Annotated in this window: 98 protein-coding genes, 2 tRNA genes and 1 pseudogene (2 of these 101 only partly in view); 38 read left to right on the forward strand and 63 right to left on the reverse strand. The window is 41.1% G+C overall.

Annotation, left to right across the window (positions count from 1 at the left end; all coding sequences use genetic code 11):
• Window positions 1-1,357, forward strand: the 3' portion of a protein-coding gene (locus ACX3PU_RS06995) for a M1 family metallopeptidase (protein WP_459084248.1). It extends 266 nt beyond the left edge of the window; 1,357 of the gene's 1,623 nt are visible here — the last part of the coding sequence; its start codon lies off the left edge, out of view; the stop codon is at window positions 1,355-1,357.
• Window positions 1,358-1,443: 86 nt separating this feature from the next.
• Here ACX3PU_RS06995 and dacB read toward each other — a convergent pair whose 3' ends face one another.
• Window positions 1,444-2,817 (reverse strand): D-alanyl-D-alanine carboxypeptidase/D-alanyl-D-alanine endopeptidase, encoded by a 1,374-nt coding sequence (gene dacB / locus ACX3PU_RS07000; RefSeq protein ID WP_459084249.1) that lies wholly within the window; start codon window positions 2,815-2,817, stop codon window positions 1,444-1,446.
• A 247-nt stretch (window positions 2,818-3,064) separates the two neighbouring features.
• Between dacB and ACX3PU_RS07005 the strand changes: the two genes are divergently transcribed.
• Window positions 3,065-3,772: an AAA family ATPase gene (locus tag ACX3PU_RS07005; RefSeq protein ID WP_459084250.1), complete on the forward strand. Its 708-nt coding sequence runs from the start codon at window positions 3,065-3,067 to the stop codon at window positions 3,770-3,772.
• On the opposite strand, the gene ACX3PU_RS07010 is transcribed toward ACX3PU_RS07005, so the two are convergent.
• The 3 genes from ACX3PU_RS07010 to dnaA form a co-directional block, all read right to left on the reverse strand.
• Complete coding sequence (locus ACX3PU_RS07010) at window positions 3,769-4,467, reverse strand: SAM-dependent methyltransferase (protein ID WP_459084251.1); 699 nt, start codon at window positions 4,465-4,467, stop codon at window positions 3,769-3,771. The two genes, ACX3PU_RS07005 and ACX3PU_RS07010, sit on opposite strands and share 4 nt — an antisense overlap.
• A 9-nt stretch (window positions 4,468-4,476) precedes the next feature.
• Entirely contained in the window at window positions 4,477-4,917 is a 441-nt protein-coding gene (locus tag ACX3PU_RS07015) for a low molecular weight protein-tyrosine-phosphatase (protein ID WP_459084253.1), read from the reverse strand.
• Window positions 4,918-5,008: 91 nt separating this feature from the next.
• Window positions 5,009-6,457 carry a chromosomal replication initiator protein DnaA gene (gene dnaA / locus ACX3PU_RS07020; RefSeq protein WP_459084255.1) on the reverse strand — a complete coding sequence of 483 codons (1,449 nt, stop codon included), beginning with the start codon at window positions 6,455-6,457 and terminating at the stop codon, window positions 5,009-5,011.
• Between the two features lie 146 nt (window positions 6,458-6,603).
• On the opposite strand from dnaA, the gene ACX3PU_RS07025 reads away from it, so the two are divergent.
• Both ACX3PU_RS07025 and pepE read left to right on the forward strand, forming a co-directional pair.
• On the forward strand, window positions 6,604-7,017 hold the full coding sequence (locus tag ACX3PU_RS07025; protein WP_459084256.1) for an acyl-CoA thioesterase: 414 nt from the start codon (window positions 6,604-6,606) through the stop codon (window positions 7,015-7,017).
• 33 nt (window positions 7,018-7,050) lie between these two features.
• Entirely contained in the window at window positions 7,051-7,743 is a 693-nt protein-coding gene (pepE, locus tag ACX3PU_RS07030) for a dipeptidase PepE (protein WP_459084257.1), read from the forward strand.
• A gap of 312 nt (window positions 7,744-8,055) precedes the next feature.
• Here the strand turns inward: pepE and lgt are convergent, their stop codons facing one another.
• Entirely contained in the window at window positions 8,056-8,928 is an 873-nt protein-coding gene (gene lgt, locus ACX3PU_RS07035; protein WP_459084404.1) for a prolipoprotein diacylglyceryl transferase, read from the reverse strand.
• Window positions 8,929-9,348: 420 nt separating this feature from the next.
• Window positions 9,349-9,588, reverse strand: a complete 240-nt coding sequence (gene yidD / locus ACX3PU_RS07040) for a membrane protein insertion efficiency factor YidD (protein ID WP_459084405.1) — start codon at window positions 9,586-9,588, stop codon at window positions 9,349-9,351.
• A 96-nt stretch (window positions 9,589-9,684) separates the two neighbouring features.
• Here yidD and ACX3PU_RS07045 point away from each other — a divergent pair, with 96 nt between their 5' ends.
• On the forward strand, window positions 9,685-10,962 hold the full coding sequence (locus ACX3PU_RS07045; RefSeq protein WP_459084258.1) for a replication-associated recombination protein A: 1,278 nt from the start codon (window positions 9,685-9,687) through the stop codon (window positions 10,960-10,962).
• 1 nt (window position 10,963) lies between these two features.
• Here the strand turns inward: ACX3PU_RS07045 and pheA are convergent, their stop codons facing one another.
• The 3 genes from pheA to ACX3PU_RS07060 are packed head-to-tail and all read right to left on the reverse strand — an operon-like array spanning window position 10,964 to window position 14,159.
• Window positions 10,964-11,803 carry a prephenate dehydratase gene (gene pheA, locus ACX3PU_RS07050; protein WP_459084259.1) on the reverse strand — a complete coding sequence of 280 codons (840 nt, stop codon included), beginning with the start codon at window positions 11,801-11,803 and terminating at the stop codon, window positions 10,964-10,966.
• Between the two features lie 27 nt (window positions 11,804-11,830).
• A complete protein-coding gene (locus tag ACX3PU_RS07055) occupies window positions 11,831-12,358 on the reverse strand; it encodes a hypothetical protein (protein WP_459084260.1) in 528 nt (175 codons plus the stop codon).
• A 25-nt stretch (window positions 12,359-12,383) separates the two neighbouring features.
• Window positions 12,384-14,159, reverse strand: coding sequence for a discoidin domain-containing protein (locus tag ACX3PU_RS07060; RefSeq protein WP_459084261.1), 1,776 nt, complete (start codon window positions 14,157-14,159; stop codon window positions 12,384-12,386).
• Window positions 14,160-14,386: 227 nt separating this feature from the next.
• On the opposite strand from ACX3PU_RS07060, the gene fsa reads away from it, so the two are divergent.
• Together fsa and rfbC are read left to right on the forward strand one after the other, a co-directional pair.
• Entirely contained in the window at window positions 14,387-15,040 is a 654-nt protein-coding gene (gene fsa / locus ACX3PU_RS07065) for a fructose-6-phosphate aldolase (protein WP_459084262.1), read from the forward strand.
• A 209-nt stretch (window positions 15,041-15,249) separates the two neighbouring features.
• Window positions 15,250-15,795, forward strand: a complete 546-nt coding sequence (rfbC, locus tag ACX3PU_RS07070) for a dTDP-4-dehydrorhamnose 3,5-epimerase (RefSeq protein ID WP_459084263.1) — start codon at window positions 15,250-15,252, stop codon at window positions 15,793-15,795.
• Window positions 15,796-15,849: 54 nt separating this feature from the next.
• Here rfbC and ACX3PU_RS07075 read toward each other — a convergent pair whose 3' ends face one another.
• Window positions 15,850-16,545: a class I SAM-dependent methyltransferase gene (locus tag ACX3PU_RS07075; protein WP_459084264.1), complete on the reverse strand. Its 696-nt coding sequence runs from the start codon at window positions 16,543-16,545 to the stop codon at window positions 15,850-15,852.
• A gap of 55 nt (window positions 16,546-16,600) precedes the next feature.
• Window positions 16,601-16,673 (reverse strand) — tRNA-Met (locus tag ACX3PU_RS07080).
• Between the two features lie 90 nt (window positions 16,674-16,763).
• On the opposite strand from ACX3PU_RS07080, the gene ACX3PU_RS07085 reads away from it, so the two are divergent.
• Genes ACX3PU_RS07085 through prmC form a run of 3 tightly spaced genes read left to right on the forward strand, consistent with a single transcriptional unit; the run spans window position 16,764 to window position 19,043 of the window.
• Window positions 16,764-17,378, forward strand: a complete 615-nt coding sequence (locus tag ACX3PU_RS07085; RefSeq protein ID WP_459084265.1) for an L-threonylcarbamoyladenylate synthase — start codon at window positions 16,764-16,766, stop codon at window positions 17,376-17,378.
• 43 nt (window positions 17,379-17,421) lie between these two features.
• Window positions 17,422-18,180 (forward strand): peroxide stress protein YaaA, encoded by a 759-nt coding sequence (yaaA, locus tag ACX3PU_RS07090; protein WP_459084266.1) that lies wholly within the window; start codon window positions 17,422-17,424, stop codon window positions 18,178-18,180.
• 11 nt (window positions 18,181-18,191) lie between these two features.
• Window positions 18,192-19,043, forward strand: a complete 852-nt coding sequence (prmC, locus tag ACX3PU_RS07095; RefSeq protein WP_459084267.1) for a peptide chain release factor N(5)-glutamine methyltransferase — start codon at window positions 18,192-18,194, stop codon at window positions 19,041-19,043.
• A gap of 14 nt (window positions 19,044-19,057) precedes the next feature.
• On the opposite strand, the gene ACX3PU_RS07100 is transcribed toward prmC, so the two are convergent.
• From ACX3PU_RS07100 to ACX3PU_RS07170, 15 genes are all read right to left on the reverse strand, one after another.
• Window positions 19,058-19,714, reverse strand: a complete 657-nt coding sequence (locus ACX3PU_RS07100) for a rhomboid family intramembrane serine protease (RefSeq protein WP_459084268.1) — start codon at window positions 19,712-19,714, stop codon at window positions 19,058-19,060.
• 57 nt (window positions 19,715-19,771) lie between these two features.
• Window positions 19,772-22,354 (reverse strand): DNA gyrase/topoisomerase IV subunit A, encoded by a 2,583-nt coding sequence (locus ACX3PU_RS07105; protein WP_459084269.1) that lies wholly within the window; start codon window positions 22,352-22,354, stop codon window positions 19,772-19,774.
• Between the two features lie 71 nt (window positions 22,355-22,425).
• On the reverse strand, window positions 22,426-24,312 hold the full coding sequence (locus tag ACX3PU_RS07110; RefSeq protein ID WP_459084270.1) for a DNA topoisomerase IV subunit B: 1,887 nt from the start codon (window positions 24,310-24,312) through the stop codon (window positions 22,426-22,428).
• Window positions 24,313-24,626: 314 nt separating this feature from the next.
• Window positions 24,627-25,718 (reverse strand): AI-2E family transporter, encoded by a 1,092-nt coding sequence (locus ACX3PU_RS07115; RefSeq protein ID WP_459084271.1) that lies wholly within the window; start codon window positions 25,716-25,718, stop codon window positions 24,627-24,629.
• A gap of 89 nt (window positions 25,719-25,807) precedes the next feature.
• The gene (locus tag ACX3PU_RS07120; RefSeq protein WP_459084272.1) at window positions 25,808-26,350 is read right to left on the reverse strand and encodes an NADPH-dependent FMN reductase; all 543 of its coding nucleotides are present in this window, start codon (window positions 26,348-26,350) and stop codon (window positions 25,808-25,810) included.
• A gap of 195 nt (window positions 26,351-26,545) precedes the next feature.
• Window positions 26,546-27,637 (reverse strand): redox-regulated ATPase YchF, encoded by a 1,092-nt coding sequence (gene ychF / locus ACX3PU_RS07125; protein ID WP_459084273.1) that lies wholly within the window; start codon window positions 27,635-27,637, stop codon window positions 26,546-26,548.
• A 136-nt stretch (window positions 27,638-27,773) separates the two neighbouring features.
• Window positions 27,774-28,088 (reverse strand): RNA recognition motif domain-containing protein, encoded by a 315-nt coding sequence (locus tag ACX3PU_RS07130; RefSeq protein WP_459084274.1) that lies wholly within the window; start codon window positions 28,086-28,088, stop codon window positions 27,774-27,776.
• 152 nt (window positions 28,089-28,240) lie between these two features.
• A complete protein-coding gene (locus ACX3PU_RS07135) occupies window positions 28,241-29,809 on the reverse strand; it encodes a glycoside hydrolase family 10 protein (RefSeq protein ID WP_459084275.1) in 1,569 nt (522 codons plus the stop codon).
• Between the two features lie 165 nt (window positions 29,810-29,974).
• A complete protein-coding gene (gene typA, locus ACX3PU_RS07140; RefSeq protein WP_459084276.1) occupies window positions 29,975-31,777 on the reverse strand; it encodes a translational GTPase TypA in 1,803 nt (600 codons plus the stop codon).
• A gap of 234 nt (window positions 31,778-32,011) precedes the next feature.
• Entirely contained in the window at window positions 32,012-32,698 is a 687-nt protein-coding gene (locus ACX3PU_RS07145) for a DedA family protein (RefSeq protein ID WP_459084277.1), read from the reverse strand.
• 246 nt (window positions 32,699-32,944) lie between these two features.
• On the reverse strand, window positions 32,945-33,871 hold the full coding sequence (locus ACX3PU_RS07150) for an NAD-dependent epimerase/dehydratase family protein (protein WP_459084278.1): 927 nt from the start codon (window positions 33,869-33,871) through the stop codon (window positions 32,945-32,947).
• A gap of 67 nt (window positions 33,872-33,938) precedes the next feature.
• On the reverse strand, window positions 33,939-34,562 hold the full coding sequence (locus ACX3PU_RS07155) for a Crp/Fnr family transcriptional regulator (protein ID WP_459084279.1): 624 nt from the start codon (window positions 34,560-34,562) through the stop codon (window positions 33,939-33,941).
• A 95-nt stretch (window positions 34,563-34,657) separates the two neighbouring features.
• Window positions 34,658-34,729: transfer RNA gene (locus tag ACX3PU_RS07160), tRNA-Arg, on the reverse strand.
• 17 nt (window positions 34,730-34,746) lie between these two features.
• Window positions 34,747-36,531 carry a TonB-dependent receptor gene (locus ACX3PU_RS07165; protein WP_459084280.1) on the reverse strand — a complete coding sequence of 595 codons (1,785 nt, stop codon included), beginning with the start codon at window positions 36,529-36,531 and terminating at the stop codon, window positions 34,747-34,749.
• A gap of 53 nt (window positions 36,532-36,584) precedes the next feature.
• Window positions 36,585-39,545, reverse strand: coding sequence for a tetratricopeptide repeat protein (locus ACX3PU_RS07170; protein WP_459084281.1), 2,961 nt, complete (start codon window positions 39,543-39,545; stop codon window positions 36,585-36,587).
• Between the two features lie 245 nt (window positions 39,546-39,790).
• Here ACX3PU_RS07170 and ACX3PU_RS07175 point away from each other — a divergent pair, with 245 nt between their 5' ends.
• On the forward strand, window positions 39,791-41,476 hold the full coding sequence (locus ACX3PU_RS07175; RefSeq protein WP_459084282.1) for an amino acid permease: 1,686 nt from the start codon (window positions 39,791-39,793) through the stop codon (window positions 41,474-41,476).
• Between the two features lie 325 nt (window positions 41,477-41,801).
• On the opposite strand, the gene ACX3PU_RS07180 is transcribed toward ACX3PU_RS07175, so the two are convergent.
• The 4 genes from ACX3PU_RS07180 to ACX3PU_RS07195 form a co-directional block, all read right to left on the reverse strand.
• A complete protein-coding gene (locus ACX3PU_RS07180; RefSeq protein WP_459084283.1) occupies window positions 41,802-42,722 on the reverse strand; it encodes an SPFH domain-containing protein in 921 nt (306 codons plus the stop codon).
• A 62-nt stretch (window positions 42,723-42,784) separates the two neighbouring features.
• Window positions 42,785-44,140 (reverse strand): dGTP triphosphohydrolase, encoded by a 1,356-nt coding sequence (gene dgt, locus ACX3PU_RS07185; protein ID WP_459084284.1) that lies wholly within the window; start codon window positions 44,138-44,140, stop codon window positions 42,785-42,787.
• 70 nt (window positions 44,141-44,210) lie between these two features.
• Complete coding sequence (gene gcvP, locus ACX3PU_RS07190; protein WP_459084286.1) at window positions 44,211-47,066, reverse strand: aminomethyl-transferring glycine dehydrogenase; 2,856 nt, start codon at window positions 47,064-47,066, stop codon at window positions 44,211-44,213.
• 314 nt (window positions 47,067-47,380) lie between these two features.
• Window positions 47,381-48,016 carry a J domain-containing protein gene (locus tag ACX3PU_RS07195; RefSeq protein WP_459084287.1) on the reverse strand — a complete coding sequence of 212 codons (636 nt, stop codon included), beginning with the start codon at window positions 48,014-48,016 and terminating at the stop codon, window positions 47,381-47,383.
• Window positions 48,017-48,096: 80 nt separating this feature from the next.
• Here ACX3PU_RS07195 and ACX3PU_RS07200 point away from each other — a divergent pair, with 80 nt between their 5' ends.
• The gene (locus ACX3PU_RS07200) at window positions 48,097-49,158 is read left to right on the forward strand and encodes a hypothetical protein (RefSeq protein WP_459084288.1); all 1,062 of its coding nucleotides are present in this window, start codon (window positions 48,097-48,099) and stop codon (window positions 49,156-49,158) included.
• A gap of 43 nt (window positions 49,159-49,201) precedes the next feature.
• Here the strand turns inward: ACX3PU_RS07200 and ACX3PU_RS07205 are convergent, their stop codons facing one another.
• Both ACX3PU_RS07205 and tpx read right to left on the reverse strand, forming a co-directional pair.
• A complete protein-coding gene (locus ACX3PU_RS07205) occupies window positions 49,202-49,618 on the reverse strand; it encodes an SRPBCC domain-containing protein (RefSeq protein ID WP_459084289.1) in 417 nt (138 codons plus the stop codon).
• A 238-nt stretch (window positions 49,619-49,856) separates the two neighbouring features.
• Complete coding sequence (gene tpx / locus ACX3PU_RS07210) at window positions 49,857-50,354, reverse strand: thiol peroxidase (RefSeq protein ID WP_459084290.1); 498 nt, start codon at window positions 50,352-50,354, stop codon at window positions 49,857-49,859.
• Between the two features lie 182 nt (window positions 50,355-50,536).
• Here tpx and ACX3PU_RS07215 point away from each other — a divergent pair, with 182 nt between their 5' ends.
• The 3 genes from ACX3PU_RS07215 to ACX3PU_RS07225 all read left to right on the forward strand — a co-directional run bounded on the left by ACX3PU_RS07215 (window position 50,537) and on the right by ACX3PU_RS07225 (window position 54,325).
• Entirely contained in the window at window positions 50,537-52,753 is a 2,217-nt protein-coding gene (locus ACX3PU_RS07215; protein ID WP_459084291.1) for an NADP-dependent isocitrate dehydrogenase, read from the forward strand.
• Window positions 52,754-52,822: 69 nt separating this feature from the next.
• Window positions 52,823-53,650, forward strand: coding sequence for an AraC family transcriptional regulator (locus tag ACX3PU_RS07220; protein ID WP_459084292.1), 828 nt, complete (start codon window positions 52,823-52,825; stop codon window positions 53,648-53,650).
• 81 nt (window positions 53,651-53,731) lie between these two features.
• Window positions 53,732-54,325 (forward strand): DUF417 family protein, encoded by a 594-nt coding sequence (locus ACX3PU_RS07225; RefSeq protein ID WP_459084293.1) that lies wholly within the window; start codon window positions 53,732-53,734, stop codon window positions 54,323-54,325.
• Between the two features lie 289 nt (window positions 54,326-54,614).
• On the opposite strand, the gene ACX3PU_RS07230 is transcribed toward ACX3PU_RS07225, so the two are convergent.
• Window positions 54,615-56,603 (reverse strand): urocanate hydratase, encoded by a 1,989-nt coding sequence (locus ACX3PU_RS07230; RefSeq protein ID WP_459084294.1) that lies wholly within the window; start codon window positions 56,601-56,603, stop codon window positions 54,615-54,617.
• A 50-nt stretch (window positions 56,604-56,653) separates the two neighbouring features.
• Window positions 56,654-57,304: a protein-L-isoaspartate(D-aspartate) O-methyltransferase gene (locus ACX3PU_RS07235; protein WP_459084295.1), complete on the reverse strand. Its 651-nt coding sequence runs from the start codon at window positions 57,302-57,304 to the stop codon at window positions 56,654-56,656.
• Between the two features lie 123 nt (window positions 57,305-57,427).
• Here ACX3PU_RS07235 and ACX3PU_RS07240 point away from each other — a divergent pair, with 123 nt between their 5' ends.
• The 4 genes from ACX3PU_RS07240 (at window position 57,428) to ACX3PU_RS07255 (ending at window position 60,550) form a co-directional block, all read left to right on the forward strand.
• A complete protein-coding gene (locus ACX3PU_RS07240) occupies window positions 57,428-58,411 on the forward strand; it encodes a Gfo/Idh/MocA family protein (RefSeq protein ID WP_459084296.1) in 984 nt (327 codons plus the stop codon).
• Window positions 58,412-58,417: 6 nt separating this feature from the next.
• Entirely contained in the window at window positions 58,418-59,302 is an 885-nt protein-coding gene (bla, locus tag ACX3PU_RS07245) for a class A beta-lactamase, subclass A2 (RefSeq protein ID WP_459084297.1), read from the forward strand.
• Between the two features lie 35 nt (window positions 59,303-59,337).
• A complete protein-coding gene (locus ACX3PU_RS07250; protein WP_459084298.1) occupies window positions 59,338-60,234 on the forward strand; it encodes a 3-hydroxyacyl-CoA dehydrogenase family protein in 897 nt (298 codons plus the stop codon).
• Window positions 60,235-60,307: 73 nt separating this feature from the next.
• Window positions 60,308-60,550, forward strand: coding sequence for a hypothetical protein (locus tag ACX3PU_RS07255; protein ID WP_459084300.1), 243 nt, complete (start codon window positions 60,308-60,310; stop codon window positions 60,548-60,550).
• Window positions 60,551-60,690: 140 nt separating this feature from the next.
• Here ACX3PU_RS07255 and ACX3PU_RS07260 read toward each other — a convergent pair whose 3' ends face one another.
• The 3 genes from ACX3PU_RS07260 to dnaN form a co-directional block, all read right to left on the reverse strand.
• Window positions 60,691-61,092 (reverse strand): META domain-containing protein, encoded by a 402-nt coding sequence (locus ACX3PU_RS07260; protein ID WP_459084301.1) that lies wholly within the window; start codon window positions 61,090-61,092, stop codon window positions 60,691-60,693.
• Window positions 61,093-61,213: 121 nt separating this feature from the next.
• Entirely contained in the window at window positions 61,214-63,613 is a 2,400-nt protein-coding gene (pheT, locus tag ACX3PU_RS07265) for a phenylalanine--tRNA ligase subunit beta (protein ID WP_459084303.1), read from the reverse strand.
• Between the two features lie 238 nt (window positions 63,614-63,851).
• Window positions 63,852-64,979 (reverse strand): DNA polymerase III subunit beta, encoded by a 1,128-nt coding sequence (gene dnaN, locus ACX3PU_RS07270; RefSeq protein ID WP_459084305.1) that lies wholly within the window; start codon window positions 64,977-64,979, stop codon window positions 63,852-63,854.
• Between the two features lie 133 nt (window positions 64,980-65,112).
• On the opposite strand from dnaN, the gene ACX3PU_RS07275 reads away from it, so the two are divergent.
• Window positions 65,113-65,484, forward strand: coding sequence for a diacylglycerol kinase (locus ACX3PU_RS07275; RefSeq protein WP_459084307.1), 372 nt, complete (start codon window positions 65,113-65,115; stop codon window positions 65,482-65,484).
• Window positions 65,485-65,559: 75 nt separating this feature from the next.
• Here the strand turns inward: ACX3PU_RS07275 and ACX3PU_RS07280 are convergent, their stop codons facing one another.
• The 9 genes from ACX3PU_RS07280 to ACX3PU_RS07320 all read right to left on the reverse strand — a co-directional run bounded on the left by ACX3PU_RS07280 (window position 65,560) and on the right by ACX3PU_RS07320 (window position 82,096).
• Entirely contained in the window at window positions 65,560-69,249 is a 3,690-nt protein-coding gene (locus tag ACX3PU_RS07280) for a phosphoribosylformylglycinamidine synthase (protein WP_459084308.1), read from the reverse strand.
• Between the two features lie 105 nt (window positions 69,250-69,354).
• Complete coding sequence (gene purB / locus ACX3PU_RS07285) at window positions 69,355-70,782, reverse strand: adenylosuccinate lyase (RefSeq protein ID WP_459084309.1); 1,428 nt, start codon at window positions 70,780-70,782, stop codon at window positions 69,355-69,357.
• A gap of 127 nt (window positions 70,783-70,909) precedes the next feature.
• Window positions 70,910-73,237: a beta-glucosidase BglX gene (gene bglX, locus ACX3PU_RS07290; protein ID WP_459084310.1), complete on the reverse strand. Its 2,328-nt coding sequence runs from the start codon at window positions 73,235-73,237 to the stop codon at window positions 70,910-70,912.
• A 7-nt stretch (window positions 73,238-73,244) separates the two neighbouring features.
• Entirely contained in the window at window positions 73,245-73,973 is a 729-nt protein-coding gene (locus ACX3PU_RS07295; RefSeq protein WP_459084311.1) for a carboxylesterase family protein, read from the reverse strand.
• On the reverse strand, window positions 73,970-75,349 hold the full coding sequence (locus tag ACX3PU_RS07300) for a glucoamylase family protein (protein ID WP_459084312.1): 1,380 nt from the start codon (window positions 75,347-75,349) through the stop codon (window positions 73,970-73,972). Before ACX3PU_RS07300 ends, ACX3PU_RS07295 begins: the two co-directional genes overlap by 4 nt.
• A gap of 13 nt (window positions 75,350-75,362) precedes the next feature.
• Window positions 75,363-76,760 carry a glucoamylase family protein gene (locus tag ACX3PU_RS07305; RefSeq protein ID WP_459084313.1) on the reverse strand — a complete coding sequence of 466 codons (1,398 nt, stop codon included), beginning with the start codon at window positions 76,758-76,760 and terminating at the stop codon, window positions 75,363-75,365.
• A gap of 52 nt (window positions 76,761-76,812) precedes the next feature.
• Complete coding sequence (locus tag ACX3PU_RS07310; protein WP_459084314.1) at window positions 76,813-77,793, reverse strand: LamG-like jellyroll fold domain-containing protein; 981 nt, start codon at window positions 77,791-77,793, stop codon at window positions 76,813-76,815.
• A gap of 18 nt (window positions 77,794-77,811) precedes the next feature.
• Entirely contained in the window at window positions 77,812-79,278 is a 1,467-nt protein-coding gene (locus ACX3PU_RS07315) for a RagB/SusD family nutrient uptake outer membrane protein (RefSeq protein ID WP_459084315.1), read from the reverse strand.
• A gap of 10 nt (window positions 79,279-79,288) precedes the next feature.
• On the reverse strand, window positions 79,289-82,096 hold the full coding sequence (locus ACX3PU_RS07320; RefSeq protein WP_459084316.1) for a SusC/RagA family TonB-linked outer membrane protein: 2,808 nt from the start codon (window positions 82,094-82,096) through the stop codon (window positions 79,289-79,291).
• Window positions 82,097-82,312: 216 nt separating this feature from the next.
• Here ACX3PU_RS07320 and ACX3PU_RS07325 point away from each other — a divergent pair, with 216 nt between their 5' ends.
• Both ACX3PU_RS07325 and ACX3PU_RS07330 read left to right on the forward strand, forming a co-directional pair.
• The gene (locus tag ACX3PU_RS07325) at window positions 82,313-82,996 is read left to right on the forward strand and encodes a DUF4197 family protein (RefSeq protein WP_459084318.1); all 684 of its coding nucleotides are present in this window, start codon (window positions 82,313-82,315) and stop codon (window positions 82,994-82,996) included.
• Window positions 82,997-83,059: 63 nt separating this feature from the next.
• A complete protein-coding gene (locus ACX3PU_RS07330; RefSeq protein WP_459084320.1) occupies window positions 83,060-83,371 on the forward strand; it encodes a DUF493 domain-containing protein in 312 nt (103 codons plus the stop codon).
• Between the two features lie 3 nt (window positions 83,372-83,374).
• Here ACX3PU_RS07330 and ACX3PU_RS07335 read toward each other — a convergent pair whose 3' ends face one another.
• The 4 genes from ACX3PU_RS07335 to ACX3PU_RS07350 all read right to left on the reverse strand — a co-directional run bounded on the left by ACX3PU_RS07335 (window position 83,375) and on the right by ACX3PU_RS07350 (window position 86,097).
• Complete coding sequence (locus tag ACX3PU_RS07335) at window positions 83,375-83,722, reverse strand: ArsC/Spx/MgsR family protein (protein WP_459084321.1); 348 nt, start codon at window positions 83,720-83,722, stop codon at window positions 83,375-83,377.
• An 18-nt stretch (window positions 83,723-83,740) separates the two neighbouring features.
• On the reverse strand, window positions 83,741-84,355 hold the full coding sequence (locus tag ACX3PU_RS07340) for a deoxynucleoside kinase (RefSeq protein WP_459084322.1): 615 nt from the start codon (window positions 84,353-84,355) through the stop codon (window positions 83,741-83,743).
• Window positions 84,356-84,509: 154 nt separating this feature from the next.
• Entirely contained in the window at window positions 84,510-85,532 is a 1,023-nt protein-coding gene (locus tag ACX3PU_RS07345) for a glutaminyl-peptide cyclotransferase (protein WP_459084323.1), read from the reverse strand.
• 139 nt (window positions 85,533-85,671) lie between these two features.
• On the reverse strand, window positions 85,672-86,097 hold the full coding sequence (locus ACX3PU_RS07350; RefSeq protein ID WP_459084324.1) for an SRPBCC family protein: 426 nt from the start codon (window positions 86,095-86,097) through the stop codon (window positions 85,672-85,674).
• Between the two features lie 98 nt (window positions 86,098-86,195).
• Between ACX3PU_RS07350 and ACX3PU_RS07355 the strand changes: the two genes are divergently transcribed.
• From ACX3PU_RS07355 to ACX3PU_RS07375, 5 genes are all read left to right on the forward strand, one after another.
• The gene (locus ACX3PU_RS07355) at window positions 86,196-87,311 is read left to right on the forward strand and encodes an MBL fold metallo-hydrolase (protein WP_459084325.1); all 1,116 of its coding nucleotides are present in this window, start codon (window positions 86,196-86,198) and stop codon (window positions 87,309-87,311) included.
• Window positions 87,312-87,337: 26 nt separating this feature from the next.
• A complete protein-coding gene (locus ACX3PU_RS07360) occupies window positions 87,338-87,469 on the forward strand; it encodes a CoA-transferase (RefSeq protein ID WP_459084406.1) in 132 nt (43 codons plus the stop codon).
• Window positions 87,470-87,601: 132 nt separating this feature from the next.
• The gene (locus ACX3PU_RS07365) at window positions 87,602-88,219 is read left to right on the forward strand and encodes a 3-oxoacid CoA-transferase subunit B (protein ID WP_459084326.1); all 618 of its coding nucleotides are present in this window, start codon (window positions 87,602-87,604) and stop codon (window positions 88,217-88,219) included.
• A gap of 95 nt (window positions 88,220-88,314) precedes the next feature.
• Window positions 88,315-88,848, forward strand: coding sequence for an FUSC family protein (locus tag ACX3PU_RS07370; protein ID WP_459084327.1), 534 nt, complete (start codon window positions 88,315-88,317; stop codon window positions 88,846-88,848).
• Window positions 88,849-88,884: 36 nt separating this feature from the next.
• On the forward strand, window positions 88,885-90,117 hold the full coding sequence (locus tag ACX3PU_RS07375; protein WP_459084328.1) for an acetyl-CoA C-acyltransferase: 1,233 nt from the start codon (window positions 88,885-88,887) through the stop codon (window positions 90,115-90,117).
• 100 nt (window positions 90,118-90,217) lie between these two features.
• Here ACX3PU_RS07375 and ACX3PU_RS07380 read toward each other — a convergent pair whose 3' ends face one another.
• Together ACX3PU_RS07380 and alaS are read right to left on the reverse strand one after the other, a co-directional pair.
• Window positions 90,218-92,632, reverse strand: coding sequence for a DUF5686 family protein (locus ACX3PU_RS07380; protein ID WP_459084329.1), 2,415 nt, complete (start codon window positions 92,630-92,632; stop codon window positions 90,218-90,220).
• 130 nt (window positions 92,633-92,762) lie between these two features.
• On the reverse strand, window positions 92,763-95,420 hold the full coding sequence (gene alaS / locus ACX3PU_RS07385) for an alanine--tRNA ligase (RefSeq protein ID WP_459084331.1): 2,658 nt from the start codon (window positions 95,418-95,420) through the stop codon (window positions 92,763-92,765).
• Window positions 95,421-95,607: 187 nt separating this feature from the next.
• On the opposite strand from alaS, the gene ACX3PU_RS07390 reads away from it, so the two are divergent.
• From ACX3PU_RS07390 to ACX3PU_RS07425, 8 genes are all read left to right on the forward strand, one after another.
• Window positions 95,608-96,981, forward strand: a complete 1,374-nt coding sequence (locus tag ACX3PU_RS07390; RefSeq protein WP_459084332.1) for an AAA family ATPase — start codon at window positions 95,608-95,610, stop codon at window positions 96,979-96,981.
• A gap of 170 nt (window positions 96,982-97,151) precedes the next feature.
• Complete coding sequence (gene prfB, locus ACX3PU_RS07395) at window positions 97,152-98,267, forward strand: peptide chain release factor 2 (protein ID WP_459084333.1); 1,116 nt, start codon at window positions 97,152-97,154, stop codon at window positions 98,265-98,267.
• Between the two features lie 139 nt (window positions 98,268-98,406).
• Window positions 98,407-99,078, forward strand: a complete 672-nt coding sequence (locus tag ACX3PU_RS07400; protein WP_459084334.1) for a DedA family protein — start codon at window positions 98,407-98,409, stop codon at window positions 99,076-99,078.
• Between the two features lie 131 nt (window positions 99,079-99,209).
• Complete coding sequence (locus ACX3PU_RS07405; RefSeq protein WP_459084335.1) at window positions 99,210-100,208, forward strand: isoaspartyl peptidase/L-asparaginase family protein; 999 nt, start codon at window positions 99,210-99,212, stop codon at window positions 100,206-100,208.
• Window positions 100,209-100,228: 20 nt separating this feature from the next.
• Complete coding sequence (gene tsaE, locus ACX3PU_RS07410) at window positions 100,229-100,642, forward strand: tRNA (adenosine(37)-N6)-threonylcarbamoyltransferase complex ATPase subunit type 1 TsaE (protein ID WP_459084407.1); 414 nt, start codon at window positions 100,229-100,231, stop codon at window positions 100,640-100,642.
• A gap of 68 nt (window positions 100,643-100,710) precedes the next feature.
• The gene (locus ACX3PU_RS07415) at window positions 100,711-101,901 is read left to right on the forward strand and encodes an alanine dehydrogenase (protein ID WP_459084336.1); all 1,191 of its coding nucleotides are present in this window, start codon (window positions 100,711-100,713) and stop codon (window positions 101,899-101,901) included.
• Window positions 101,902-101,955: 54 nt separating this feature from the next.
• Window positions 101,956-102,324 carry a hypothetical protein gene (locus ACX3PU_RS07420; protein WP_459084337.1) on the forward strand — a complete coding sequence of 123 codons (369 nt, stop codon included), beginning with the start codon at window positions 101,956-101,958 and terminating at the stop codon, window positions 102,322-102,324.
• A 3-nt stretch (window positions 102,325-102,327) separates the two neighbouring features.
• Complete coding sequence (locus tag ACX3PU_RS07425) at window positions 102,328-103,176, forward strand: prephenate dehydrogenase (RefSeq protein ID WP_459084338.1); 849 nt, start codon at window positions 102,328-102,330, stop codon at window positions 103,174-103,176.
• A 5-nt stretch (window positions 103,177-103,181) separates the two neighbouring features.
• Here ACX3PU_RS07425 and ACX3PU_RS07430 read toward each other — a convergent pair whose 3' ends face one another.
• The 5 genes from ACX3PU_RS07430 to ACX3PU_RS07450 all read right to left on the reverse strand — a co-directional run bounded on the left by ACX3PU_RS07430 (window position 103,182) and on the right by ACX3PU_RS07450 (window position 109,971).
• Window positions 103,182-104,600 (reverse strand): L-serine ammonia-lyase, encoded by a 1,419-nt coding sequence (locus ACX3PU_RS07430; RefSeq protein WP_459084340.1) that lies wholly within the window; start codon window positions 104,598-104,600, stop codon window positions 103,182-103,184.
• A 36-nt stretch (window positions 104,601-104,636) separates the two neighbouring features.
• Window positions 104,637-105,299, reverse strand: coding sequence for an alpha/beta hydrolase family protein (locus tag ACX3PU_RS07435; protein ID WP_459084341.1), 663 nt, complete (start codon window positions 105,297-105,299; stop codon window positions 104,637-104,639).
• A gap of 112 nt (window positions 105,300-105,411) precedes the next feature.
• Entirely contained in the window at window positions 105,412-106,464 is a 1,053-nt protein-coding gene (locus ACX3PU_RS07440; protein ID WP_459084342.1) for a glucokinase, read from the reverse strand.
• 100 nt (window positions 106,465-106,564) lie between these two features.
• Window positions 106,565-107,146 (reverse strand): hypothetical protein, encoded by a 582-nt coding sequence (locus tag ACX3PU_RS07445; protein WP_459084343.1) that lies wholly within the window; start codon window positions 107,144-107,146, stop codon window positions 106,565-106,567.
• A 653-nt stretch (window positions 107,147-107,799) separates the two neighbouring features.
• The gene (locus ACX3PU_RS07450) at window positions 107,800-109,971 is read right to left on the reverse strand and encodes a polyribonucleotide nucleotidyltransferase (RefSeq protein WP_459084344.1); all 2,172 of its coding nucleotides are present in this window, start codon (window positions 109,969-109,971) and stop codon (window positions 107,800-107,802) included.
• A gap of 366 nt (window positions 109,972-110,337) precedes the next feature.
• On the opposite strand from ACX3PU_RS07450, the gene ACX3PU_RS07455 reads away from it, so the two are divergent.
• Complete coding sequence (locus tag ACX3PU_RS07455) at window positions 110,338-110,580, forward strand: GlsB/YeaQ/YmgE family stress response membrane protein (RefSeq protein ID WP_459084345.1); 243 nt, start codon at window positions 110,338-110,340, stop codon at window positions 110,578-110,580.
• A 311-nt stretch (window positions 110,581-110,891) separates the two neighbouring features.
• Here the strand turns inward: ACX3PU_RS07455 and ACX3PU_RS07460 are convergent, their stop codons facing one another.
• The 4 genes and pseudogenes from ACX3PU_RS07460 to rpsO form a co-directional block, all read right to left on the reverse strand.
• Window positions 110,892-111,242, reverse strand: a complete 351-nt coding sequence (locus tag ACX3PU_RS07460) for a hypothetical protein (protein ID WP_459084346.1) — start codon at window positions 111,240-111,242, stop codon at window positions 110,892-110,894.
• A 207-nt stretch (window positions 111,243-111,449) separates the two neighbouring features.
• On the reverse strand, window positions 111,450-111,572 hold the full coding sequence (locus tag ACX3PU_RS07465; RefSeq protein ID WP_459084347.1) for a hypothetical protein: 123 nt from the start codon (window positions 111,570-111,572) through the stop codon (window positions 111,450-111,452).
• Between the two features lie 18 nt (window positions 111,573-111,590).
• A pseudogene (locus ACX3PU_RS07470) lies at window positions 111,591-111,833 on the reverse strand (hypothetical protein); the annotation flags it as partial.
• Between the two features lie 445 nt (window positions 111,834-112,278).
• A complete protein-coding gene (gene rpsO, locus ACX3PU_RS07475; RefSeq protein WP_459084348.1) occupies window positions 112,279-112,548 on the reverse strand; it encodes a 30S ribosomal protein S15 in 270 nt (89 codons plus the stop codon).
• A gap of 175 nt (window positions 112,549-112,723) precedes the next feature.
• On the opposite strand from rpsO, the gene ACX3PU_RS07480 reads away from it, so the two are divergent.
• Window positions 112,724-113,290: a pyruvate decarboxylase gene (locus tag ACX3PU_RS07480; RefSeq protein ID WP_459084349.1), complete on the forward strand. Its 567-nt coding sequence runs from the start codon at window positions 112,724-112,726 to the stop codon at window positions 113,288-113,290.
• Between the two features lie 109 nt (window positions 113,291-113,399).
• Window positions 113,400-114,122 carry an ABC transporter substrate-binding protein gene (locus tag ACX3PU_RS07485; protein WP_459084350.1) on the forward strand — a complete coding sequence of 241 codons (723 nt, stop codon included), beginning with the start codon at window positions 113,400-113,402 and terminating at the stop codon, window positions 114,120-114,122.
• Here the strand turns inward: ACX3PU_RS07485 and ACX3PU_RS07490 are convergent.
• Both ACX3PU_RS07490 and ACX3PU_RS07495 read right to left on the reverse strand, forming a co-directional pair.
• Window positions 114,112-114,564: a GAF domain-containing protein gene (locus tag ACX3PU_RS07490; RefSeq protein ID WP_459084351.1), complete on the reverse strand. Its 453-nt coding sequence runs from the start codon at window positions 114,562-114,564 to the stop codon at window positions 114,112-114,114. The two genes, ACX3PU_RS07485 and ACX3PU_RS07490, sit on opposite strands and share 11 nt — an antisense overlap.
• A 3-nt stretch (window positions 114,565-114,567) precedes the next feature.
• Window positions 114,568-115,343, reverse strand: the 3' portion of a protein-coding gene (locus ACX3PU_RS07495) for a TonB-dependent receptor (RefSeq protein ID WP_459084352.1). Its footprint extends 649 nt past the window's final position; the window shows 776 of its 1,425 coding nt (coding positions 650-1,425); the start codon falls outside the window, past its right edge; its stop codon occupies window positions 114,568-114,570.

A 115,343-nucleotide genomic window follows, 5' to 3' on the forward strand; every position in this document is an offset into this window, starting at 1 on the left:
CAACTTGGGGTTGATTTCCGAAAAAAGAGAAGGTGACTTTCTGTTTCTCACCCCAAAACTTCCCTTAAAAAAAGGACAACGATACGCCCTTACCATCGGGTACTCTGGCGCACCAAAAATCGCGAAGAAAGCACCTTGGGACGGAGGCTGGGTCTTCGCAAAAGACAAGAAAAACCGTCCTTTCATGAGCGTGGCTCAGGAAGGAGAAGGACCCTCTTTATGGTTGCCCCTTAAAGACCAATGGCTTGACGAACCTGATGAAGGCATGACCATGGAAATTGTAACTCCTAGCGACCTAGTGGGTGTTGGAAACGGACGCTTAGTTTCCAAAACTCAAAAGGGCGATTTTACAAGTTATATTTGGGAAGTAAAAAACCCAATCAATGGATACTCTATGGTACCAAGCATAGGCCATTACGTCCATTTTGGAGAATCTTATGAAGGAGAAAAAGGACCTCTGGATTTAGACTATTGGGTTTTGGATTATAACCTAGAAAAAGCCAAAAAGCAATTTGCGCAAGTAAAGCCGATGATGAAAGCCTTTGAATATTGGTTTGGTCCTTATCCTTTTTACGAGGACTCCTACAAACTAGTAGAAACTCCTTATTTAGGAATGGAACATCAAAGCAATGTCGCTTATGGCAACAACTATGAAAACGGATACCTAGGACGTGATCTTTCCCAAACCGGAGTAGGTCTCAAGTGGGATTTCATTATCATTCACGAGACCGGACACGAGTGGTTCGCCAACAACATTACAGCAAGCGAAAAAGCAGACATGTGGATTCAAGAAGCGTTTACTAGCTATTCGGAAACGCTTTTCACCGAAAACTATTTAGACCCAATTTCTGCCGACCGCTACCAAATCGGAACCCGAAGAGCCATTCAAAATGACAAACCCATCATTGGGCTTTATGGTGTGAATGTATCGGGAAGTGGCGATATGTATTACAAAGGAGCAAGTATGCTGCATACGATACGAGAAGCCGTAAACGACGATGCAAAATTCCGCCACATGCTTAGAGCTCTTAACAAAACCTTCTACCATCAGATGGTTAGCTCTGCACAAATTGAAAACGAGATGTCAAAACTATTAGATAGGGATCTCTCCTCAGTCTTTAATCAGTACCTACGCGGAGTGAAGGTTCCGAAATTAGAACTTGTACACAATCCAGACCAAGGAACTCTTGAGTTTCGATTTCAAAACACAGTTCCTAATTTCTCCTTGCCTATTCACTTAAATAAAAACCGGACGATTCACCCTACGGCTCTTTGGCAAAGTATCAAACTTTCAAAAGGTGAAACCTTTGAAGTGAGTCCAAACTATTACATCGAAGTAGACCTTAAAACTTCTTAAAAAGATAGGGTCTATTCCTTAAAAAAAGCATCGCACGAATCTTTCTCATGCGATGCTTTTTTTATTTCCCTTCTCTCTCTTTTTCCTTATTTAAGAGGAGAGAGTACATCGTACAAAGCCTGACTAATATTTCCACCTTGGTAGTTGTTCAAAATGACTGCAAAAACATAGGCTTTCCCATTTGAACTGCGGTGGTATCCCGCAAAAGACTTCGTGTTTTTCATCGTTCCACTTTTCATTTTCATCCCGTTGCCTTGCACCGGAAATCCATTGTAAAACGCATCGAACCACCCTTGTTTTTTACTCCACAAAAGCGCTTTTACTTCTGCCTCTGCAGACACATAATTCTGAGGGGACAACCCGCTTCCGTCTGCAAAATTGATCATCTTTGAATTAATTCCTTTGCCTTTCCAAAAATCCTTCATGTAGGCAATTCCGCCGTCGAATGAATCGGAATTTGTTTTTTCTTTGGCCATGGTTTTTACAAGAGCTTCCCCATAAAGGTTCACACTTTTTCTCATAAAATAGTAAACCACTTGCTCTAACGAAGGAGATCTATACTCTAGAAGTAGCGTTCCTTTGGGAACCCGCGCCTTTTCCCCCGATTCAATTCTCTCGAGAGACGAGGTTTTAACTTCTCCCTCCAGCTCAATTCCTGCTTTTTTAAGCCCTGCTTTTAACTCTAAACCTAATTGTAAAGGTGGGTTGGGAATAACCCCGGACACGGTCATGGATTTGTTGGGTAAGGTTCCATTCACATAAGCGACATTTGAAAAAGGAGCCGTAAACACAAGACTTTGATCCGAGCTCCCACCCGCTTTTAAATCGTTCACCCATTTTACTCCTTCTAAGTCCATATTGAATCCCCGGATTTCTTTTCCGGACGTTTTCATGTCAAATTGATTCTCTCGCCAATTAACACCAAATACACCGGCTCCATAATAGTTGCCTAAATCGTTCCAGGGCCAACCACCCGGTATGGTTTGAAAATCAAAATTGGAATCGTCGATCCACAGGTTTCCAGACACTTTTTTGATTCCCTTCTCTTTTAGCGCCGACACCACTGCCTTTTCAAAATCCTCGGGTTTATGGCCTGAATAACGCCAACTGCCAAGCGTGGGGTCTCCGTTGGAAAACACGTACAAGCTACCGTTTAAAACGTCGTTTGAAATTTGCCCCTCATAGGACAAAGTCGTTTTCCATTTAAAATCACTTCCAAGAGACTCTAGAGCAGCACCTGCAGTAAAAATCTTTTGAGTGGAGGCACTTGAAAGTCCCTTTCTACCCTGGTGTTCATAGAGTAAATTTCCATTTTCGTCTGCGACGTACAAGGATAGACTTGCCGAGTAAGCGGCAGAAGAATTTAAAAGAGATTGAACTTGCCTTTCTAAACGCTCAGCGGTTGACTGAGCAAAGGCGAAGGCACTGATAAAAACAAACAGTAGGGCACTATATTTCATATATAAAATTATAAATCTAAGCTTCCATCGAAGGGGGAAAACCCTATTTTCTCATTCGAAACGAAACAAAATCAGTTCCACAATTCGATTCTACGAAGATAAATTAGACTTTAAAAGTACAGAAATTAGTTAAATCCTCCTGCACTATTTTGAACTATCCGCTAAATACAAAAGGAAAGAAAATGAGAATCTCGTTGCTTTGTATTCTACGAAACTAGCGTTATCTTTGCATTAGACTCCACTCCAAATGAACCTATTCGATTTAATTTTAGCTCCGGATCCAGGCGTAAGCCTTGAAGACATGCAATTGCAGAAAGATCAAAAAGAGGCCCTCGAGCAACTTTTGAAAGAACAAAAGTTTACCGAGCAACTGGCTCATTACGGACTTGAAATAAATAATAAAATTCTCTTCACAGGCCCTTCGGGTCTTGGAAAGACCATGGCTGCCAAAGCCATTGCCCATGCTCTTTCTCGTCCAATAATCATCCTAAATCTGAGCAATCTCGTGAGTCCACGCATCGGAGAAACAGCTCAAAATTTAAAACAAATCTTTGATAAAGCCTCACGAGACAAAGCGATTTTATTCCTGGATGAATTTGACCATATTGGAAAAGCTAGGTCTTTAGAGGATAAGGAAGTGGGCGAAATGCGACGGCTAGTAAACTCTCTGATTCAACTCATCGATTACTTTCCACAAAAAGCAATTCTAATTGCCGCTACCAATCATCCAGAGGTTGTCGACACGGCGATTTTAAGAAGGTTCCAAGTGCATATTTCCTTTCACATGCCCTCTAAGGAGCAATTGGACCGGTATTATGATCAGCTTCTCGAGAATTTTCCAAAAGAGCTCAGTCGAATCGATCGCCACTATGAAATCTCTTATGCAAAAGCAAAAGACCTGTGCCTAACGCAGGTAAAAAAGAATTTGATTTCAAAATTAGAATCTGAAGCTTAACGTCCAATCACAAATACGGTAGGAATCTTGTGAAGATCTGTCTTTTTCTTTCTCCACTCTGAGATTTTCAAAGTCTGAATGAATTCCTCGGTAGGATGCCCAATATTGGAGGCGACGCATAGCTTCTGCTGAGGAGAAAGTGTTTTGCATAGATCTTCTAGCATCGCATTGTTGCGGTAAGGAGTTTCCATAAAAATTTGACTGGTTCCTGTCTTAAGAACCGTTTGCTCAAGCTGCACAATCTTATGCCTACGTTCTGCTTTATCAATCGGCAAATACCCGCTAAAGGTAAACTGCTGACCGTTAAATCCACTTGCAATCAATGCCAAAATCATGGAAGAGGGACCATTGATAGGCACCACTTGAACCCCATTTTCATGGCACCAAGAAACCAGGATATTGCCGGGATCGGCAAGACAAGGAAGACCCGCTTCTGACAAAAGTCCGCAATCCGCTTCTTCTTTCAACCAACCAAGTCCTTCCCCTAACTCCTCTGTCTGGGTGTACTTGTTGAGAAGAATTAACTTAAGATCACTTTGTTTTTTTTCGGGACAAAAGAACTTAATTATACGACGAGCGGTTTTCTCATTCTCAACAAAATAGCAATCGATCTTTGCGATATACTCGGAGATCACCGGTGCAAAATGACTCTTCGGTGTAAGTTCGCTCAAGTAAGCAGGTAAAAGTATAAGCATAACGTTCTATTAATGGGTTCTTTTAAGTTCAGCGGCCAGCTCATCAAGTGCCTTGTCGAGCAAGTCATAAACTTCATCAAAACCTTCCTGCTCGCCAAAATAAGGGTCAGGTACCTCGCCCCTATTTTCAAGAAGCAATTGCACTTTACGCGTCTGTTCCTTAGTTTCAGCCAACTCAAGCGCATTCTCAAGGTTGGATCGGTCCATACAATAAATCCGATCGTACATATTCAAATGCTCCCTTTTAAAGCCTTGTGCTCGATGCATAGAAAGATCTAGACCTCTGTTTTTTGCCGTTTGAATCATACGACTGTCTGCCGAATTTCCCTGGTGCATAAAACTAGTTCCCGCACTAGCTACCTCAAAATTGCTGGGCAATTTGGATCGTAATAAGCCCTCCGCAAGAGGACTTCTGCAAATATTGCCAAGGCAAAGCATTAGAATTTTCATGGTCTTTTAAAATCAGAATTAGAAGCGAATTTAAAAAAAAAAATGAAGAACGCTGGATCCTTCATTTTAATTTGTAGTCTCGTCGGAGAATCTATTTTTTAATCTTCTCAGAGAGCTCCTTTACATATTTTTTAATCTCTTTGTCTATTTTGGAGGTATCCTTGATGGTTTCACAAGCGTACATTACAGTAGAGTGATCCTTTCCACCCATTTCTTCCCCGATTTTAGAAAATGTATTTGAAGTAAGTTCCTTAGAGAAGTACATCGCCAATTGTCTTGGAAGTGCGATGTCCCTTTTTCTAGACTTAGAAAGCAGCTGCTCACGATTTATTCCAAAATACTCGCACACCACTTCTTGAATGTAAGGAATGTTAATTACTTTCTTCTGAGTAGAGGCAATCTTATTGATGGTATCTTTTAAAAGCTCTAGACTTAAATCGGATTTGTAAATCGTGGAATAGGCAATCACAGAATTGATTACTCCAATTAATTCTCTTACGTTTGATTTCACCTCGCCCGCAAGGTAATTCACCATATCATCCGTTAGGACAATTCCATCTCGACTTAATTTGTCAACGATAATCTTTCGTCTCGTCTCAAAATCAGGAGATTTAATTTCTGCAGAAAGTCCCCATTTAAAACGCGAAACAATTCGCTCTTGAATATCTTGGATATCCACAGGCGCTTTGTCTGAGGTTAAGATAATTTGCTTTCCGTTTTGGTGCAGATAATCGAAAATATGGAAGAAGCTATCCTGTGTCGCTGCTTTTCCAGAAAGAAACTGAATATCGTCAATGATCAGCACGTCCACCATTTGGTAGTAGTTCTGAAACTCCGTTTTGTTCTGGGCCTTTGCCGCAGATACAAATTGTTGAATGAATTTTTCAGAGGAGAGATACAAAACGACCTTATCTGAAAAATTCTGTTTCACTTCCAGTCCAACCGCATGGGCTACGTGAGTCTTCCCTACACCTACACCTCCATGCAAAAACAAAGGGTTAAATGCAGTACCCCCAGGACGTTTCGCGATGGATTTCGCTACGGTGGATGCGAATTTATTGCTCTCACCCTCCACAAAGTTATCAAAGGACAGATGAGGAATCAGATTTGAATCAATGTTTATTTTTTGAATTCCTGGAGCCACTCGAGGATTAATCAAGTTCGAAGACTTAGGCATGGCCTGTTGAATCTTCGGGGCCGGAACGGAATTCCCTTTTACATTTTGTACGATGGGCTTTTCTTTACCAGAAGGCTTGTTCTCCATGACAGAATACCAAAGCTTCACACCTTTTCCAATATTCTTTCTTAAAGCGGCCGACAAAAGGGAGAGATAGGTATCCTCGATGTATTCTTTGTAAAAATCACTTGGAACCAAAAGAGTTAAATTGTGGTTCACTAACGAAAGTGGCTCCACTTTATCAAACAAAAGATCAAACGATCTTTCCAACTTCTTCAGATCATCATTATCCTCTGCTGCATTAAGATTGTCCCGCATGAATTGCAGACACTTTTCCCATATCAATGATAAATCTTGATCCATAAATTAAACAAAAAATCGAAGTGAAAGTATATATTTGACTACTCAAAAGTAGAAAACAAAGATGACAAAAAATATTGTCATAAAAAAACTTTATCAAACTTGATTATTAAGAAATATATTTGTATGTTTCTTTCTCATAGAAAATTATGATACACACAATCCATTCACATCGTGTTCGTTACGGCGAAACAGACCCTATGAAATACGTCTACTACGGCAACTACGCGCAGTACCTCGAAGCCGCCCGAGTAGAGCAGTTACGATCCATCGGAATTTCATACGATGAACTTGAAAACCAAGGAATTTGGCTGCCTGTTTCCGAGTATAAGATGAAGTATTTAAAGGCTGCTTTGTATGACCAAGTTTTGGACATTCATACCTATTTGAAAAAAAAACCAGGGGTAAGAATGCATTTTGAATATGAAATTTATAATGAGCAGAAGGAACTTATTTCACTCGCCGAGGTAACTTTGTATTTTTTTGACGCCAAAACAAAGAAAATAACCCGCTGCCCTGAATTCTTATCTGAATTAATTGAAAAAAATTGGAAAGAAGACTAACTTTGGACTTCGAACTTAAAATACTTTTACTTTATGAATATACTTCTTGCCTCCACCTCCACTCTTTATGAAGGAAGCTATTTGGATTACTTAACAGAAGAGATAAAACTTTTATTCCATGGAATAGACGAGATTTTATTTATTCCTTTTGCTCGTCCCTCTGGAATCTCTCACGAGGAGTATACGAAAAAGGCAAGACTCTTTTTTGAAGCTCTGGGTATTTCCATCAAAGGACTGCATGAGTTTGAAGACCAGAAAGCAGCCATTGAATCCGCAAAAGGGTATTTCACAGGGGGAGGCAACACCTTCCTTCTTGTTAAAACTCTGCATGAAAACAATTTAATGGAGGTTTTGAAAGAGAACATCCTAAAACAAAAGCCATATCTAGGCACAAGTGCCGGGAGTAACATTGGAGGTCTTAACATGAGAACTACCAATGACATGCCGATCGTGCAGCCCTCTAGTTTCGAGTGTCTTGGTCTGGTCCCTTTCAATCTAAACCCACATTACTTAGATCCGGACCCCACCCTCAAACATAACGGCGAAACGAGAGAAACCAGAATTCTTGAGTTTCTAACGCAGAATGATACAAAAGTGGTTGGACTTCGGGAAGGAAATTGGATTCGAAAGAGGGGCGAGAAAATCTCCATTGGAGGAAGCCAATCGACTCGAATATTTGAAGTGGGCAAAGCCCCAGTCGAAGTACCACCGGGTACCGTACTTTAAAGATCCTATAGAAGGGGCTCGATTTCTGCTTCTTTTAATAACTGCGTAATTTTCGCTTAACACATGCAAATCCAATTCCTCGATTTCTAGGTAGCTCTTGTGGTCTTGGACGGTACTGTACTGGAATGCACCTCTACACGGAAGCACGGGATTACCACGTTTTCAACGCAGAGTTACTAAAAGGAAAGCGTACTCGGGTTTCCTACAAGAAAATACAGCATTGCAAAACGGATGCATACAAGGTCGTCTGCATGCTCTACCACAAAAACGAAGGGTTAATTAAAATTAAGGGTTTTTATTAAAACCTGATTCTTACTCCGGCTTTTCATTTTCTACCTGTGTGATTTTAAATCTTCTCGAGTAAATCATCGCGGCCACTCCTATTAAGATAAAAGGTATGGACAAGACTTGCCCTGTATTTAATCCCGCAATACTAATAAACTCATCGCCTTGCGGTTCTTTAAGGTATTCAACAAGGAAACGAATGGACCATAGGACCGTGAAAAACACACCGAAAAGAAAGCCCTGTTGGTACTTCTTAGCCGTATATCGATACAGTACCCACAAAAGAATAAAGAGCAAGAAATAGCCTCCTGCTTCAATGAGCTGAGTCGGATAGCGTGGAACGGTAGCTCCATATTCACTGCTCATTTGAGGAAACAAAATTGCAAAAGGAGAACTTGGGTCTACGGGTTTTCCAATAATTTCAGAATTGAAAAAGTTTCCAATTCGAACAAAGGTTCCGCCTAAAGCCACCACGATTCCGATCCGGTCGTACACCCATAGCGGATTTTTCTTGATGATCTTCAATGAATAATACAGGGTCGTTAGGATTAACGCGATGGCAGCACCGTGGCTTGCGAGCCCAGCAAATCCAGTGAATTTTATTTCTGGCTTGGTTTGAATGGGTAAAAATACACTCCAAAAATCCTGCTTGAAGAGTTCAGGTTGATAAAAAATAACGTGACCAAGCCTTGCGCCTAAAATGGTTCCAATTAAAGTCCACGTAAATAAGGGCTCCAAATACTTTTGGTTTACATTGTCAATTTTGAACATGCGTCCCATGACCACATACCCAAGCCCAAAGGCTAACACAAACATCAGACTATAGTAGTGAAGTGAAATTGGCCCTAAATGAATGGCTGTGGAGGGATTCCATATCTTATATTCCGTTTCTAATTTCACCTTTTTTTCAGGTGTAATTACGTCTGCAACCGATCTTGGTTTGTATAGGTAGCTCCAATTCTCAGGCGAAACCAAAGATTCTGAAGAAATAGGTCGCCATTCTTTATCTAAAATTTGAAAACCGGAATTGCGGTACCCTTCAAAAACGCCAGACTGTGCGTAGGAATTGACCACAGAATTTAAAATGACTAGGGCAGAGGAATCTGTATTATTCTCGGGAAAATTAACAAACGCCTGAATATCTGTAGTGGAAAACACTTTGACAGGTAGGTCTTTTCCGTCCACTTTTAAATTCGCATCGGAGAGTCCGTTGGGATAAGACTGCGCTGTTAATTGCGGACTAAAAGCCACAACCATTAATATAAAAAAATGAAAAAATACAGATTTCATAGCAACTATTTTCAAATTATAGCTAAGTTTTTAGCCTTTATTTTTTTTAGGTGGTACAGGATCATATCCCTGCCCTCCCCAAGGATGACAACTTAAAATTCGCTTAGTCCCCAAATAGAGACCGTAAAACAACCCGTGCACTTTCAAGGCTTCTAGCATATACTGCGAACAGGTCGGATGGTACCGACAGTTGCTCCCCAACCAGGGGGATATAGCAAGTTGATAGAAGCGTATTAAACCCACAAGGGGCAAGATCGCAAGGTATTTTATTTTTGAATCCAAGTCCTTGCAAAAATAGCAGAATAATTTTAAATTAAAGATTGCAAAACTCTTTATTATTACCTTTGAACTAAAATTGACGAGATTTTGAACTCAAACACTCCTTTAGCCGAACAATTAAGACCCAAAACCTTAGAACAAGTTCTTGGGCAGACGCATCTCACAGGGCCTTCGGGGCCCATTCGACGAATGATCGAAAACGATACGCTGAGCTCCCTCCTTTTTTGGGGCCCTCCTGGAACTGGCAAAACAACGCTAGCAGAAATCATAGCGGAGCATTCAAACCGTAAATTTTTTAAACTTTCTGCTGTTTCGAGTGGAGTTAAGGAGGTTAGAGAAGTTATTGAAGAGGCAAAAAAACAAAATCTTTTTTCGGGAAAGTCTCCCCTACTCTTTATTGACGAAATTCACCGTTTTAACAAGTCCCAGCAAGATTCGCTTTTGCATGCGGTGGAAAAAGGATGGATTGTACTGATTGGAGCCACGACGGAAAACCCAAGTTTTGAGGTGGTTCCAGCCCTGCTCTCAAGATCGCAAGTTTACGTCCTTAAATCTCTCTCGCACGAAGATCTCGAGGAATTACTGGGAATTGCCTTGAAGGCTTATAACGAATCGAATGAATCGGATTTTTCTGTGGAAAATGCGCAGGCCTTTATTCAGTATTCCGGAGGAGATGCACGTAAATTAATCAATTCCATTGAACTTGTATTAAACCAATATCTAGGGACTTCCCACACGGAGATATCCAACGAAGATGTCCTAGGTACGTTACAACAGACCATGGCTCTTTATGACAAGAATGGGGAACAGCATTACGATATCATCTCCGCTTTTATTAAATCCATTCGAGGATCGGATCCCAATGCCGCTGTTTACTGGCTTGCCAGAATGTTAGAGGGAGGCGAGGATATTAAATTCATCGCGCGCCGTATGCTCATCTTGGCGGCTGAGGACATTGGTCTTGCCAATCCTCAGGCCCTCACTCTAGCCAATACATGCTTTCAAGCGATCAATGTGATTGGAAATCCGGAATCCAGAATCATTCTAAGTGAAACCGCAGTGTACCTAGCCGTTTCTCCGAAATCAAATTCAACCTACAAAGCCATTGGAGAGGCTTTAGCACTTGTGAAAAGAACGGGGAATCTTCCTGTGCCGCTGCATTTGCGAAATGCACCTACGAAACTAATGAAAGAAATGGATTATGGCAAGGAGTATCAATATGCCCATTCACATAGTGGAAACTTCGTGGAACTCGAGTTCTTACCGGAATCGCTTTCAGGCACAAAGCTCTATGAGCCGGGCTCCAATTCAACAGAAAAGAAAATCAGGGAGGAACTTTCAAAAAAATGGAAAGGCAAGTATTAAATTATCCCTCAATTAAGTATTCCTTGTAATGCCCTAGAAAACTCACTTGGATATTTAAACTTTCAAGTTCTTGCACCGCATTAAGAGCTTGGGCAGAATTCCACTCACCCACGATGTTAATAAAGAAAAAATAAGATCCAAGCTTCTTCTTAAGAGTACGACTTTCAATTTTAGAAAGATTCATTTTGCGCCAAGCAAATACGGACAAAGCTTGATGAAGTCCTCCTGCGTGATCCTCTGGCAGAGTGAGAATAAGAGAAGACTTCTCCTCGGCTGCCACCAGCGGTAAATCTAAGGTTTTGTTTTGCTTACTAATCACAATGAATTTCGTATGATTCTGTTCAAAATCATGAATGTCATGACGAATAATTTGCAAACCGTACATTTCCGCAGCCGTCGTATTGGCAATCGCCGCAAAGTTTTTCTCAGGATGTTCACTAATGTATTTTGCGGCGCCTGAGGTCGAATGGTAGTCCATGCGAGGGACCGCTTTGAAATCTGTATCCAACGAATGGAAGCACTGAGCTAAGGCCTGAGGATGCGAGACAATCGCTTGAACCTCCTCACTTTGCGGATGAACCATTAAGTGATGTGAAATAGGCAGTACCGCCTCGGCTTCAATAGAGATCCCTTCAAAGTCATAAAGATAGTCTAGTGTCATGGACACCGTTCCCTCGATGGAGTTCTCTAGCGGAACGACCGCCTTGTCGAGCTCTCCCTTTTGGACCGCTAGAAAGCAATCTCGGATGCTGCTTTGCGGAGACAAGGTATTTTCTGGAAACAATTCTTGAGCTACTAGACTTGTAAATGAGGCGATCGGGCCTAAATAAGCGATGGTCATTCGAACGAAAATATAAAATTTAGTTTGTTAATCTAGTTTTTCTAGTAGCCAAGGTTGCACGGGAAGTCGAAGAACCGATGAGGACTTGCTTGATTCTCCAAGCGTAAGGGCTAGGTAGGGATTTTGTTTCGTTCCCTTTACCACTATCTCCTTAATTGCAGACGGATAGACCTTCAAATGATTGTGAAAGAGCTGCGTTCCATCCAGGTAGATGGGACTCTCAGCAGGCAAACCGTGCATTTGGTTTAACGTACTTAATTCCACGGGATGTTCCACTTCCCTAATTTTTTTAAGCGTGATGGAAATCAAGGAACGATCTAAATGGTTCGTTAATCCCTTCAGCTCAGAGGGTAATGAGGAATCGGTTTTATAGATTGCTACCGACTCAATATTCTCTACCTCCACTTCTTTTGCACTGCTTTTCGCCAAGTTTCCATCCACTAGGAAGATGGGTCCTGATTGAGGCTCTACTGAAGAGTCTACTTCTTGAGAGCTCGCAAGGGCGAAGCAAGCCAAAAAAGCAACACTGAGCAGTCCGTTTGTTATTCGATTCATTATATTCTATTTTTTTGAGTTCTGTTTATTCACTTTTAAAAATCTCGGAACGTGGAGAAATCCCATTGGCATTAAAGGCTTCAATCTGAAAATAGTAGCTGTCGGTACGATCTGCGCCGGTAAAAAAATACTCATTCTTCCCGTACACCATAATACTACCGTAGAGCTTATGGGGATCTTTCCCAAAATAGATCACATAGCCATCCGCAAGAGGGTTTTGTTGCCATTTCATCCAAATGCTTCGTCGTTCTCCAAATTTCTTTGGATCGGCACGTAGGGGCACAAAGTTTTGCACCTTGCCAGGAGCCTCACCAGGCCCTTTACCAAAGACTCGCAGTCCACTTAACGCAAATTTTCCCGTGGGCATCTTTAAATTCTCGATTTTTATATAGCGAGCCTTTACACTGTGGGCAAGCTCTACATAATCGTGGGGTACATCGGTTTTGTTTTTGCTTTTGTCTACGATTCGCTTCCAAGATTTCCCGTCGGTGGATGCAAATATTTGGTATTGATGAAACTTCCCAAGTGTTTTCCCCATGAACTCGACATCTTGATCCGCATAATTAATTTGAATCGCATTCACACTTGAAATGTCTCCTAAATCGGTCTCTAACCACTCCCCTTTGTTTCCTGTTTTCGCACTCCAATAGGTCTTGATGTCTTCGTCTACCGAATAATTCGCATGATATCCTCCAAGAGTAGAGGAAACCCGCACCGGCTTATTGTAATTGAGAAGCATCCAGCCTGTAAAGAGTCCTTTGCTAAAATCTTTTCCTTTTGCATATTCAGGAAGGTAGGTAGGGTAATCGCCGTAGGCAGTGATGCTATACATGACATCGTCTTTATCAAAGCCCGCAGGCCAGATTCCGAGTCGTCTTTCAAAGTTGTTTTTCGTGGAAATAAAAATAGTGGATACGTGCCAATAGTTTTTGTTCTTGTCTTGAAACGTAGACCCATGACCTGCCCCTCGAGCAAAGCCTCCCGGTTTGTAGGAAAAGGGATTGTGCTTCTGATATTCATACCCCTCTAACGGGTTCTTGGACACATATACTCCGTCTGCATATCCGCTAAATTCAGTCGCAGGAGCGCCGTACTGCATATAGTACTTCCCATTATGCTTTGTCACCCAGGCTCCTTCAATAAACGGTTTCAAAAAGACATTGTCGTTGTATTCTCCAAATCGTTCCCATCCGTGGTCCTCTGGATTGAGTTTTACGATCGGTTTTACATACCCTTCACTCTGCAGAGTTTTCATGTTCACTTCGGTGCCCAGAAGAGGCCATTCGTTACTGGAACCCCAGTAAAGAAAAAGCTTGTTGGTATCCTCATCGTAGTGGAAGGCCGGATCCCATGCTCCTACTTTTAAGGTATCTACTGCAATCTCCCACTCGTCCTTGGTGGGATTCGTGGACTTCCAAATCGGAAAATCGGATTCCCATGTTGATCCGTACACGTAAAGCGTATCCTTCATGACCCATGCGGCAGGAGCATTTAAATCATGAATATACTTATCGTCTCTTAAGAATTTTCGGGAGACAAACTCCCAATCCAGCATATTGTCACTATGCCAATACCCTTCTTGGTTGGTTGAAAAAAGAAAAAGTCGATCTTTAAAGTTGACAATCACAGGATCGGCTGTTGCGCGATGCTTCCCTTGTTTAGAAAAAACCTCAAAAGGCGTGTATCCATAGTCAATATTGATCGGATTCGCGTAGGTTTTTTGCTGGGCATTACCAAGAATGGAAATCATTAGAAGGGCTCCCCCTATAAAAAGATGGGTTTTGCTGGTCGTGAATTTCATAGTATCGAACGCATTGTTTACTCAAATGTATCAATTTTATAGGCAGCTATAAAATTTTTCACTCAAAAAGACGGGGATATCTTGAATTCGTGAGCGAGTCCCACGCAGCTCACACCCGAAAAGACAACTCGAATTTTCACCTATAGGCTGAAACGAACCCTATGAAAATCAGTAAGGATCCTTGAAGAATTTGTATATTTGCGCAACCAATAAATTTATAAGTAAAAATGAAATTTTTTATTGACACAGCGAATCTAGAGCAAATTAAAGAAGCGCAAGATCTTGGAATTTTAGACGGGGTGACTACCAATCCTTCTCTAATGGCAAAAGAAGGCATTAGTGGCAAGCAGGCCATTAACGAGCATTACAAAACCATTTGTGAAATCGTGGACGGGGATATCTCCGCCGAAGTTCTTTCCACCACCTATGAAGAAATGATTAAGGAAGGAGAAGAACTTGCAAAAATCCATCCCAACATCGTGGTGAAAATCCCAATGATTAAAGACGGAGTGAAAGCCTTAAAATACTTTTCAGACCGAGGAATCAAAACGAATTGTACTTTAATTTTCTCTGCAGGACAAGCACTTTTAGCTGCGAAGGCGGGCGCAAACTATGTCTCTCCTTTTCTTGGAAGACTAGACGACATTTCCATGGACGGGTTAAACCTAATTGATGAAATTCGTACCATCTATGACAATTTCGGATTCAAAACGGAAATCTTAGCCGCTTCCATCCGTCACTCCATGCACATCATCGATTGTGCAAAATTAGGTGCCGACGTAATTACCTCTCCTTTAGGTCCGATTTTAAGTCTCTTAAATCACCCTTTAACCGACAAAGGACTTGCTCAATTTATTGAAGATTCAAAGAAAATGGCATAATTAGAATGCCGTAAAATAGGTAAAAAAGCTGTCCAGAATCAATTTCTGTGACGGCTTTTTTTTGCCGTTCTGCTCCCTTTCTGAATTTCTAGAAAAATGAGTACTTTTACGCCTGCGTTTTAGAACTGGAATTAACCCTTCCCTCGAAAATGGAAAAGGTCTATTCTCTAAAAACCCCTTCAAAAAATGAAGTTCAAATAGACTGCACAATGAAACTTGTCAAATCACCACTAGAAGACTGCTTTATTATCGAACCCACCCTCTTCGAAGACGAACGAGGCTATTTCTATGAAAAATACAACCAGTCTCGCTTTGAGCAGCTCACAGGAATGAAGGGCCATTTTGTGCAAGACAACGTTTCTAAATCCACCTATGGGGTCGTGAGAGGAATCCATTGGCAAAAAGAAAAACATGCCCAAGCCAAGCTCGTTTCCTGTTTAGAAGGAGTCGTTTGGGACGTGGCAGTAGACCTACGAAAAGACTCTGCCACATTCGGCAAATGGTATGGAGTGGAACTCTCCGAAAAAAACAAACTTCAATTTTACATTCCTAGAGGATTTGGGCATGGATTTTCCGTGTTAAGTGACTCGGCCGTTTTCGCCTATAAGTGCGATAATTATTACAATAAAGAATCGGAAGGCGGCTTACTTTGGAACGACCCAACTCTTGAAATTGACTGGAGAGTTCCTACAGAAAAGGTGATCATTTCCCAAAAAGATGAGCAACTCCCACTCTTTTCAAGTACTGAATTTTAAGTGTATTATTTTCCTTTCACAAGTACCCTCGCGGTCAAAGATCGTAGCTAAGACTTAAGACTCACTAAGTCTCGTGAGTTTTGCTAAATATTGGTAATGCTCATCTTCAAACAAGAATTCAGTGTTCCATCCTAAGGAAAGTGCTCTTTTTTTAAGCGTGGAAAAATCAATGTAAAGCCAGTGGAACCAAGGGGTGATTTCCTTGCCGTATTGGTAGGCACATTCTACCTGTCCATAATAAAAGGAGGGCTTACGAGTATAAGCATACATATAGTCGATATCGGAAGAGTCAAAAACAATTTGCCCACCGGGTCTTAGAAGGGATTCTGCCTTTTGCAAAAACTTATCAAATCCTTCGAGCGATCCACAAAGTCCGATCCCGTTCATAAGAAGAAGTAGCGTATCATATTTTTGTGCAGAATACTCAAATACATCTTCACAGATAACCGTCTTTACGCCTCGCTGAGTCATCACGTCACATGAAGAAGGAGATATTTCTAAAGCATGCACCGTGCAACCTCTCGTTTGCAATTCCAGGGCGTGGGATCCTGCTCCCGCTCCAATTTCAAGGACTTCTCCCTTCACCTGCTCTAGCGCTTTTAGTTCCAGTTCAGGCATCGCCCTTACCCCTCTGAAATACATGGAAATGGGCATTTCCACACGAGGTCCAAAACGATCGTGAACATAAAGTCGAGTCTTCTTATTGCCTTGAAAATAATCTAAAATGGCACGTCCAGGTAAATCTATCATGAGTAAAGGATCAAAAGCAAAGAAGAGGATCATAAAAATGATCCTCTTCTCGTAGTAGCGGGAACACGACTCGAACGTGCGACCTCCGGGTTATGAGCCCGACGAGCTACCTACTGCTCTATCCCGCGATATTGGATTGCAAATATACGAAATTAACCCAATACTGCAAAGACAAAATTAACATTCAAAGAGTGCGCAGATTTTAATACCTTTGTTGTATGGCAAAAATACTTAAGATTTACCCCGACAATCCACAAGAAAACTTACTTACAGAAGTAGTTAACACTTTGAAAAAGGGAGGGTTAATTATATATCCCTCGGATACGATCTATGCTCTAGGGTGTGACATCAACAATTTAAAAGCCATGGAGAAATTGGCACAGATTAAGAAAATTAAGTTAGAAAAATCTCAATTTTCGATTATCTGCAACGACTTAAGCCACCTTTCGCATTTCACAAGACCCATTGAAACCTCGGTTTTCAGAATCTTAAAGAACAATGTACCCGGCCCCTTTACCTTCATTTTAGAAGCAAACAAAAGTTTACCACTTGCGTACAAAGGAAAAAAAACGATTGGGATTAGGGTACCGGATCATATAGTACCTCAAATGCTAGTAGAGAAACTAGGCCACCCTATTGCTTCGACCTCGATTCGAGACGAAGATGAAATTTTAGAATATTCCACAGACCCCGAATTAATAGCAGAAAAATACGATCATCTGGTGGATCTCGTTATCGATTCTGGATACGGAGACAACATTGCCTCCACCATCGTGGATCTCACCTCTGGTGAACCGGAAATTATAAGAGAAGGCAAAGGTCAACTCGCTTAATTTCAAGTGAAATTAATTAATTGTCAGAAACTCTCGATCTATTATGAAGCTAATAACCTCCCCCGCTAAACTTATGAACCTTGAGCATGTGGGCGGGTTTTCAAGAACCACCACACCCAAATTCATTCAAGAGGCTACCCTTATTCAATCCCATTTAAAAGAGAAATCTCCGAAATTCTTATCGGAATTAATGGACATCTCTTCCAATTTGGCCCATGATAATTGGGAGCGCAATCAAAGATGGAATTCTTCACCGAATTCCAAACAAAGTGCCCCCGCTCTCTTTGCCTTTGCAGGCGAAGTGTATAGAGGTCTCGATGCACAGTCGCTAGACGATGAGTCCTTACAGTACTTAAACAAGAACTATCGCATTCTTTCGGGTTTATATGGACTTTTAAAACCGTCCGACCGCATCATGCTCTACCGTCTTGAAATGGGAAGACCTTTTCAATTTGATAATTACGAGAATCTTTATCAGTTTTGGCGCGAAAAACTGACTCAGGAACTAAATAAGCAGCTCCATTCACGAGATGTGATTCTAAACCTGGCGAGCAAAGAATACTTTAAAGCCTTAAACCTTAAAGAACTTAAAGCTCCTGTAATCGATTTTGAATTCTATGAACTTAAATCGGGCAAACCTAAAACGATTGTCGTGTATACAAAACACGCGCGCGGTTTGATGGTCCGCTACTGTGCTCAGAACCAAGTTAAGAAGCTAAACGAAGTGCAAGCTTTTAACCTGGAAGGCTATCGCTTTGATACGGAACTTTCCACGTCCTCCAAATTTGTATTTACGCGTTAGCCCTTGATATTATGACAGTAGGCGACCTTAAACAGGAATTTCACTTTGAACTTCAAAGGCTTTATGACAAGTCGCAAATTGAGGAGCTATTTAAAATCATGGCCTATGAGGTTCTTGAATTGAATTCAATAGCGCTTCGAAGTTCTTTATTGATGGAAATCCAGGTTTCCGATACCGAATCCTTCCGAGAGATTCTAAAAGAACTCAAAACAGGTAGACCCTACCAACAAATCCTTGGAAAAACCGATTTTTATCGACTTGAATTTAAAGTGAACGACCAAGTTCTCATTCCGCGACCTGAAACCGAGGAACTTATCGAACTTGCCCTTTTTGAATTAAAAAGTACCTCCCTTGGAAAAACGGAATTCTCACTACTTGACATTGGCACAGGATCAGGGGTAATTCCCATCGTACTTAGTAAAAATTTTCCTTTAGCCAAGGTGCATGCACTGGACATCTCCAAAGGTGCACTAGAGGTCGCAAAAGAAAATTCGCAGAGGCACAAAACAGAAATCAACTTCCTGCTTAAAGACATTCTCTCAGAAGATTTAGAGCAAAGTTTTGATGTGATTTTTTCCAATCCACCCTACATAGGAATCGAGGAGCAAAATGAAATTGACCACAGTGTAAAAGATTTTGAACCGACCATCGCGCTGTTTTCTCCTACCAGTGATCCACTTATATTCTATAAACGGATCGCTAGTCTTGTTAATCGGTATTTAAATGCCGGTGGTTATCTCTTTCTTGAGATCAACCAAAAGCTAGGTAACCAAACCTTAGAACTTTACCAATCCCTCCTTTCGGAAGTAAAATTAATCCAAGATCTTTCTGGAAACGACCGGTTCATTATCGGTAAAAAATAAGGGTTCTTTCTCTCTTACATCTTCTTTTTTCGTACAAAAATTTCGAAGCACAGATACAGCAGTGGAATGGCCATGATTAGCAAATAGCGCCAATTGGTTAGTGCCAATTGGGGCATCAGCATGACGGAATAGATGAGTCCTAAAAAGGCACCCCCAAGGTGGGCAGCGTGTCCAATGTTATCGTTTGCCTTCGGATTTAGCATCATATAAACGGAGTAGGAAAAATACAGAAGACCAAAGATATACCCTGGAATAGGAATCGGTATAAAAAAGAAATAAATACCAATTTGCGGATAAACCGCAATGGCGGCAAACAAGATTCCAGAGACTCCCCCACTCGCGCCAATTGCGGAGTACCATCCTTGATGTTGGTAAAGGTAGAGTGAAAACAAATTCCCTAGAAGGATTGAGCCAAAATAAACCACGATAAGCCCCATCTCTCCGAATGCTTGGGCCACGATTGGACCAAAAAAGTAGAGCGTAAGCATATTGAAAAAGAAATGCATCCAGTCTGCATGTAAAAAACCTGCAGAAAGAAGCCGAATGTATTCTTTTCTCTGTACTATGGCAGAAACATTGAATTTGTATTTTTCAAAGATTTGTCCATTTGTAAACCCCATGTAACTCACTAGGGCGGTGATTGCAATAATCCCAATTAACACTACGCTCATAAATTATTTCATTTAGGCCCTTCGGCCATTTTGTAAAGGTCCCGAAAAAGCAGGGTCTTAGTCTTCAAAAAGAGATCCAATCGTTCCTTCTTCTAGCGATTGGTCCTCAGAGCCAGAATGCAGATCACTCTCAGGCTCCTCTACGATCATTTCAGGCTCTTCAGGCTCTGGAGGAAATTCAAGATCAATGCTTTTTATTCTGTTTTTGGTTAATTGATTACCAATGGCCTTTATTCCTTTTATGGAAATAAACGCATCGACTTCTATCGTTTCAACTTCTCTTTCCTTGCCCTTTTCTTGCGCAAACTTAAGGGTTGCCGTGGCTCCAGAACCGGTGAATACATGTTCAATAAAAGACTTAGGATGTTCCGATGGCATAAATTGCTGAACACCGGCCACATTATCAAAGAGGAATCGCTTGATGTAATAGATCTGCTTTTCGCCGTCAAAGTAGATACAGCTGATGGCTTGCGAAGGATTCCATTTTTCTAGCACTAGATATTCGTCATCAAATCGATTCATCAAATCAAAAGAAACCAGCCTTGCTTCGCCTTGGGCATTAATGGTTAAAATCTTGTCTTCTCCTTTGAAATTCCCAAGAAACTCTCCTCGATGATCGACATTAAGTCGTCTCACGGTTGGATCAAACCAAATCTTCCTTGGGGCAAGAGTAGAGACTCCCTCCTCTTTCATTTCCACTTTTTTCACCATGTATTTCGTAACCAAATTCCCTTTTGCATTACGTCCCTTAATGGCCAGTTCGGAAAAATCAATATCGATTTTGTTCTTGCGTATTCTTGCATTTGGCTTTAACACCACGCTTACAGTTTCCGCCTCTCCATTTGGATTCGCTGAAAAATAAAGCAGCTCTGAGCCTTTTTCATCGGAGGCCAGTGGGTAATCCGTATTTCGAGTGACCGCAGTGACTGCAAAACGCTTCATGAAATAAGGTCCTAACTTCCCTTGTCGGTAAATCGTATTGTACACCGTTCTTTGGTCATTCTTCTTCCAAATTCCGACATGTAAAATATCGCGTCCTACAAACGTTTTCGCCTCTACTTTCATCACCTTCATCGTCCCGTCTTTGCGAAAGACAATAATATCATCAATGTCAGAACAGTCAAATAAGTACTCGTCTTTTCGAAGGGAAGTTCCAATGAAGCCCTCCTCTCGGTTTACGTAAAACTTCTCATTGGCCACGGCTACTTTGGTTGCATCGATGGTATCAAATACGCGGATTTCCGTTTGACGTACACGGTCCTTTCCGTATTTTTTCTGAATCCCTAGGTAGTAATCAATCGCATAAGGAATCAGATTCTCCAAGTTAAATTTGCACTTCTCGATCCGCTCCTCAAGAGAAGCAATGGTTTCTTTAAATTTATCTAAGTCAAATCGGGAAATCCGTTTAATTCGAATCTCTGTTAGCTTTAAAATATCCTCTTGGCTCACGGCTCTTAGTAGATGCTTCGTGTGAGGTTTAAGTCCCATATCAATGGTCTGAAGAACTTCTTCCCAAGAATTCACCTCTTCAATATCGTGGTAAATTCGATTCTCAATAAAAATCCGTTCAAGAGAAGCAAAATGCCAACTTTCTTGAAGTTCATGCAGTTCAATTTCAAGTTCTCTTTTCAACAAAGAAACCGTATGGTCCGTGTTTCGGCGAAGAATTTCAGAAACGTTTAGGAACATCGGTTTGTCCCCTACAATCACGCAGGCATTCGGCGAGATCGAAACTTGGCAATCCGTAAATGCATAAAGCGCGTCAATGGTCTTATCTGGAGACACATCGCTATGGAGATGAATTAGGATTTCTACTTTATCTGATGTGTTATCCTCAATCTTCTTAATCTTGATTTTCCCACGCTCTGTGGCCTTGACAATACTGTCTATTAAATCACTCGTGTTCTTCGAATAAGGAAGCTCAGTAATGGAAAGAATGTTTTTTTCTTTGTGGACGATCCGAGCTCTTGCTCTCACCTTGCCCCCTCTCTCTCCATCATTATATTCAGAAACATCGAGCATTCCCCCCGTGATGAAGTCAGGAAACACTTGAAACGATTTTCCTTTCAAATAGGAAATGGAAGCTTGGATTAATTCGTTAAAATTATGAGGTAATATTTTAGTGGATAGTCCTACACCTATCCCTTCTACTCCTTGTACTAAAAGCAGTGGAAACTTTACGGGAAGGTCGATCGGTTCGTTATTTCTACCGTCATAGGATTTTGCCCAATGCGTGGTTTTCGGATTAAAAACCACTTCAAGAGCAAAAGGCGTAAGTCTAGCTTCAATATACCTAGCCGCTGCAGCGGAGTCTCCTGTGAAGATGTTCCCCCAGTTCCCTTGGGTATCAATAAGCAAATCTTTTTGCCCAATTTGAACCATGGCATCGGTGATGGAAGCATCCCCGTGAGGGTGGTACTTCATGGTATTGCCGACAATGTTGGCTACCTTGTTGTAACGACCATCCTCTAATTCTCGCATGGAGTGCATAATACGTCTTTGAACGGGTTTAAACCCATCAAAAACGGAGGGTATGGCCCGGTCCAAAATCACATAGGATGCGTAATCCAAAAACCAATCTTTGTAAAGACCGGAAACTTTCTTTAGGCTTTCTCCTTCGTTTAACTGTTCTTCTGTCATTCGTTTTTATGCTTCGTTAAAGCAACTTATGTCTGATTATTTTGTTCTTTTTTCACTTCACTTACAGTGCTCTATACGACGACCTCATCTTCCAATTGCTCTTTCTTTTCAATGTCAGGATCCTCCACTACCAGGTTCGCAAGAATAAAATTTTGACGATCAGGTGTGTTTTTCCCCATGTAAAATTCAAGCAATTGCTCAATGGTTTGGTCTTTGCCTAGCACCACAGGCTCAAGTCGGATATCCTTCCCAATAAAGTGTTTAAACTCATCAGGGGAAATCTCTCCTAGACCTTTAAATCGAGTGATCTCTGGATTTTTACCCAGCTCGTTAAGCGCTTTTATTCTTTCCTGGTCGGAGTAACAATAGCGAGTTTCCTTTCGATTTCTTACCCTAAACAAAGGAGTCTGTAAGATATACAAATGTCCATTTCGGATAAGATCGGGAAAGAATTGAAGAAAAAAGGTAATCATTAGCAATCGAATATGCATTCCGTCCACATCAGCATCGGTTGAAATGATCACTTGATTGTAGCGTAAATCTTCTAGGGAGTCTTCAATGTTAAGAGCGGCTTGGAGTAAATTGAACTCTTCATTCTCATACACGACACGCTTGGTAAGTCCGTAGGAGTTCAAAGGCTTTCCACGAAGGGAAAATACAGCCTGAGTTTCCACATCCCTAGATTTCGTAATGGACCCGGAAGCGGAATCCCCTTCCGTGATGAAAATCTGGCTTTCTGCCTTGCGAACCGCCTTTTGATCGTTGTAATGCTGACGACAGTCTCTTAATTTCTTATTGTGCAAAGAAACTTTCTTCGCTCTTTCTCTTGCTAATTTTTGAATCCCTGAGAGTTCCTTTCTCTCTCTTTCTGACACCAAAATTTTCCTTTGGACCGCTTCCGCAGTCTCCTGGTTTTGGTGCAAATAATTGTCAAGTGCCTTTTTTAGAAAATTATTCAAAAAGCTTCGAACCGATTCCTTCCCTGGTTCCATGTCATTGGAACCTAACTTGGTTTTGGTTTGAGATTCGAATACAGGCTCAATGACTTTAATGGAAACCGCAGCGATAATCGATTTTCGAATATCAGCCGCTTCGTAATTTTTATTCAAAAACTCACGAATCGTTTTTACATAGGCTTCTTTAAATGCATTTAAGTGGGTTCCCCCTTGGGTTGTATTTTGTCCGTTGACAAAAGAAAAATAAGTTTCTGATTGCGATTTATCGCTATGCGTAATCGCGATCTCAACATCTTCCTCCTTCAGGTGAATGATGGGGTATAAAATCTCCCCTTCGATTTCTTCTTGTAGTAAATCCTTTAATCCATTTTCAGAATAAAAAGTCTCCCCATTAAATATAATTTTTAGTCCTGGATTTAAATAAACATAGTTCCGAAGCATGCGCTCGATGTACTCCTTCCGGAATTTGAAATTTGGAAAAATCTCATGGTCAGGTACAAATGAAATTTCAGTTCCAGCACGTTCGGCACTAGGCTCAATAGGCAAATCATGCGTAATGGTTCCTTTCGAAAAAGTAGCTTCTTTTACCTGAGCATCCCGAATCGACCGTACGCGGAAAAAATCAGACAAGGCATTCACCGCCTTGGTTCCTACACCATTTAGACCTACCGATTTTTTGAAAGCTTTGGAGTCGTATTTCCCTCCTGTATTCATTTTGGAAACTGCATCCACTACTTTTCCAAGTGGAATTCCACGACCGTAATCTCGAATTAAAGCTTTTCCTTCGTCAATCTTGATTTCAATTCTTTTACCCGATTTCATGACAAACTCATCAATCGAGTTGTCAATAATTTCTTTGAGAAGAATGTAGATACCATCGTCCGCAGAAGAACCGTCTCCTAATTTCCCAATGTACATACCAGGTCTCTGGCGAATATGCTCCTGCCATTCCAGTGTACGGATGTTGTCTTCGGTATATTGAACTTGGTTGTTTTCTATCATAGTTATTGAATCTATTCACCAGCAGCCGAAAAAGGCAAAAACCTTCTACTAGCCACTAACTTCCAAAAATAATGAATTGAAAACGAAATTTAAAATATTGTGGAAAAGTTTTGTGAAATTGCTCTAATCTATAGCAAAGAAGATGCAATTTCGCTCCTTTTCACCCCCTGCTCTTCGAGCGGACATGAAAAGCTCACGACATGACTCGATGAACCTGGACTCAAGACACTTCGAACGTGGAGCCAATTGTTTGTGGCAAAAATTGCTCACGCTGCTAAATCCCTCTTTTGATCTGCTAAACGACACACAATTCGCTAGATTTGCTCCAAAGAGGAATCTTCTTCTTGCTCCCCGCAGACCAAAACGGAATCCGAAGTGAGAAAAGATGGCTCGTCTTTTTGGATTCTATAGATCTTATACAAGATAAATGGAATGGATAGAAGCCAAGGTCCGAAAACAAGCCCCATGGCACCAAAAAGCTGAAGCCCTAGCAAAACACCAAAGACGGTAATTAGAGGATGTATGTCCGCCATTTTCTTCAAAAGTGTAAAACGAAGAACGTTATCAATTCCCCCTACAAAAATGAAACAATACAGAGCCAATAGGAGTCCCTGTTGAAGGTCTCCGGTCGCAATTTGGTATACACTAACCGGAACCCAAATAAGCATCGTTCCCACCACAGGTATCACAGAGGCAATCGCCGTCAAAAGTCCCCAAAACACCGGCTGCGGCACATCAAACAGGCTGAAACCTAGGACTGCAATCACCCCCTGACTAAATGCGAGAATTGGAACACCATACGCATTAGAGCGAATAAGGGCTAAATTCTCTTTCACAAAATAGTCTTTGGCTACAGGCGAAAACGGAAGTGCTTCTTTTAAACCCCGTTCCATCGAGCGATTGCTCGAAAGCATAAAGTAGAGAATAAATAGAGCAACAAATATATTGGCGAAAAACTGTCCCACCCAATTAAGAGTCGAAGGAATATACCCAAGTACTTTGTTCACGATTGCAAGAATTTGATCTTGACTAATTGAAAAATCGAATCGCTGGATAAACTCATTGGTTTCAATGTAGGTAAGCACCGGATTAAAGCTCTGGATCATTTTCTGTGGATGCTGAACAATCTCGTTTATTTTGGGAATCAATAACTCAAGCATTAGCCAAACGGGAACACCAAAACACACCACGATAAGCAAAAGCATCACCCAAATTGCAAATTCTTTAGGCCAACGGTACTTTTCAATCCATTTGAGAAAAATACCTCGACACACTACATACAGTGCAATGGAACCTAAAAGCCCCGTTACAAAATACTTTAATTCAAAAAGGATAAAGCACAGTAGCAATGCCGAGCCGATTACTAATGCTTTTTGAATGGTTCTCTCTTTAAAAATAAGATTCATCGACCTGGAAATTTTATCAAATTTACTCCAAAAAAAAATGAATTCGATTCTTCATTCGAATTCATTTCACTTTCCTTGAAAGATTATCTCTAGCGCAGGACCCATTTTTCATAGGCATCCATAAAGGACTTCAAAAATTTCTTCGTATCCTCAACCATTTCTCCGTCCTTTTCAAAGAGTTCGCTCGCCTTCCCTATATAGGCTTCTGGCTGCTGCATCATATAGACATCTAAAAACACCATGGATTGCCTAAGTACATGGTTTGCTCCAAAGGCACCAAGCGCACTCAGCGTCACGCTTACCACGGCTCCAGGTTTGCCAGCCCATGCATTTTTCCCATAGGGTCTAGAAGCTACATCAAGTGCATTCTTCAGGGCGCTCGGCACAGATCGATTGTATTCGGGCGTGAAGAATAAATAGCCGTCTGCGTCTTTAATTTTCTTTCTAAAATCGACCCAAGGCTTGGGTGGTTCGCTTTTGTCTAAATCCTCATTGTAGTGAACGAGATCTCCAATTTCAATGAGTTCCAATTCTAGATTCTCAGAAGCAAGCTCCATGGCTTGCATTGCCACTTTGCGATTAAAGCTTTCTTTTCTCAAACTCCCAACGAGGACTGCAATTTTTTTTGCCATAAAATATTTGTTTAGTGATTATGATCTCTGCGCTGCAAGACTTCTTGCCAACGTAGAAATGGCAATAAAGATAGTTTCAATTTTTATAATAATCGAAGAAACTAAAAATAAAGAAATAAAATCAAATTTAGATATAAAAAAAGGCTACCCACGTCTTCGTGGGTAGCCTTGTCTATTCTCTTGGATTCTAGTCCCTTATACATTAAATCTAAAATGCATAATATCTCCGTCTTTCACAATGTATTCTTTTCCTTCTACGCCCATCTTTCCAGCTTCTTTCACTTTGGCTTCCGAACCGTAATTAAGAAAATCTTCATACTTAATTACCTCGGCGCGGATAAAGCCTTTTTCAAAGTCTGTATGGATAACACCCGCCGCTTGTGGCGCGGTCCATCCCTTTCCAATGGTCCAAGCTCTTACTTCCTTCACACCTGCGGTAAAATAAGTCTGCAGTTGTAGTAGTTCATAAGCTTTACGAATCAGACGGTTAACCCCAGGTTCGGTTAATCCTAACTCCTCTAAAAACATTTGTCTTTCTTCAAACGTATCAAGTTCATTAATATCTGCCTCTATCTGCGCCGCTAAAACAACAACCTCCGCATTTTCCTGCTCTGCCATCGCTTCGATTTTTGCAATCCATTCGTTCCCATTCTTAATGGAATTCTCATCTACATTGCAAACATAAAGCACGGGCTTTTTAGTAAGCAATTGTACTTCGTCAATAATAGGCTGCGTTAAATCATTCGACGCAAACTCTCTTGCATTTCGTCCACTTTCCAAAAACTCTTGAAGTTCTTTTAGAGTTTCATAAACAAGGATATCTTCCTTCTTTCCTGACTTAATGAATTTCTTCGCTTTATCGACTGATTTTGAGATTGTCTCAATGTCTTTTAGTTGAAGTTCAATGTCTATAATATCTTTGTCTCTTAGTGGATCTACAGAACCTTCCACGTGAATAATATTTCCATTGTCAAAGCATCGAAGAACATGCAAGATGGCTTCACACTCTCTAATATTGGCTAGAAACTGATTTCCCAGACCTTCTCCTTTGCTCGCTCCTTTTACAAGTCCTGCAATGTCCACAATTTCTACAACTGCAGGCAAGACTCGTTCTGGATTCACAAGCTTTTCAAGCTCTACAAGTCGAGTATCCGGTACGGAAACGGTTCCTAAATTAGGTTCGATTGTACAGAAAGGATAATTAGCACTTTGTGCCTTGGCATTGCTCAAACAGTTAAAAAGGGTTGACTTGCCCACATTGGGAAGTCCTACGATACCACATTTCATATTCTTAGTGTGTAATAGCGAGCTTGGCTCCTAACCAAAGCTCAGGTTTATAAAATACTAAAGTGCGCAAAGATACGATTTTTAAGCACAAAAAAAGCTTCAGTTTCCTGAAGCTTTCTTATAAGTTACTAGTGAATTACCAGTCTCTTCTTCTGTCTCCTCCACCTCTGTTGTAGCCACCGCCACCACCGAAGCCTCTTGGCTTTTGCTCTTTTGGTCTAGCTTCTGAGATGTTAAGTACTTTTTCTTTGAATTCTCTCTGGTTAAGTTCCTCGATAGCCTTCAACGCTTCTTCGTTTTCTGGCATTTCAACGAATCCAAATCCACGGCTTCTTCCCGTTTCTCTGTCCATGATAATCTTTGCAGAGTCCACTGTTCCGTAGTTTTCGAAAAGTGATTGTAACTCAGACTCAACTGTGTTGTAGTTAAGATTTGAAATAAAAATGTTCATAATAAAAAAAATAAATAGTGTTGATTAATTAAGTGGAAACCAACAAACGGACGTATGAACATTGATTGAATTTCTCATTAAATAATTTGCTGCAAGATACAATTAAAATTCAATTGATGAAATTTTATTTTAATTTATTAATTACCTGCTAATCAGTACATTTGAAGAACATACGGGGAGAGATTACCCAATCGATCGACCGATTTAAGAGCAACAGCGTGTAATTTTTCGCCAGAACGATTCAAATTAAGCACTTTTTCTTTTGCATCCCTTTCTAGAATTTCATACTCCCACTCTTTTCCATATTGAGTATAAAGAACCCATTGGGAAATGGATTCTCCCGGATTTGTATTCCAAGTCAGCTTTACGCTTATACCTCCATTAAGAGTACTTTCAATTAAGGGCCTTGACAGTTTATCCGAAGGGATCCATGGCGAGACAGGAACCAAAGCAGGTTGTCGATAGGCACTTTGAATCGCAGAATACATCTCTCCATTCTTTAACAGGCCATCCACACTGTAATGAATTTCTCCTGCATCTTTCCCCATGATTTGACGTATGGTACTCATCTGCCCTCTAATCTCAGTAGGCTTGTCGTCCACTCCTTTGATTCCAATGGTATTGAGTCCTGGCCACAAATGCCTCTTTTGGGTATTCTCAGCCTCCCACCAACTAAGTAACGCACTAAAGCGCTGTGGACCTTCCTCTTTCCAATACAGTTGAGGGGAAAAATAATCAACCCATCCTTGGTTTAACCAAAGTTTTGCGTCTGCATAAAGTTCGTCGTATTGACTTGTTCCACTAATACCCACAGGATAACCTGGTTTCCAAATTCCAAACGGACTGATACCAAATTTGACCCAAGCTTTTTCTTCCTTTATCTCCTGATAAATTCTTTTAATAAATTTATTTACGTTCGCACGTCTCCAATCCGGTTTGCTTAAAGTTCCACCTGACTCCGTATAGGAAGCGTATAGTTTTTGATCGGGAAAGTCCCTACCTCCATTGTATTCTCTGTACGGATAGAAATAATCGTCTATATGGACCGCATCTAGGTCGTATCTTTCCACTAAATCCCGAATCACTTTGGCCGTATGGTCTTGGACTGTGGGATCTGAAGGATCCATCCAGTACATGCCATTGCGAAGTCGATACGTGACTTTATTCATGGTGCTTGCAATGCTTTTGGAATTTAATTTCCCACCCGTCGTATGATGAGCTCTGTAGGGGTTAAGCCAAACATGCAGCTCCATTCCTCGTTTGTGCGATTCTTCTATCCAAAACTCTAAAGGATCGTAAAAAGGACTTGGGGCCTTCCCAATCTCTCCGGTAAGAAAATAGGACCACGGTTCAAGATCACTCTTATAAAAAGCATCAGCCGAAGGTCGAGCTTGAAAAACCACAGCATTGAAATTCGCTTCCTTTAAACGGTCTAGAATTTCAAGAGCTTCTGTCTTTTGCTGCGCAACCGATAAATTGTTTTTGGACGGCCAATTAATATTTGCCACCGTGGCAATCCAGGCCGCTCTAAACTCGCGCTTTACTTCCGGTAGAACCACTTGGGGAACTTTCTTTGGTTTAGGCTCTTGCGGCTTTATTTCTTTCTTTACAATTTCTTTTTTTACAGGAGGTTGTTTGGGGTCCTTTTGAGTCGCACAGCCTATTAAGAAAAAAGCGCTTACAACTACAAAAAACCACAATTTAGGGGAGAAATTCTTCATGAGGCAAAAATAATAGAAAAACGGACTTCTGCGCCTATTTTAACACACTTTAAACATTTGGATTCAAAAGATGTAGCCATCGTGCTTGTTCTTACCCTGAGACAAAAAAAGAATCGTCCCGAAATTTCATTCGGGACGATTTCTATCTTTGATTGAATAGCTTTCTTATTTCGCCATTCTATCGTTTCTTTTTCTTTCTTCTTCAGAAAGTACTTTCTTTCTCATACGAATGAAATTCGGTGTCACCTCAATCGCTTCGTCCGACTGAATATACTCCATGCATTCCTCTAAGGAGAGTAGAATTTTTGGGGCAATATTTCCGTCTTTGTCTTTTCCTGAAGCACGCATGTTGTTCAACTGCTTCCCTTCTACAATATTCACCACAAGATCACCGGGTTTGTTTTGTTCCCCCACGATCATTCCCATGTAAACTTCTTCGCCTGGATCCACAAAGAAACGTCCACGGTCTTGAAGTTTTTCAATTGAATACGCAGTACAAGGTCCTTGGTTTTTGGAAACAAGCACTCCGTTTCCTCTTCCTGCAATCGCTCCTTTGAAGGGTTTATATTCTGCAAAACGGTGAGCCATGATGGCTTCTCCTGCAGTTGCTGTAAGCATTTGTGATCTTAGTCCGATTAATCCTCTAGAAGGGATTTCGAATTCTAAGTGTTGCATCTCACCTTTCGTCTCCATGATATGAAGATCTCCTTTACGTTGAGTGGCAAGGTCAATCACACGGCTTGCATATTCTTCCGGAACGTCAACCACCATACTTTCATAAGGCTCGCATTTCACTCCGTCAATTTCTTTTAAAATTACTTGAGGCTGACCAATGGTCATCTCATAGCCTTCACGTCTCATCGTTTCGATAAGCACAGAAAGGTGCAAAATACCTCTACCAAAAACAAGGAATGTATTCGCATCGTCCGTCTGTTGAACTTTTAAGGCAAGGTTTTTCTCAAGCTCTTTTTCCAACCTTTCTTTAAGGTGGTTGGAAGTTACATACTTCCCGTCTTTCCCGAAGAATGGGGAATTGTTAATAGAGAACGTCATGTTTAGAGTCGGTTCATCGATCGTCAACCTAGCCATTGGCTCTGGGTTTTCAAGATCTACGAATGTATCTCCAATTTGGAAAGCATCAAAACCAACAATTGCGCAGATATCTCCCGCATAAACTTCGGTTACCTTCTTCTTTCCTAGACCTTCAAAAACATAAAGTTCTTTTACCTTTCCTTTGATTATTTTTCCGCCTTCTTGCGCAAGACCAATCCACATGCCTTCTTTGATGACTCCTCTTGCAATCTTACCAATGGCGATACGCCCTAAGAAAGAAGAAAAGTCAAGTGAAGTTACTTGCATTTGCACACTACCTTCCTCTGTTTTTGGCTCCGGTACATACTGAAGGATTCCATCAAGTAGGGGAAGAATTGTATCTCCTGGCGTAAGACTGGTGTTAAACCATCCTTGTTTTGAAGAACCGTAAAAGGTTGGAAAATCTAACTGCTCCTCCGTCGCTCCTAAATTGAAGAACAAATCGAATACATTGTCGTGAACTTCTTCAGGACGACAATTGTCTTTATCCACTTTATTAATAACCACAATCGGTTTTAGTCCAAGTTCTAATGCCTTTTGAAGTACAAAACGAGTTTGGGGCATGGGCCCTTCAAATGCGTCTACCAAAAGAACCACACCGTCTGCCATTTTAAGTACTCTTTCTACCTCTCCACCAAAATCGGCGTGACCAGGGGTATCAATTACATTGATCTTTGTGTCTTTGTAAGTAACAGAAATGTTTTTAGAAAGAATCGTGATTCCACGCTCCCTTTCCAAATCATTGTTATCCATGATTAGCTCACCAGACTCTTGGTTTTCCCTAAATACACTGGTCGCATGGATGATCTTATCAACCAGAGTAGTTTTACCGTGGTCAACGTGTGCGATAATCGCAATATTTCTAATGTTTTGCATATTCATTTTTTGACGCCACAAAAGTAAGGAATCTTAATCAATTTGATAAAAAAAACTTAAAAAAATAATTTTTCCTTAATATTAAAATCTTAACCTTAAGGTTTCAGAACAAAAATCTTCGAAAACATAACTATTTTTCAGCCTTTCCGAATATCGAGGCAATAGTTTCCAAACTGCTATGGGTAGGCATTGTATGCAAAAAGACCAGAATTAAAATCTAGTCCTTGCATTTTTTTATTGAACTTCTGACTTTTTTTTCAGAAACTTCATATTAATATACTCCCAAACCATCGGAAGTAGTGAGAGTCCAATAATCCCAAAGATCACCACCTCAAAGTTTTGTTGTACAAAAGGAATGTTCCCGAAAAAGTACCCCATCAGCGTTAGTCCGACCACCCAAACAAAGCCACCGATTATATTATACCGAATAAATGTAGAATAATGCATAGATCCAATACCGGCCACAAAGGGAGCAAAGGTTCTTACAATGGGAACAAACCGCGCAATAATAATCGTTTTAGGTCCGTTCTTCTCATAAAACTCTTGCGTTTGTTCAATGTATTTAGGATTTACCACGGGTTTTCCTTTTACTTTCCAATTAAGCATCTTAAGACCCAATTTTTCACCTAGTAAATAATTGCAGGTATCGCCAAGAATGGCGGCGACGAGTAAAATAAAAAGTACGAGCCATAAGTTCAAACTTGCAGTTTCCCCTGTAGCGCCGATTACACCTGCACAAAAAGTACCGGCTGCAAACAACAAAGAATCCCCTGGCAAAAAGGGCATCACAACAAGGCCCGTCTCCACAAAAATGATAAGGAATAAAATAAGATAAATCCAGACCCCATACTCAATAATCATAGTGAAGAGATGCTGGTCTAAATTTAGAAAGAAGTCTAAAACCGTTTGTATAAATTCCATAGCCTTGTTATTACAAGTGCAAAAATACTGATTCGTTTGCCTATCTTGCTATAATATTATAATCTTTAATGAAATTTAACTTTTAATTGAAGGTTGAGAGGATGGAATTTGATGTCTTTTCACTTCAATAGCCGAAGCTCAAGCAAACCGTTATCCTATATTTAATAGTGAACGGTCGACATCCCTCGATGTAAGTAATACCTTACAAGAGTTCAAATTGCCGTATGATGGCCTAAAGTTTCAAGATTACAATATCCTTTCCAGTGTCTGAGTTATACCCTCCTGGTACTTTGTCGGAGTAAAGGCAAAGGCCGTACAGAATTTGTCGCTGTCGAAGAAGTAATCCTGATCATTTTGATACTGCATTTCCTTCAGCTCACGTATGGATCTGTCAAACAACCCGCCCAGAGATAGCACAAAAGGAGTTAGAACTCGGTAAGAGGCTCTGCGTTTTTTGATACCGTATGCCAATGCCATAAGTTGATGTCCGGTCAACCGTTCTGAGGAAGTAGGCAGGTGCCAGATCTGCCCGTAAGCACTCTCCGTATTGCCTAGCATGGCAGTGGCCCTAGCAGCGTCAGGTATGTAAGTAAACGAATGGACTTTATGCGAATCGGACTGCCAACTTGCCTTTTTGCCTTTTGCCACCGCATTTAGAACCAATATATTTAATAGGCCATTCTTGGATTCTGGCCCGTAGAAATCGGCGCTTCTGGCGATTAGTGCACTAAGGTTTCTATTCGCCACCGCTTCCATGATATGCCGAGCCACTTCCATCCGTACAGTTCCCTTCTTAGAGGGTGGTACCACAAGGCTATTTTCGGTCATATTTGGAACTGCATTTTTATCGTACATGTATACGTTGTCGAAAAACACCAGTTTAGTCCCCATTTTCACACAAGCATTGACTACATTTTGGATGATTAGGGGCCAATCTCTTCTCCATACTCGGCTATCGTACTTCAGCCCTACAACCAAATAGGCGACTTTCGCGCCAGCCAGTACTTCCTCCACAGCATCCGCATCTCTTAGATCTGCAGAAACTACCTCATCGTCAAGGTTTACCTGCTCTGGATTCCGGGAGACTAATCTAACCTTTTCTGTATACTTTTTTAATTCTTTCGCAAGTAGTTTACCTATACTTCCTCCTGCGCCTAATACAACCTGTACCATAACTCTTCTCTATTTTTGTTTACCTTACAAAAATAGAGAGAAGCAATCTCAAAAATGATGATTTGGGTTAAGACTTTGGAGATGTCAAGATCCGCTTTCTGATCCTGCTCAGGCTTTCTGGCGCGACACCTAAGTATTCAGCTACATAACGTTGGGGTACCCGTTGCAAGAGTTGTGGTCGTTCTTGGAGCAATTCACCCAGCTGTTCTTCGGGTGATAGGGATATCAAGGATTGAATGCGTCTTATATTAACCATGGCTGTTTTTTCGACAAGAGAATTAAAAAACACAGTGACAGATGGAGAATTTGATAAATATCGGGTCAAGTCTTGACAGCTTACCACAAGGCATTCGGTCGGTTCTAGCGCAATAATGTTAGTTGTTGAAAGAGTCTTATTGGCAAAACTCTCAAGATCCGTCACAAATTCACCCTCAAAAGTAAAATTGCACGTCTTTACGGTACCTTTCTCGTTAGTGAAAAACTGCCGTAAACCTCCTTTCTGGACAAGAAATACCTCATGGGAGACTTTACCCGCACTTAGTAATAAGGTATTCTTTTTATACTTTTCCACTCTGAAAATCGAATAGAATCTCTCTGCCTCTTCCCTAGGAATAGTAGCGTAAGAACTGAGAGTCCGAATAAATTGATCCATATACAAATGTACAATAAAAATGGGGGGAACTTGTGCCATACCCTTTGACCTTCCTAGCCACTGAATTTAACACGACTGTTTTTGGAGATTTCGGGGTTAGACATAAGAAAACCCCCTTATATAGGGGGTTTAAGTAGGCCCATGAGGAATCGAACCTCAACCTAAAGAACCGGAATCTTTAATTCTATCCATTAAACTATGGGCCCCGAAAAACCAACCGCTATTAGAATGTGATTTTCACACCTCCTACCACTTGGGCGCCCAGAACTTTATATCCTTTAAAGGTTTCGTACTTACTGCTAAGAAGATTATTTCCGAGCGCAAAAATACTGAAATTTTTATGAATTTTGTATTCTGCCGATAGATTTAAATCTCCATAGCCTTTCACCTTATCGTTAGTATTTTCAGTGGAACTTAGAACCGTAGAACCTGGAACGTCCGGATTAAGCACAGGGGAGATATTAAACGAGTTTGTGGTTCTTTGAGAAGCAAAAATTCCTTTAAAACCTAGGTGCAGTTTTTTATCCAGCATGGTGTACTGTGCTCCTATGGAGGTTTTCACCAAAGGCTTATTGTAAACCTCACTGTAGTTGTCTAAATCATAACTTTCATAGTTCACCTCAGCATCAAGTGCTAAGTTCGCAAGTGGAAAATAGGAAACACTTGCGTTTACTGTACTAAGTGTACCGCTATCATACAAAGCCGAGAACGTATTGGCATAGTTGTATGCGCTACGATTAAGCGTGTCGTTTGAGTCAAAAATAGAATTTGCTCCAAAGAACATTAGATCATTTACTTTCCCAAATCCCCCATTTAAATCGTATTTAAATTGTTGATCAAGATCTCCTTTCAAACCAAAATAAAAATGGTATTTCGTTTCGGTCGGTTTGACTAATTGGTCCGAGACCAGGAATGGATTTTCACTAAGCATCTCACTATACGAGTTCAGCTCTAGTCCCCCGTCAACTCCTGCATAAAATTTAAATTCTGGACTTGCAGCGAGTAGAAGTTCTGCTTTGGGAAACCAATAGGTCTCGTTCGAAGTTTCTCTTGCTACAGCCATTTGATTGTTATATTTAGAGCTGAGGAAAGAAAACCCAGAACCTACTCTTAAGTAGGATTCTCCTTTTCGAAAAGTCACCTCTGGACTTAATTCAAAATTCAAAAATTGGCTATGGTTTTGGTTGAGAAGCGAAAACTCAGAATTCAAGGACTCAAGTCCTACCCCTAGGTCTGCATTCATCACGAGATCACTAATGGGCAAACTAACTCCATGCTTGGAGAGATTGGTAGCGAGGGAAACTTGCGATTCTTTCGCATCAAAATGATCGGAAAGAAAAGAAGATTTCACTCTTACATCGTTTAAAATTTCATTCGAATAGAAGTCATAGTACCCATTCACTTTAAATTCCGTCACTTTTTGTTGAAGGTCTACCGAACTGGCCGGTTCCATTGCATAAATTCCGTACAAATTGTAATCATCAAGCGCAAAATTGGCATTGATGTTTAATTTTCCTTTTTCTCCGTAGGAGTTCAAATACGCTCCTACGCTTGCCGCACTTTGTTTAGAACTCCAAGCATAGTCCTTTTTGAGCCCACCTGTGGATAAAAAGTGTAGATCCGCACCTAGTTCCAAATTGTCTTCAATTTTCGTGGAGAGGGCTCCATCGGCTAAAAATTTAGAATAATTGCCATATCCTACCCGGAAATAATTGGCCTGTTTATCCGCCTGAAAGTCTGGAGCAATGTCGGATCCCGCAATGGTCGAGGTTTGAAAATCCGAAGAAGCGGGCACGTTCGTGATATCGTACTTTACCGGAACCGCTGATTTTTCTTCAGGGGGATAATTTTTAATGGTTTCAACCGATGTTTTCTTTTTCTCGATCTTCTTCACCTCTGGCTCACGTTTTTTCTCTAGGACCAAACGCTCTTCTTGAATTTGAGCAAAGACTGATACAGAGCTAACAAAAAGCCCGAGTACTATTAGTTTATGAGTGTATTTATTCATTTTAAAAGTAAATCCGTTATGCGATTGTAATTTCCTAATTCAAGGCAAATTCTCTATTTAATTTGTTTTTTGGTCTCTTTCGCCTCAGCCACAACGTCTGGGAAATCCTTATAGTTGGCAATAATTTGATCCAGTGTGTAACTTGCTTGGTAGTTATCCTTTAAACCGATGTAATTTTTAGCCATAACCACGAGGGCTTTTGCCCCCCAATACTCTTCGGATGCATAATTATTGGCTAGCTTAAAGATCGTTTCATTGGAGGACTTGTAGCTTTTCTCCTTGTTCTGATAGTATGCTTTTGCATAAAGAGCCTCAGCGGCCACACTCGCATTTGACGAGCGCTCTAAAGAGGCATAAGCCGATTTGGCCTGTCCGTCTTTTCCACTCTGAAGTTGCGCTCTAGCACTAATTACTTTTGCACTTTCTAGTACGGAGGCCGAGTTTTTCGTGTTTTGAAGCACAAGGGCTGCGTAGGTTTGCGCTTTTGAAAGGTCGTTTTGTTTTGCATACAAATTCATAAGTTGCACATTCGCAAAATCCTTCAAATTCACATTAGACGATTTCGCTAGAGCCTCTAAGTAAATCTTCGCCTCCTGCGTATTGCCTTGTGCTAAATAAATTTGAGCAATTCTAGTTTGAGCCTCCCCTTGGTAATCGTTTTGAACCTCAGCTACCTCTTGCAGAACCACAAGGGATTTGGCCTCCTGGCCAGAGCGATAGAAACTATCGCCTAATTCAAATTGCGCTTGGTAACGTGGCGCACCGGAAGGGTTTTTGGTTAAATAACTTTCATAAAGCGGAATGGCTTTCTTATAGTCTTTCTGGCTATAGAATCCGCGCGCAGAGCCAAGGGTTGCATCGTCAAGATCAGAGGCATTTAAATTGACTCCAATCATACGAGCAAAATTCTGGTATCCTTCCACATCTCCTTTTTCAATAAAGAGAGGTCTAGACACCAAAACAATTTTATCTGCGTACGAGGTATCTTTGTATCGCTCTGCTAGGGATTTTAATCGATTGAGGGCCTCTGCATCTTTTCCTTGATCCATCTCGTTTTGCGCAAGATAGATAGAAGCATTCGCTACCAAATCAGGATCTGCACTTTGTTTAATCACCCGATTGAAAAATTCATTTGATTTTCCAAACTCCTCATTTGAAGCATGGGCCACTGCAATTTCGTAAAGTGCATCGTCCGCGTAATCAGAATCAGGATAGGTAGACGTAAGAGAACTTAGGGCCGCAATTTTCCCGACCGAGTCTCCTTTAAATCCAAGTGCCATTCCCTTTTGAAACAGGGTATAATCATTTGCATTGGTCGTCTTATCGTACAGCGCAATCGCTTCGTTTAATTGATTGTTTGCATAGTAGGTGTCTGCTAGTCTTAGTTCCGCATCGTTTTTAAAGGCCTCGCTTGGATCCTTTAAGTAATTTTTAAAATGCTCTTGCGCTTTTTCAAAGTTCCCAGATTTAAAATAAGCATATCCAAGGTCATACTCTAATTGCGATTTTTCGGGAAAACTCTCGGAAGCTAAACTTTCAAAACGAACAATCGCCGAGGGATAATTTCCTTTTTGGTAATAGGTTTGTGCGAGCCAGTACAATGCTCGATTTCTAAATTCAGGATTTAGATGAAATTCTAAGCTTCGTAGAAAATAAGCCTCCGCCTGGTCTAAATTCCCCTTGTTAAATTCTTCGGTTCCTAACATATAGGAAACTTCCTGGTCTACTTTATCAATTTCAGGTGTCGAGTTCGGAAGTTTGTCGATTGCGGATAGGGTTTCTTTAAAACTTCCGGAATAGAGGTAGGACTTGACAAGTAATTTCTCCATTTCAACGGTACTTGCATCCTGAGGATACAAATCAATATAGTTCTGAATTACTTTGGGTGGCGCCTCAAAAGGGTTTCCCAAATCGTAACTTAATTTTGCGTATTGCTCATGGGAGAGCTTTTGTACCTTGGGATCGTAAGTCATTTGGTAGGCAGAACGAAAAGCAGAAAGTGCTTCTTTCTTCGCTTCGGTTTGCAAATACGCGTTTCCTAATTGATAGTAGGCATTTTGAGCCAACGCAGAATTAGAGTTAATCAGGCGATTGTAATAGCTTACGGCCTCCTGGTAACGTCCGGCCTCAGCGCTTACAAAACCCATCTCGTACAAATCACTCTCCGAGGGATTGCCTTGAGAATCAAGGTAGATCTTTAAATGAGGATAAGCCTCAGCATACTCCCCCTTCATGAAATAACTTTCTCCAATTATTTTATGCACTTCCATTTTATAAGATTCCGATATACTAGAATCTAAAAGAGAGCGTCCCTCCTCAATGGCCTGGTCGTATTGTTTGTTATTGAAATAAAGCTGAACATAATAAGGTCTTACGAGGGATCCTAACTGAGGATCTTCTTTAATGGAATCAAAATAATGGAATGCATTTTCATTTTGATTTTCCGAATAATACAGATGCCCTAGCATGTAGGCAACTTGACCTCTGGTCTCCCCTGGCGATTGAGCATAGACTTCTTCTAATGCTTCTAAGGCCCCAGCGGTGTCACCCGTCATAAACTTGGCGTACCCTAGTTTTAATATATACTCTGCGTTTTCCTCCTTGGAGAGTTGATACTGATTCACCTTTTGCAGGGTTTCCAGTGCAGTGGCAAAGTCCTTTTGTGCCAGATAATAATCGGCTAGAGGCAAATTGGCCTGCGCAAAATAAGCTGAATTTGGGTACTCTTTCATAAAAGCTTCTAGCCCCTTCTCTGCGTAGCTCTTCTCTAACATAACACCAATCACGTTGTCAAAGAATTGAGAAGCCTCTTTTTGACTTCGGCTTAGCTGCTGGTTATAAAAATACTGCCTTGCATATTCAAACTGAGAGGCATTGTAGATTTTAGTCTGATACAGATTTTCAGCCAAATCATAGCGGTACTGTTCTTTTGGTGTATAGTATTGCGACTGTTGTGCATAGGCAATGCCTGAAAAAACAACTGCCGCAGAAAGAATAATTTTATTGGTACCCATTGTATTTTGAAAGAAAGTTAATAACATTTAATCAACGAAATTATCGAAAACTTATTGTATATACAACTTTTTAACTTATTGTTAAGATGTGGATAACTGAATCACTTTCAATACATATGCGAGCTTTTAATTGCGGCTTACCAAATCAGCAATAAAGATTGATTTATAAAAAGAAAATAAAGGAAACGCCTATTTTACATTTCGAAAAAAACAATTTTACTTACATTTGCTTTTTAAACTAAACTATGAGTCAACTTTTCAGAAGAAAAAAATACAACCCAGAAGACAAGAGTACCAACCTAAATCGAGTCCTGGGCATGTGGGACATTGTCTTTTTTGGTTTAGCTGCCATTATTGGTGCAGGAAGTTTTAGCAGTTTAGGGGAAGCCATCTTTCGCGGAGGACCTGGTGTCATCACTCTTTATGTCATCTGTGGAATTGCTTGTGCATTCACAGCCCTCTCCTATGCGGAGTTCGCGAGCCGGATTCCTACCGCAGGAAGTGCCTACACCTACGCTTATGCTAGTTTCGGAGAACTGATTGCTTGGATCATTGGTTGGGCCCTAATCATGGAATATTCTTTTGGAAATATCTACGTTGCCTTTTCTTGGAGTGATTACTTTACGAGTTTTTTAGAAAGCATTGGTATCTACTTTCCTGACTACCTTGCCACCTCTTATCCTGAGGCCATGAAAGCGGTGGAGAGAGGCTCTGAACATGCAGGTTTACTGAACGCATGGAATTCAGCACCCGAATTTTTTGGTTTCAAATTTATTGTGGACATTCCAGCTATCGTGATTAATATATTGATTACAGCCCTTGTCTACATTGGAATTAAAGAAAGTAAGAATTTCAACAATTTACTAGTGATCTTAAAACTAGCGGTGATTGTACTTATTATTGCAGTAGGTGTTACCTTTATCAATACGGACAATTGGACCCCTATAGATTCGCAAGGAGTTTCCAATTTTATGCCGAATGGGTTCACGGGCGTAATGGCCGCTGTGTCAGGAGTCTTCTTCGCTTACATTGGATTTGATGCCCTTAGTGTACTATCGGAAGAAACCAAGAACCCGCAAAAAAACTTACCTAGGGGGATGATTATTTCGCTCGTGGCAAGTACCTTGGTTTATATCGCCCTGACATTAATTCTCACCGGAATGGTGGATTACCGCAAGTTCGAAGGAGTAGGCGATCCGCTCTCCTTTATCTTTGCACCTCAAAATGCGAACATACCTTGGATGGAATTCACAGTCGCCATTACCGCCATTATTGCCATAACTGCCGTATTATTAGTATTCCAAATGGGACAACCTAGAATATGGTATGCCATGAGTAGAGACGGGCTTTTGCCAAAGAGTTTTGCTACCATTCACCCGAAATACAAAACCCCTTCTTTTGCTACGATTGCAACCGGAATTGCGGTTGGGGTACCCATTCTTTTCACCGATAAATCCTTCATTTTAGATTTTACTAGTATTGGAACCATTTTCGCTTTCATTTTAGTCAACGGAGGGATTTTACTGATGCCGAGAAAGGAAAAAATCAAAGGCAGATTTCATTTGCCATTTGTCAGTTCTAATTACATCTTTACTCCTTTATTTGTAGTATGTGTACTTGGCTTTTATTACTGGCAACCTCAATTTTTCCATAATTTACTCAACTGGAGCGATCCAATCGATGGAGAATTCAATATGTCTCTATGCATATTCCTTGTGGTAACTTCCGTACTTGCCGTTCTCTCTATTGTAAAAGAACTCAATCTAATCCCCTTGCTAGGGCTTACTTCTTGTCTTTATCTACTTACGGGGATGACCCATGACAATTGGTTCTGGTTTGCGATTTGGTTCGCTATCGGGCTTATTATCTATTTCTGTTTCGGAATGAAAAACAGCAAGCTTGAGAAAGAAATGAATGGGGATTTGAAATAGCATTCAAACACCAAAAAAAAGACCACAAAGGAAAGAACATTGCACTTTGTGGTCTTTTTCTTTAGGATTGTATGGGATCCATCCTACCTATGACACGTAAGAGTAGGCGTCCTAAAGACGTCTCACTTTCTTCAAACCCTACGATACCCCTGCTCTTTCTGTTTCTATCTAAAGATTGGCACTCTGGAACCTACGATGTCCTTATCCGCTAAATGTTTTCCCATTTTAGCAACAAGAATCCAAATTCTTCTCCTCTATCAAAAAGCCGTCTCGATGTTCAATCGAGACGGCCTGTTGCAAATTTGCTTACGGGTGAAATTCCGAATTACTTTTTCGCTTCTGGGTAAGGAGCTTTGTCTAGATCCGAAAACTGCTGCGTCGCAGCCATTGAAACGACTAAATCGTTTAGCATGTTGCTTGCCGCCGTTGGGGAATTCGGTAGTAAAACCAAATTGCTTCGGTTGTTAGAACCTACTGAGTTTAGCGTGTCGTAATGCTGGGTTACCACAATCAGTGCCGAAGCTTCTGCGGCATTAATATTCACATTGTTCAACATCTCCACGGATTCTTTTAAACCTTTGGCGATTTCACGTCTTTGGTCTGCAATCCCTTGCCCTTGAAGTTTCTTGCTTTCCGCTTCTGCTTTTGCAACGGCTACAATACGAATTCTCTGTGCTTCGGATTCGTATTCAGCGGCTGTTTTTTCTCTTTCTGCTGCATTGATACGGTTCATCGCATGTTTAACCTGTTCGTCAGGGTCGATGTCCGTCACTAGAGCTTTGATGATATCGTATCCATAGCTTTGCATCGCTTCTTGCAATTCGCTTTTCACTGCAATGGCCACGTCGTCTTTTCGAACGAATACATCGTCTAGTTTCATTTTCGGCACTTCTGCTCTCACTACGTCAAATACGTAGGAGGTAATCTGTCCTTCTGGGTATTCAAGTTTATAGAAGGAATCCGCTACTTGTTCTTTAATCACTTGGTATTGTACGGATACTTTCATTTTCACAAATACGTTGTCTAAAGTCTTGGTATCGATAATGACATCAAGCTGTTGGATCCGAAGACTGACTCGTCTTGAAATTTGATCAATCATTGGGATTTTCAAATGAAAACCTGCATGACGCACGCTTTGTAGTTTTCCAAAACGTTCGACAATCGCGGCGGTTTGTTGCTTCACAATGAAGAAAGAAGCAAACAAAATTAACAGGGCAATAAACCCTAGAATTCCAAGTATAGGCATAGTTAAATTATTTTATTTTTTATTAAAATCGGTGTTTAAAGATAGGTAAATTCTATGAAATTCTAAACACTCATTCCAATTTCTATCCCTTTAATTTTCCGGTACAGATCCGTTGCGAAATTATCGGTCATTCCGGAAATGAAATCCACCACCCCTAGGACTTTTTGATAATCACTTCCCTCTTCGTATAAAAATTGAGTAGGCAGTAGTTCGATCGCTTTTTTCTCATAGGATTTGCGCTCCTGTCGGGTTTTAAGAATGGGAGGAACAAAATGATCTAAGAGTTCATACATGACATTGTAGCCCGCATTCTCGATCTCCACCACGGAGCGATGTCCATATATTTTTTCAATGGAGAAGGATTCAATTTCTTGAAAGGCCTTGTTCTCCTTTTTGTACGTGTCCATTAGCGCCATGCTGAGGTTACCCTCTAAAATCGGTTCAAAATGATTTTTGTAATTCTGAATGGCTTTGTTGATAAGCGCATTAATGACCTTGGCTCTTAAATACGAAATTCGTTCATTGTCGTTCGAGAGAACTTGCAGTTTGGCCTCGACTCGAAGGGTATTGGGATTCTCGGAACGGATCAACTCCATAAAGAGTCCTTCAATGTCACTTGTGGATACGATTTTCAATCGGTGAGCGTCCTCCATATCAATGATATTATAGCAAATGTCATCGGCTGCTTCCACAAGCCATACAAAGGGATGACGTTTGTAAACAAGCGGATCCCTACTTTGCTGGGGAAGACTCACACTTAAAGCGATTTGCTCAAAAGTTTCTTTTTCATTTTGAAAAAATCCAAATTTCTTCTGATGCAAACTTCCCTTCGCTTTCCCTAAGGATTCACAAGGATATTTTGCAATGGATGCTAAGGTCGTGTGCGTTAATTGCGTCCCTCCTTTGTCCTTTCCGGTTTGCTGGTGGGTAAGAACCCGCATCGCATTTGCATTGCCTTCAAAGTTTACAAAATCCCCCCATTCTTCAGGCGTAAACCTTTGCTTTAAACAGGACTCGTTTCGTTGGAAATAACTCGCAATGGCATCTTCGCCGGAATGCCCAAAGGCAGGGTTCCCCACATCGTGGCAAAGACAGGCTGCGCTCACGACTTGACTTAAATTGTGAAGGTAGAAGTCCTTGGCATTCAAGTTTAGATCCTTTGCATACCGATCGACGATAAATTCTCCTGCCATGGCTCCTAAACTTCTCCCTACTGTGGAGACCTCAAGGGAATGGGTTAATCGATTGTGTACAAACACACTACCGGGCAATGGGAAAACTTGAGTCTTATTTTGTAAACGACGAAAAGCAGAGGAGAATATGATCCGATCGTAATCTCGTTGAAAATCGTTTCGATTCCCCGGAAGCCCACCTTGGTTCCCGGTTCGTTGATGGCTGTAGATTTGGTTTAATCGCATACTCCAAAAATAAGAATTCCTGGAGGTTAATCCAGGAATTCTTTTAAAAACATTCGAATATGGGTAGGTTTTACATATAAGCTTCTATGGGCTCACAAGTACAAATTAAATTCCGGTCCCCATACGCTTCGTCCACTCGAGAGACCGTGGCAAAGAACTTGTGGTCTCGTACCCAATCCAATGGATAGGCAGCTTTTTCACGGCTGTAGGGGCGATCCCATGCATCCGAAATTACCACCTGCTCCGTATGCGGTGCATTTTTAAGTACGTTGTTTTCTTTGTCCGCTTCTCCGCTAGCAATTTCTTCAATTTCGGATTTAATGGCAATTAAAGCTTCCGCGAAACGGTCAATTTCGGCTTTGCTTTCCGATTCCGTAGGTTCAATCATAAGAGTTCCGGCTACGGGGAATGATACAGTAGGAGCATGGAAACCAAAATCCATAAGTCGTTTTGCAATGTCTGCTACTTCGATGCCTAGCGGCTTGTATTGTCTAAAATCTACAATGCATTCATGGGCGACGCGGCCTTTATCGTTTTGGTAAAGGATCGGATAATGCTCGGCAAGAACTTCTTTCAAGTAGTTTGCATTTAAAATAGCATATTGCGTAGAAAGCTCTAGACCTTTGGTTCCTAACATCTTAATGTACGCATAGGATATATTAAGTACCAAGGAAGAACCGTAAGGAGCTGCAGAAATTCCTTTGAGCGCCTGACTTCCCCCTGTTCTTACATTCGCATTGGTCGGTAAAAAAGGAGCAAGGTGCTTCGCTACACAAATAGGTCCTACCCCTGGGCCACCGCCTCCGTGTGGAATGGCGAAGGTTTTGTGTAGGTTTAAATGGCATACATCCGCCCCAATATGACCTGGGCTAGTAAATCCTACTTGCGCATTCATGTTGGCTCCATCCATATAAACTTGTCCTCCATTGTCATGGATAATTTGGATAATCTCTTTGATGTTTTCATCAAAGAATCCATAAGTCGATGGGTAGGTAATCATGGCCGCTGCAAGATTTTCTTTATGCAGTTCTGCCTTCGCTTTTAAATCTTCGCTATCGATTTCACCATTTTCTAAGTTTTTCACCACGACCACTTTCATTCCGGCTAAAACAGCAGAAGCAGGATTGGTCCCGTGCGCCGATTGTGGAATTAGTGCAATATGGCGGTGGGAATCTCCTCTTGAAATGTGGTACGCTCTAATGACCATTAGTCCAGAGTACTCTCCTTGCGCTCCTGAATTTGGCTGTAGAGAGGTCGCCGCAAATCCTGTGATTTCAGAAAGGTCTTTTTCAAGTTCTGCAATCATTTCTTGGTATCCTTGGGCCTGTTCTACTGGAACGAAGGGATGAATATTCCCCCATTCTCCCCAAGAAAGCGGAAGCATTTGAGTAGCAGCATTTAATTTCATGGTGCACGATCCAAGAGATATCATGGAATGTGTCAGCGATAAATCCTTTCTTTCTAGACGCTTAATATAGCGCATGAGTTCTGTTTCGGTATGGTAGGAGTTAAACACTTCTTCCGAGAGAATCGCGTCAGTTCTAAGTAGGTCTGCAGGGATTGTATAATCGGATTTCAACACCAATTCAAAGGCCTGTTTTCCCTTAAACTGAGCAAAAGCTTCCACCAAATTATTTAGCTTGGCTAAGGTGGTTCCTTCGTTCAGTGACATACTTACAATTCCCGGGGTGAAATAATTCAAATTGATTTTGCGCTCCGTCATGCGAAGTTTCAATTGGGCTTTTTCGTCCTCAGAAAGTGTAATTTTTACAGTATCAAATACAGGTTCTTCTTCTACGTCGTATCCTAAAACCTGCAAAGCATTGGAAAGCGCATTGGTTTTAAAATGAATTTGATCCGCAATAAAGCCTAAACCTTTTGGACCGTGGTACACCGCATACATTCCCGCCATCACAGCTAGGAGTACTTGCGCGGTGCAAATATTAGAAGTAGCTCTTTCTCTTTTAATGTGCTGCTCTCGGGTTTGGAGCGCCATACGAAGTGCTCTATTTCCCTGTGCATCTTGGGAGACTCCAATGATACGACCTGGAATCACACGTTTATAGTCCTCTTTACAAGCGAAAAAGGCAGCATGGGGACCCCCATACCCCATCGGAATCCCAAATCTCTGAGAAGTTCCTACGGTGCAATCGGCTCCCATGGTCGCGGGTGATTTTAATTTCACAAGCGCTAGCGGGTCACAAGCCACAGCGACTTGAAGGTCTAGTTCTTTATATCGAGTAATATCGTTAGTATAATCAAGTACAATCCCGTTTTTCCCTGGGTATTGTAAGAGCACACCAAAATAAGTTTCGTCTAGCTCATGCGAAGCATGATCTCCTACGACGAGTTCAATTTCAAGACCTTCCGCTTTTGTAGAAAGAACGGCAAGGGTTTGAGGTAGAACCAAGTCAGAGACAAGAAATTTATTCGCTCCTTTTTTTTGAGCTTTGGTACGACTCTCAAAAAACATGTGCATCGCTTCCGCGGCTGCAGTCGACTCATCTAGTAGAGATGCGTTCGCAAGCTCAAAGCCCGTAAGACTGCACACCACGGTTTGGTAATTTAAAAGGGCTTCCAATCTTCCTTGTGCGATCTCGGCTTGGTACGGAGTATAGGCCGTATACCAAGAAGGATTTTCAAATACATTTCTTTTCACAGCAGAAGGTAAAAGCGTATCGTGATACCCAAAACCAATGTAATTGGCAAAATCACTATTCTTCATGGCTAGTTGTTTCGAATGCTCAAGCATCTCGTATTCACTTAAGGCCGGTGTGATATTAAGGGGACTCTGCAAACGAATGGAATCGGGAATGGTTTGAGAGACTAAAGTCTCCAGATCCGATGCTCCAATGCGCTCCAACATGGCTTTTTGGTCAGCCTCATTGATGGAAATGTGGCGGTTCACAAACTCGTGTGTATTCATACTATATCAGATTTTATTGATTCAAAAATGGAATGGTAAAAATACAATAATTTGGCGGTTGTAGCAACCTACTCCTAAGCACTCAAGTTTCAAAAAGCTTTAAATTTATTTGGAATTATTCTAAATAAAGATATATATTTGCAAAATGAATTCTAGCATTGCTTTTCGAATCGCGCCCTTAGCCCCTGCACGCAGTAATGCAGAGGCGATGCATTGTGGAAAAAAGAAGTGTTGTAAAAAATTCAAAAAGGGCAAACGATGCAAGAAATGCCCCGGTCGATTAAAAATGGCCTAACGCTCATACGACGGATTTCTTAGCGAAATAAGTAGAGCGCAAGTAGCGCTAATAAGACAAGCAAAACCAGCCATCCCACCTGCCCTCTTATCCTACTTTGTCTTTTCTCTTGCAATTCCCCTTGTTTTTTGCTTTTCTCATTAAAAGGAACCTCCTTTTGCGAAACATGAGTTTTATCATATATGGTGATTCCTTGCACGACCGATTTACGCAGAAGCGTGTTTTGAGCATGGAGTAAAATCTGATATTGCCCTTGATCAAATTCAGGCAATTCGATAGTTTTCTCTCCAAAAGACTTTACCAGACCAAAGGGGACTATCTTGACTACGTCCGCATGCAAGGTATTCCATTTCAAGATAACCTCTTCTCCTTTTTCTCCCTGTAGCTTATTGACCGTAAAGGATTTAATGACGGGTGGCAAAGGACTTCTAGGACTTCTATCATCGGCCTCCAAACAAGAATCATAAATAGAGCGAGACTCCGGATCCGAAAGGATTTCGTAGGCCTCCTTCAAATCCGTAAATCGCCGATTGAAAAAGGGATCTTCCGAATTTTTATCAGGATGGTATTTATGGGAAAGCTTACGGTACGCCGATTTGATTTCTTCCAGAGTAGATTTCGAGTCGATGCCGAGAAAGTAATAGTAATTTTTCAAGTTCAGTATTCTATAGGCAAAAATAGCAATTGTAATTCTTTTTCCTTACTTTTAAGTTCTAAACTTAAAAGTAGGCACGAATGGAAAACGGCGCAGACATCAAAATCTCCAAAAAAAAGCCCTCATACCTTCTTAGTGAGCCTTTCCTACATTACTTAAAACGATTTGATCGGGTTGCAAAATTAAGCGTCCAATACGAAGACCTTCTGCGTTACACTGAACACTTTCCTATTACCGATCAGGAAGGCAATGACACCCTTTGGGAAGGCGTTATGTACCCTTACCATGAAATGATAGAACTGCATGCAGGTTTAGTTGAAATTTATCAGCGTCTGCGTTCCGATGGAAATCAAGAGGCAAAATCCCATCTAAAAGTGGACAGTATTGACTATTGTACTTTTGGAAACTCCCACCCGTTTCGAATCAAGATCAAAAACTCCCATAACGACATTCACGACTATTTTTATGTCAAAAAAGCAGACGCCTCCCGCGTCTATGGACTTGAACTAGAGTATCTACTCTCTCCCAATCGTATCGACTTTCTTGTCTACCGCGATACACTCATTGAAGAGCATGTCTCAGGGATCCCTGGCGATGTTTTTCTAAACAAGTGGATGGATGAAAACCAAAACAAAAAACGAATCGCAAAAGAATTTGTAAAATTTAATGAGCGCTGCTTTTTAAGACTTCTTGGCGACCAAAGATCTTACAATTTTGTGATGGTTCTCACGCCTGACTTTGATGAAATTAAATACAGAATTCGAAGCATTGACTTTGACCAACAAAGCTACGAAGGACGCTCGAATGTATACAAACCCCAATTTTTTAAGGAAAACTTCCCTTATGTTAAACTTGTGATGGACAACATTGAGACCTCTTCCATCAAACAGTACCAACACGAAGAGCGCTCTTTAATGGCAAAACGCATGATTGTAGCCAAAAAGAGAATCTCGACCTTGCTTCGCATCATGCGGAAAGAAGCTCTCTCTAGCGAGGAAAAAATCCAGACACTAAAAAACGAAATTTACGCCGAATTAAGAGATCCGGCGCTGCTGCAGTGCAAAACGATGGGGGGATATTGTAGCCGCTATTTTGAATCATACTGTGCGGAACTACGAGAAAACTTCCTCGCTACTCTCTAAATTCTAGTGGGTCAAAATAGAAAGGCAAGGGACTAGAAATCTCTTATTTGAGATTCTCAACATATTTTTCAAAATTACTTAAGACCACGTCCCAAAAACGCTTCTGAGTTTGGTGAGTATTTTTGGTTTCTGGTTCAAATACCATACTAAATTTCGTGGCATCTTGGTCGATGGCCTGGAAATTAAATTCTACTTCACGACCGTCTGTGAGAACAATAGAGATATGTTCTCGGGGAACAAACGTTTTAATCGTGCCGGTAAAATCATATCCCGAACCTTGGTCTTTGGTGCTCATTACATAGCGAAAAGTCCCTCCTTCTCTTAACTCGTTGACCGCGCTTTCACATCTCTGGCTCTGAATCACAAAAAACCACTTTACGACATGCTTAGGATCCGAAAAAGAATCCCAAACCTTTTCTACGGGAGCCAGCAGCATCACCTCAGAATTGATTGTTTCCATACGTTAATTTTTGATAAAGATAAGTAAAATAAATAGTGCTAGTCAAACGCTCGATTCTAAAATTAAAAAAAAAGGACCCTTTTCGCACCCTTAAATTTGTATTTCCCCACACAAAAACCATGGATTCCTTATTCTTACTGGATTCTTTAAAGTGTATAATAAAATTTTTCCCTTTCATCACACAAAAAAAGTGCACTTGAGTAAAGTGCACTTTTTTTTAAAGAACTAGTTTCTCTCTTTATTTTAAGGCTTCGATCGCTGCCTCGTAATTCGGTTCGGTTGTAATTTCAGGCACTTGCTCTGTGTACAACACTTTACCATTTTCATCCGTTACTACCACGGCGCGTGACAAAAGACCTCTCATTGGTCCGTCGCTAATTTCCACTCCGTATTCTTTTCCAAAGTCTCCTCTGTAATCAGAAAGTGTTTCGACATTGTCTAAACCTTCTGCTGCGCAAAAGCGACCCAATGCAAATGGAAGATCTTTCGAAACATTAATAACCACGGTACCATCTAAAGCCGTAGCTCGTTTGTTAAATTCACGCGCAGACGCAGCACAAATTCCCGTATCAATACTTGGGAAAATATTAAATACTTTTTTCTTCCCCTCGTAATTCGCAAGTTTTTTCTCTTCCAAATCTTGATTAACCAACGTGAAATCCTTTACGGAATTGCCTGACGTAGGAAGCTCTCCTACAGTATTAATTTCATTTCCTTTTAATGTGATTTTTGCCATAATGTATAAATTTATCTCTCCCAAAGATAGTCAATTTCTTCTACAACCTTTCCTAACAGAGGGTTAAAACTTTATTAAAAATCTTGTACTTATTCCGATTGTGGTCTAGGCTAAACTTCGTGTTCTTGTTAAAATTCAGTAAATTTGTAATCCTATAAATTAAAATCAAAAACAACACAATAATGTCACAAGCAAAAATCTATTACACCCTTACGGACGAAGCGCCTATGCTGGCTACCAATTCATTTCTGCCGATCGTAAAGGCATTTACGAAACAAGCAGGAGTTGAAATTCAGGTTCCAGACATTTCTCTTGCCGGCAGAATTTTAGCAAACTTCCCTGAAGGACTTTCCTCAGAGCAATTTGTTCCCGATTATTTAACTCAGCTAGGAGAACTAGCAAAGACCCCAGAAGCAAACATTATAAAGCTTCCGAATATTTCCGCCTCGGTTCCACAACTAGAGGAAGCAATCCAAGAATTACAAAGTCAAGGACTGCAAATACCTAATTATCCTACAGAACCAAAAAACGAAGAAGAGAAGCAAATTCAATCCCGTTATGCAAAAGTTTTAGGATCCGCAGTAAACCCTGTCCTAAGAGAAGGTAATAGCGACCGTCGAGCCCCAAAATCTGTAAAAGACTACGCAAAAGCAAACCCACACCGTATGGGTACTTGGGCACCTGACAGCAAAACCGAGGTTGCGCACATGAATTCAGGCGATTTTTACGCGACAGAAACCTCCACCACAATAGAGTCGGCATGCAAATACCGAATCGTATTTGAGGCTGCAAATGGAGAGCAAACTGTTTTGAAGGATTTCGCGCCCCTACTAGCAGGAGAAATCATTGACAGCTCTGTGATGCATTTGGCCGCTCTTAAAGCAAGTGTTCAAGATGCCATTGATAGAGCAAAAGCTCAGGACGTTCTTCTTTCTGCCCATTTAAAAGCGACGATGATGAAAATCTCGGACCCTATTATTTTTGGCGCAGTGGTAGAAACCTATTTCAAAGACGTTTTTGCGAAATATGCAGATACCTTCAAATCTTTGGATATCAATCCTAACTTTGGATTAGCGACCCTTTATGAAAAAATCGAAGGGAATGCGAAAGAAGCTGAAATCAAAAGAGATTTGCAGCAAGCAATGGAAAAAGGGCCTCGCATTGCCATGGTTAATTCTGACAAAGGAATTACCAACTTCCACGTTTCTTCAGATGTTATTGTGGATGCCTCGATGGCAGCCTTAGTAAGAGGAGGAGGCAAAATGTGGAACAAGGAAGGGAAAGAAGAGGACACTGTATGTCTAATTCCGGATCGTACGTACGCTGGATTTTACGATGCCATTGTGAACGACATGAAAGCAAACGGGGCTATTGATCCCAAAACTTTTGGTACCGTTCCTAACGTAGGACTTATGGCTCAAAAAGCAGAAGAATACGGATCTCACGACAAAACATTCCAATTGAAGTCTGCGGGAACCGTAAGAATCGAAAATGAAAATAAGGAAGTTCTTCTCCAGCAGACTGTAGAAACAGGAGATATCTTTCGTATGTGCCAGGTCAAAGATGCACCGATTCAAGACTGGGTGAAATTAGCAGTGAACCGTGCCCGCCTATCCCATACCCCTGCCATTTTCTGGTTAGACAAGGGCAGAGCGCACGATGCGCAAATGATCAAAAAAGTGGAACTTTATTTAAAAGACCATGATTTGAGTGGACTTGACATCCGCATTATGGATGTAAAAGACGCAATGCTTGAAACCTTAAAACGAGGACGTGAAGGGAAGGACACAATTTCCGTTTCCGGGAATGTCTTAAGAGACTATTTAACGGACATGTTCCCAATCCTAGAGCTGGGAACCTCCGCAAAAATGCTATCCATCGTGCCTCTTATGAACGGAGGAGGTCTATTTGAAACAGGTGCCGGAGGATCGGCTCCAAAGCATATCGAACAGTTTATCAAAGAAGGCTATTTGCGATGGGATTCTTTAGGGGAGTTCTTAGCCTTGCAAGCAAGTTTAGAACACCTCTCGCAAACCCAAGACAACCCAAAAGCCAAAGTTCTTGCTGACGCCTTAGACGGTGCCAACGCCCTATTTTTACAAAATGACAAATCGCCAGCACGTAAATTAGGTTCGATTGACAACCGAGGCTCTCACTTCTATTTAGCCATGTATTGGGCTCGTGAAATCGCAAACCAAAGCGAAGATCTAGAGCTGGCAAAAACCTTTGCGGTTATTGCAGACAAAATGGAGCAAAACGAGACGCTCATCAATGAGCAGCTTATCGCTGCGCAAGGCTCTGCCCAAGACATTGGCGGATACTACCATGCAGACAGAGAAAAAACAGAAAACGCGATGAGACCAAGTACGGTATTAAATGAGATTATAAATTCTTTATAGTCCCATTCTCAAATGAATACTGCTGACCTCCGCACTTTTTGCGGAGGTCTTTTTTTGTACTTTTACATCGTGGAAAATTCGTTGACAGTCTTCTCTAAGTCGAGAAAGCAAGTAGAAAACACCAAAAGTGACTCCTTTTATAGGCTTTATCTTTTCGAGGGCAAAGGAAGCTTAACCTTTGAGGGAATCTCCTACCCTTTTCAAGGACCTACGGTGCTATTTACTTCCCCTTACCAAAGCCACTGCCTAAATATAGAATCCCAACGAGAAGTTTGGGGACTAAAATTTCATGGAGACTTCTACTGCATTGAATACCACAAAAAAGAAGTGGCATGCAATGGACTCCTTTTCAACAACGTTTATTTACAGCCACACTTTCCTACGGATGCTAAATCTATTGAGGAACTTATTTCTCTAATTCAGAAGATCAAAGAAGTTTCCATCAAGGACTCGTTTTCTAGGTCAATTTCGCAATCCTACTTGCAACTGATTTTAGCCTTGTGCACGAAGAAAAAAAGTGATTTTTTAACAAGTACTACACAAGAAGGTCCTCTTTCTGATCATTTGGGTCCATTTCAAGAACTAGTCGAAGCACATTTCACCACACAAAAAAACACTTCCTTTTATGCCGATGCTTTGCATATGTCGCCTAGCGCACTCTCTAAAAAGATAAAGAAAGAATTTGGGAAACCGCCCTCTAAACTTATAAGCGAGCGTCTAATTTTAGAAGCAAAGAAAAAACTTCATTTAACGCATGATTCAATCAAAACCATTGCTTCTGAACTGCGTTTTGAGGATGCCTATTATTTTAGTCGTTTTTTCAAAAAACATACAGGACTTTCTCCTAGTGAATTTCGAACGCATGTAGGCATCTCAATTGTAGCACAGCCGTCCTAAAGAGGCAAATTTATCCATTCATTTTCCATAACTGTCCATTTTCTTTGGAAGGCAATCGCCCTACCTTTGAAAAAACAAAATATGACAGCATTCTTTGAATTTCTTAGTTCTAGTAAAAGGCCTTTTATTCACGGCCTACGAATTTCTATCTTTGTCGTAATGGCTTGGATTGGCGGCTTAAAAGCCTTTCAATACGAGGCCGACGGTATCGTGCCTTTTGTAGCAAACTCTCCATTTATGAGCTTCTTCTATCAAAAAAACACCTCTGATGCGGATTCTTATAAGCAACACAAAAACAAAGAGGGAGAAGTAGTACCCCAAAACATTAAATGGCATCAATCCAATGGAACGTATGTCTTTTCCTATGCTTTAGGAACCGTAATTTTCTTAATTGGTACGCTGGTCTTACTTGGTATTTGGCTACCTAGAGTTGGAGTCTTAGGTGGACTTTTAACCTTTGAAATGTCTTTGGTAACCTTATCCTTCCTAATCACAACCCCAGAGACTTGGGTTGCAGATTTGGGTGGGCCTGACCATGGTTTTCCTTTTCTTTCGGCGGCAGGTCGACTTGTAATCAAAGATATAATTATGCTTTTTGGAGGGCTAGTTTGTGCCAGTGATGCTGCAGAGGAAGTGCTACGAAGGAAATCATTAAAAAGTATTGCTATGGACTAACGTTTTCAGCCAAAACAAAAGTCAGAATTGCCGGTTCCAAAAAGGATAAAATAAGTGATTATAAGAATTCCTAGAAAGAATAACGTACTAAATTTAGGTATTTGGACAGGTTAATTTTATCCAACTCCATCACAAATAGGTAGACAAATCAAATTAGAGGGTCCTAAAATAGGAAACGCTCGCAATTGACGAATTGCGAGCGTTTCCTATATTCTAATTTTCGATATTGTTTAAGATACAGTGAGACTTCTTTATATCACAAGTGAAATTATCGGATTCCAAATGCATATTAATTTAACAATTCGTCACGCACAGCATTTGGGAGAGTCACTTTCAAATTGGGCTCAAGTTCCATAGCTCGTTTAATGGCAAAAGTGGCCCCTTCATTCCGGGCCCAACTTCTCCTAGAAATTCCATTATTAACGTCCCAGAAAAGCATGGATTTTAATCTTCGGTCTGCCTCAGGACTCCCGTCTAATAGCATTCCAAATCCGCCGTTAATTACTTCTCCCCAACCGACGCCTCCGCCGTTATGAATAGAAACCCATGTCGCTCCTCGGAAACTATCCCCTATCACATTTTGAATGGCCATGTCGGCTGTGAATCGAGAACCGTCGTATATGTTTGAGGTTTCACGGTACGGAGAATCCGTTCCTGAAACATCATGATGGTCGCGTCCTAAAACGACTGGACCAATTATTCCTGCCGCAATTGCTTGGTTAAATGCTTCGGCAATTTTCATTCTACCTTGTGCATCCGCATAGAGAATTCTCGCTTGGGAACCTACTACCAAATTGTTTTTTTGCGCCTCTTGGATCCAATGAATATTGTCTTTCATCTGTTGCATAATTTCAGGAGGCGAAACTTTCAGTAGTTCCTCTAGTACCTCGCAAGCCAGGCGATCGGTTTGCTCCAAATCCTTCGGATCCCCACTACTGCAAACCCATCGAAAAGGACCAAACCCGTAATCAAAACACATAGGTCCCATAATATCTTGCACATAGCTCGGGTATCTAAACTCTCGTCCAAGTGTAGGATTTGGATTCATCACCTCTGCTCCTGCGCGACTGGCTTCCAACAGGAACGCATTCCCGTAGTCAAAGAAATAAGTGCCGTTGTCTGTATGTTTATTAATTGCTCGAGCATGTCTACGGAGACTCTCCCGAACTTTTTCTGCAAAAGCTTCAGGATTGTCCGCCATTAAACGATTCGATTCTTCAAAACTAAGGCCCACCGGATAGTATCCTCCAGCCCATGGGTTATGAAGAGAGGTTTGATCGGAACCAATATCAATTGTGATTCCTTCCTCATCCAACGTTTCCCAAACTTCTACTACATTCCCTAAGTAGGCAAGTGAAACCGTTTGTTTTTCTTCTTTTGCTTTTCGAATACGAATAACCAGCTCCTCTAAATTCTCAATAATTTCATCCACCCATTTTTGCTCGTGACGGATTTTTGCAATTTTCGGATTTACCTCAGCACACACTGTAATGCATCCTGCAATGCTCCCTGCTTTCGGCTGTGCACCAGACATCCCTCCTAAACCGGAGGTCACAAAGAGTCCTGCTTTAGGGTCCTTGTTTATTTTACGAAATGCGTTGAGTACAGTAATGGTTGTACCGTGTACAATGCCTTGTGGACCTATGTACATATAACTACCTGCCGTCATCTGACCGTATTGCGAAACCCCTAATGCATTAAATTTTTCCCAATCGTCTGGTTTGGAATAATTCGGGATGACCATTCCGTTCGTGACCACGACTCGGGGAGCCTCTTCATGGGAAGGGAATAGGCCCATCGGATGACCTGAGTACATCACCAGGGTTTGCTTGTCTGTCATTTCACTTAAATACTGCATCGTAAGTAAGTACTGCGCCCAATTACTGAAAACACCGCCGTTCCCTCCATACGTAATCAATTCGTGAGGGTGCTGGGCCACCGCTGGATCCAAATTGTTTTGAATCATGAGCATGATTGCTTTTGCCTGCATACTTTTTCCAGGATATTGCTCAATCCCTCGTGCCTTCATTGGATATTCAGGACGAAACCTATGCATGTAAATTCTCCCATAGGTCAAAAGTTCCTGTTTGAATTCAGGGACTAATGTTTCGTGGAATTTTTCCGGAAAGTACCGAAGTGCATTGCGAAGTGCAAGATTCACTTCTTCTTTGTTTAGGATATCTTTGCGCTTTGGCGCATGATTGATTTTAGAATCATACGCTTTCTCAGCAGGCAGTTCACTTGGGATTCCCGCTTGTATTTGTTCTTGAAAAGTCATGTAAAATAAGTCTTTGACCAAAGTACAATTTTTGGACAAATTGCGCAAATTTACTGGTGCGTCTTGCCTAGCATAGGCACAAATTTATAAGCGCCAAAGTCTTCTTTTTCAAATTCTGTTTCTGAAATCTTAGTAAAGCGCATTAGCACTTGTTCTTCTTGAGGCCCTAACGGTATCACTAAAATTCCACCGATTCGCAATTGTTTTAAGAGCTCGGTGGGAAGCTCATTAGCCCCGCAAGTCACTAAAATGCGATCAAAGGGGGCAAACGTAGGAAGACCTTTAAATCCATCACCAAAACTATGAAACTTAGCTCGAAGTCCTATCTGCTTTAATTTCTCAGAAGAAAAATCAAACAAGCTTTTTTGCCTTTCTACCGTATAAACGAGTGTTTTCATTGCAACCAAAATTGCGGTTTGGTATCCACTTCCAGTACCAATTTCAAGTATTTTATCCCCTGCAGACACCTGTAGCAATTGCGTTTGTTCTGCCACAGTTGAAGGATGGGAAATGGTTTGTCCGGCCGCAATCGGAAAAGCGCGATCCTCGTATGCATAATCCGCAAAGATACTTTCAATGAAAAGGTGGCGGGGTACGCTTTGCATAGCCTCAAGCACTAGGGAATCTTCGATTCCTAGTTTTTGATGGAGATACTCTACGAGCTTACGGCGCTTTCCTTTGTGTACAAAACTATCTGGCATAGGACAAAAATAGCAATTAAAAACGAGATTCCATGGGCTTTCTCCTCCCATTCCACGGAGGTAAATAGGCCAAAGAGTTTCATTTTTCTTTTCGAATCCATATCTTTACAAAAATAATAAAGCATGATTAAAGCAGGTCTCGTGGGCGCAGGGCATTTGGGGAAGATTCACTTAAAACTTCTACAACAAAGCGAACACTATAATCTCGTGGGCTTCCATGACGCTGACACAGAAAACGGCCGAAAAATTGAAGCAGAATTTGGATACCGGTACTTTGAGAATTTCGAGGAGCTTTTGGATCAAATTGACATGCTAGACATTGTTACTCCTACTCTTTATCATTATCAATACGCTTTAAAAGCAATTGAAAAAAGAATTCATTTTTTTATTGAAAAACCCGTCACTCAAACTTTAGAACAAGCGAAAGAAATTCTCTCGCTCTGCAACGAGCATCAGATTAAGGCTCAAGTTGGGCACGTGGAACGCTTCAACCCTGCCTTCATTGCCACCAAGCAATACATTCAGGATCCCATGTTTATCGAGATTCACCGTCTTGCGGAATTCAATCCCAGGGGAACAGATGTCTCGGTCGTACTTGACTTAATGATTCACGATCTTGATATTCTCTTAAGCATTGTAAAATCAAAAGTAAAAGACATTCATGCCAGCGGTGTATGCGTCGTGTCAAAAACGCCCGACATCACCAATGCTAGAATTGAATTTGAGAACGGTTGCGTGGCGAACCTAACCACCTCTCGAATTTCAATGAAAGCCATGCGGAAATCTAGATTTTTTCAGCGAGACGCTTACATATCGGTCGATTTTTTAGAAAAAAAAGCAGAGGTAATCCGAATGAAGGAAGCGCCAGAAAACCCTTCCGATTTTGATATGATCATTGAGAGTTCTGAGGGTGAAAAAAATCAAATACTTTTTGAATATCCAGCAATCGAACCTAACAATGCGATCTTGGATGAGCTCAACGCGTTCGCAAGAGCAATTGCAATGGATGACCAAGTTGAAGTTTCCCTTGAAGATGGAACGGAGGCACTGGAAGTGGCCCTTAAAATCATGAACCTAATTCAAAAGTCTCCAACACCTTCCAAATAATTCGTTATGCTACGATACGGCCTTTTAATACTCTTTTTCGGATTCTTCTTTATCCAGTCCTCAGCGCAGTCCCTATCCGAACGAATTGCTACGCTAACCAAGGGAAAACCTCTTACGTTAGGGGTTTCTGCAATCGGTATTGAAAATTCACTTCAGTTTCACTGGAACGAGAATAAGGCCCTGCCGATGCAAAGTGTATTTAAGTTCCCCATTGCCCTACAAGTCCTTTCCCTTGTCGACAAAGGAACCTACTCCCTTACGAGTCCTATCCTTGTCAAAGCAGAAGAACTATTAGACAATACCTGGTCTCCTTTAAAGGTAAAATATCCTACTGGCGATGTGACTCTTTCGCTCGGTGAACTCATTGAATATGCCGTTGCGCAAAGTGACAACAATGCTTGCGATGTTCTACTAAGATTAGGGGGTGGACCTTTGCAAACGCAGAAGTTTATTCGCAGCTTTGGACTTAAGGAATTCCAGATTCTATTTAATGAAGAGCAAATGCACGAAGATTGGGAGCGTCAATATCAGAATGCGGCATCTGCAAAAGAACTAAGTTCTCTACTCAAATTATTTTATGAGAGAAAAACTTTATCAGAAAGTTCAACCGCTTTTCTTTATAAAGTAATGCTCAATACAAAAACCGGCAGCAATAAAATGAAAGCGCTTCTCCCTAAGGAATCCACGGCCCACAAAACGGGTGCATCTGGGAAAAACAAGGAGGGTCTCACAGGAGCGGAAAACGACATAGGAATTGTAACCACTCCCAAAAACAACCATTACGTACTTTCCATTCTAATTTCAGATTCGAAATTAGATGACAAAACAAACACGCAAATGATCGCGACGATCTCGAAATGGATTTACGATTATTACGTTGAACAGGAATGAAAATAAGAACTAAAAAGGAAGAATAAAAAAATAGTATGAACAAGATTGTAGTAATTGGCGCAGGAACCATGGGCAATGGAATCGCGCACACCTTTGCACAAAATGGATTTCAAGTAAACTTGGTAGACGTTTCTACTGAGGCCCTAGAAAATGGACTAAAAACCATCACCTCTAATCTCGATCGGATGCTTTCGAAAGAAACCATTACCGAAGCTTTAAAAAAGGATACCTTAGATCGTATCACGCTATTCACAGACCTAAGCAAAGCCATCGAAGAGACGGAATTAATTGTAGAAGCCGCTACGGAAAACTTAGAGTTAAAATTAAAGATTTTCAGACAGATGGATGAACTTGCGCCTGAGAATTGTATTCTTGCCAGCAATACCTCCTCTATTTCCATTACCCAAATTGCATCTGTTACAAACAGACCTGAAAAAGTAATTGGAATGCATTTTATGAATCCAGTACCCCTAATGAAACTTGTGGAAATCATTAAAGGGTTTTCCACTTCTAAAGAAACGTTTGACAAAACGTTTGAATGGTCCAAGGCTCTAGGCAAAACGCCAGTGGAAGTGAATGACTATCCCGGATTCGTGGCCAACCGAATCTTAATGCCTATGATCAATGAAGCGATTGAGACCCTATACAACCGCGTAGCAGGTGTCGAGCAAATTGATACAGTAATGAAGTTAGGAATGGCGCACCCTATGGGTCCATTGCAACTTGCAGATTTCATTGGATTAGACGTTTGTCTTGCTATCTTAAATGTAATGCACGATGGATTTAAGAACCCGAAATACGCTCCCAATCCTCTTCTCGTAAATATGGTACGAGCGGGAAAACTAGGAGTAAAATCAAAAGAAGGGTTTTATGACTATTCCACCACAAAAAAAGCAGAAATTGTAGCTAAAAGTTTTGCAACCGGATTTTAACAAAATTTAAAATAGGGGATTCATTTGCTAAAACAATTTTCTTTATCTTTGACCCCATTAAAACATTACAAAAATGAAAATACCTAAATTTTTATTAGCCGACAATTCCGAAATGCCGGAAGATTTATTTGTAGTTCATACAGAATATCCAAGATTTATCCTTAACGTAGAGGAAGAAGAAGTAGAATGGTTAGACGATCTTGAAGGAGATGACGAAGAAACCATGGCAGACGAAGCCACTAAAGTAGTAGAAATGGCTTTCACATGGTGTGACGAAGAATTAGCCAAATACGACGAAGAAGACGAAGAGAACTAATTCTTTTAGTTTCTAATACTTAAAATATGCAATCTGCTTTCCTCCGGAAGCAGATTGTTTTTTTAAGTAAAAGGTCTATAAAAACAATACCGCCTAGAGCTTCTCTCGGCGGTATTGTTTTTTGAAAGTAGATTCCTTTCTTAGTTTTTTGTAAACTTCATAAGAAGTAAATTGTCTTTGTACAATTCAAGGGTATTCCCATTCACAACGTAATGCGTTGCACTTTGCAGAAGACCAAGAAAGTTCGTTTCTGTCGTCATATCTTCACAAGCTTTTCTTGTCGATCCGAGTGCGGAAGTTGAAAAACCACCCACGGATGGGTTTAGCTCAACACCTCCAAAATAAGAATTACAGCCTGCATTCCCTGCAATCTTTTGCTCTTCAATTAGGAGCGTAGGTTTTGGACCTGAGACGGATTCCGTTACGGTCCACTGCGTATTTGCAATACTCGTTTGCTTCGAGCCTACTTTACCCACGGATCCAATCGCTGTACACGAAGCGAGGGTAAGAAAAGCGAATAGAACTAACCAAATATTTTTCATAAAATGTAATTTTGCAAATCAAATGTATAAATAAAAATCGGACTGCGTCTTGAATTTAAGCTTTTTCTAATCAAAAAATAGGCCTATTACAGCGCTGCGCAATTCAGAATTTCAAGATCCCTTAACGAAGTGTGGCTCCAAATTCATTTTCAAACAAAGCGATCAATTGATTCATCACCTGAGAAATTTCTTTCTCTTCGAGTGTCTTTTCTTCGTTGAGTAACTCGAAGCTTAGCGCGTAGGATTTCTTACCCTCGGGTAGGTTTTTGCCTTCGTAAACATCAAACAAGTTCACTTTACGTAAATAGCGGGAAGGCTTCTTCTCTACTGCTTTTTTAAGCTCACTATAGCTTACATTTTTATCTACTAGCAAAGCGAGGTCACGACGAATCACGTTAAACTTAGGAAGGTCTTGAAATTTAAGATTCTCTGTTTCTCTCAGACTCTGGGCCAGTTGAAGTTCGATTTCTGCATAGTAACATTTCTGATCTACATCTGCTGACTTTAACGCCTCTTTTGAAACAATTCCAAGTCTTGCCACAATTTGATTTCCGACTTTCAAAGCAAGGCCATCGCTAAATCGCGCGTCCTCTAGCACTTCTTCTTCCCATTTAAGCCCAAGGCGCTGTAAGAGAAGAGATACATATCCTTTAAGGCGATAAAAATCGCTTACTTCTCCTTGCGACCTCCAATTCTCTGCCTGGTCCTTACCGGTGGTAAGCAGGGCGAGTTGCTTGCGCTCTGAGTAGGATTTCGTCTTATGATAAATCTTTCCTAGTTCAAAAAACTTTAAATCTGCACTTTTTCGATTGATATTATAGGCTGCGTTTTGCAATAGACCCTCTAGCAGAGACGTACGAAGGTACGCTAACTCTCCACTTAATGGATTTAGTAATTTAACGGCATCCTTTGGATCCTTAATCGAGGTTAAGGAATTATTCATTACTTCATTAAACCCAGCGCTTTGAAGCGTTCGAGCCCACGAATTTTCAAGTTCGTCTTGGTCATTTGTACTCAATTTCACAGGGGAAAACGAAAATTTCGCAGGCGATTCCACCTTATTGTATCCATAAATACGAAGGATCTCTTCAATGACATCAATCTCTCGAGTTACGTCCGCTCTAAAGGTAGGAACCGAAAGTTCGAGTCCATTTTGAATTTCATTTAAAATAGCAATGTCTAGAGACTTTAGAATTTCTTTGACCTTCTCTCTGTGGATTTTAATTCCAAGAATTTGATCAAGCATTGAATAGCGTAAAACGACGTACTGCCCCTCTATCACGCTTGGATAGAGATCGATTACTTCACCGACCAACTGTCCACCTGCAATCTCTTCAATCAATTTAATTGCGTACGAAAGTGCTGTTTTCGTTTGAGCAGGATCCACTCCTCTTTCGAAACGGAAAGAGGCATCCGTACTTAATCCGTGATATTTGGCTGCTTTCCGGACTGCTACAGGATTAAAGTACGCACTCTCTAGGAAAATCCTTTGAGTCTCTTCTCCTACGCCCGAATTCATTCCTCCGAAGACCCCTGCGATACACATGGGATTATCGCTTCCGTCTTTAATCATAATTTCTTCTCCCGAAAGGCTTCTCTCCACTCCATCTAGGGTGGTGAATTTCGTTCCCTTCGCAAGCCTGCCTACTTTTACTTTGTGGCCTTCGATCTTGTCTGCATCAAATGCATGCAAGGGCTGACCTAGGCCGTGAAGAATGTAATTGGTAATGTCTACCACGTTATTGATTGGAGATAGACCAATGGCTAGGAGCCTTTTTTGAAGCCATTCGGGTGAGGCTTCTATGGTTACATTTTCCACAAAAGCGCCCACGTAACGAGGCGTTAGAGTTGAATCTTCTACTTCGATCTCTAAATCCGATTCGTTTTGCCCCTCCAAAGGTTGAAGTGCTACTTTCTCAAAATCAGATTTCTGAGAATTGCTGGCTAAATAAGCATGCAAATCTCTTGCAACTCCGTAATGGGACATTGCATCGGTTCTATTCGGTGTTAAACCTATTTCATAAACATGGTCACTCCCTACTTCAATATAATCGCTTAAAGGTTTTCCGACTTCATATAAATCTTCTTCTAAAACCATAATTCCAGAATGGTCCTCACCAATGCCTAGTTCCACTTGGGAACAAAGCATTCCTTCTGAAACCTCTCCTCTTAGTTTGGCTTTTTTTATCTCAAAAAAACTTCCATCTTTTGCATAGATCTTCGTACCCACAGTGGCAACCGCTACTTTCTGACCTGCCTCCACGTTGGGAGCTCCACACACGATGGAAAGTAGGCTCTGAGCGCCCACATCGATTGTGGTTACTTTTAATTTATCCGCATTGGGATGCTTTTCGCACGTCATCACCTGACCCACAACGATTCCTTGCAAAGACCCTTTAATGGTTTCAAAAGGCTCTATACCTTCCACTTCTAAACCTATGTCGGTTAGGATTTCTCCTATGCGTTCTATTTTTAAATCGGTGTTCAGGTATTCGCCTAACCAGTTGTTTGAGATTTTCATTTACTCTTAAATTTGTGTACAGATACGGGCGCAAATATCGGTATTTTTGAGCAGACATTAAAATATAGCCATGGGAAATTCAAAAGGATTCTCTCCCCCAAAAGGAATTCAAAAGAACTTAAATTCCATTTAGCCTGCGGCCCAAAAAAAATAGGAGCTTGACTTAAGCAAGCTCCTACGGTATTTAATTAATCAATGCACTCACTTTGTATTCAAGTCCATTGAATTTGATTGCATTTTACATCCCTATGACAGGCATGGAAAGCATCAATAAATTTTCATTGTCTTCTAGTCCGTCAATAGGTTCAATAATCCCAGGACGGGTTGGCATGGACATTTTAATAGTAATGTCATCGGATGCAAGAACAGAAAGCATTTCTGTTATGAACTTAGAGCTAAATCCAATGTTGATATCCTCGCCGTTGTAATCACAAGGAATCTGCATATCTGCCTTGTTTGCATATTCAGGATCTTCTGTGTGCAAATGCAATATGTTACCAGACAATTTGAAACGAACCTGATTCGTGGATTTATTCCCCATAATAGAGGCTCTTTTGATTGCTTGAAGAAGCAGAGCTCTATTGATTGTTAGAATGTTTGGATTTTCCTTTGGAATGACCGCTGTATAATTTGGATATTTCCCATCAATTAATAAGCAAATCCAAATGTTTTTTCCAAATGTGAACTTCGCTACATTGTCAGCGAATTCAATCAATACCTCTTCCGTTGTGTTCGATAAAATTGATTTGAAAATAGCCAGTGGTTTTTTCGGCATGATGAACTCCATCGGTTCTGCCACAAGGTCTGTTCTATTGTAAACCACAAGACGATGCGAATCTGTGGAAACAAAATTCGTCCCTTCTTCTGTAAACTGAAATAACACCCCGGTCATTACAGGTCGTAAAGAGTCATTTGAAGTCGCAAACAAAGTGTTGTTTAACGCCTCGGAAAGAACACCTGCAGGAATCACTACTTTTTGAGTCGCATTAAATTCAGATAGTTCAGGATAGTCTTCTGCATTGTCCAAGGCCACTGCAAAATTGTCCTTCTCGTCTAAAATTTCAAGTAGACTTCCCACCCCCTCATCGTTGTCTTTTACCGACAAAGTAAGAGGCTGTTCCCCATAGGTTTTCACAAAATCTTGAAAAATCTTCGCAGGCACCGCAAATCTTCCGGACTCATCTGATTTTACATCTAGACTTGTAATAAGCGTAGTTTCTCCATCCGAAGCCGTGATTTGCAATTGATCTTGATCTAAAGCAAATAGGTAATTTTCTAAAATTGGTCTGGATTGAGAGCTTGAAATCACTCCACTTACGGTTTGCAATGCTTTTTGCAACTCTCCACTTGAAACGATAAATTTCATAAATCAATTTAATTTCTACAAATATAACAAATAAAGGGAAAATAGAGAAAACTTGTGGCTTTAGTTATTAACAATATTCTCTCTTTTTTTTATGGAAATTTCTCCTAGATTCCCTACCTTTCCCTTACTCAATATGAATAACAAAACTTTTCTTTCCAGTCTTAAAAATGCGCTTAACGGACTGCAACATGCAGTTCGCACAGAGCGCAATTTGCAAATTGAGCTTTTTGCCTTCGCGTTAAACCTCGTATTCATTGTCATTTTTGATCTAACCTACGTGGAAATTGCAATTCTGCTGCTTGTGTGCGCAATCGTTCTTTGCATGGAGCTACTAAACACAGCTCTTGAAAAAATGGCGGATTTCATCGAGCCTAAATGGAACGATAAAATTGGACTCATAAAAGACTTAGCTGCAGGCGCAGTGCTACTGGCTTCCCTTTTTGCTCTTTTCGTAGGACTAGTTATTTACTTACCTCACCTAAAAGCCTTGCTCCTGGAAGCATAAATTCGCGTGATGACCCAAAAAAGGTGGTGAAACCATTTGTTTCCCGCCTTTTCAGTATTCTACTAAAAGAATTTCTTATTTAAAGTAATCCACTCCATTTTTAAAGACATTGTGGTAATTCGCATCCGGAATGTTTTTCATTAGTCCTTCGCTAAATCGCTCTGTGTGTCCCATTCGACCAAATATTTTTCCATCTTTGGAAGTCACACCTTCGATTCCGAAAAACGAATTGTTTGGATTAAAAGGCATTCCGTGGGCTACTTGTCCCTGGAGATCCACATACTGGGTTGCAATTTGTCCTTGCTGGTAAAGCTCTTCAATCGCCTCCTTGGAAGCAACAAATCTCCCTTCTCCATGGGAAATCGGAATTGTGTATTCTTCTCCTAAGGTACCCGCTAACCAAGGGGAATGCTCACTTACCACTTTTACGCGGACCATTTGAGAAATATGTCTACCAATGGAGTTATGTGCTAAGGTGGGAGAACTTGCATCCAGATCTCGGATTTCCCCATAGGGTAATAACCCTGATTTTACAAGGGCTTGGAAACCATTACAGATACCTAAAATCATCCCATCTTTCTCTAAGTGGTTCATGACTGCTTCTTTCATTCGCTCGTTCTTAAGCACGTTCACAATGAATTTCGCGGATCCATCCGGCTCATCGCCTGCAGAGAATCCTCCAGAGAACACGAGAATCTGAGAATTCTGAATTTCTTTAACCCAATTTTCAATGCTTTGCTCCAGCAAATCTGTGGTCAAATTCACAAGAGTTGAACTGTTTACAATAGCCCCTTCCTTAGCGAATGCATTGATGGTCTCGTATTCACAGTTTGTACCTGGGAAAACCGGCGCAAAAACCCTAGGTTTTGCAATTCCATGGCCTGTCTTTATTAGTGGAGAAGACTTAATTGAGTTTAAACTCTCGTCCACATTAAGAAGAACAGCCTCCTTTTCCTTGGTTGGAAAAAGCGATTCAAATGTACCTTTGTAAGCTCCTAAAAGCTCTTCGATTGAGAAGCTTTCTTCTGAAATTTGCAAAATAGGTTCACTCGAGACTTTTCCAATTTCTACAAAGTGGGAACTGTCAAGAGGCTCAGTAGACTCAAGAACTAAACTTCCAAGTGAACTGGTTAACAGACTTTCTTTTGAAGTCGAAACGACAGCACCCAGTCGGTTACCAAAAGCCATTTTGGCTATTGCTACGGCAAGACCGCCTTTTTTAATCGTTTTAGCAGACACTACTTTTTGGGCTCTGATCATCTCATGGACTTCTCCATAAACCGCTTTTAACGACTCATAATCAGGCATTCCGCTCGCATCGAGCGTATGATTGAAATAGTAAATATAATTCCCTGCTTTTTTAAATTCCGGTGAAATAACATTCTTCTTCTCCCCGTGTGCACAAGCAAAAGAAATAAGCGTAGGTGGCACATTCAAATTCTCAAAAGACCCGCTCATACTGTCCTTTCCACCAATCGCGGCCAGCTCAAAATTCATTTGAGCATCGTAGGCACCCAGTAGAGAAGATAGTGGTTTTCCCCACTTCTCAGGCTCTTGACCCAATTTCTCAAAATACTCTTGAAAGCTCAAACGAATAGTGCGGTAATCTCCGCCCATTGCCACGATCTTAGAGACGCTTTCTACGACCGCAAGAGCGGATCCACTTAAGGAGTTTTCACTTGAATGGTGCGCATCAAATCCCCAAGAGGCGAACGAAACCGTATCTACGTCTTTTGCTCCAATCACAGGCAAGATTTGCACACTTCCTTCCATCAGGGTTTCTTGGTAGGTTCCTCCGTAAGGCATCGCCACGGTCGTTCCTCCCACAGAGGCATCAAACATTTCTTGAAGCCCTTTTTGAGAGGCTACATTCTTATCTTTTAATAGACTAAGGAAATTTTCTTTTGAAAATTCGATCGAATCTTCCTTGTAAGGCTTTAAATGAGATATTTTGGCAGTCTGTATTTTTCGACACCCGTTGGTGTCCAAAAATTCACGACTCAAATCCACAATTTTCTCTCCTTTCCAAAACATTTGCATGCGACCCGAATCTTCCACTTTCGCAATGGAAAAGGCATGAATATTTTCTTTTTCACAAAGGGAAATGAATTTCTCTTTGTCGCCCGGCTCGATCACCACGGCCATTCTTTCTTGAGATTCCGAAATCGCAAGTTCAGTTCCACTAAGGCCCTCGTATTTAAGCGGCATTTCGTCTAAATGAATGGACAAACTCGAGGCAATTTCTCCAATGGCTACGGAAACTCCACCGGCTCCAAAATCATTGGATTTTTTAATCAGTCTTGTGACTTCAGGATTTCTGAAAAGCCTTTGAATTTTTCTCTCCTCGACGGCGTTTCCTTTTTGAACTTCAGTGGAAAGTGTATGGATAGAGTCTTGGTCCTGTTCTTTGGAACTTCCTGTGGCACCGCCTACTCCATCGCGTCCTGTGGCACCCCCAAGGACAATCACTAAATCTCCTGGACAAGGTTCTTCACGTTTTACCCAATCTTTTGGCACAGCTCCCACTACAAAACCTACTTCCATACGTTTCGCTTTGTATCCAGGATGGTAGATTTCGTCGACTAACGTCGTAGCCAGTCCAATTTGGTTTCCATAAGAAGAGTATCCACTGGCTGCTTTTTTCGAGATCGTACGCTGAGGAAGTTTTCCGGGCAGCGTCTGAGAAACAGGCTCTAATGCATTACCCGATCCGGATAGTCGCATTGCTTGGTACACATAAGCACGACCCGACAAAGGGTCCCTAATTGCCCCTCCCAAACAGGTGGAGGCACCCCCAAAGGGTTCAATTTCTGTAGGGTGGTTGTGCGTCTCATTTTTGAATAGCAAATACCACGGCTCTTTCTTTCCATCGTAGTTCGCTTCTATTTCAATTGTGCACGCATTGATCTCTTCAGAGACCACCAAGTCTTCTAATTTCCCTGTCTTGTATAAGTACTTTGCTGCGATCGTTCCAATGTCCATAAGGGACATAGCTTTATGCTCTCGCTTTAAAAAGGCTCTTTTGGATTGGTAATCGTTATATATGCGCTCGAGCACCTCCTTTTGATACCCTTCAAACTCTATAGAGGTAAGTTCCGTTTCAAAGGTCGTATGGCGACAGTGATCGCTCCAGTACGTGTCTAGTACTTTAAGTTCGGTTTCTGAAGGATCTCTTTGTTCCTTTTGAAAGTAAGACTGAATGAAGGTAAGATCTTCCATATCAAATGAAAAATCATGTTCTTTATGGAACTTTTCTAATTGCGCATTAGTGTAGGCTGTAAAGCCGGAATGAATCGGGACAGGTTGGGGCTCTTCTTGTTTTGGAATTTCCAAAACCTCAAGATTCTTCTCCTGACTTTCCACCTTATTGATAAGGTGCTCCTTGATAAGGTCCATATCGCTTGAGCTTACTCCTTGAAGTTCAATAAGAGAACCGCTGCGGACTTCTGCTTGGTCATTTCCGGTAAGCAGCGTAATACACTGCTCTGCCGAATCCGCTCTTTGGTCGAATTGACCGGGAAGATATTCCGTGGCAAAGTAGAGACCTTGGGCTGGATTCTCTTCGTGGAGCTCGTCCGTCACGGGATCTACAAACGTGGTATGAACCACTTTGGAAAACTCCTCGCTGCTTAGACCAAAAAGATCGTATACATTGTAAACTTTTACGGACTGAATGGTAGGTACGACTGCTTTAATCTCTTCCAAAATCTTTGGACTTTCTACATCAAACAGACCCCTTTTTTCTACGAATATTCTTTTTTTCATTTCAACTCTCATGCGGCTTTCAGGCCGAATGCTTAATTACTAGATTGTACTCTTTCTTCTTACTTTGTTTAAAAAAATAGGCAGCCCCCAAGGGGCTGCACTACCTTATACTTTTAAATCAGAACTACCGCCCATTTCGTGAGCGTATTTCTTTAAAATAGGCTGAACTTCATTCTCAATAAACTCCTGCGTTTGAATAGGCGCAAAGCCAATGAAATTTTTCGGATCCAAAACTTCTCTTAGTTTGCTCTTATCAAGTCTTAGACTTTCGTCGTTTAAGATGCGTTCCAAGAGATCGTTCTCTTTTCCTTCCATTTTCACTTTTTTGCTCGCTTCCATGGAATGCTGACGAATCACTTCGTGAATCTCTTGTCGGTCACCTCCGGCTTTCACTTCTTCCATAATAATGTACTCTGTGGCCATAAACGGAAGTTCTTCCTCAATATGCTTTCCAATTCTATTTTCATAGACCACGATCCCATTTAGAATATTATTCCATATGAGTAGAATGGCATCCACCGCCAAAAAGGCTTGTGGAATGGTAAGTCTTTTGTTTGCGCTGTCATCAAGAGTTCTTTCAAACCATTGGGTAGAGGCCACCATAGCAGAACTGCTTGAAAGAGACATTACAAATTTAGCTAACGCACCAATTCTCTCCGAGCGCATTGGATTTCTTTTGTAGGCCATCGCGGAAGATCCAATTTGATTTTTCTCAAAAGGTTCCTCGAGTTCTTTTAAATTCTGAAGCAGTCTTAAATCGTTGCTAAATTTATGGGCTGACTGTGCGATATTCGAAAGTAGGGCTACCACTTTGGCATCTACTTTCCGGTCGTAAGTTTGACCAGAAACGCCGAACACTTTTTCAAACCCAAATCGTCTTGAAAGCTCTTTGTCAAGATGCTTCACTTTGCTATAATCCCCTTCAAAAAGTTCTAAAAAGGAGGCTGCAGTACCTGTGGTACCTTTTACACCACGAAAACGAAGGGTGTCTAAAAAGAATTCTAATTCTTCAAAATCAAGGACTAGGGATTGAAGCCACAAGGTGGCACGTTTCCCTACAGTCGTTAATTGAGCAGGTTGATAATGCGTAAACCCAAGAGTAGGCAAATCCTTATATTCGATTGCAAAATCAGAAAGACGTTGCATGACGCCTACCAGTTGCTTTCGAATGAGTTTAAGTCCGTCGCGGATCTGAATTAAATCCGTATTGTCTCCCACAAAAGCGGACGTAGCACCCAGGTGAATAATTCCTTTGGCTAAAGGAGCGGCATCGCCATACGTATGGACGTGAGCCATCACATCGTGCCTAAATTTTTTCTCGTATTCGGCTGCTTTTTCAAAATCTATATCGTCCTGATTCGCTTTTAGCTGGTCGATTTGTTCTTGTGAAATTTCTAATCCAAGTTCTTTTTCAATCTCCGCCAAATGGATCCAGAGTTGACGCCAAGTGCGAAATTTATTGTTGGGTGAAAAATTAAAAAGCATTTCCTCACTGGAATAACGCTCTTCCAATGGATTTTTGTAGGAATTCATTCGATTGGTTTAAGGTTTAGACTTAGGCAAAATTATGGATTTTAATTGAGAGATGAAAGTCGGTTTTGAGCGAAAAAAAATCGCCACCCTAAGGCAGCGATTATGAATACAAAATTGATTCACTCGATTACTTGGACCAGTGCACTCTTTGCGTTTTATAGTCCTGAGAATTCGTTCCCACCATAATGTCAAAATCTCCTTCTTCCCAATCGTGAAGAAGCTTATTGTCGTAATATTTTAAAAGTTCGGGTTGAATCTGGAAGCGAACCACTTTGCTTTCCCCTTTTTTAAGGAAAACCTTTTCAAATCCTTTCAATTCTTTCACAGGGCGTGTGTTGCGACCCACCAAATCGCGAATGTACAATTGCACGACTTCCGAACCATCGTAGTTTCCTGAATTGGTTACGGTTACACTGGCTTCAATCGTTTGATTTCCTTTCGGGGCCTTATCTGAAATAGAAAGTTCAGAGTACGAAAAGTTCGTATAGCTTAATCCAAAACCAAACGGATAAAGCGGAGTGTTGCATTCGTCCATGTAATTTGAGCGGAATCGCTCGTATTCACATTTCGCAGTTTTCTCCGGACTGAGCGGTCGGCCTGTATTTTTATGGTTGTAATAAATTGGTACCTGCCCCACACTACGAGGAAAGGTCATAGGTAATTTTCCGGAAGGATTCACCTCTCCAAATAGCACGTCCGCTACCGCAAGTCCCGCTTCTGTACCTGGGAACCAGGCGTTCAAAATGGCATCCGGAGTTTCGTACATATTTGAGAGTGCTAAAGGTCTTCCCGTCAAAAGAACCACCGCGATCGGCTTGCCCGTTTTTTTAAGTTCATTTAGCAAATCGATTTGCGCCTCTGGAATTGTGATTTCTGCGCGTGAAGAGGATTCTCCGCTCATTTCTGCACTTTCCCCAATGGCTAACACAATTACATCCGACTGATTTGCTACATCCACGGCCTCTTTAAGTAGAGCCTCTTTCCCTCTGGAATCTCGATCTACTACTTTACCATGGGCTGCGTACACATTTTCCAACGTTTCATTTTCCTCTACGTTTGAACCCTTAGCTGTAAGGATCTTGACATTTTTACCCGCACTTTTTTGAAGTCCGTCTAAAAGAGTGACTGCACTTCCGTGCGTAGTGGCAACACTCCATGTTCCTGGCATGTTGACTGAATTTTTAACCAGGGGACCAATAAGTGCAATGGTTCCTGATTTCTTTAAAGGAAGTACCTGGTTGTCATTTTTCAAGAGTACCATCGAAGCCGCAGCAATTTTTCTTGCTTCGTCGCGATTCTTTTGTTTAAAAACTTCTTTTTCTGCCTCTTTCTTGCTACCGTATCGATACGGATCCTCAAAGAGCCCCAAATCGTATTTTGATTCTAAAATTCGTTTTGCAGCCAAGGTAATTTGCGTCTCCGTTACTTTTCCTTCTTTGAGCGATTTTTGAAGCGTAGTGAGAAAGCCTTCCCCTACCATGTCCATATCGGTTCCAGCATTTAATGCCAAGGCGGAAACGGTCTGTAAATCTCCCATCCCGTGTTGTTCCATTTCGTTAATTCCTGTGTAATCACTTACCACGAACCCTTCAAATCCCCACTGTTTTCTTAAGACATCGTCCATCAACCACTTATTCCCAGTCGCTGGAATCCCATCCACTTCGTTGAAAGAAGCCATCACGGATCCAACGCCAGCCTCCACGGCTGCTTTGTAAGGAGGGAAATACTCATTGAACATACGGGTGTGACTCATGTCCACTGTGTTGTAATCAAGACCTGCTTCCGGCGCACCGTAAAGAGCAAAATGCTTTACACAGGCAAGAATCGTACTTTCAAGGGAAAGATCCTTCCCTTGGTATCCATACACCATGGCTTTTGCGATTTCACTTCCAAGGAAGGGATCTTCCCCTGCACCCTCGGAGACACGTCCCCATCGAGGCTCTCTTGAAACATCCACCATCGGAGAGAAGGTCCAGTTAATCCCGTCCGCAGCCGCTTCTTTTGCAGCAATTTGCGCAGAACGTTGTACTAAATCCATGTCCCAACTCGCGGCAAGCCCGAGGGGAATCGGAAATGTGGTTTCGTATCCATGGATGACATCCATCCCAAAAAGGAGGGGAATCTTAAGTCTCGACTTTTCCATCGCTACTTTTTGAACGGCTCTAATTTTCTCAATGCCTTTGATATTGAATAGCCCTCCGACTAACCCCTGTTCAATCTTTTTTCCAATGTCCGAACTCTGCGCTTGTCCTGTGGTGAAATCCCCGGCGCTCGGTAAATTGAGCTGACCTATTTTCTCCTCTAAGGTCATTTTTTGAAGGAGCTGGTCTATAAATACTTTCTTTTTGGCCATGTAGTCCGCTGTTTGGTACTTTTGAACGGGCTGATGGACGAGCTCCTGTGCCATCGCAAATGGACTGAGTGCCAGGAGCGCAACTAAAATTAACTTCTTCATTATTCTATTATTTTTGTTTCTTTTTTGCTAACATCCAAGTGTAAAATTCGGGATCACTATAGGTAGAATCCCAAGAATTATGGTTATCGTCTGGGAAAATCGTCAGACTCACGTCTGGATTGATTTTACGAATTACTTGGTACATCTCTATGGAGGCAATTGGAGAGACGATATCGTCATTTCCTCCATGGAAAATACGGATGGGTAGATCCTTGTACTGATGCGCAGTTGCCTTCATCCATCGATCCGAAGGACCACAAACCACGCTTAGAGAAGCAAACATTTCGGGATGCTCATTGGCTAGCTTCCAACTTCCCCATCCTCCCATAGAGAGGCCGGTGAGATGAATTCGACTCGGATCTATTTTGTATTTGGTTTGAATATCCTGAATGAGTGCATAAACAGCCTGTGTATCCCACCACTCATTTGCAGGACACTGGGGTGCTAAAATGGCAACCGGCTCTTTAATTAGCTCTTTGTACGTAAAAGGACTGTGGGCCTTGACCAATTCCAGATTACTTCCTCTTTCCCCTGAGCCATGCAAAAAAACAATCAAAGGGACCGCAGATTTGCTCTCTTTAGGATAGTCTAGGACATACCCAAGTTCAGATTCGATCGACACCGTCTTGCTGAAATTCGCGTGAATTTCTTGCGCAAAACTTACGCTTGTCATACTGAGGAGTAAAACAAGACTAAAGTAGCGTATGCATTGGTTTATCAAAAGGTTTATCTTCATTTGATATTGTATTTTTCGGATTTAAAATCAAGTTTTTTTAGTCCTGCTTGAATGTCTGGGGCATTCATGAAAAGCTTCCATAAAAGTCCCGTCCTATAATTTTCGATCATAGGAGAAATCGTGCCTTGGTCGATGGCTAGATATTGTTTAGCTACCCAATTGTCATAATGGATTGAGGTCGCGTCGTAGGGACCTGCGCTTCCAATAAATTCAGGTTTTTGCGCATATAAAAACCGAAGAACATCCATCGATTCTTTCGGTGTATAAGGAAAACTACTAAGCGCGGCCGTGGGTGTTATAACGCCTCTGTCGTTAGAGGGCATATGAGCGGTATAGCCAGTGGATCCATCTGGATTTCTGGAATAAGAAGCAGTCATGCCCCAATAATTAGGTCCATAACCTTTAAAGTGCTTTGGGTTTTCGAGGGCATAGCGGTAGCTAATAAGTACATGGTTTCGGTTCAGATCAAAATAATTTTGAATTTGTCGGTCATGTAGTCCGGTAGGATCTAACCCAAGATAAGAATATTGCGCCCAAAATAAGGGCCCACCGTATTCACTCGCTCCGTTGTGATTGACCAGAAGAGGAAGACCGTATTTTGTTTTGTCTGTGGTGTAACTTCCGTCTCTCGTCCAACCTTTGTAATACGTTTCTGCATCAATGGGATGCGTAGGGGAAGAGGCCGCTAGAATATAAGTAATCAAACATTCGTTATATCCTTCCAAAGGGAAATTCATTTCCCATCCATAGTTTTTGGACCAATGCCAGTAAAGGACTTTCTCTCCTCCTTTTGTGTACCAATCCCATTCCACCGATCTCCATAACTCATCCATTTTCTTAGCTAAGGCTTTCTCCCGCGCATTTCCTTCTTTAAAATACTCTCGTACTGTAATAATTCCTTGAACTAAAAATGCGGTTTCGACCAAGTCTCCGCCGTCATCTTTTTTTCCAAACGGGACAGCCTTTCCGGTTCTCCCATCAATCCAATGAGACCAAGCACCATGGAACCGCTCACTTGTGGAAAGAAAATTCGCAATTTTATGCAGTCTATCAACCGCTTCAGTGCGTGGCACAAAGCCTCTTTCTACGCCCACTAAAATACTCATGAGTCCAAAACCTGAACCTCCTGTTGTCACTACATGCGCATCGTTATAAGGGTATACCCCGTCTTCATGGTAGCGTTCTTGGCCCATGAGAGAATTGGGCTCTGCAAAATCCCAAAAATATTTCAGACTTTGCTTTTGGACCTGATCCATTAGGTCTGTATCACTTTTTGAAAAACTCACTTTTTCCGGCGAGTCTTTCGTTAAATTCATTGCTGTACACGATCCAACAATCGATCCTAGCGCAAGAGTAAATACAATTAATTTCTTCATATTATCTTCCTTTTTAAAGAGTGTGGGTGCTAGAACTAAACCCGAGCTTTTTAAGTCCCACCTTAATTTCAGGAGCCTTCATAAAAAGATTCCAAATAAATCCACTTCGGTAGTTCTCTACCATGGGGGTGATCGTTCCTTGATCAATGGCCAAGTACCGTGGGCTCACCCAATTGTACTGGGGGCTATACGCATCGTAGGGGCCTGCCACACCCACGTACTGCGATTTCTTTTCGTTGTAAAGAAATCGAAGCATCTCCATACTTTCACTAGGGGTATAGGGCATACTTGAAAGAGCCGCTGTCGGGCTGATTACACCCAAATCATTTAACGGCGAATGGGCACTGTACCCTGTCGATCCATCACTGTTTCGAGAGTAACTTGCCGTTAATCCCCAACCTTTCGCACCGTATCCGACATATCCTTTCGGATTACTTAATGCATATTGGTACATGATTTTAGAGTGGTTCGTTACAGCGTTTCCATAATTGACATATTCATCCGATAGACCTCTTGGATCGAGCGCGAGAAAAGAATAATGCGACCAAAACAGAGGGCCTACACTTCCTGAGTGACCGTTATGATTCACCACTAAGGGAATGCCGTAAAGCGAACCGGCACTCTTAATTCCACCGCTGCGTGCCCATCCTTCTTTATACACTTCTTTTGAAATGGGGTAAGTTGGTGAACTAGCTGCAAGGATATATGGAATTAAGGTTTCATCAAATCCTTGCAGTTTCATATTCATCTGAAACCCACTGTTTTTCGACCAGTGCCAATACAGTGTGTTTTGGTTTTGAGTGTACCAGTTCCATTCAACCCCTTGCCAAAGTTCATCCGCTTTTAAGGCTAAATTCTTTTCCGCTTCAACGGAAGAGTTTATAAAGTATTCTCGCACGCAAATTAGACCCTGAACAAGAAATGCAGTTTCCACCAAATCTCCACCGTCGTCTCCAGGACCGAAAGGTTTCACGGCGCCGGTCTGCCCATCGATCCAATGGGGCCACGCGCCGTGGAACCGCTCTGCCTTTTCCAAGAAACTAAGACCTGTAGTAAGTCGTTCTACTGCTTGTGAGCGAGGAAGAAACCCTTTCTCAATACCTACGAGCAAACTGAGCAGTCCAAATCCAGATCCTCCTGTGGTCACCACATTTTGATCAAGCGAAGGATTGTCCGTATGGTATCGTTCTCGAGCTAATTTCGAATTGGACTCGGCAAACTCCCAAAAGTAGGAAATCGTTTCTTTTTGGACCAAATCCAAAAGTTCCACATCGGTATACGTGACCGGTGCAGGATCAGGACCCGGTGGTGTGGGAAGTGGCGTACCGCCTCCTCCGGGGGAATCGCGACCACCCGAGCAAGAGCTGGTTAATAGCGCGAAAAAGAATAAAGTTGGGATCGCAAATTTCATTTGTATTTTTTTTAAAAAGAAAAGGGCCCAAGTGGACCCTTTTCGAAGTCAATTATCTTCCGTCTTTTTCAAGCTTGTAAAGCGCGATGATATCCGCCGGGGCAAGAGCTGCATTGTAGAGTCTAAACTCATCCAATTGCCCTGCGTAACTTGTGGCCCAATCTTGTTGTGAACCGTTATTGAGTGGCGGCAGAGTTTCAAATTGATGAGTACCTAGGACCACTTGTCCATTGGTCCCCACCATTTCTAAATTCCCATACCCTGCCACGGATTTTGGATTGTCAATACCGCCCGGATCGTCAGAAAACCAAGAAGCGTAGCCGCTTAACGTTCCACCGGCTGGAGAATAAGCAAACCCTTCTAAATTCTTAGCTGGTTCTCCGTCTTGGTATACGTAGCATCGGCTTTCCTTCGAGTTGTAGACAAAGGCCACATGAACCCATTTTCCTTTGTAACCGTCCAAATTCGCTATGACACTTTGGCCTTTCCAGTTCACACCGGAACGTCCATTTTCAACCCCAAGTTTCAAACGAATTCGATCGGGTTTAGAATTGTCTGGATTTTCAATAAATAGGTTAATTCCTCCCCAGAATTCTGCTGGACGAACCACAGAGAAAATCCCTTGTGCTCCTTTTCCAACTCCAGGAGGATCTGGCGCTACTGTATTGTTACTTTTCATCCAAAAGGCGACGGTAAAATCATTAAGACCCGTGATAGCACTGGATCCTTGGCCTACGGCATATCGAGATTCTGTGGAAGAACCACTGTATGCCATTCCTTTGATCCCTTGCGCATAACCCACTTTGGTGGACACCGCTCCCGAGATACTGTTTTTTGCGTCTAAAAGATTGTTTTCAAAACTAAGTTTGCTTAGCAGATTGCTGCTAGCTATATCATCCGAGTTTTCATACCCTCCGATGGACGGGTATGGAATGGGTGGATTGTCTTTGTCAATACTATCCATGCATCCAGAGAGAAGCAGCATCCCTAGAAAGGTACCGACCACATATTTGATTGTATTTTGATAATTCATAAGAGTAATATTAAATAATTAATAACCAGGATTCGGTTGACTTAGCCCTTTTGACTCACTAATGAAAGGCTGAGGAATTGGAAACAATTCATGTCTTCCGACAATAAAAGTTTTGCCATCTGCCGCCATTGCACTTTTAGCTTGACCGGTACGGACCAAATCAAACCAGCGATCGTGCTCTAGGGCTAACTCCAAACGTCTTTCCTTCCAAATTGCGGTGCGCATTGCCGTGCTTGAGCTCGCAGTGGTCACCCCTAAATTGGCTCTAAGTCTCACTTTATTAAGTTCCTCTCCGGCAAGGCCCGTTTGTCCTAATTCATTTAAAGCTTCCGCCTTAATTAATAAAATCTCGGCGTAGCGCAGGTAGCGAATGTTCGTATCCGAATCGTCAGAACCTGTGTAATTGGAAGAGTACGCTTTGTAATTGTAATAGGGATTTTCTACAGTGCTAGGCACTACACGCCCATCGTAAAGAGTAGAATTCCTAAAGATAATGGTCGCATCGCGACGCTCCGTATCTCCAGCCTCGTCAAACGCATCGACGAGATTTTGAGAAGGCGTGCCAAATCCCCATCCCCAACCTCCAGCACCTCTCGCGCCTTGGGTTTGAGAATACTGTTGAATGCCAGGTTCTCCCGGTCCTCCTTTTCCTTGAATTTCAAAGATAGATTCTTGGTTGTTTTCTCCAGAAACTTTGTAAATATCTGCAAAATCAGGTGTTAGACCATACCCTACTACTAAGTTAGCATGATCCAGCGCCTTTTGCCAATTCTTTTGATAGAGGTAAACCTTCGCAAGCAGTGCATTTGCAGCACCCTTGGTCGCTCTACCTACATTGTTCCCTGAATAGGCTGCTTTGGGTGGAAGCACCATGGCTGCATCTTCTAAGTCCTTAATAATAAAAGCGTACACTTCTTCCGCACTTTTTCGTGTGAGCAGCATGACTCGATCCTCCTCCACACTCGGACTCGGCACATGATCTACGATGGGAACTCCTCCCCATCCTCGAACCAAATTGAAGTATAAAAACGCTCTTAAGAACTTCACTTCGCCTACAAGTCGTTCGCGAAGGGCCGCATCCGCTTTGTCCAGCTGCGGGATGTATTCAAGGGCTTGGTTGGCTCTGTTAATCCCTTGATAGGAACCCTGCCACACATCGTTAAAGGAACTTCCCGTAGCGGTTAAATCCAGTTTATCCAAGAGGTCCTTGTCGCCACCTGCATCTCCAGGGGACGACCCCTTGTCTGCATCGTCGCTAATAATATTGGTAATCCCGATCCAAGCAAACGAACTTAAATTCCAGTCTAAAAATTTTGCGTACACGGCATTCGAAAACCCTTCTGCTCCTTCGTTGTTATTAAAAAGGGATAAGTCCTGAGTCGAAATATTGGAAGTAGGTGTGACGTCCAAAGAGTCGGTCCTACAACTGTTTGTGCTAAGTGCAAACAGGGCTAAAGCGGAAACTAATATAATTTTCTTTTTCATGACTTTCAAATTAAAATTTAACATTTACACCAAAAACAAACGATCGAAGTGTAGGATAAGCATCCAGTTCAATTCCGGCGTTTCCGTAGGGATTCCCGTCAGCAGAAAGTTCAGGGGTGAATCCTGAGAATTTCTGAAATACAACCGGATTGATTGCATTCACATAGAATCGAACCGACGAAACATAATCGACAACATTCTTCACGGTGTATCCTAGGGTAATATTGTTGATCCTAAAATAATCGCCACTCTCTAAGTAATAATTAGAGGCAAGCGGTACACTGTTAAAAGGTGCAGGATTCGAAGCTCCTGTATTGTCTGGAGTCCAAAAGTTGCTTGCCACATCGTATTCAATGTTTTCTCCGGAGAAACGTTGGGCTTTTTTCCCATTGTAAACCACGCCTCCAAAGGCTCCGTATCCATTCACTGAAAAATCAAGGTTTTTATAATTCACCCCAAGATTAATTCCCACATTGGATTTCGGAATGTATGAGCCGAAAAAGCGCCGATCCTCAGAATCCGAAGAGCCTGTGATGCCATTGTTGTTGTGATCCACATACATGACTTTTCCGTCTTGGTCATACCCCGCAACTTCCCAAAGATAGAAACTACCTAAAGGCTGGCCTACCGCTTTTTCATTCAACAATTTAGTCCACTGTCCATTTCCAAGTCCTCCTCCGTTGATGTCGTTCACATTTTCGGAAGCGAGTTGATTTACTTCGTTATGGTTATAGGAATAATTGACTCCGATGGAGTAAGAAAAATCTTCCCCTGCTTGGTCCTTCCAATTTAAGGCAGCTTCAACCCCCTTGTTGGTTACTTGCCCTAAATGGGAATATCCCGCGATTTCAAGTCCAGAAGTAGAGATCGGTGTGGCTTGTAGAATTAGGTTATTGGTGACCTTTTTATAGACATCAAACGTACCACTTAAACGGCGAGATAATATCTCGATGTCAAGCCCGACGTTACTTCCCTCCACAATTTCCCAAGAAAGAAGAGGGTCATAAAGTTGATTAATAGTAGTACCTCCTCCGTTGGTAAGACCGTTGAAGTAATAATTCATGTTTTCTCCTGTCGCAAAAGGAAGGAAGTTTAAAGGAACATTTTGATTTCCTAAACGTCCCCAACCTCCTCTAATTTTCAAGAGATCGAAAGCACCATCCTTAAGAAATTCTTCCTCGGAAATCACCCATCCTGCACCAAAGGAAGGAAAGGTTCCCCATTTGCGATCCTGTGCAAATTGAGAAGAGCCATCCTGACGAATGGTAGCTGTTAGCAAATATTTATTATTGTATTTGTACTGCGCTCTTGCAAAGAAAGAAAGGGTGTTTGCATCGTTTGCTTTTACACTTGTAAGAGAAGTAAGGTTTTCATCTGCATAATTGGTTCCGGCAAGATCCCAATAATTGCGATTAGGAAGAACATTTCGTCTTGTAAAGGCAATTCGTTCTTCTCCATCATAGATTGTGGTCTCGGTTCCCACTGTGGCTTCCACATCGTGGAGTCCAAATCTCTTTTGAAAGGTTACAAAATTCGTCACCGCCCAATTAAAATTGGTGTAACGACTATTGTTAAGCGAGTTGACGGCATCTGCTGGGCTATATTGCGCCTCCGTACGGGTAGGATCCGCGGCTAACCATATTTCTCGAGTATCCGAAAAACTGTAGGCTTTTCCGTTGTTGTATTGCCCTGAAAACTGACCTGTATAGGTGAAGTATTTAGCAAATTTAATGTCTAACTTCACACTTCCCTGAAGCTGCATGCTTCGCTGCTGCTCGTCATTGAAGAAAAGTTGACTTACGGGATTTCCTACATTATTAAAAGAAGAGCCAGTAGTCCCTGCGAATCCATCTGCACCTACAAAAGGAACTCCCCATTTCCCATTTTCAAAACGCACCGGTACGATCGGAGATTGTTTGTAAGCCGTCGTAAAGGCACCCAAAGGTTTAGGTGTTACATTAAAGAAAGCCACACTCATCGTCTGGGAGAGGGTAATATTGCGGTTGATTTTAAATTCGTTATTGGTTCGAAGCGTGGTACGATTGTAATCCGAACCTTTTAGAATCGCTTTTTCATCGTAATTGCTCGCACTAAAAAAGTACTTCGCATTTTCAGAAGAACCCGATACCGACACGTTGTGTTGGTTGTAAACACCTTGGCGTGTGATTTCTTCAAACCAGTCGGTGTTCACCGGTTGATCCTGAGAGAATTTTGTACTGCTCAAAGCCGTATTGGTATAATACGAAAAGAGATTACTTCCAGCCATTTTGACTTTGCGCAGGGGTGAACGAACTCCTATAAATCCATCGTACTCGACCGATATACCTCGACCTCGACCGGATTTAGTCGTAATAATGATCACTCCATTGGCTCCACGGTTCCCATAGATTGCAAGTGCCGAGGCATCTTTCAAAATATCGTACGTGAGAATGTCGTTTGTATTGATGTTGGAAATACCTCCCACCATCATTCCGTCCACCACATAAAGAGGTTCACGTCCTCCCAGTGCGGTTCCTAATCCACGGATGACCACCGAGGGGGTCGAACCGGGAAGGTCAGAAGCGGTCACGTTAACACCCGCAGCCTTCCCTTGAATCGCTTGCGTCGCATTTAACACTTTCGTCTTGCTGACTTCTTCTGCATTAATTGAGCTGATTGCAGCCGTATTGTCCACTTTTTTACGACTACCGTACCCAATCATAACGACCTCCTCGATTTGTTGCTCTCGCACTGTATCTTGAGTCGTCTGTGCCTGCACGCTAAAACCGAAGTAAAAGGCGGCAATAAGGCAAGGAAACTTTAGATTGCTGTTTTTCATACTGTTAACTTTTGAATTAAATCTCTCTTGAGCGGTCTAAACACACGCGCGTTTATTATCTCAAATTTAGAAAATATTTGGTAAACTTTAGCATTTACTTAACTTTTCTTACCTAACGCCCGAACGCTTGACCCAAGGCCTCTATCGAAAGAACTTGGCTTAATATTTGAAACATCTAATTAGCATCCGATGCTTTTTCTAAATAAAAACATATATATGAAAGCAAAAACCGTATTAGTAGCGAGCCTCGCAGTGGGTTCGATCGGCGTTTTAACCCAATCTTGTCTGGCACTAGCCACCTCAGGGATTGGAATCACCGTTTTAAAACAAATATTGCTGGGAGGAATCACCAAAGGAGTTGGAATTTTCTCTAATAAAAATGCGTTTATGCAAAATGAATTAATCGATCAGGCTTTGCCTAAGCCATTAAGAGAGATCAATTCCGTTTTAGAGCGAATCTCACCCAGTCTCGTCCAGAAAGAAAGAGAATACATTGCCCAGGCTGCAGCGTATACGGTGCAAACCGCAGAACCTATCTTAAGGAATGCTGTAAACTCGTTAACGGCTCAGGACGTTATGCAAGTCGCGAATGGTGGAAAAGGAGCTGCTACAAGGCTTTTGAAAGCAAAAACAGCAGATCAACTTTTGCTTGCCATTCAACCGAAAGTGGATGAAAAACTAAATGAATACGGAATTGTAAAAAGTCTTAATTTAGCACTTCAAGGAAACAACCTTTTAGGAGGACTGTTAGGAACAGGAGATCAAAATCTAAACCTTGCCTCAGGGGGACTCAGTAGACTTGCATCGGAGCAAATGGTGGAGGGACTTTTTAAAATTATTGAAAATCATGAAATGCAAAATTCGTATCAACTTTTAGATGCACTTCAAAATTCAAAATAAAAAAAATCTTATATTTATCGCCTCGAACTTTTAACCTCTCTAGTTTATATCGAATCTATATTTATGGACCAACCCAACAGCCCACTACCAAAGGGCGTATCTGCAGAAGAATTTTACACTAATTTACAAGCCAACTTGGAAAGCGCACATAGCTTTCCCGAAGATTATCTCTATAAATTCATATTCCCAAACGACAATTCAAAACTCACAGATTTGTATCAAATCTTTGACAAACTAAAGTACACGATTTCAACAAGGGAAAGTTCAAACGGGAAGTACATTTCCGCCAGTATCCTGGCCTTTGTCATGGATGCAAATCAGGTGATTGACCTCTACAAAGAAGTTTCCAAAATTCCTGGTGTAATGATGCTTTAGATTTTAGGCTTCTATAAAAAACTTTGCTTTTTCAATAGGTCGGGCGACCATCGCTAGGGATCCTTTTATCAAAATAGGACGCTCTATTAAATTTGGATTTTGGGAGAGAATTTCCATCCACTCAGAATCCGTTAGGGTCTTATCTGCGTATGTGCTTTTGTAGAGCGGTTCGTTTTTGCGAAGAATATCAAGAGGCCTAGCGTCTAGTTTTTTTAGAAGCGTTTCAATCTCTAAGACAGAAAGAGGATCGTTTACAATATCAATTAATTCGAACTCTACCCCATTTTCATCAAGGTATTCAAGAACAGATCGAGATTTAGAACAACTGTTATTATGTAAAATTTTCAGCATGCAATTGGTATGAAGGAGTTAAAAAAGTCCATGAAGCTCTGCCTCAATGCGTTCAAGAATAAAGCCAAAATCTTGAGGCCTTTCTACAAAATCCAGATCGTCCACTTCAATTACAAGTAATTTTCCTTCCTTGTAATTCTCAATCCAACTTTCGTATTTTTGGTTCAACTTAGAGAGGTATTCAATGCTAATGGTTGCCTCGTATTCCCTTCCTCGTTTGTAGATCTTTTTTACCAAATTTGGAACATCACTCTTTAGGTAAATTAAAAGATCAGGTGCCTGCACAAAAGATTTCATCAAAGTAAAAACAGAAAGATAGTTGTCATAGTCTCTTTGGGAAAGGAGACTCATGTCATACAAATTCTCTGCAAATATGTGAGCATCCTCATAAATCGTTCGGTCTTGGATAATGTTTTTTCCACTTTCACGAATTTCTTTGACTTGTCGAAAACGACTGCCCAAAAAATAAATCTGAAGTGCAAAACTCCATTGGCTCATGTCGGCATAAAAGTCCTCTAAATAAGGATTGTGATCCACGTCCTCAAATTGGGCTTCCCAGCCATAATGTTTCGCGAGCATTGTCGTGAGCGTGGTTTTTCCAGCGCCAATGTTTCCTGTAATTGCGATGTGCATGTGTAAAAAATCTCTTAAGTTGATCTATGAGTATGGCCCAAAAAGCAGGGACATTTAAAGCGCGTAAAGATAAATCTCTTTCTCTTTGATTTCAAAATTATGACTCTATAATTTATCCACAATCCGGAGCATTTCTACCTTTAGGGACTGCTAATTATTTTATTTGAACTTCGTAAATCGTAGGCCAATTTTTACCTGTTACCAGCATGTTTTCTCCTTTGAATGCGATCCCATTTAACACATCATCATTGCCCGTCGTATGTTTTTTAGCAAGCTGCGTGAAATCGAATTTCCCCACAACTTCTCCTGTTTTAGGATCAATCTTTAAAACGATTGGGTTTTGCCATACGTTCGCATAAATGTAGCCCTCGTGATACTCGAGCTCATTTAATTGATCGTAAGCCTGGGTGTTTCCTGCCACGGAAATATACCGTTCTAACTGAGAGGGATCCTTTACAGAAAGGAAATAAAGATTCTTGGTCCCGTCTGAGGCAATGAGACTTTTCCCATCGTAGGTAAGCCCCCATCCTTCTCCAATCACATTGGGGTAAGGAAATTCAGAGAGAAGCTCCAAGCTTGACTTGTTATACACAAATCCTTTTTTATTCTGCCAAGTCAACTGGTAGATCTTATCCCCTACGATCGTGGCTCCTTCCGAAAACACTTCTTGAGGTTGATGAATGGATTTCTGCACCTGCGTGGAACCCAAAGTATATTTTATAAGTTGAGAGAGCCCATGTTGCCCGTCACTTTCGTAAATAGTTTCTCCTTCCAATTGAAAGCCTTGCGTGAAGTTTGCCGTATCGTGAGGATACTCTTTCACTATTTCATAGGAAATATTAGCCTCAGGCTTTGCAGCAAAAACATTAATGGTCGCATCTTGGCTTAAAACTTCCCCGCTTGAGGTTGTAATTAAAAAGGTGACGGCATTATCTCCTAAGGAAAAGTAATTGGGATCAATGATAAGACTTGAGGTCTCCTTGTCTCCAAAACTGATTTTTATTTCTTTCGCATCCTTCAGCACGCTCTGCGGAAGCTCAAGAGAATCCCCAAAATGAAACCCCTGCGATTGACGCTCAATGGTATAGCTGTTTAAATCATTTAAAACTTCTTTTTCTTTACTACAAGATACTAATACGCCTAAACCTATCAGAGCAATATATAAACTACGTTTCATTTCTTTTTTTTTCAAATTTACTTCTTTCAGGCCTATGCCTGGATCGAATTTGTGAAATTACTGAAATATCATGGCTCAGACAAAAAGGGATTCCCCTTTTTTTGGCTTCCCAAAAAAAACCTTTCTGGAAACGTGATTTTCAATTTTCTAAATAGCTTTTCAAAGAATCCCTAACGATGCTTTTCCAACCGAATGAAAAATTTTCGAAGGAAAACCCCTCACCCAACAATTTAAAATGATCTAGATGCTCATGCCTAAGGACTAAGCGAGTTTGATCTCCCCAAGGTTCTAACTCCCAATTCACGAGTGTAGTTTCATTCGAAATTTCGGGATAAGACCAAGTATACGAAAGCTTTTTATAGGGTTGAATTTCTACGATTTCTCCAGCGTGAAGAAATTTCTTTTCATCCCCGGGTTCATAGAAATGAAATTTATGATGTAGCTTTAATTCAAAACTAGGGATCTCAAAATACCATTTTTGAAGTTCACTTGCATCGCTTATTGCACTCCAAACCTTTTCTAAGGGCTGATTAAAGATTTGCACTACAGTAATTGTATCGTTCATCCTACTTTTTTCGTGGGGTTTAAAAATATACAATATAGAGAGAACAAATCAAAAACCTGAGAAAAATGGGTTAATTTTGCAGACTTAATCCACTCATTGTGCATCCACTACTAAAAGTTCTGTTCGTATTCCTTATTCTCACCTTACTTATTGCAATCGTAGGGTATTTCATTCTAAGGAGTCCTTCCTTTGGAAAAGCCCCCTCCGGAGAGCGTTTAGTTCGAATTCAAAACTCTCCGCATTACCGTGGAAATCAGTTTGATAATTTACTAGATACACCGGCTATGGCACCTGGGGCCACTATGGTAGGTGCGATGTACAAAATGCTATTTAAGAAAAGTCCTCAGATACAACCTAAGAATCCATTTGAATTTACAAAAACAGACCTCTTTTCTATACCCCTTTCTGAAAACACGATGGTATGGATGGGGCACTCTTCTTATTATCTGCAACTAGATGGAAAACGTATTTTAGTCGACCCGGTTTTTTCGGGCCACGCAAGTCCTTTCTCGTTCAGTGTAAAAGCATTTAAAGGAAGTGATCTCTATGAGACGAAAGACATCCCCCCTTTAGATTACCTAATTATTACGCATGACCACTGGGACCATTTAGATTACAAAACGGTTAAAGCCCTTTTCAACCAGACACAAAAAGTCATTACCGGCCTTGGAACGGGAGAACATTTAGAGTTTTGGGGACTAGAGTCTAGCAAACTTGTTGAACTGGATTGGTACGAATCCCATGAATTAACAAGGGGATACACCGTCTATTCGGAGCCGGCTAGGCACTTCTCAGGAAGAGGACTCACACGAAATCAAACGTTATGGAGCAGTTTCTTGCTTCAATTCCCGACCCAAAAGGTTTTCATTGGAGGAGACAGCGGGTACGGAGATCATTTCAAAGAAATTGGAAAACGACACGACTCGATTGATTTGGCCATTTTAGAAAATGGGCAGTACAATGAGGATTGGCGATACATTCATTTTCTACCCGGAGAAAATTTAAAAGCAATGGAAGACTTAAAGGCGAAAACCCTGGTTCCAGTCCATTACGGAAAGTTTGCTTTGGCACTCCATGCATGGAACGAACCCATTAGCAAGATGATGGAACTTCGAAAGCCCGATCAAGCGATCTTAACGCCCAAAATAGGTGAGCGCATCGATTGGAGCCAAAACGAAATTCAGCCTAACCCTTGGTGGGAAAACCTACCCTAGCCCTTTTCGTCTAAGGTTCTTCCTTTATTCGGGCTTGGAAAGCGGACCGTTCCGGCAACTTGCAATACCGAATGACCGAGCAGAACTTCAATAAAGCCTTTGCGACGGCAGCCGATCTAGTCATTTCAGAGGTTAAGCACTTGGTCGAAGAAGGCTAACTTTCACCCGAAAGTATTCATACGCCTGGTTGCTGCATAGACTATCTTGTTCAGGCGCATACCACCCTTGAAGAACTTGGAAGTTCCGCCGTGAGTCAAAGTGCCAAATCCGTCTCTCTGAGAAGACTCAGCATGGCACAAACAGCACTTAAAGAACTAAGGAAAGGAGAAGTAATCAATTTAGGCATTGGAATACCTACCCTAGTGGCCGATTTAATTACTCCTGAGCACCAAATAACTCTGCATACCGAAAACGGAATGCTTGGAGTGGGTCCTTCACCAAAGGAGGGTGGAGCTATGGACTATCCGGTAAATGCAGGAAAATTACCGGTCTCGGCATTGCGAGGGACTTCTTATTTTGACAGTGCAGAATCCTTTGCAATGATTCGAGGAGGACATATTGATGTGGCCATCATGGGCGGACTTCAAGTCGACGAAAAGGCAAACCTAGCCAATTGGGCCGTACCGGGTGAGCCTTTGTTAGGAGTGGGTGGAGCCATGGATCTTGCATCGGGAGCAAAGAAGCTAATTATTACCATGATGCATACCGAACGAAACGGCGACCCAAAAATTGTACCCGCTTGTGATCTACCCATCACGACAAGATCTGCAGTGGATATGATTATCACGGACCTAGCTGTATTTCAATATATTGATTCAAAGCTAACGCTCATTGAGCTCATGCCTGGAATCACAATTGAGGAAGTTCGGGAAAAAACCTCCGCCGAGTTTGTAGAAAAGTTAAACTAAGGATTTAATGGAAAGTCTTATTTTTCCAAAACGGAAGATATATCCTTCGTTTAGGTGGTTGGAAATTGATACTTTTGTAAGCAAAGCGATAGTTCATGAGAGTCCTGACAGGAGTGCGCAATTTTTTGTTTTCCTCGATATCCATTTACATTTATAGGTGCGTTCTTGGATTCACCCTTGGATATTATCTAATGGAACTGGTTCCCGAGTTTGACTTGTTTTGGGCCCTACTCTCCATTATGCTCGTGATTTCACCCGAAGGAAAAGACGCTCCTCGGTTAACCACAGACCGAGTTAAAGCCAATTTAGTGGGTGCTTTGTCGGGATTTGTAGTGGTATTTTTGCCCTTTGAGCTCTTTTGGAAAACGCTGATTGGAATTGTGGTGGCGGCTCTTTTGTCCAACGCATTCAAACTGTCAAGTGTCTCTAGAACGGCCATTGTTGCCGTGATTATTATCGTTTTGGAAAAACCAGACGAAGGGTATATCGCTTCTATTGAACGATTCTTATCGGTCGCTGGGGGCTGTCTTATTGGACTCTTTGTCGTGGTAAGCACAGGATACTTAATCCGATATCTTCATAAATTAATTTTAAAAGTAGAATTTAGACACCGCGACGACCCTCATTAATTCGATGTAAGTTGCCCGTATTAAAAACAGTATAAAATGAAAGAAAACGCATACATTGTAAACGGAACTCGTTCCGCCATTGGAAGTTTTAGAGGAACACTCTCAGGACTGAGAACCGACGACTTATTAGCAGATGTCCTAAAGGGACTGTTAAAGAAGTCCCCGAATCTACCCCTAGACAAAATTGATGATGTCATAATTGGCTGTGCAAACCAAGCCGGCGAAGACAATCGTAACATAGCAAGAATGTCTCTCCTTCTAGCGGGGCTTCCCGTCTCCGTTCCTGGAGAAACGGTCAATAGGCTATGCGCTTCAGGAATGAGCGCAATCGTACAAGCCTCTCGAGCCATTAAATCAGGCGAAGGAGACCTTTTCATCGCAGGAGGTGTAGAGGGAATGACACGTGGACCTTATGTGCTATCCAAATCTGCTGCCCCTTTTGGAAGTGATCAAAAAATCTACGATAGTAGTTTTGGTTGGCGTTTTGTAAACCCGAAAATGAAGGAACTTTACGGAACGGATGCAATGGGAAACACGGCTGAAAACTTAGCTGAAAAATACGAGATTACCCGAGAAGAACAAGATCAGTTCGCACTCTTTTCCCAGAAGAAAGCGAAAGCAGCAATGGAAAGCGGAAGGCTAGGCGAAGAGATTACCCCTATCGAAATTCCTCAACGAAAAGCAGATCCTATTCAATTCGATCAAGATGAATTTGTCAAACCCAATTCTTCGATGGAAGGACTTTCCAAATTGAGAGCTGCCTTTGTAAAAGAGAACGGTACCGTTTCAGCTGGAAATTCGTCTGGACTAAACGATGGAGCCGCTGCCGTATTAATCGCCTCCGAAAGTGCTTTAAAAGAATACAACCTTACTCCCATGGCGAGAATAGTGACTTCTGGGGTCACAGGGACCGAGCCAAGAATCATGGGGATTGGACCTGTGGAAGCGACCAAATTAGCGCTGAAACGAGCAGGGCTTACCCTAGAGGACATGGACATCATTGAAATAAACGAAGCCTTTGCAGCGCAAAGTATTGCTTGTTTAAAAGAACTAGGATTAGAGCCAGATGACCCAAGAGTCAATCCAAACGGAGGAGCCATCGCTCTAGGCCACCCTCTAGGAATGAGTGGCACTCGAATCACCTATTCGGCCGCTTTAGAACTTGTGAAAACCAAGAAACGCTATGCGCTTGCAACCATGTGTATTGGCGTAGGACAAGGCTATGCAGTCATTTTGGAGAATGCTTCCTTTAGCAAATCTAACGCATAAAACCGGCCTAAGAATAGCACGATACCCTATAAAGTAAAAGAGCCTTTTCCTGTGCGGAAAGGGCTCTTTTACTTTGTTTATAATATCGGGCACTCTGCTTCTAAAACCCTAATAATTTTAATTTTAACTGAACGGCGAAATTTCCTTTGAATCCTGGGGTTTGGTAATGACCCACTCGATAAAAGAACCCTAAATTGAAATAAGAACTCAAGAAATTGTTCCATTCGAGACCCACTTCTTGGTAAAGTTTATTTAATGGATGGAAGTCTAGGTCATGGTTTTGCGGAGATTTCATGTCCCCAATAATTCCTTTGTAAAGCACATCAATACTAGAGGTATTCTGACCTATGCTCTTAAAATACCAAGGCAGTCGATGGGTTAAGTAATATCCAACAAAACGATCGTTAAAATATCGACCTCCAGGCATCGTGGCAAATCCAAGGTAGGAAGTGAGCGTGAAACTCGTGGCTAGCTTCTCACCCGAGAGTCCATTCATCTGGAACTGATTCCATATGGGCGTATCTCCAAAGACTTTCCCCATGTACGCTCGGGTACCCGTCACACCCCATGGATTTTTAAATTGGTGCGTAAAGAGAAGTTCAATTTTCTTGAATTCTGTCTCTCCACCGAGTAGAGAAAGACCCTGCTCATAGTGCAAATAGATTTCTGGAAAATCGGTATGGTACGTAAATTTGCCACCCGGCGTCATCATCGATTTAGATCCCGGTGCATACTTTAAGGTGGCTAGAAAACTAAACTCATCAAATTCATCTCCCAGGGATTTAAAATTGTAGGGGAAAAGTGCCTTGTTACGCTCTCTCTTGGCCCCTATTTTCATCGTAAGATCAGGTAGTAAATCGTATTCCCAACTTAGCTTCCCCCCTTGGGTTGAAAAATACTTCTCGTTGCTAATGTTCACGCCCGAATTCATCAGTTGCATCTTGAAGCTCCAAAGCTCTTCATTGAAAAGCCCACTGGCCTTTACATCCGAATAGTACTCCGCTCTTAACTTCGAATGGCGAGAAAGGCTGGGAAGATAATCGAGAGCCAATCCGTATTTCCATTTTCGATCCCTAAATCCATACCCCACATAGACCTCTGGAGACCAATGCGGACTAAAGTGCTCGTTTAGTTTCGCTCCTACACCCAAGCGGAGTCCCTCGTACTTCGAATACCGAGCGAAATGCTCCGCGAGCAGATCTACTTTTCCTACGCGCAACTTTCCACTTGTTAGGGTTGAGAAAAATCCTGCTGCTTGATTCCAATTGTGCTTTTGACCTAAACTGTCGATCTTGAGGTAGGTTTGAGTCTCTCGTGAACTTAAGGGCCGAGTTCGATACTCCGATAGATGGGTTCCATCCGAGTTTTTCACTTCAAACTCATACCCCTTAAAATCTTCTTTTTCAAACTGAGCATTGGGCTGCCAATCAAAATAGTCTACGTTCAGTAGGGCATAATATCCAAACCCAGGTGCTTCTTGCAGCGAAACAGAGTCTTTCGCTAAATTGATCTCGCCAATTTTAATCTCAATATCTTCTCGCTCTAGGAACCATTTGCCCCCAAGGAGTTTCCAAGAACTTTCTAGCGTACGTTTTGAACCTGAACTGCTTTCTCTTTCTATACGTTTCACCCCGTAACTCTGTGAATCTATAAGGATCCTTCCATTGTATTTTGGGGAGCTCGTCACTTTGCTTTTTCGAATTTCTCGAAAGCTAATCTCATACGTCTCACGACCTTCGTAGAAGAGGGTATCGGTCAGAAAAAACCGATAAAGATTCTTGTTTTTACTCTGAATTACTTTGGGAATGGTGGAGCGATCACTTCGAACCGCTAAAAGACGGTACAAAGGTTCACTTAGTCCTGAAATCCGATTGTCTAGCACGAGAGTTTTCTCCCCTAGTGTCTTGGAATGTCGGTACTCTAAGGCTCTCTCCCACAAAAAGCCTTTGCTATCCCTTGCAACCTGCTGCATTTCTTCCGCATTCCAAGGGGATTTCTTCTTTTTGTCTTTTGCCTTAAGTTCTGCTTCTAAGGAAATCGTATCACGCTTTGCATCAAGTACCTCTTGATACAAACTAAGCGAATCTTTGTCTAAATCAAGAGATACTTTCTCATAAGACCGGTAGAGAAACGACGCTAAACTGTAGGGGGAATTTTGCAGATAGTTTTTACGAACTTTATCAAGAAGTTCGACTGCTTTGGAATCGCTTTGGTCTTTAATGACTACACTTTCAATCCTGCTTTCTTTTACGGGGTCCGTAGAGAGTTGAACGTGCATTTGCTTTTTTACCTGTAGAATTTGATCCTCGTACCCTTCGACTTGCACTCGAATTTCAGGACAGGAAGTTTGAAATTCAAGCCCATGACTAAGTTTCTTTGAGTCTAGTTTTTTTCCCTCACACCAAAGAATTACTTGGGATAAATCTACGTTCGCATCCTTTGCAAAGTGCAATTGAGATTGAGAAAAGGCCCCTGAACTTACCAAAAGACCCAGGAAAAAGAGAAGTCGACTCATCGTTTGTGTATTTGAGAGGAATGAAATTAAACAAATTCTAAACATGCCTAGCACTCCATGGAAAAAAAAGACGAAAAAAGCATCGTAACGATGCTAATTTCTTCTTATGTGGTTTCTATTTCGTCTTTTGTTAAAGGCTTAAGGCTTTTTGATATGCATTTTCAATGCCCTCAAGGTTTTTACCTCCTGCCGTGGCAAAACCTACATTTCCACCGCCGCCGCCTTGAATTTCTTTGGCGAGATCCTTCACAATTTGTCCTGCATTGAATTTATCCTCAAGATCAGAAGAAACACCGACCGTAATTAGGGGTTTATTTCCATGATCAGAAATAATGACCGTCAAGGACTGAGGCACTTGTTTCTTTAATTCAAAAACTAAATCTTTTATGCTAGAGGCATCAAGTGAGGTTTTTTTCACGAGTGTATTTCTTCCCTCTTTTGCTTCATACTGATTCTTCCATTCTTCTGTCTGTGCGACCGCTTGGCTTTTCTTACTAATTTCTAACTCCGCTTTTAGCTGTTGGTTTTCTTCCAGCAATTTTTCAATGGATTTGCGAAGATCTTTTGATTTTAAAAGACCTCCTAAAGAAGTAAGGGTCGATTCTAAATCTTTATAATAGTTCATGGCTGCCTGGCCAGAAATGGCCTCGATCCTTCTGATTCCAGCCGCGGTTGAGCTTTCCGATACAATTTTAAAAAGACCAATTTCACCGGTGGAACGTACATGGGTTCCTCCACACAGTTCTTTTGAACTGTCAAACTGAATCATACGAACTTGATCGCCATATTTTTCCCCGAACAGAGCCATAGCTCCTTTCTCCACGGCTTCTGCCATAGGGATTTCTCGGTATTCTTTTAGGGAAATGTTTTTCTGAATTTTGCGCTTTACTTTCTCTTCCACTTCTTGCAATTCTTCTGCAGTGAGTTTCGAGAAATGCGAAAAATCAAATCGCAAATACTCAGGACCCACGAACGAACCTTTTTGTTCCACGTGCGTACCCAGTACTTCACGAAGCGCTTCATGCAATAAATGCGTTGCCGAGTGATTTGCTTCGGTACTTTTTCTTCTTGCTCCCTCGACTCGCGCATAGAAAACTGCGCCGACATCCTTTGGAAGTTCGCTTATTAAAGAGACAATTAAATTGTTTTCTTTTTTGGTATCTAATACTTCAAGCACCTCAGGGTTGTTCTCCACGTTGTATAATTCGGGTGCAGAAAGGTCGAAGTGCGTTGCATAACTTGGAATTAAAATTCCATGGTCCCCTACTTGCCCTCCTCCTTCGGGATAGAATGGCGATTGATCCAAAACAATTTGGAAAAACTCTCCGTCTTTGTTTTCAACCTTGCGGTAACGTGTAATGGAACACTTGGTCTCAAGCACGTCGTATCCTACAAATTTCTCACTCTTTTCCTCTAAAACGACCCAGTCATAGACTTTACCTGCAGAGTCCTTTTTGCTTCTTTGCTTTTGTTTTTGCATCTCCGCGTCAAACCCCTCTTCATCCACTGACAAATGACGTTCTTGTGCAATGATTCGAGAGAGATCCACAGGGAATCCATAGGTATCGTAAAGTTCAAACACTCGGTCTCCAGGAAGCGTGGTATCCCCGTTGGCGATGGTTTCTTTTATGGTATGATCAAGACGAAGTAGCCCTGTTTCAATGGTTTTCAAAAAGGAAATCTCTTCTTCTTTGATTACTTCTGTGATTAGTTTTTTCTCTTTGCGAAGCTCTTTGAAATAATCGCCCATTTGGCCATCTAATACTTCAACAAGTTCATACAAAAAGGCTCTGTTCATGCCTAGGAATCGGTAAGAATAAGAGATTGCGCGTCGCAAAATGCGTCGAATCACATACCCTGCTCCTGTATTGGAAGGCAGCTGCCCATCTGCAATCGCAAAGGCAACCGCACGAATGTGATCCACCACCACGCGAATGGCAATGTCTTTGGAGTTCTCTAAAATCCCTGTATAGGTTTCTCCTGATAAAGATTCTACTTTCTCAATTAGGGGAGTAAAAACATCGGTATCGTAATTGGAGGATTTCTTTTGAAGAGCCATACAAAGCCTTTCAAATCCCATTCCCGTATCTACATGTCGATTCGGTAGCTTCTCTAGGCTCCCGTCCGCTTTGCGGTTGAATTCCATGAAGACTAAATTCCAAATCTCAACCACTTGTGGATGATCTTGGTTTACAAGTTCTGAGCCTTTTACAAGTTCTTTTTCTTCCTCACTTCGCAAATCCACGTGAATTTCGGAGCAAGGACCGCAAGGGCCGCTCTCTCCCATTTCCCAGAAATTATCTTTTTTATTTCCTTCCACGATTCGATCTGCTGAGACGTGATTTAACCACAAATCGTATGCCTCTTGATCACGCTCCAAATTTTCTTTTAAATCTCCTTGAAACACACTTACATACAAATCCTCTTTCGGGATTTTATAAACCTCCGTTAGTAGTTCCCATGCCCAGTCTATTGCCTGCTTTTTGAAGTAATCGCCAAAAGACCAATTTCCTAGCATCTCAAACATCGTGTGGTGGTACGTATCGCGGCCGACATCGTCCAAATCATTGTGTTTCCCAGAAACTCTCAAACACTTTTGCGTATCTGCAATTCGCGGCGCTTTCGGGGATTTATATCCAAGAAAATAATCTTTAAACTGAGTCATTCCTGAATTGGAAAACATAAGTGTAGGATCGTCTTTTAAGACAATAGGAGCCGAAGGTACAATTAGGTGTTCTTTGCTTTTAAAAAACTCTAAAAATTGTGCACGTATCTTTTGTGAGGTCATATCGAATTGATTTATTTGTATGCAAAATCGCTACATGATTCTTGCAAGTTGGCAAATTTAAGGAATTTGTACAAATGTTGTGCTAAGGCGCAGGTTTCGGGGGCACATTTTTTGAGCTTTCTTTTGCAGGGTCGAAAAACGACCCCTTCCTTAAGCTTTAGTCTTAAAAATTAATTATATTTAGCCTATGAAAATTACCGATTTAGCGCTTGAACTTGGCGTCTCTACCTATAGCATCAAACAATTTATTGACGATTTCGATTTGGATTTGCAAGAATGCCTCTATCCCAATTTAGAAGTGAAAGATGATTTTTTAAAATTTGCTAGGGAAAACAAGGCCTTTTTGATTCGATATGAAAAAGACTTAGTGGAAGAAAAAACCTCTAAACAAATTGCAAAGCAGATTAACCAACCCGTAGAGGAGGTAGAAACTATTATCAAAAAACAAAAGCCCAATTTATTTGAAAACGGCGTTTATAAATCCTCAGTCTCTAGCTACGGCATTGACCATGCATTAGGCGGAAACTATAAGTTTGTCTACGATTACTTCGGAAAGAAAACTCCCCTCGCTCAACGTGATTTCATAGGATACCGCGATTTGTATTTTCACATTACGGAAATGCTCCACCCCTTCATTGACCCCCAACAAACGAAAGATTGGGGGATTTACAAACCGGCCGGCATCATTCTCTACGGTCCTAAGGGGAGTGGAAAGATTTTCTGGGCACGAAAAATGGCAGAAATCATCGACTATGAGTTTAAAGCCGTGAAAAACGCCTATTTAGGAACCTCTTTCATCAATGGCGAGAAGACGGATTTCACCGATTTTCTGACCACTATGATGAAGGAATCGAAGGTACTTCTTTTCATGGAAAACTTTGACTCCATCGCAAGGGAACGCTCTAGCGAGCACGACCAACATTCCAGTACTGAGGAAGTAAAAGACATCATTTTGCATTCGATTCATCAGTTTGTAAATGAAAAGCTACTCATGGTCGTCGCAGCAGATACACTCTCTGGGATGGATAGTGAGGTCTTTGCACCCGGACGATTTGATGTGCGGATCCCTGTGTTCCCGCCCAACCGAGACGAACGCGCTCAAATGATTATGCGATACCTCACCATGAACCTAGAGAAAGATGCTCTACTTCTTCAAATCCTTAAGTTCAACAAAGCCGATCAGAAACCCTTCTGGACTCCTGTGACAGAAAAAATGAAACTTTTCAGCAATACGATGGTGATTGATTTTACACAAAGTTTTAAAAAACGTCTGCGTACCCAGTACTTAAAGCTCAAAACTCCTCATTTCAAAATCGATGCGAAATTGCTTCAACATAGTCTAGCAGAAGCAACAGGCAAACTTACAGAGGAATACTTAAACTCTGTACAGGATTTCATCTACGAAGTGAGCGCAAGTGATTACGATGTCTTTTCGCGTCGAATCGAAGCCCTTAAAATAGAATTAAACTCTTATAAAGTACAAGAACTCCCTCGTCGTCAGATTGGATTCGCTCATAACGACTCCCTCGATCCTACTGAGGATATGAACCTTGGGGAATAAGACCACTTTCAAAAATAATAAGACTCTGGCCCAATCCTGCTTGTAAGGATTGAGAAGGTTCCTTTAGGTGCCTCTTGCAGAGTTCCAATCCTTTTGAGGGCCCCATTAGAGTAAAATAATATTTCCCTTTTCTAAAATGTCAAAATCCTATCTTTGCAAAAATCAAATGTGTGATAAGTTCTGATCAATTAAAAGATATACAATCCCGAATCGAGTCTCTGTACCAATTTCTTCATATTGAGAAAAAATCAATTGAAATTCAAAACGAAGAGGAAAAAACGACGGCTCCTGATTTTTGGAACGAACCAAAAGAAGCTGAACTTTTTCTAAAGCAACTTCGAACGAAGAAAAAATGGGTTGAGGCCTATAATGAAATCCAAAGCACGTTTGAAGATTTACAAGTACTCGTTGAATTTGCAAAAGAAGACCCCGAAAGCGAAGCCGAATTGCAATTGCAATTCCCTTTGCTAGTGGAGAAGGTAGAAGATCTTGAATTTAAAAATATGCTTTCGCAAGAAGGGGATGAACTCTCGTGCGTACTTCAAATCACGGCTGGAGCCGGCGGAACCGAAAGTTGCGATTGGGCCTCTATGCTTATGCGAATGTATCTAATGTGGGCACAGAACCAGGGTTACAAAGTTCGAGAACTCAACTTTCAAGAAGGCGATGTGGCAGGAGTGAAGACCGTGACCTTAGAAATCGAGGGGGATTACGCCTTTGGATACTTAAAAGGCGAGAACGGAGTACACAGGCTGGTTCGTATCTCACCCTTTGATTCGAATGCAAAGCGCCATACAAGTTTTGTCTCGGTTTATGTCTATCCTCTGGTAGATGACACCATTGACATCCAAATCAATCCTGCTGATATTTCTTTCGAAACGATGCGCTCCTCAGGTGCTGGGGGACAAAACGTAAACAAAGTGGAAACAGCTGTGAGACTTCGTCACGCACCTACCGGAATCATTATTGAAAATTCAGAAAGCCGTTCTCAACTTCAAAACAAGGAGAAAGCCATGCAACTTCTAAAATCGAGACTCTACGAAATGGAACTCGAAGAACGAATGCGGGCCAGAAATGAAATTGAAGCCGGAAAGATGAAAATAGAATGGGGAAGTCAAATTCGGAATTATGTCATGCATCCTTACAAACTCGTTAAGGACGTACGAAGTAGTCACGAAACCTCTGATGTCGACGGCGTGATGAATGGAGATTTAACGCCCTTCTTAAAAGCCTTCTTAATGGCCGATGGAAGCGGCCATCAGGACGACAACGAGTTAGGACTTTAAACCGTAAGGCGAAAACCCAGTCTCCCTCCCGCAAAAAAAGTAGAGCCAGAAAAAATTTCACATTGGACTCTGTTAAATAATCATAATAATTTCTCATTCGGTTTTTTTTCAATTATTTTTGTAGCTAGAGATAATATGAATGGAGCATTTCGAAAGTTGGAAGGATTTACTGAATCCAGAGTTTTACATTAAGATTGGAGGATTTTGGCTTATCATATTTATAATCTTTGCGGAAACAGGCCTTTTTGTAGGCTTTTTCCTTCCAGGCGATAGTCTACTTTTCATTTCTGGAATTTACTCGGTCGAAATCATACAAACCACGTTTGGAAGTACCCAAAGTGGATTTCTGGACACCACCATCCTAGCTTTTTGCATTGCCCTCTCTGCCATCGTTGGAAACGAGGTTGGATATTGGTTTGGTCGTAAAACCGGCCCTGCACTCTACAAAAGAGAAGATAGCTTCTTTTTCAAAAAGAAATACCTATTTCAAGCGCACGATTTTTTCGAAAAGCACGGAAGCGTCGCGATTATTCTCGCTCGATTCCTTCCTATCGTACGGACGTTCGTTCCCATCGTAGCCGGTATCGTAAAAATGGACAAAAAAAGATTTCTTCTTGACAATATTATTGGAGGAGTCCTTTGGTCGTTTATCCTCGTTTTTGCAGGTCATTACCTTGACCAGTTATTTATACATGAATTTGGAATTGACTTAAAAGAACACTTGGGACTCATCGTTCTTCTTCTTGTCGTGTTCACTACGATCCCAGTCATTTTAAAAATTCTTTTTGGAAAAGCAAGCGACCGCTCCTAGGGAATAATCTATCACACCCTGGTTTCTTTCGTTGCAAAGCTTGAAATACGTGTCTGCTTCGAAATTTCCTAGTCACACCTCCCTTTCTTGAATGATTAATTTCTATCTTTGATTGATTAAAACTACTTTCAATGAAGAATTATTTCCTTTTACCCTTTCTATGTCTCTTTTCCCTTCTGTTCTCTCAAGAGAAATATGTTCTCGTTCTACACGGGGGCGCAGGAACCATCACCAAACAAAACATGACGCCCGAAAAGGAAGTGGCTTACAAAGCCAAACTCTCTGAGGCTCTAAAGGCCGGATATCTTCAAATTGAAAAAGGCGAAAGCGCCGTGCAGGCCGTAGAGGCCGCCATTGAAATCCTTGAAAATTCACCCCTTTTTAATGCCGGAAAAGGGGCCGTCTTCACCGCGGAAGGGAAGAATGAAATGGATGCAGCAATCATGTACAGCAAAAACCTAGACGCCGGAGCCGTTGCGGGCGTAACCACAATTAAGAACCCTATCAAAGCGGCCATTGCCGTTATGCGCAATTCACCCCATGTTTTGTTAGTAGGAAAAGGTGCAGAAGTATTTGCACACGAACAAAAATTAGAAATCGTCTCCCCTGACTATTTTTATACGGAAGACCGCTTCCAATCTTTGCAAAAGTTTCTTAAAAAAACCGAAAATGAAAAATCGACTACTTCTCGAACCCAACCTAGCTTTTTAGATGTGGATTATAAATTCGGAACGGTTGGCGCGGTTGCATTAGACAAAGAAGGAAACCTTGCCGCTGGAACCTCTACAGGAGGAATGACCGGTAAGAAATGGAACCGTGTCGGTGACTCTCCTTTGATTGGTGCAGGCACCTATGCAAACGAGTGGGTCGGAATCTCAGGTACCGGATGGGGAGAATACTTCATTCGCACCACAGCCGCAAGAACCCTTGCCGCAAAAATGCAATACCAAAACAAAGACATCCAAACCGCAGGCTCTGAAGTTATTGCAGAAATTGAGGCTTTAGGGGGTGACGGAGGACTCATCGCCCTCGACAAAAATGGAAATGTCGCTATGCCGTTCAATACAGCGGGAATGTACCGAGGTACAGTTACGAGCGAAGGAAAAATCGAAGTTCAAATTTACCGTTAAACCTGAATTCCATGACTCCTTTGCAATTTGAACTTACCTCTCTAGAGCAGTGGCCTGAAGTCGTAAAAGAACTCCTTCCTCAAATCGAGAAGCAGCCCGTTTTGCTTTTAAAAGGCAATCTGGGAGCCGGAAAAACAACCTTTACGAAGGAACTTGTTCGCCAGCTCGGCAGCCCCGATTCGGTTAGCTCCCCTACCTACGCCCTCGTAAACACCTACCAAGGTTCAAAACTAAAAATATATCATTTTGATTTGTACCGCCTTCAATCGAAAGAAGAAGTGTATGACATTGGAATTGAAGACTATCTTGAGCAGCCCAATACCCTTTGTATCGTGGAATGGCCCGAGGTATTTGAAGAGGAACTGAAAAGTGAGGGTTACCACGAACTCCGCATTGAAAATTCTCTTGAGAAACGAAAGGTTTACTTTCAGTAGTCCTTACCTCTATAAGTTTAGGATATTTGTATCTTTGCGACTGAATTACTATTAATACAAAACCACCTATGAGCGGTACGATTTTTACTCCATTCACGGAAAAGGACCTCTTACCCAAAGAGGAAAAACTTGAAGTGTTTAAAAAAGGAAAAAAATTCACAATTGGACTTCCCAAAGAAACTTGTTTAAATGAGCGAAGGACTTGCCTTACGCCGGACGCTGTTCAAGTCTTAACCGACCACGGTCATCAAATCATTGTGGAACAAGGGGCCGGGAACGGTTCGTTCTTTTCAGACATTCAATATGTAGAGGCAGGGGCTAGAATCACGACCGATCCCAAGGAAGCATTTGGTCAAGAGCTCATTATGAAAATCAATCCTCCTACCCTTGAAGAGATTGATTACTTAAAAACAGGGACTCACCTTATTTCGGCTTTGCAAATCAATCTACGGGACAAAGAATACTTTCTAAAACTAGCCGAACAAAAAATCAACGCTATTGGTTTTGAATTCATCACAGACGATTACCATCAACTTGCACTCGTAAGGCTCATCGGAGAAATTGCAGGAACCACTTCAATTCTCTACGCATCCGAACTTTTGGCACTTTCCAACGGTCTTATGCTTGGGGGCATCACGGGAGTTCGTCCTACGGAAGTCCTCGTAATTGGCGCTGGAATTGTAGGCGAGTTTGCTACGAAAGCCGCCATAGGACTAGGGGCAAGCGTAAAGGTATTTGACAACTCCTTATCCAAATTGCGCCGACTCCATACGCTTGTCGACGGTCGAGTTCCTACTTCCATTATTGATCCAAAAGAGCTTTCTAAAAGCCTGCGACGTGCCGACGTGGTGATTGGAGCATTGCCGTCTTTAAATGAAACCCCGGTGATCACTGAGGAAATGGTACTGAAAATGAAAAAAGGAAGTGTCCTAATCGACATAACGATCGATCATGGGAAGGTCTCGGAAACCTCCGAACTCACTACCATGGAGGATCCTTTTTTTATCCGCCACGATGTTATTCACTGTGGACTTCCCAACCTAACTTCCCGTATTCCTAGAACGACCACAAAGGCAATTTCTAATTTCTTTTTGTCCTATATTTTAAATTACGACCAAGAAGGAGGATTTGACAATATGCTAATGCATCAGGCCCAGATGAAAGAGTCCCTCTACATGTACAAAGGACGACACACAAACAAATCGGTATGCGATCGATTTGATCTTACCTACCACGACATTAATCTCCTCATTTTTTAATAAGAAAACAAGAGCAAGTAGGACTTCATTTGCGTCCACATGCCACATAAACTCATGCGAAAACTAAAATTTTATCTGATCGGTCTAATTCCCGGAATTATCCTGGTATTTTTCATACTTAATAAAAAAGGAGCCACGTGTACGGGGTATCTACCCAACAGTCGGGTGGTTGCAGAAACCTTAAGTAAAGATTTTTTTTACGACCCCACATTTACTCAGCAGATGAAGGATCAAGGCGTCACACCTGAATTCCTTAAAGACAGTATAATCACGAAAGGGGAAGTCGATTTCACGCGCAGTGATGCGCAAAAAAAGCCTTGTCCTCAGTACGTTATTCAGTACCCAAAAAAGAATCCACGCTATGAAATTGCCTTCGAAAAATGCGATGAAAAAGCCAATTTTAAATCCCTTAATGGGCTATAACTCATGACTATTGCTTTATTTGGAACGGGACTCATAGGAGGCTCCTTAATGCTCCGGTTAAAAGAACAAGGCCTGGCGCAAAAAGTCTATGGAATTGATTTGGATTCCACGCACTTGCAAACCGCTTTAAAGCTTGGAATTATTGATGAGATCTCCTCGCCAGATACTTTGCCCCAGAACACCGATCTGGTCGTACTGGCTGTCCCTGTGGATGTCACTCAAAAAATACTCCCAAGTATCCTCGATCGAATCTCTCGCTCGAGCGTCGTGATGGATGTGGGTTCTACCAAACAAGGCATTGCTGAGGCTGTGGAAGCCCATCAGATGCGAGGTCGCTTCGTTGCTTTTCACCCTATGTGGGGAACAGAGAACAGCGGACCGGAATCGGCACAATTGGACAGCTTTGAGTCAAAAGCCGGTGTTATTTGTGATCCCGAAAAATCCGATAAAGATGCGCTAGATACAGTAGAATCCCTAGTTCGCAGTCTAGGAATGAATATTTTGCATATGAGTGCAAGGGACCATGATTTGCACACAGCTTACATCTCACACATATCCCATATTACATCTTACGCACTTGCGAATACCGTCTTGGAAAAAGAAAGAGAAGAGGACACCATTTTTCAATTGGCCAGTTCTGGATTTTCCTCCACCGTTCGACTCGCAAAATCACACCCAGATATGTGGGTTCCTATCTTCAAACAAAATAAGGAAAACGTACTCGATGTATTGAATGAGCATATCTCGCAACTTCGAAAATTTAAAAGTGCACTTGAAAAAGAAAACTACGAACTTTTAGAGGAACTCATTTTGAACGCAAATCGTATTCGACCGATTCTAGAAGAAAAGTAACTCTCCTAGCATTCCGGTACATTGACCGCAATAGCGAGTCCTCCTTCAGAGGTTTCTTTAAATCGATCACTCATACTTTGAGCGGTATCCCACATAGATCTTGTCACCTCGTCTAAAGTAACGCGAGCTTTCGAAGGGTCGCTCTCAATTGCAATGTTCGCAGCTGTGATCGCTTTCATCGCTCCCATGGAATTTCGTTCAATACATGGAATTTGCACCAGTCCCCGAATAGGATCACAAGTAAGACCTAAATGATGTTCCATGGCTATTTCTGCTGCCATAAGGACCTGTCCCGGCGTTCCTCCCATGATTTCAGTAAGACCAGCCGCGGCCATGGCGGAAGAAACTCCAATTTCTGCTTGGCATCCTCCCATGGCTGCAGAAATTGTCGCATTCTTTTTGAACAAAGTGCCAATTTCGCCAGCGACGAGTAAAAATCGAATAATCTGATCTTTTCCCTGGTGAGGGGTAAAGGTTTGGGAATACATAAGAACTGCTGGAATCACTCCACTCGCTCCATTGGTCGGTGCGGTAATAATGCGCCCAAAACTTGCATTTTCTTCGTTCACAGCTAGTGCGTAGCAAGTAACCCATTTGTTTATGGAATTAAAAGATTGGTCTGCTTCCACAAGCATTTGAAACCACTGCTTTTGATTTTGATAGGTCTTTTCACCTAATAATTTTCGGTTTAATCCTGCAGCACGTCTACTTACATTTAGACCGCCAGGAAGCGTTCCCTCTTTGTTTACACCTTTGTAAACGCAAGTTTGAATTTGATCCCAAATATAAAGTGCGTGCTCATCAATTTGCTTTTTGGTTCGCCAGCTCTCTTCATTTAAGTACACAAGATCAGAGATGCGAGGCAAATTGTGCTTTTCTACATTGCGAAGGATATCTTCTCCACTGTGACAAGGATAAAGGGTGCGGACACTATACTCTTCAATCGAATTGTCCTCTTTAGTCGCCACAAAGCCACCGCCCACAGAATAATAATCTTGAGAAATCTCTTCACCGTCCTTAAAGACAGCCTTAAAGATCATGCCGTTCGGATGGAAATCTAGACTTTTGGTTTTGTTTAGAATCAAATGATGTCCGTAGACAAAAGGAACCCATGATTTCCCCGCTAAACAAAGTTTTTGCAAGCTCTTTATCTCCTCAACCTTTTGATCGATTAGATTGGTATCTATGGTTTGGAAGTTCTCTCCCGACAAACCAAGCATTCCGGCAATGTCGGTTCCATGCCCAATCCCTGTTTTCGCAAGCGAACCGAAGAATTCTACAAACACTTCGCTCACCTCAGAAATCGGTCTACTTCTCTCGATTAAATTAATAAAAAGTTCGGCTGCATTCCAAGGCCCCATGGTATGGGAGCTTGACGGCCCTATGCCGACTTTAATAATTTCAAAAACACTTATTGATTGCATAACTTATGATAACAAAACAAAGATACTATTAATCTCTTAATCTTTCAAGTTGAGAACCTCCTTAATGATGGAGGATACTTCCCTACTTTTTGTGACCGGAAAAAGATGGGTCCCTCCAGAAATCACATAGTCGGGTTGAGAATTTTTAATCGGGAAAATATGGTCCTTATCGCCTAATATTTGAATCACCCCCTCTAGTGGCTCTGCACGCCAATGAGCAATTTGATTTAGACTCCATTTTAGATAACGGTTATCCCGAACTGTGAAATAATTCAAAACATTTGAACTCGTGGCACCAAACAAATAATGCAGAGCATATTTCATCACTTTCAAATTGGGGTCTAAAAGTCCGGCAGGAACATATCTAAAAAGCCTTGTCATCTCACCCGCCCTTAGAAGAGAGGACTTTTCTTTTCCACTCCGAATACTTCCTAAAATAATGGTCTTTTGGGCCGGTTTAATTCTTGAAATCTCCTGAACAACAAGTCCACCAAAAGAATATCCTAACAAATAAAAAGGCTGGGAATCGTCCACTCTCTCTGCCATTCTATGTACGTAATGGCTAAAACTTTCCTTTTTCTCCGGCATAAGCCAATCCAAAAAAACCACATTGAGCTCTGGGGGAAATTCCAGTCTCTGTAGCACGGAAAAATCTGCTCCAAGACCGCTTATCACAAAAATGTTCGTTTTTTCTTGCATCTTGATTCTTTTTCTTGAAAGATTCTCCTACTTAAAAGAGCAGGAAAGTATCTTTCCTGCTCTCCTATCCAAACCCTCAGAAAAACATTCCCGAGCGTTACATGGGTTAATATTAGTTCATTTCTCTAAAGGCGCCATAATAAGCGGCCCCTTCTAAAATACCTTTCTTATTTTTTAGAATGTAAATTGGAATATCTTTAAGTAGATGCTCCATACGGTCAGAAATCTTAAAGTTCTTATAAAACTTCTGGTGGTCGATTAGATCATTAAGTTCCTGGGTAATATCCCCCGTAATGATTAAACCGCCGGTCGCTTTTAATTTTAACACAAGACTGTTTGATTCTCTCGCTAAAAACTCCAAAAACATGTTTAGCGTTAGTTTAACTAACCTTGATTTTTTTTCTCTTGCAACCTCTGCGAAGACCGTTAGAAACTCTTCATTTTTAAGTCTTTCGGTTAACCAAGGCTCTTCTTCGTGTCGGCCTACATCTCTCAGGAAACGATAGATGTTGTAAAGTCCGTCTTTAGAAAGAACGGTTTCCCAAGTGACAATTCCATAAATCTTGGTTAGGAATTGATAAAATTGAACTTCAAAGTCATTTCTAGGTGAAAACTCAGTATGGCCTCCCTCTGTGGCGAACGGCCGTAAAAAGGTACCGTCATAGAAAAGTCCAGCTTCTCCAAGCCCATTTCCAGGAGCAAGTAGTGCCACATTTCCTCGGCGACGGTCTTTGGAAGAGTGAATAATCTCAAAATTGCTATCATAAACATCCGACAAAGAATAGGCAGTGGCTTCTAAATCATTAACCAAATATACTTTTTCCAGATTCAGATCTTTCTGAATGCTTTCCGCCTCTAACCCCCAAGGTAAATTGGGCGTTTCGCATTTCCCGTTAATCACAGGTCCAGGCACGGCAATTGAAAACTTTTTGATAGATTCTAATTGCAATTCAGAAATAAAGCCTTTGGCCATCTGCGTAAAGGATTCAAAATCGGACGTGGGATACGTCTTCTCGATTCGTAGGGTAATTTCCCCATTTTTGCAATCATAGACCCCTAATACACTCTGATCCTTTCGAAGGTCAGCAACTAGCAGGTTGTTATTTTTATTAATTTCGCACTCACTTCCAGGCGAATAGAGTGGAAATTTCGTTTTAGGACTCATAGGTGTACGTTTACTCTCAAAGATAAAAAAACTTTCTTAAAACCACGAAAAAAAAACCTCCCCAATCAATGAGGAGGTCCTAATTTAAACTTTCTTGGACCTATCGGCCTAAAGGAATATTATAAGAAACCCCTACGCCCAATGCTCCTGCATTGTATTTTTGGTCTCCAATCTCTCCTTTGTCACCTGTAAATACCTTTTGGTATTGAACAGAGAAATTCCAATCTTGGTTATGGTATCCAATCTCTGGTTTAATGTAGAATCCTCCGTCTGGACGATCGACCATTAATCCTGTGTTAGAAGCTACCTTATCGTCACCTGTAATAAATCCGTATCCGACATCCGTACCTAAATAGAATCCGGTCTGTCTTGGATATACACGGATTAAGGCTGCAACGGGCACAACACCGAAATCGTTGTTATTTACGGTTACACCATTTACATCATTTTCACGTCCAAAATAATGAGAGTACCCTGTGGCAACCCCCAATCCAAATCCAGGAGTGATTAGATTTTGATATGCCACTTCAACTCCGACCGCAGCCGATGCATTTTCTGCAGGTACTGCAGCTCCTGCATTTACACCCACTTTCAAAATATTACGCATATCAGCTGACTGTGCACTTACGATACCTGCCGTTAATAATCCAGCGGCTAGGATTGATTTTTTTAAAGTATTCATACTATTAAATTTTACAGTTACTTTTAAATTTTACTTTTAATGGTAGCAACTATTGAAAATTTTATGCCAAAACACCCTACCCTCTGCAACCTACCTTTCAATTTTAAAGCCAACGAGTTGATTAATAATTATTTATATTTTAAACATATGTTTACAAAGAAGAGAGAAAATAAGGCTTATCTCGAAGTTAATTCCCTTTCTCTTCTTACGAATACGCTGGCAAAAACGACCCGAAACGAAAAGGATATAAGTCTTATTTAGAGTATGAGCAGTCGACAGGACAATTAGGTCCCCGCAATTCCCTCCTTTAGAAAAGAAGTTGTACCCATTAAGCTTGATGATTTTGAATGAAAAAAAGCAATCTTTAGAAAGACTGCTTTTGATTTTAAGAATTTTGTCGCTTTGCCAGTGATTTTTCCTCCTGTCTCTGCTCATACTTTTTCACGATGAATCCTATCGCGAGGGGAGCGACCCAGATCAAAATTCTTCTTAATAATGTTGGACTCATATTCAATAGATTTATTAATCCCATTTGACAATTTTCAGGCCAAAACAACCTGAGTGGATTTGAAGATTCAAAAGATGAAAAAACAAAAGAAAATTAAATAAAAATTCCCGCAGAAGCGGGAATTTATAGTGTAAGCGAGAAAAAATTAATTGTTCGCTTGATCCTCTTGGTTAGAAGACTCTGATCTTGGTTTTTGATCCGGTCTTGGAGGTCTTGGTAAAAGAACTTTTCTAGAAAGTTTCATCTTTTTACGATCGTCGTACCCTAAGAACTTCACTTCTACTTGATCCCCTTCCTCATACGGTACTTTTTCCGTACGTTTCCAGTCAATCTCTGAAATATGAAGAAGTCCTTCGGTTCCTTTTGCAATCGCGACAAACGCTCCAAAATCCATTACTTTTACAACGGTACCGTTGTAAACCTCCCCTACGGTAGGAACAAATGTAATTTCATTAATTCTTGCAATGGCATCATTGATTTTATCTCTGTCTGTTCCAGCGATTTCAATTCTTCCAATTTCACCAATCTCTTCAATGGCAATCACTGTATCGGTATCTTTTTGTAACTGTTGAATGATTTTTCCACCAGGTCCAATTACGGCTCCGATAAACTCTTTTCCAATTTCAAGAATTTCCATTTTCGGTGCATGTGGTTTCACATCTTCTCTTGGTGCATCTAGCGTTTTAAGAATTTCACCAAGAATATGAAGTCTTCCTTCTCTTGCTTGGTTTAAGGCAGTTTCCATGATGTCCATAGAAAGGCCTTCAATCTTAATGTCCATTTGACAAGCTGTGATTCCGTCCGCTGTACCGGTCACTTTAAAGTCCATGTCTCCTAGGTGATCTTCATCCCCTAAGATGTCCGATAGAACTTGGAATTTACCTGATTTAGGGTCTGTAATTAACCCCATTGCGATCCCTGAAACTGGTTTTGAAATTTTAACCCCTGCATCCATAAGAGCGAGAGTACCTGCACATACAGTCGCCATGGAAGAAGATCCATTTGACTCAAGGATGTCAGACACAATACGAATCGTGTATGGGTTCTCTGCAGGAATCATTCCTTCTAAAGCTCTTTGAGCTAAATTCCCATGTCCTACTTCACGTCTAGAAGTTCCTCTAAGAGGTCTTGCTTCTCCGGTTGAAAAAGGTGGGAAGTTGTAATGAAGGAAGAATTTTTGATCGTAGTTAATCGCTACGGAATCCACCATGTTCGCATCTTTCACAGATCCTAAGGTCACTGCAGTAAGAGACTGAGTTTCCCCTCTCGTGAAAATGGCAGAACCGTGCGCTCCTGGAAGGTAATCTACTTCGGACCAAATAGGACGAATCGTTTGAGGCGTTCTTCCGTCTAAACGAATCCCTTCATTAAGGATCATTTGACGCATCGCTTCTTTTTCTACATCGTGGTAATATACTTTTGCAAATCCAGCAACTTCCACTCTTTCTTCTTCCGAGTACTGAGCTAAGAAGGATTCAAGAACTTCTGCAAATCGATCGTGTCTTTCCTCTTTAGAAGAAGGAGACTTTGCTACTTCGTATACTTTATCGTATGTTTCTTCCCAAACTTTTTTACGAATCTCTTCGTTATGGGTTTCGTGCTCATAGGTTCTTTTGACTGCTGTCGCAGGAATTCTTGCCGCTAGTCTTTCTTGAGCCTCAATTTGTACTTTGATTTCGTCGTGCGCATATTTAATCGCTTCTAGCATTTCCGCTTCTGAAATTTCTTTCATTTCGCCTTCTACCATTACGATTGAATCTTTGGTTGCACCCACCATAATATCAAGATCTGCTTTTGCAAGATTCTCCATACTTGGATTGATGCTATACTCTCCGTCAATTCTTACGACACGTACTTCTGACATGGGTCCATTGAAAGGAATATCAGTGACCGCAATGGCAGCGGAAGCTGCAAGACCCGCTAGGGTTTCTGGCATCACTTCTTTATCGTAAGAGATTAAGGAAATCATCACCTGAACTTCAGCGTGAAAATCTGAAGGAAAAAGGGGACGTAGAACACGGTCTACTAATCTCATCGTTAAAATTTCTTCGTCTGAAGGTCTAGCCTCTCTTCTAAAGAAATTTCCTGGGATCTTACCTCCCGCGTAGAATTTTTCTCTGTAGTCTACGGTAAGGGGAAGGAAATCAACCCCTGGGTTGGCATCTTTGTTTGCTACAACGGTAGCTAGGAGCATCGTACCTCCCATTCTTACAACTACAGATCCGTTTGCCTGCTTGGCCAAACGTCCTGTCTCGATCGTTACTTCACGACCGTCTTTTAATTGAAATTTTTCAATAATTGCTTGTGGAGCATTCATAAAATTACTTTCGTCTTTGTTGCACTCCGTATTGAGTGCGATTACTATTTAAACATTTTAAATTTTCGTGGGCAAAGTTAACGATTTTATCATGAAAAACCCCTAAATTCTAAACACTTCGCGCCGAGTTTTCGAAAAATCAGACCCTGAATTTCTACAATCTAGCTCTTCAATCTCCTTACTTAGATTTGCTTTCCATTAAATATAAATTTTCAGAGGCTATTAGGAAAGGTCTTACCCTATCTTCATTTCGCGAATGGTCCTAAAGGATAAGAATTATAATTTTCAAGAATTTTTTCAAAATTTCCATTTTACCGCTCTGTGGCATAAATCTAGCGCTATTCAAAGTACTAAAAAAATAAAATTATGGGAATATTATGGACACTTATTATCGGAGCTTTAGCCGGATGGCTAGGGTCTCAAATTTTTAAAGGAGGAAGCTTAGGACTTCTGGGTAACATTGTCGTAGGGATTGTTGGAGGCTTTATTGGCTACTGGCTACTTGGAACTACATTTGGAACAAATATTTTAGGTCAGATTCTTACAGGAGCAGTAGGAGCCATTATATTACTGGCTATAATCAATCTACTCACCGGCAGGCGAGTCTAATGAAAATCAAACCAAAAAAAATGAAGCCGTCTCAATACAATTTTGAGGCGGTTTCTTTTTTATGCTAATTGTCTAGTCCTGAAATATTTTGTAGGTTTTCACTATTTGTAGTGATTGAGCAAAAAGAATTGGATTAGGTATTTATATGGGTACGAGCGTGAAGCTCGCACCAGCGGGGATTTCTACGCATAGAGACCCCAATAATCATTGGTTGTGAGTACTTTAATCGCACGCATATAAAAAACGCTAACATTTCACAGTTAGCGTTTCTTTTTTTCTCAAAGTCGGGAGACTTTGAGAAGCGGGGAAATTTAATTTAGTGTGTTTTTCATTTTGACATAATCATTTTTATAATTTGTTTTTAAAATTCTCTCTTCATTTTTCTTATTCTTTAAAACTAGAATGCTGTCATTTATAATGTCTAATTTGAAGTTATTGTTTCCAATTTTTATACTGTCATCAAATAATTTCCATTTATTATCTGGGTAGATTATATCTCCTCCACTATAAGGATGTATCTGTTTTGTATTTCTCCTAATTACAAACAGTTTATATTCCCCATTTTCATAGAATTGGTAGCCATAAGATCTGTAAGTATTTTTATTATATTCATCGTCAATTAACCAATATTCAGATGTTTTGGTTGCTATTTGATGTTTCAATTTATCCTTACATGAATTAAGAAACAATGCGAAAGAAAAAAATATCATTATTTTACGCATATACTATTCTTTAATATCTTTTGTATTTCTCTTAAGTTGAAAAGTTCCACCATTAGGACATATCGCTTCCATTGATGGTGTTCCGTTACTATTATGCTGGGTTGTTCTAATTTTATATCCTGTTTTCAATTGGTTAAATTGATTTATTTAACCATCTAATTTATCTGTATTTCTTTCATCCTCATTCATTTGTAAAAGATAATTACCAAATGAACCTATTGATCCTCTTTGAAAATCTTCAGTTCCTTTCTTAAATGTAGGATCTCCCATTTGTTTCAAATATACATCTTAATGATTATAAAGTTTTCCTTCTGTCTTATTTCCATTAAGAAAGTCTATTTTATGAAAATATTCGTGTTTAAGAACATTTGTAAAGTTGAAATAGGCATTCATATTTTCACTCAATCCTTCTTTCATATTGATTATAGAAGCATACGGACTAGTTGCTAAAGTAAAACCAGGATTATCTTTAGCTAAATTTCCTACAGGAGTGGATCCAGCCCCAAAAGTTCCAGACATTCCATTTTTAGATGCGTAATAATAGCTATTCTCATAACAGCTTCTCTACTACCATATGACTGATCAAGCTGACTTGGCATTGCAGACCAAGTTACACCATGTATAATAATATTGTGAGAGCCATTATGGTCGTCGTATATAAATTTTTCAAAAATACCAAAATGATGATCTAAGGACTTCTGCCGTCTGGGTCAATAAATCTAATAGGATTATTATAGGTACAAACATTGTATCCTTTTGGATTGTTTGCCACCCCTGTAGGGGGCTTGATATATTGAATCTTATTACTTAACCCATTGTCCTTATAGGTACATATAAGTTCATCCAAATTGCTCACCCTGCATTCCGTAGTCTACTATATTAGGTTAATATTCTACTTAAATATCAAATAGAAAACCGTCTCAAAAAAAAATACTGAATCTTAATAGAATCGGTATTTTTTTTAGTTTGAAAAGGATTATTTTCTAAGTCCTAGTTCCGCGATAATCGCTCTATATCTAGTAATATCCTTGTTTTTAAGGTAATCCAATAGCCTTTTTCTTTTCCCTACTAACTTTACAAGAGATCTTTCTGTTGCAAAATCTTTTTGGTTCTTTTTCAAGTGACCTGTTAAGTGGTTAATACGGAAAGTAAAAAGTGCTACTTGTCCTTCTGCAGATCCAGTGTTCTCTGGAACTCCGCCATGTTTTGCGAAAATTTCCGCTTTTTTCTCTGATGTTAAGTACATGCAAATATTATTTAATGATTATTATGTAACGAGCTGCAAATGTACAACAATTCCCTAATCTGAGCAAACCGGTTTTTGAACGAAAATTTAGTCCCGTAAAAAGTGTTAAAAAAATCTTAAATTTTATAATATAAATTCCAGGAATTGGCTCTATTTTTGCATCATTACTACAAAGATGAAAAAACTGTTATTTCCCATTTTACTTGTTGCGGCAAGTGCTGTAATTTTAAAGAGTTGCATAAACGTATCCGCTGCACAGGGACCTAGTTTTTCCAATTCAAATATTGGCTCACAGAACGTTCAACAGGTGCTATTTTTCAATCCAGAAATTGACCCTGGAATAGAGGAGATTCGATTCCCATCCTATCAAACTTTTTTTGACGGCGTTACCCAAGAGTTTTCTAAATCAAAAAACATTATAGTAAACCGAGTGGAAACCCCAATGATTTACGATGATGTAGACGTGGAAACCCTCAAGGAAATTTGCAAAATCAATAATTTTGATCTTGCCGTAGTTCCAAAAATAAAATATTTCAAAGTTGGTTTTGGAAAATACGTGCTCTCCAATCAAGTAATTGTAAGTTTAAAAATGTACAATTCGAATGGAGAACTCTTAAGTGAATCTTCCTACGACACCTATCGCAAAAACAAACGCATCCTTGGAAGTACGGAAAACTCTATTAAAATTGGAACCACCGGGGCACTAAATGAAATCCGTAAGTACCTTCGAAAAACAAGGTAATCTTTGATCGCTATTTGAGAATTCTTCTAAGTTCGAAAAGAACATTATCTTTGAAAGAAGCTATCCTTTGTAATTCGTAAGGGGCCTTTTAATTTTCAAATCGATTCAAATGCGTATTGTCTCTCTAGTCCCTTCTTTCACCAAAACACTTTTTGATTTTGAGCTCGATAGTTCCCAGATTGTAGGAAGAACTAAATTTTGCATCCACCCTTCAGAGAAAGTTTCTCAAGTGCAAATCATTGGAGGCACGAAGGATCTTAAATTAGAGAAAATAAGAGCTTTGCAGCCCGATCTCATCTTGGCAAGCAAAGAAGAAAATGAAAAAAACCAAGTCGAGACGCTTCAATTGGAATTTAATGTTTGGGTTACCGATATTAAAACTTTAAATGACAACAAGGAATTTCTTAGTGAGCTCGGGGAACGTCTCCAAAAACAATCCTTAGCCCACTGCTTTAATGAGAAATTAGATCAAATGTTTAATTCTCTTCCGAGAAGAAAAGAAAAGAGTCTAACCTATTTCATTTGGAAAGACCCTTATTTAAGTGTAGGCGGCGATACCTTTATCCACGCTATGCTAGAACAACTAGGATTTAAAAACTCGCATGAAAATGCTTTGCGCTATCCCACAGTTCCTCTTGAAGAGCTCGCCACAGAAAAAACTCTTTTTCTTTCTAGCGAACCCTATCCATTCAAAGAAAAACATAAGAAGGAACTTCTTTCCCTATATCCACACCTTGAAATCCATCTGGTCAATGGAGAAGCATTTAGTTGGTACGGAACCCATTTGCTAGAGTTTGAGTCGGATTATAGAGAACTGGTCTCTATTTTATAATCTTTGCGATTTCCTCGCAAAGCCATTCCAATAGCTCTCTATCTTCCTGCGTAAATGCATTGGGCGTATGCGAGTCAATATCAATTTGCCCTACATTCACACCGTCTTTAAGAATTGGAACCACAATTTCCGCTTTGGTCTCTAGGGAACAAGCCAAGTAATTCTCCTGCTCATAAACATCTGCTACGACAAATGTTTCATTAGAAACCGCTACTTGTCCACAAATTCCTTTTCCAAAGGGAATGACTGTATGGTCTGTTTCAGCGCCTACGTATGGACCAATCACTAACTCTTCCTTGTCTCCATTTCGGAAATAGAATCCAGTCCAATTAAAATGTTCGATCTCTTGATTTAACAATTGGCAAATCTTTTTTAATTTGCTTTCAAAGCTTCCCTGAGGACTCTCTAAAATAAATAGCAATCTTTTTTTTAGCTCTTTCATGATTTATTCAAAGTGAAATTCTTTATACCCAAACAGTCCTCTTTCTTTGATCATTTCCGCCACGCCATCTGGAAGTTGATCCTCCCATCCGTTTTCTTGGTTTGTGATCTTTGCAAGCACATCGCGCGAATAGATTTCAAGTACACTTGGGTCGTATTCTTCTACATCTACAATTTGCCGGTTGGCAATAAAAAATTTATAAAGTTCTTTTACCTTTCGATCTACTTTCAACGTTTTCGATGTGAGTAGACAATTGGTGTCCGGATCTTTGTACGGATAGAGATAAACCCGCATATCTTTTCGGAAAAATTTTCCGAATGCTTCGAGTATACCTCCTGACAAATGCTCATAGTATTGCTCTTCGAAGACCATCAGAAGATTGTTTACGCCCATCGCAATCCCGAAGTATCGAATGTTATAGCCTGTAAAATATTCCGCAAGTCTATAATACTCAGAGAAATTGGAAACCATAACCGTATAACCGAGCTTGGCTAAGATATCGACTCTATCTAAGAAATCCCGCTCATCAATACGACCGGTGGCACGCAAATTAAACGTGGTGATTTCAAAAATAATGACAGTATCCTCAGGCTTTCCTTCTGTATCTTTTAGAAACATCTGAAGTCCCTTCTCAAACATATCGGTGTTAACGAGCGTCACCGGCCGAAAGCTACCTCGAACCGCAAAAACATCTTTCTTATAGAGAATATCGGCAGGCAGCATGTTCTTTCCTTCCGAATTGAAAATCACGGCATCCGTCATTCCTTTTTTCACAAGCT

Source organism: Chryseobacterium sp. A301, from assembly GCF_054489425.1.

Coding starts and splice junctions, on each gene's coding strand:
- dacB (WP_459084249.1), bottom strand. CDS start 2,817: ATGAAATATAGTGCCCTACTGTTTGTTTTTATCAGTGCCTTCGCCTTT.
- ACX3PU_RS07005 (WP_459084250.1), top strand. CDS start 3,065: ATGAACCTATTCGATTTAATTTTAGCTCCGGATCCAGGCGTAAGCCTT.
- ACX3PU_RS07010 (WP_459084251.1), bottom strand. CDS start 4,467: ATGCTTATACTTTTACCTGCTTACTTGAGCGAACTTACACCGAAGAGT.
- ACX3PU_RS07015 (WP_459084253.1), bottom strand. CDS start 4,917: ATGAAAATTCTAATGCTTTGCCTTGGCAATATTTGCAGAAGTCCTCTT.
- dnaA (WP_459084255.1), bottom strand. CDS start 6,457: ATGGATCAAGATTTATCATTGATATGGGAAAAGTGTCTGCAATTCATG.
- ACX3PU_RS07025 (WP_459084256.1), top strand. CDS start 6,604: ATGATACACACAATCCATTCACATCGTGTTCGTTACGGCGAAACAGAC.
- pepE (WP_459084257.1), top strand. CDS start 7,051: ATGAATATACTTCTTGCCTCCACCTCCACTCTTTATGAAGGAAGCTAT.
- pheA (WP_459084259.1), bottom strand. CDS start 11,803: ATGACCATCGCTTATTTAGGCCCGATCGCCTCATTTACAAGTCTAGTA.
- ACX3PU_RS07055 (WP_459084260.1), bottom strand. CDS start 12,358: ATGAATCGAATAACAAACGGACTGCTCAGTGTTGCTTTTTTGGCTTGC.
- ACX3PU_RS07060 (WP_459084261.1), bottom strand. CDS start 14,159: ATGAAATTCACGACCAGCAAAACCCATCTTTTTATAGGGGGAGCCCTT.
- fsa (WP_459084262.1), top strand. CDS start 14,387: ATGAAATTTTTTATTGACACAGCGAATCTAGAGCAAATTAAAGAAGCG.
- rfbC (WP_459084263.1), top strand. CDS start 15,250: ATGAAACTTGTCAAATCACCACTAGAAGACTGCTTTATTATCGAACCC.
- ACX3PU_RS07075 (WP_459084264.1), bottom strand. CDS start 16,545: ATGATAGATTTACCTGGACGTGCCATTTTAGATTATTTTCAAGGCAAT.
- ACX3PU_RS07085 (WP_459084265.1), top strand. CDS start 16,764: ATGGCAAAAATACTTAAGATTTACCCCGACAATCCACAAGAAAACTTA.
- yaaA (WP_459084266.1), top strand. CDS start 17,422: ATGAAGCTAATAACCTCCCCCGCTAAACTTATGAACCTTGAGCATGTG.
- prmC (WP_459084267.1), top strand. CDS start 18,192: ATGACAGTAGGCGACCTTAAACAGGAATTTCACTTTGAACTTCAAAGG.
- ACX3PU_RS07100 (WP_459084268.1), bottom strand. CDS start 19,714: ATGAGCGTAGTGTTAATTGGGATTATTGCAATCACCGCCCTAGTGAGT.
- ACX3PU_RS07105 (WP_459084269.1), bottom strand. CDS start 22,354: ATGACAGAAGAACAGTTAAACGAAGGAGAAAGCCTAAAGAAAGTTTCC.
- ACX3PU_RS07110 (WP_459084270.1), bottom strand. CDS start 24,312: ATGATAGAAAACAACCAAGTTCAATATACCGAAGACAACATCCGTACA.
- ACX3PU_RS07115 (WP_459084271.1), bottom strand. CDS start 25,718: ATGAATCTTATTTTTAAAGAGAGAACCATTCAAAAAGCATTAGTAATC.
- ACX3PU_RS07120 (WP_459084272.1), bottom strand. CDS start 26,350: ATGGCAAAAAAAATTGCAGTCCTCGTTGGGAGTTTGAGAAAAGAAAGC.
- ychF (WP_459084273.1), bottom strand. CDS start 27,637: ATGAAATGTGGTATCGTAGGACTTCCCAATGTGGGCAAGTCAACCCTT.
- ACX3PU_RS07130 (WP_459084274.1), bottom strand. CDS start 28,088: ATGAACATTTTTATTTCAAATCTTAACTACAACACAGTTGAGTCTGAG.
- ACX3PU_RS07135 (WP_459084275.1), bottom strand. CDS start 29,809: ATGAAGAATTTCTCCCCTAAATTGTGGTTTTTTGTAGTTGTAAGCGCT.
- typA (WP_459084276.1), bottom strand. CDS start 31,777: ATGCAAAACATTAGAAATATTGCGATTATCGCACACGTTGACCACGGT.
- ACX3PU_RS07145 (WP_459084277.1), bottom strand. CDS start 32,698: ATGGAATTTATACAAACGGTTTTAGACTTCTTTCTAAATTTAGACCAG.
- ACX3PU_RS07150 (WP_459084278.1), bottom strand. CDS start 33,871: ATGGTACAGGTTGTATTAGGCGCAGGAGGAAGTATAGGTAAACTACTT.
- ACX3PU_RS07155 (WP_459084279.1), bottom strand. CDS start 34,562: ATGGCACAAGTTCCCCCCATTTTTATTGTACATTTGTATATGGATCAA.
- ACX3PU_RS07165 (WP_459084280.1), bottom strand. CDS start 36,531: ATGAATAAATACACTCATAAACTAATAGTACTCGGGCTTTTTGTTAGC.
- ACX3PU_RS07170 (WP_459084281.1), bottom strand. CDS start 39,545: ATGGGTACCAATAAAATTATTCTTTCTGCGGCAGTTGTTTTTTCAGGC.
- ACX3PU_RS07175 (WP_459084282.1), top strand. CDS start 39,791: ATGAGTCAACTTTTCAGAAGAAAAAAATACAACCCAGAAGACAAGAGT.
- ACX3PU_RS07180 (WP_459084283.1), bottom strand. CDS start 42,722: ATGCCTATACTTGGAATTCTAGGGTTTATTGCCCTGTTAATTTTGTTT.
- dgt (WP_459084284.1), bottom strand. CDS start 44,140: ATGCGATTAAACCAAATCTACAGCCATCAACGAACCGGGAACCAAGGT.
- gcvP (WP_459084286.1), bottom strand. CDS start 47,066: ATGAATACACACGAGTTTGTGAACCGCCACATTTCCATCAATGAGGCT.
- ACX3PU_RS07200 (WP_459084288.1), top strand. CDS start 48,097: ATGGAAAACGGCGCAGACATCAAAATCTCCAAAAAAAAGCCCTCATAC.
- ACX3PU_RS07205 (WP_459084289.1), bottom strand. CDS start 49,618: ATGGAAACAATCAATTCTGAGGTGATGCTGCTGGCTCCCGTAGAAAAG.
- tpx (WP_459084290.1), bottom strand. CDS start 50,354: ATGGCAAAAATCACATTAAAAGGAAATGAAATTAATACTGTAGGAGAG.
- ACX3PU_RS07215 (WP_459084291.1), top strand. CDS start 50,537: ATGTCACAAGCAAAAATCTATTACACCCTTACGGACGAAGCGCCTATG.
- ACX3PU_RS07225 (WP_459084293.1), top strand. CDS start 53,732: ATGACAGCATTCTTTGAATTTCTTAGTTCTAGTAAAAGGCCTTTTATT.
- ACX3PU_RS07230 (WP_459084294.1), bottom strand. CDS start 56,603: ATGACTTTTCAAGAACAAATACAAGCGGGAATCCCAAGTGAACTGCCT.
- ACX3PU_RS07235 (WP_459084295.1), bottom strand. CDS start 57,304: ATGCCAGATAGTTTTGTACACAAAGGAAAGCGCCGTAAGCTCGTAGAG.
- ACX3PU_RS07240 (WP_459084296.1), top strand. CDS start 57,428: ATGATTAAAGCAGGTCTCGTGGGCGCAGGGCATTTGGGGAAGATTCAC.
- bla (WP_459084297.1), top strand. CDS start 58,418: ATGCTACGATACGGCCTTTTAATACTCTTTTTCGGATTCTTCTTTATC.
- ACX3PU_RS07250 (WP_459084298.1), top strand. CDS start 59,338: ATGAACAAGATTGTAGTAATTGGCGCAGGAACCATGGGCAATGGAATC.
- ACX3PU_RS07255 (WP_459084300.1), top strand. CDS start 60,308: ATGAAAATACCTAAATTTTTATTAGCCGACAATTCCGAAATGCCGGAA.
- ACX3PU_RS07260 (WP_459084301.1), bottom strand. CDS start 61,092: ATGAAAAATATTTGGTTAGTTCTATTCGCTTTTCTTACCCTCGCTTCG.
- pheT (WP_459084303.1), bottom strand. CDS start 63,613: ATGAAAATCTCAAACAACTGGTTAGGCGAATACCTGAACACCGATTTA.
- dnaN (WP_459084305.1), bottom strand. CDS start 64,979: ATGAAATTTATCGTTTCAAGTGGAGAGTTGCAAAAAGCATTGCAAACC.
- ACX3PU_RS07275 (WP_459084307.1), top strand. CDS start 65,113: ATGAATAACAAAACTTTTCTTTCCAGTCTTAAAAATGCGCTTAACGGA.
- ACX3PU_RS07280 (WP_459084308.1), bottom strand. CDS start 69,249: ATGAAAAAAAGAATATTCGTAGAAAAAAGGGGTCTGTTTGATGTAGAA.
- purB (WP_459084309.1), bottom strand. CDS start 70,782: ATGAATTCCTACAAAAATCCATTGGAAGAGCGTTATTCCAGTGAGGAA.
- bglX (WP_459084310.1), bottom strand. CDS start 73,237: ATGAAGAAGTTAATTTTAGTTGCGCTCCTGGCACTCAGTCCATTTGCG.
- ACX3PU_RS07295 (WP_459084311.1), bottom strand. CDS start 73,973: ATGAAGATAAACCTTTTGATAAACCAATGCATACGCTACTTTAGTCTT.
- ACX3PU_RS07300 (WP_459084312.1), bottom strand. CDS start 75,349: ATGAAGAAATTAATTGTATTTACTCTTGCGCTAGGATCGATTGTTGGA.
- ACX3PU_RS07305 (WP_459084313.1), bottom strand. CDS start 76,760: ATGAAATTTGCGATCCCAACTTTATTCTTTTTCGCGCTATTAACCAGC.
- ACX3PU_RS07310 (WP_459084314.1), bottom strand. CDS start 77,793: ATGAATTATCAAAATACAATCAAATATGTGGTCGGTACCTTTCTAGGG.
- ACX3PU_RS07315 (WP_459084315.1), bottom strand. CDS start 79,278: ATGAAAAAGAAAATTATATTAGTTTCCGCTTTAGCCCTGTTTGCACTT.
- ACX3PU_RS07320 (WP_459084316.1), bottom strand. CDS start 82,096: ATGAAAAACAGCAATCTAAAGTTTCCTTGCCTTATTGCCGCCTTTTAC.
- ACX3PU_RS07325 (WP_459084318.1), top strand. CDS start 82,313: ATGAAAGCAAAAACCGTATTAGTAGCGAGCCTCGCAGTGGGTTCGATC.
- ACX3PU_RS07330 (WP_459084320.1), top strand. CDS start 83,060: ATGGACCAACCCAACAGCCCACTACCAAAGGGCGTATCTGCAGAAGAA.
- ACX3PU_RS07335 (WP_459084321.1), bottom strand. CDS start 83,722: ATGCTGAAAATTTTACATAATAACAGTTGTTCTAAATCTCGATCTGTT.
- ACX3PU_RS07340 (WP_459084322.1), bottom strand. CDS start 84,355: ATGCACATCGCAATTACAGGAAACATTGGCGCTGGAAAAACCACGCTC.
- ACX3PU_RS07345 (WP_459084323.1), bottom strand. CDS start 85,532: ATGAAACGTAGTTTATATATTGCTCTGATAGGTTTAGGCGTATTAGTA.
- ACX3PU_RS07350 (WP_459084324.1), bottom strand. CDS start 86,097: ATGAACGATACAATTACTGTAGTGCAAATCTTTAATCAGCCCTTAGAA.
- ACX3PU_RS07365 (WP_459084326.1), top strand. CDS start 87,602: ATGGCACAAACAGCACTTAAAGAACTAAGGAAAGGAGAAGTAATCAAT.
- ACX3PU_RS07370 (WP_459084327.1), top strand. CDS start 88,315: ATGAGAGTCCTGACAGGAGTGCGCAATTTTTTGTTTTCCTCGATATCC.
- ACX3PU_RS07375 (WP_459084328.1), top strand. CDS start 88,885: ATGAAAGAAAACGCATACATTGTAAACGGAACTCGTTCCGCCATTGGA.
- ACX3PU_RS07380 (WP_459084329.1), bottom strand. CDS start 92,632: ATGAGTCGACTTCTCTTTTTCCTGGGTCTTTTGGTAAGTTCAGGGGCC.
- alaS (WP_459084331.1), bottom strand. CDS start 95,420: ATGACCTCACAAAAGATACGTGCACAATTTTTAGAGTTTTTTAAAAGC.
- ACX3PU_RS07390 (WP_459084332.1), top strand. CDS start 95,608: ATGAAAATTACCGATTTAGCGCTTGAACTTGGCGTCTCTACCTATAGC.
- ACX3PU_RS07400 (WP_459084334.1), top strand. CDS start 98,407: ATGGAGCATTTCGAAAGTTGGAAGGATTTACTGAATCCAGAGTTTTAC.
- ACX3PU_RS07405 (WP_459084335.1), top strand. CDS start 99,210: ATGAAGAATTATTTCCTTTTACCCTTTCTATGTCTCTTTTCCCTTCTG.
- ACX3PU_RS07415 (WP_459084336.1), top strand. CDS start 100,711: ATGAGCGGTACGATTTTTACTCCATTCACGGAAAAGGACCTCTTACCC.
- ACX3PU_RS07420 (WP_459084337.1), top strand. CDS start 101,956: ATGCGAAAACTAAAATTTTATCTGATCGGTCTAATTCCCGGAATTATC.
- ACX3PU_RS07425 (WP_459084338.1), top strand. CDS start 102,328: ATGACTATTGCTTTATTTGGAACGGGACTCATAGGAGGCTCCTTAATG.
- ACX3PU_RS07430 (WP_459084340.1), bottom strand. CDS start 104,600: ATGCAATCAATAAGTGTTTTTGAAATTATTAAAGTCGGCATAGGGCCG.
- ACX3PU_RS07435 (WP_459084341.1), bottom strand. CDS start 105,299: ATGCAAGAAAAAACGAACATTTTTGTGATAAGCGGTCTTGGAGCAGAT.
- ACX3PU_RS07440 (WP_459084342.1), bottom strand. CDS start 106,464: ATGAGTCCTAAAACGAAATTTCCACTCTATTCGCCTGGAAGTGAGTGC.
- ACX3PU_RS07445 (WP_459084343.1), bottom strand. CDS start 107,146: ATGAATACTTTAAAAAAATCAATCCTAGCCGCTGGATTATTAACGGCA.
- ACX3PU_RS07450 (WP_459084344.1), bottom strand. CDS start 109,971: ATGAATGCTCCACAAGCAATTATTGAAAAATTTCAATTAAAAGACGGT.
- ACX3PU_RS07455 (WP_459084345.1), top strand. CDS start 110,338: ATGGGAATATTATGGACACTTATTATCGGAGCTTTAGCCGGATGGCTA.
- ACX3PU_RS07465 (WP_459084347.1), bottom strand. CDS start 111,572: ATGGGAGATCCTACATTTAAGAAAGGAACTGAAGATTTTCAAAGAGGA.
- rpsO (WP_459084348.1), bottom strand. CDS start 112,548: ATGTACTTAACATCAGAGAAAAAAGCGGAAATTTTCGCAAAACATGGC.
- ACX3PU_RS07480 (WP_459084349.1), top strand. CDS start 112,724: ATGAAAAAACTGTTATTTCCCATTTTACTTGTTGCGGCAAGTGCTGTA.
- ACX3PU_RS07485 (WP_459084350.1), top strand. CDS start 113,400: ATGCGTATTGTCTCTCTAGTCCCTTCTTTCACCAAAACACTTTTTGAT.
- ACX3PU_RS07490 (WP_459084351.1), bottom strand. CDS start 114,564: ATGAAAGAGCTAAAAAAAAGATTGCTATTTATTTTAGAGAGTCCTCAG.